The organism is Faecalibacterium sp. Marseille-P9590, assembly GCF_017377665.1.
Classification (GTDB): domain Bacteria; phylum Bacillota; class Clostridia; order Oscillospirales; family Ruminococcaceae; genus Faecalibacterium.
The window spans coordinates 55,242-170,584 of the sequence record NZ_JAFREF010000003.1 but is presented as its reverse complement, the minus strand read 5'-3'; the positions used below and the strand labels follow the sequence as shown (position 1 = coordinate 170,584).

Annotated in this window: 107 protein-coding genes and 1 pseudogene (2 of these 108 cut by a window edge); 81 read left to right on the top strand and 27 right to left on the bottom strand. The window is 59.1% G+C overall.

All coding sequences use genetic code 11. The annotated features are described in order from the left end of the window. From J3349_RS05725 to gltX, 3 genes are all read right to left on the bottom strand, one after another. Window positions 1-170 carry the beginning of a pectinesterase family protein gene (locus tag J3349_RS05725; protein ID WP_207676730.1) on the bottom strand. The gene continues 781 nt to the left of window position 1, outside the view, so the window shows 170 of its 951 coding nt (coding positions 1-170); the start codon lies at window positions 168-170; its stop codon lies beyond the left edge, outside the window. A 65-nt stretch (window positions 171-235) separates the two neighbouring features. Then, a complete protein-coding gene (locus J3349_RS05720; protein ID WP_207676729.1) occupies window positions 236-2,524 on the bottom strand; it encodes a PP2C family protein-serine/threonine phosphatase in 2,289 nt (762 codons plus the stop codon). A gap of 167 nt (window positions 2,525-2,691) precedes the next feature. Beyond that, entirely contained in the window at window positions 2,692-4,161 is a 1,470-nt protein-coding gene (gene gltX / locus J3349_RS05715; RefSeq protein WP_207676728.1) for a glutamate--tRNA ligase, read from the bottom strand. Between the two features lie 181 nt (window positions 4,162-4,342). On the opposite strand from gltX, the gene J3349_RS05710 reads away from it, so the two are divergent. The 7 genes from J3349_RS05710 to J3349_RS05680 all read left to right on the top strand — a co-directional run bounded on the left by J3349_RS05710 (window position 4,343) and on the right by J3349_RS05680 (window position 12,449). Further along, window positions 4,343-5,077 (top strand): DUF4830 domain-containing protein, encoded by a 735-nt coding sequence (locus J3349_RS05710; protein ID WP_158395281.1) that lies wholly within the window; start codon window positions 4,343-4,345, stop codon window positions 5,075-5,077. 241 nt (window positions 5,078-5,318) lie between these two features. Further along, a complete protein-coding gene (locus tag J3349_RS05705) occupies window positions 5,319-5,582 on the top strand; it encodes an HPr family phosphocarrier protein (RefSeq protein ID WP_149793936.1) in 264 nt (87 codons plus the stop codon). A gap of 92 nt (window positions 5,583-5,674) precedes the next feature. Then, window positions 5,675-7,315, top strand: coding sequence for a phosphoenolpyruvate--protein phosphotransferase (gene ptsP, locus J3349_RS05700; RefSeq protein WP_207676727.1), 1,641 nt, complete (start codon window positions 5,675-5,677; stop codon window positions 7,313-7,315). Between the two features lie 147 nt (window positions 7,316-7,462). Then, a complete protein-coding gene (locus J3349_RS05695; protein WP_158395277.1) occupies window positions 7,463-8,656 on the top strand; it encodes a cation diffusion facilitator family transporter in 1,194 nt (397 codons plus the stop codon). A gap of 19 nt (window positions 8,657-8,675) precedes the next feature. Then, complete coding sequence (locus J3349_RS05690) at window positions 8,676-9,863, top strand: pyridoxal phosphate-dependent aminotransferase (RefSeq protein WP_149793933.1); 1,188 nt, start codon at window positions 8,676-8,678, stop codon at window positions 9,861-9,863. 15 nt (window positions 9,864-9,878) lie between these two features. Next, window positions 9,879-11,651, top strand: coding sequence for a sugar-binding domain-containing protein (locus tag J3349_RS05685; RefSeq protein ID WP_207676726.1), 1,773 nt, complete (start codon window positions 9,879-9,881; stop codon window positions 11,649-11,651). A 294-nt stretch (window positions 11,652-11,945) separates the two neighbouring features. Next, window positions 11,946-12,449, top strand: coding sequence for a hypothetical protein (locus J3349_RS05680; protein WP_207676725.1), 504 nt, complete (start codon window positions 11,946-11,948; stop codon window positions 12,447-12,449). 573 nt (window positions 12,450-13,022) lie between these two features. On the opposite strand, the gene J3349_RS05675 is transcribed toward J3349_RS05680, so the two are convergent. The 6 genes from J3349_RS05675 to J3349_RS05650 all read right to left on the bottom strand — a co-directional run bounded on the left by J3349_RS05675 (window position 13,023) and on the right by J3349_RS05650 (window position 20,490). Further along, complete coding sequence (locus J3349_RS05675) at window positions 13,023-13,163, bottom strand: hypothetical protein (RefSeq protein ID WP_160141214.1); 141 nt, start codon at window positions 13,161-13,163, stop codon at window positions 13,023-13,025. Between the two features lie 395 nt (window positions 13,164-13,558). Continuing rightward, window positions 13,559-13,696 carry a hypothetical protein gene (locus tag J3349_RS05670; protein ID WP_187156296.1) on the bottom strand — a complete coding sequence of 46 codons (138 nt, stop codon included), beginning with the start codon at window positions 13,694-13,696 and terminating at the stop codon, window positions 13,559-13,561. Window positions 13,697-13,990: 294 nt separating this feature from the next. Next, a complete protein-coding gene (locus J3349_RS05665; RefSeq protein WP_207676724.1) occupies window positions 13,991-15,100 on the bottom strand; it encodes a foldase in 1,110 nt (369 codons plus the stop codon). Between the two features lie 19 nt (window positions 15,101-15,119). Beyond that, the gene (gene mfd / locus J3349_RS05660; protein WP_207676723.1) at window positions 15,120-18,605 is read right to left on the bottom strand and encodes a transcription-repair coupling factor; all 3,486 of its coding nucleotides are present in this window, start codon (window positions 18,603-18,605) and stop codon (window positions 15,120-15,122) included. Between the two features lie 354 nt (window positions 18,606-18,959). Beyond that, the gene (gene pth / locus J3349_RS05655) at window positions 18,960-19,538 is read right to left on the bottom strand and encodes an aminoacyl-tRNA hydrolase (protein ID WP_158395265.1); all 579 of its coding nucleotides are present in this window, start codon (window positions 19,536-19,538) and stop codon (window positions 18,960-18,962) included. A 199-nt stretch (window positions 19,539-19,737) separates the two neighbouring features. Beyond that, the gene (locus J3349_RS05650; protein ID WP_207676722.1) at window positions 19,738-20,490 is read right to left on the bottom strand and encodes a DapH/DapD/GlmU-related protein; all 753 of its coding nucleotides are present in this window, start codon (window positions 20,488-20,490) and stop codon (window positions 19,738-19,740) included. Window positions 20,491-20,618: 128 nt separating this feature from the next. On the opposite strand from J3349_RS05650, the gene J3349_RS05645 reads away from it, so the two are divergent. From J3349_RS05645 to J3349_RS05600, 11 genes and pseudogenes are all read left to right on the top strand, one after another. Then, window positions 20,619-20,849 carry a hypothetical protein gene (locus tag J3349_RS05645; protein WP_158401892.1) on the top strand — a complete coding sequence of 77 codons (231 nt, stop codon included), beginning with the start codon at window positions 20,619-20,621 and terminating at the stop codon, window positions 20,847-20,849. Window positions 20,850-20,897: 48 nt separating this feature from the next. Further along, window positions 20,898-23,564, top strand: a complete 2,667-nt coding sequence (gene ppdK, locus J3349_RS05640) for a pyruvate, phosphate dikinase (RefSeq protein ID WP_207676721.1) — start codon at window positions 20,898-20,900, stop codon at window positions 23,562-23,564. A 188-nt stretch (window positions 23,565-23,752) separates the two neighbouring features. Continuing rightward, a pseudogene (locus J3349_RS14045) lies at window positions 23,753-23,869 on the top strand (recombinase family protein); the annotation flags it as partial. A 178-nt stretch (window positions 23,870-24,047) separates the two neighbouring features. Beyond that, window positions 24,048-24,227, top strand: coding sequence for a hypothetical protein (locus J3349_RS05635; RefSeq protein ID WP_117554102.1), 180 nt, complete (start codon window positions 24,048-24,050; stop codon window positions 24,225-24,227). A gap of 180 nt (window positions 24,228-24,407) precedes the next feature. After that, on the top strand, window positions 24,408-25,331 hold the full coding sequence (locus J3349_RS05630) for a WYL domain-containing protein (RefSeq protein WP_242699529.1): 924 nt from the start codon (window positions 24,408-24,410) through the stop codon (window positions 25,329-25,331). 26 nt (window positions 25,332-25,357) lie between these two features. Beyond that, window positions 25,358-26,425 (top strand): hypothetical protein, encoded by a 1,068-nt coding sequence (locus J3349_RS05625; RefSeq protein ID WP_207676720.1) that lies wholly within the window; start codon window positions 25,358-25,360, stop codon window positions 26,423-26,425. Window positions 26,426-26,457: 32 nt separating this feature from the next. After that, window positions 26,458-27,921 carry a hypothetical protein gene (locus J3349_RS05620; RefSeq protein ID WP_207676719.1) on the top strand — a complete coding sequence of 488 codons (1,464 nt, stop codon included), beginning with the start codon at window positions 26,458-26,460 and terminating at the stop codon, window positions 27,919-27,921. A 46-nt stretch (window positions 27,922-27,967) separates the two neighbouring features. Beyond that, window positions 27,968-28,939 (top strand): hypothetical protein, encoded by a 972-nt coding sequence (locus tag J3349_RS05615; RefSeq protein WP_207676718.1) that lies wholly within the window; start codon window positions 27,968-27,970, stop codon window positions 28,937-28,939. Window positions 28,940-28,970: 31 nt separating this feature from the next. Next, window positions 28,971-29,243, top strand: a complete 273-nt coding sequence (locus J3349_RS05610; RefSeq protein ID WP_207676717.1) for a hypothetical protein — start codon at window positions 28,971-28,973, stop codon at window positions 29,241-29,243. 145 nt (window positions 29,244-29,388) lie between these two features. Further along, the gene (locus J3349_RS05605; RefSeq protein ID WP_015537470.1) at window positions 29,389-29,751 is read left to right on the top strand and encodes a helix-turn-helix transcriptional regulator; all 363 of its coding nucleotides are present in this window, start codon (window positions 29,389-29,391) and stop codon (window positions 29,749-29,751) included. 275 nt (window positions 29,752-30,026) lie between these two features. Then, window positions 30,027-31,610: a C69 family dipeptidase gene (locus J3349_RS05600; RefSeq protein WP_242699528.1), complete on the top strand. Its 1,584-nt coding sequence runs from the start codon at window positions 30,027-30,029 to the stop codon at window positions 31,608-31,610. A gap of 105 nt (window positions 31,611-31,715) precedes the next feature. Here J3349_RS05600 and J3349_RS05595 read toward each other — a convergent pair whose 3' ends face one another. Then, the gene (locus tag J3349_RS05595) at window positions 31,716-32,561 is read right to left on the bottom strand and encodes a MurR/RpiR family transcriptional regulator (RefSeq protein WP_207676715.1); all 846 of its coding nucleotides are present in this window, start codon (window positions 32,559-32,561) and stop codon (window positions 31,716-31,718) included. Window positions 32,562-32,679: 118 nt separating this feature from the next. On the opposite strand from J3349_RS05595, the gene J3349_RS05590 reads away from it, so the two are divergent. From J3349_RS05590 to J3349_RS05550, 9 genes are all read left to right on the top strand, one after another. Further along, the gene (locus J3349_RS05590; RefSeq protein WP_207676714.1) at window positions 32,680-32,985 is read left to right on the top strand and encodes a hypothetical protein; all 306 of its coding nucleotides are present in this window, start codon (window positions 32,680-32,682) and stop codon (window positions 32,983-32,985) included. A gap of 66 nt (window positions 32,986-33,051) precedes the next feature. Then, window positions 33,052-34,407, top strand: coding sequence for an extracellular solute-binding protein (locus J3349_RS05585; protein WP_207676713.1), 1,356 nt, complete (start codon window positions 33,052-33,054; stop codon window positions 34,405-34,407). A 108-nt stretch (window positions 34,408-34,515) separates the two neighbouring features. After that, window positions 34,516-35,442 carry a sugar ABC transporter permease gene (locus J3349_RS05580; protein ID WP_207676712.1) on the top strand — a complete coding sequence of 309 codons (927 nt, stop codon included), beginning with the start codon at window positions 34,516-34,518 and terminating at the stop codon, window positions 35,440-35,442. 15 nt (window positions 35,443-35,457) lie between these two features. After that, on the top strand, window positions 35,458-36,426 hold the full coding sequence (locus J3349_RS05575) for a carbohydrate ABC transporter permease (RefSeq protein ID WP_158402067.1): 969 nt from the start codon (window positions 35,458-35,460) through the stop codon (window positions 36,424-36,426). Between the two features lie 174 nt (window positions 36,427-36,600). Then, the gene (locus J3349_RS05570; RefSeq protein WP_207676711.1) at window positions 36,601-37,530 is read left to right on the top strand and encodes a dihydrodipicolinate synthase family protein; all 930 of its coding nucleotides are present in this window, start codon (window positions 36,601-36,603) and stop codon (window positions 37,528-37,530) included. Between the two features lie 100 nt (window positions 37,531-37,630). Then, window positions 37,631-38,089: a YhcH/YjgK/YiaL family protein gene (locus J3349_RS05565; RefSeq protein ID WP_207676710.1), complete on the top strand. Its 459-nt coding sequence runs from the start codon at window positions 37,631-37,633 to the stop codon at window positions 38,087-38,089. Window positions 38,090-38,094: 5 nt separating this feature from the next. Next, window positions 38,095-38,799 (top strand): N-acetylmannosamine-6-phosphate 2-epimerase, encoded by a 705-nt coding sequence (locus J3349_RS05560; protein ID WP_207676709.1) that lies wholly within the window; start codon window positions 38,095-38,097, stop codon window positions 38,797-38,799. Between the two features lie 15 nt (window positions 38,800-38,814). Continuing rightward, window positions 38,815-39,744: an ROK family protein gene (locus tag J3349_RS05555; protein WP_207676708.1), complete on the top strand. Its 930-nt coding sequence runs from the start codon at window positions 38,815-38,817 to the stop codon at window positions 39,742-39,744. 15 nt (window positions 39,745-39,759) lie between these two features. Beyond that, a complete protein-coding gene (locus J3349_RS05550; protein ID WP_207676707.1) occupies window positions 39,760-40,398 on the top strand; it encodes a GDSL-type esterase/lipase family protein in 639 nt (212 codons plus the stop codon). 127 nt (window positions 40,399-40,525) lie between these two features. On the opposite strand, the gene J3349_RS05545 is transcribed toward J3349_RS05550, so the two are convergent. The 4 genes from J3349_RS05545 to J3349_RS05530 form a co-directional block, all read right to left on the bottom strand. Next, window positions 40,526-41,392, bottom strand: a complete 867-nt coding sequence (locus J3349_RS05545; RefSeq protein ID WP_207676706.1) for a carbohydrate ABC transporter permease — start codon at window positions 41,390-41,392, stop codon at window positions 40,526-40,528. 2 nt (window positions 41,393-41,394) lie between these two features. Next, window positions 41,395-42,381: a sugar ABC transporter permease gene (locus J3349_RS05540; protein WP_207676705.1), complete on the bottom strand. Its 987-nt coding sequence runs from the start codon at window positions 42,379-42,381 to the stop codon at window positions 41,395-41,397. A gap of 100 nt (window positions 42,382-42,481) precedes the next feature. Next, window positions 42,482-43,921, bottom strand: coding sequence for a twin-arginine translocation signal domain-containing protein (locus tag J3349_RS05535; RefSeq protein ID WP_207676704.1), 1,440 nt, complete (start codon window positions 43,919-43,921; stop codon window positions 42,482-42,484). A 69-nt stretch (window positions 43,922-43,990) separates the two neighbouring features. Continuing rightward, window positions 43,991-44,998, bottom strand: a complete 1,008-nt coding sequence (locus J3349_RS05530; RefSeq protein ID WP_207676703.1) for a LacI family DNA-binding transcriptional regulator — start codon at window positions 44,996-44,998, stop codon at window positions 43,991-43,993. A 467-nt stretch (window positions 44,999-45,465) separates the two neighbouring features. Here J3349_RS05530 and J3349_RS05525 point away from each other — a divergent pair, with 467 nt between their 5' ends. From J3349_RS05525 to J3349_RS05495, 7 genes are all read left to right on the top strand, one after another. Next, the gene (locus J3349_RS05525; RefSeq protein ID WP_207676702.1) at window positions 45,466-47,901 is read left to right on the top strand and encodes a glycosyl transferase; all 2,436 of its coding nucleotides are present in this window, start codon (window positions 45,466-45,468) and stop codon (window positions 47,899-47,901) included. 62 nt (window positions 47,902-47,963) lie between these two features. Next, a complete protein-coding gene (locus J3349_RS05520) occupies window positions 47,964-48,707 on the top strand; it encodes a LytTR family DNA-binding domain-containing protein (RefSeq protein WP_242699526.1) in 744 nt (247 codons plus the stop codon). After that, complete coding sequence (locus J3349_RS14265; protein WP_207676701.1) at window positions 48,704-49,996, top strand: GHKL domain-containing protein; 1,293 nt, start codon at window positions 48,704-48,706, stop codon at window positions 49,994-49,996. Before J3349_RS05520 ends, J3349_RS14265 begins: the two co-directional genes overlap by 4 nt. 487 nt (window positions 49,997-50,483) lie before the next feature. Next, on the top strand, window positions 50,484-52,403 hold the full coding sequence (locus tag J3349_RS05510; protein ID WP_207676700.1) for a glycoside hydrolase family 2 TIM barrel-domain containing protein: 1,920 nt from the start codon (window positions 50,484-50,486) through the stop codon (window positions 52,401-52,403). A gap of 54 nt (window positions 52,404-52,457) precedes the next feature. After that, entirely contained in the window at window positions 52,458-55,460 is a 3,003-nt protein-coding gene (locus tag J3349_RS05505) for a glycoside hydrolase family 3 protein (RefSeq protein ID WP_207676699.1), read from the top strand. A 102-nt stretch (window positions 55,461-55,562) separates the two neighbouring features. Further along, complete coding sequence (locus J3349_RS05500) at window positions 55,563-57,128, top strand: MFS transporter (protein ID WP_207676698.1); 1,566 nt, start codon at window positions 55,563-55,565, stop codon at window positions 57,126-57,128. Window positions 57,129-57,147: 19 nt separating this feature from the next. After that, window positions 57,148-58,002 (top strand): SDR family oxidoreductase, encoded by an 855-nt coding sequence (locus J3349_RS05495; protein WP_207676697.1) that lies wholly within the window; start codon window positions 57,148-57,150, stop codon window positions 58,000-58,002. 53 nt (window positions 58,003-58,055) lie between these two features. Here J3349_RS05495 and J3349_RS05490 read toward each other — a convergent pair whose 3' ends face one another. After that, entirely contained in the window at window positions 58,056-59,870 is a 1,815-nt protein-coding gene (locus tag J3349_RS05490; RefSeq protein ID WP_207676696.1) for a sigma-54-dependent transcriptional regulator, read from the bottom strand. A 219-nt stretch (window positions 59,871-60,089) separates the two neighbouring features. Between J3349_RS05490 and J3349_RS05485 the strand changes: the two genes are divergently transcribed. The 7 genes from J3349_RS05485 (at window position 60,090) to J3349_RS05455 (ending at window position 69,315) form a co-directional block, all read left to right on the top strand. Then, window positions 60,090-61,349, top strand: a complete 1,260-nt coding sequence (locus J3349_RS05485) for a four-carbon acid sugar kinase family protein (RefSeq protein WP_207676695.1) — start codon at window positions 60,090-60,092, stop codon at window positions 61,347-61,349. Between the two features lie 158 nt (window positions 61,350-61,507). Then, the gene (locus tag J3349_RS05480; protein WP_158395233.1) at window positions 61,508-62,674 is read left to right on the top strand and encodes an iron-containing alcohol dehydrogenase; all 1,167 of its coding nucleotides are present in this window, start codon (window positions 61,508-61,510) and stop codon (window positions 62,672-62,674) included. Between the two features lie 19 nt (window positions 62,675-62,693). After that, a complete protein-coding gene (dapA, locus tag J3349_RS05475; RefSeq protein ID WP_158395232.1) occupies window positions 62,694-63,608 on the top strand; it encodes a 4-hydroxy-tetrahydrodipicolinate synthase in 915 nt (304 codons plus the stop codon). Window positions 63,609-63,748: 140 nt separating this feature from the next. Next, window positions 63,749-64,663: a 4-hydroxy-tetrahydrodipicolinate synthase gene (gene dapA, locus J3349_RS05470; RefSeq protein ID WP_207676694.1), complete on the top strand. Its 915-nt coding sequence runs from the start codon at window positions 63,749-63,751 to the stop codon at window positions 64,661-64,663. A gap of 22 nt (window positions 64,664-64,685) precedes the next feature. Beyond that, window positions 64,686-65,756, top strand: a complete 1,071-nt coding sequence (gene pdxA, locus J3349_RS05465) for a 4-hydroxythreonine-4-phosphate dehydrogenase PdxA (protein ID WP_158395230.1) — start codon at window positions 64,686-64,688, stop codon at window positions 65,754-65,756. A gap of 357 nt (window positions 65,757-66,113) precedes the next feature. Next, on the top strand, window positions 66,114-67,208 hold the full coding sequence (locus J3349_RS05460; RefSeq protein ID WP_158395229.1) for a TAXI family TRAP transporter solute-binding subunit: 1,095 nt from the start codon (window positions 66,114-66,116) through the stop codon (window positions 67,206-67,208). 130 nt (window positions 67,209-67,338) lie between these two features. Beyond that, window positions 67,339-69,315 (top strand): TRAP transporter fused permease subunit, encoded by a 1,977-nt coding sequence (locus J3349_RS05455; protein WP_242699525.1) that lies wholly within the window; start codon window positions 67,339-67,341, stop codon window positions 69,313-69,315. A 342-nt stretch (window positions 69,316-69,657) separates the two neighbouring features. Here the strand turns inward: J3349_RS05455 and lepA are convergent, their stop codons facing one another. The 4 genes from lepA to J3349_RS05435 are packed head-to-tail and all read right to left on the bottom strand — an operon-like array spanning window position 69,658 to window position 74,020. Continuing rightward, window positions 69,658-71,469 carry a translation elongation factor 4 gene (gene lepA, locus J3349_RS05450; RefSeq protein ID WP_207676693.1) on the bottom strand — a complete coding sequence of 604 codons (1,812 nt, stop codon included), beginning with the start codon at window positions 71,467-71,469 and terminating at the stop codon, window positions 69,658-69,660. 16 nt (window positions 71,470-71,485) lie between these two features. Then, window positions 71,486-72,682 (bottom strand): alanine racemase, encoded by a 1,197-nt coding sequence (alr, locus tag J3349_RS05445; protein ID WP_207676692.1) that lies wholly within the window; start codon window positions 72,680-72,682, stop codon window positions 71,486-71,488. Further along, complete coding sequence (locus tag J3349_RS05440) at window positions 72,663-73,454, bottom strand: tRNA 2-thiocytidine biosynthesis TtcA family protein (protein WP_207676691.1); 792 nt, start codon at window positions 73,452-73,454, stop codon at window positions 72,663-72,665. The genes alr and J3349_RS05440 overlap by 20 nt, the downstream gene beginning before the upstream one ends. After that, window positions 73,451-74,020, bottom strand: a complete 570-nt coding sequence (locus J3349_RS05435) for a hypothetical protein (RefSeq protein ID WP_158395225.1) — start codon at window positions 74,018-74,020, stop codon at window positions 73,451-73,453. The genes J3349_RS05440 and J3349_RS05435 overlap by 4 nt, the downstream gene beginning before the upstream one ends. A gap of 296 nt (window positions 74,021-74,316) precedes the next feature. Here J3349_RS05435 and rplM point away from each other — a divergent pair, with 296 nt between their 5' ends. The 3 genes from rplM to J3349_RS05420 all read left to right on the top strand — a co-directional run bounded on the left by rplM (window position 74,317) and on the right by J3349_RS05420 (window position 75,986). Further along, entirely contained in the window at window positions 74,317-74,745 is a 429-nt protein-coding gene (gene rplM / locus J3349_RS05430; RefSeq protein ID WP_015564292.1) for a 50S ribosomal protein L13, read from the top strand. Between the two features lie 17 nt (window positions 74,746-74,762). After that, window positions 74,763-75,161 (top strand): 30S ribosomal protein S9, encoded by a 399-nt coding sequence (gene rpsI, locus J3349_RS05425; RefSeq protein ID WP_015564291.1) that lies wholly within the window; start codon window positions 74,763-74,765, stop codon window positions 75,159-75,161. Between the two features lie 639 nt (window positions 75,162-75,800). Beyond that, window positions 75,801-75,986 (top strand): hypothetical protein, encoded by a 186-nt coding sequence (locus J3349_RS05420; protein WP_207676690.1) that lies wholly within the window; start codon window positions 75,801-75,803, stop codon window positions 75,984-75,986. 73 nt (window positions 75,987-76,059) lie between these two features. Here J3349_RS05420 and J3349_RS05415 read toward each other — a convergent pair whose 3' ends face one another. Together J3349_RS05415 and J3349_RS05410 are read right to left on the bottom strand one after the other, a co-directional pair. After that, complete coding sequence (locus tag J3349_RS05415) at window positions 76,060-76,311, bottom strand: phage holin (RefSeq protein ID WP_015564607.1); 252 nt, start codon at window positions 76,309-76,311, stop codon at window positions 76,060-76,062. Between the two features lie 45 nt (window positions 76,312-76,356). Then, the gene (locus J3349_RS05410; RefSeq protein ID WP_207676689.1) at window positions 76,357-77,949 is read right to left on the bottom strand and encodes an Ig-like domain-containing protein; all 1,593 of its coding nucleotides are present in this window, start codon (window positions 77,947-77,949) and stop codon (window positions 76,357-76,359) included. Window positions 77,950-78,556: 607 nt separating this feature from the next. Between J3349_RS05410 and J3349_RS05405 the strand changes: the two genes are divergently transcribed. From J3349_RS05405 to atpC, 15 genes are all read left to right on the top strand, one after another. Next, window positions 78,557-79,615 (top strand): 3D domain-containing protein, encoded by a 1,059-nt coding sequence (locus tag J3349_RS05405; protein ID WP_242699524.1) that lies wholly within the window; start codon window positions 78,557-78,559, stop codon window positions 79,613-79,615. A 286-nt stretch (window positions 79,616-79,901) separates the two neighbouring features. Then, window positions 79,902-82,115 (top strand): 1,4-alpha-glucan branching protein GlgB, encoded by a 2,214-nt coding sequence (gene glgB / locus J3349_RS05400; RefSeq protein ID WP_207676688.1) that lies wholly within the window; start codon window positions 79,902-79,904, stop codon window positions 82,113-82,115. Between the two features lie 72 nt (window positions 82,116-82,187). Continuing rightward, a complete protein-coding gene (locus J3349_RS05395) occupies window positions 82,188-83,381 on the top strand; it encodes a glucose-1-phosphate adenylyltransferase (protein ID WP_207676687.1) in 1,194 nt (397 codons plus the stop codon). Beyond that, the gene (glgD, locus tag J3349_RS05390) at window positions 83,375-84,502 is read left to right on the top strand and encodes a glucose-1-phosphate adenylyltransferase subunit GlgD (protein WP_207676686.1); all 1,128 of its coding nucleotides are present in this window, start codon (window positions 83,375-83,377) and stop codon (window positions 84,500-84,502) included. Before J3349_RS05395 ends, glgD begins: the two co-directional genes overlap by 7 nt. Window positions 84,503-84,648: 146 nt before the next feature. Continuing rightward, window positions 84,649-86,067, top strand: coding sequence for a glycogen/starch synthase (locus J3349_RS05385; protein WP_207676685.1), 1,419 nt, complete (start codon window positions 84,649-84,651; stop codon window positions 86,065-86,067). A gap of 362 nt (window positions 86,068-86,429) precedes the next feature. Next, on the top strand, window positions 86,430-86,690 hold the full coding sequence (locus J3349_RS05380) for an AtpZ/AtpI family protein (protein ID WP_149795323.1): 261 nt from the start codon (window positions 86,430-86,432) through the stop codon (window positions 86,688-86,690). A 20-nt stretch (window positions 86,691-86,710) separates the two neighbouring features. Further along, window positions 86,711-87,211 (top strand): ATP synthase subunit I, encoded by a 501-nt coding sequence (locus J3349_RS05375; RefSeq protein ID WP_149795324.1) that lies wholly within the window; start codon window positions 86,711-86,713, stop codon window positions 87,209-87,211. A gap of 3 nt (window positions 87,212-87,214) precedes the next feature. Beyond that, the gene (locus tag J3349_RS05370) at window positions 87,215-87,958 is read left to right on the top strand and encodes a F0F1 ATP synthase subunit A (protein ID WP_149795325.1); all 744 of its coding nucleotides are present in this window, start codon (window positions 87,215-87,217) and stop codon (window positions 87,956-87,958) included. A 53-nt stretch (window positions 87,959-88,011) separates the two neighbouring features. Continuing rightward, on the top strand, window positions 88,012-88,293 hold the full coding sequence (gene atpE / locus J3349_RS05365) for an ATP synthase F0 subunit C (protein WP_015564615.1): 282 nt from the start codon (window positions 88,012-88,014) through the stop codon (window positions 88,291-88,293). Between the two features lie 44 nt (window positions 88,294-88,337). Beyond that, window positions 88,338-88,844: a F0F1 ATP synthase subunit B gene (gene atpF, locus J3349_RS05360; RefSeq protein WP_158400471.1), complete on the top strand. Its 507-nt coding sequence runs from the start codon at window positions 88,338-88,340 to the stop codon at window positions 88,842-88,844. Then, window positions 88,841-89,380, top strand: a complete 540-nt coding sequence (gene atpH, locus J3349_RS05355) for an ATP synthase F1 subunit delta (protein WP_015564617.1) — start codon at window positions 88,841-88,843, stop codon at window positions 89,378-89,380. Before atpF ends, atpH begins: the two co-directional genes overlap by 4 nt. Before the next feature lie 138 nt (window positions 89,381-89,518). Further along, window positions 89,519-91,039 carry a F0F1 ATP synthase subunit alpha gene (gene atpA, locus J3349_RS05350; RefSeq protein ID WP_158395215.1) on the top strand — a complete coding sequence of 507 codons (1,521 nt, stop codon included), beginning with the start codon at window positions 89,519-89,521 and terminating at the stop codon, window positions 91,037-91,039. A 19-nt stretch (window positions 91,040-91,058) separates the two neighbouring features. Then, window positions 91,059-91,907 carry an ATP synthase F1 subunit gamma gene (gene atpG / locus J3349_RS05345; RefSeq protein ID WP_207676684.1) on the top strand — a complete coding sequence of 283 codons (849 nt, stop codon included), beginning with the start codon at window positions 91,059-91,061 and terminating at the stop codon, window positions 91,905-91,907. A 164-nt stretch (window positions 91,908-92,071) separates the two neighbouring features. Then, on the top strand, window positions 92,072-93,466 hold the full coding sequence (atpD, locus tag J3349_RS05340; RefSeq protein ID WP_149795328.1) for a F0F1 ATP synthase subunit beta: 1,395 nt from the start codon (window positions 92,072-92,074) through the stop codon (window positions 93,464-93,466). Between the two features lie 3 nt (window positions 93,467-93,469). Next, on the top strand, window positions 93,470-93,871 hold the full coding sequence (gene atpC / locus J3349_RS05335; protein ID WP_158402025.1) for an ATP synthase F1 subunit epsilon: 402 nt from the start codon (window positions 93,470-93,472) through the stop codon (window positions 93,869-93,871). Window positions 93,872-93,931: 60 nt separating this feature from the next. Here atpC and udk read toward each other — a convergent pair whose 3' ends face one another. After that, complete coding sequence (gene udk, locus J3349_RS05330) at window positions 93,932-94,561, bottom strand: uridine kinase (protein WP_149795331.1); 630 nt, start codon at window positions 94,559-94,561, stop codon at window positions 93,932-93,934. A gap of 130 nt (window positions 94,562-94,691) precedes the next feature. On the opposite strand from udk, the gene J3349_RS05325 reads away from it, so the two are divergent. Together J3349_RS05325 and J3349_RS05320 are read left to right on the top strand one after the other, a co-directional pair. After that, entirely contained in the window at window positions 94,692-95,318 is a 627-nt protein-coding gene (locus tag J3349_RS05325) for a C39 family peptidase (RefSeq protein ID WP_158400482.1), read from the top strand. Beyond that, window positions 95,315-96,931, top strand: coding sequence for a phospholipase D-like domain-containing protein (locus J3349_RS05320; protein WP_207676683.1), 1,617 nt, complete (start codon window positions 95,315-95,317; stop codon window positions 96,929-96,931). The genes J3349_RS05325 and J3349_RS05320 overlap by 4 nt, the downstream gene beginning before the upstream one ends. Before the next feature lie 36 nt (window positions 96,932-96,967). On the opposite strand, the gene J3349_RS05315 is transcribed toward J3349_RS05320, so the two are convergent. From J3349_RS05315 to J3349_RS05295, 5 genes are all read right to left on the bottom strand, one after another. Beyond that, complete coding sequence (locus tag J3349_RS05315; protein ID WP_207676682.1) at window positions 96,968-97,837, bottom strand: YitT family protein; 870 nt, start codon at window positions 97,835-97,837, stop codon at window positions 96,968-96,970. A 113-nt stretch (window positions 97,838-97,950) separates the two neighbouring features. After that, window positions 97,951-98,625 carry a P-II family nitrogen regulator gene (locus J3349_RS05310; protein ID WP_207676681.1) on the bottom strand — a complete coding sequence of 225 codons (675 nt, stop codon included), beginning with the start codon at window positions 98,623-98,625 and terminating at the stop codon, window positions 97,951-97,953. Between the two features lie 12 nt (window positions 98,626-98,637). Next, window positions 98,638-100,188 carry a DUF1538 domain-containing protein gene (locus J3349_RS05305; RefSeq protein WP_207676680.1) on the bottom strand — a complete coding sequence of 517 codons (1,551 nt, stop codon included), beginning with the start codon at window positions 100,186-100,188 and terminating at the stop codon, window positions 98,638-98,640. A 183-nt stretch (window positions 100,189-100,371) separates the two neighbouring features. After that, entirely contained in the window at window positions 100,372-101,730 is a 1,359-nt protein-coding gene (locus J3349_RS05300) for an NAD(P)-dependent oxidoreductase (RefSeq protein WP_347564976.1), read from the bottom strand. 79 nt (window positions 101,731-101,809) lie between these two features. Beyond that, entirely contained in the window at window positions 101,810-103,009 is a 1,200-nt protein-coding gene (locus tag J3349_RS05295; RefSeq protein WP_207676678.1) for a nucleotidyltransferase family protein, read from the bottom strand. Window positions 103,010-103,236: 227 nt separating this feature from the next. On the opposite strand from J3349_RS05295, the gene J3349_RS05290 reads away from it, so the two are divergent. From J3349_RS05290 to rplE, 20 genes are all read left to right on the top strand, one after another. Continuing rightward, window positions 103,237-104,433, top strand: coding sequence for an acetate kinase (locus J3349_RS05290; RefSeq protein WP_207676677.1), 1,197 nt, complete (start codon window positions 103,237-103,239; stop codon window positions 104,431-104,433). Between the two features lie 299 nt (window positions 104,434-104,732). Next, window positions 104,733-105,020 (top strand): zinc-ribbon domain containing protein, encoded by a 288-nt coding sequence (locus J3349_RS05285; protein ID WP_117535946.1) that lies wholly within the window; start codon window positions 104,733-104,735, stop codon window positions 105,018-105,020. Window positions 105,021-105,174: 154 nt separating this feature from the next. Next, window positions 105,175-105,429: a DUF1858 domain-containing protein gene (locus J3349_RS05280; RefSeq protein WP_015564630.1), complete on the top strand. Its 255-nt coding sequence runs from the start codon at window positions 105,175-105,177 to the stop codon at window positions 105,427-105,429. After that, window positions 105,430-106,095: a class I SAM-dependent methyltransferase gene (locus tag J3349_RS05275; protein ID WP_158395206.1), complete on the top strand. Its 666-nt coding sequence runs from the start codon at window positions 105,430-105,432 to the stop codon at window positions 106,093-106,095. It begins immediately after the preceding gene. Beyond that, the gene (locus tag J3349_RS05270) at window positions 106,092-106,868 is read left to right on the top strand and encodes a Nif3-like dinuclear metal center hexameric protein (RefSeq protein ID WP_207676676.1); all 777 of its coding nucleotides are present in this window, start codon (window positions 106,092-106,094) and stop codon (window positions 106,866-106,868) included. The genes J3349_RS05275 and J3349_RS05270 overlap by 4 nt, the downstream gene beginning before the upstream one ends. A 65-nt stretch (window positions 106,869-106,933) precedes the next feature. Then, complete coding sequence (locus J3349_RS05265; protein ID WP_207676675.1) at window positions 106,934-108,697, top strand: NFACT RNA binding domain-containing protein; 1,764 nt, start codon at window positions 106,934-106,936, stop codon at window positions 108,695-108,697. 639 nt (window positions 108,698-109,336) lie between these two features. Continuing rightward, window positions 109,337-109,648, top strand: a complete 312-nt coding sequence (gene rpsJ, locus J3349_RS05260) for a 30S ribosomal protein S10 (RefSeq protein WP_005934923.1) — start codon at window positions 109,337-109,339, stop codon at window positions 109,646-109,648. A 97-nt stretch (window positions 109,649-109,745) separates the two neighbouring features. Continuing rightward, window positions 109,746-110,378 (top strand): 50S ribosomal protein L3, encoded by a 633-nt coding sequence (gene rplC, locus J3349_RS05255; protein WP_158395203.1) that lies wholly within the window; start codon window positions 109,746-109,748, stop codon window positions 110,376-110,378. 14 nt (window positions 110,379-110,392) lie between these two features. Continuing rightward, window positions 110,393-111,016, top strand: coding sequence for a 50S ribosomal protein L4 (rplD, locus tag J3349_RS05250; protein WP_158395202.1), 624 nt, complete (start codon window positions 110,393-110,395; stop codon window positions 111,014-111,016). Then, entirely contained in the window at window positions 111,016-111,312 is a 297-nt protein-coding gene (rplW, locus tag J3349_RS05245) for a 50S ribosomal protein L23 (protein WP_015564637.1), read from the top strand. Before rplD ends, rplW begins: the two co-directional genes overlap by 1 nt. 77 nt (window positions 111,313-111,389) lie before the next feature. Continuing rightward, a complete protein-coding gene (gene rplB, locus J3349_RS05240) occupies window positions 111,390-112,217 on the top strand; it encodes a 50S ribosomal protein L2 (protein ID WP_207676674.1) in 828 nt (275 codons plus the stop codon). A 17-nt stretch (window positions 112,218-112,234) separates the two neighbouring features. Further along, the gene (gene rpsS / locus J3349_RS05235) at window positions 112,235-112,501 is read left to right on the top strand and encodes a 30S ribosomal protein S19 (protein WP_005934915.1); all 267 of its coding nucleotides are present in this window, start codon (window positions 112,235-112,237) and stop codon (window positions 112,499-112,501) included. Window positions 112,502-112,519: 18 nt separating this feature from the next. Continuing rightward, window positions 112,520-112,855 (top strand): 50S ribosomal protein L22, encoded by a 336-nt coding sequence (gene rplV, locus J3349_RS05230; protein WP_005921882.1) that lies wholly within the window; start codon window positions 112,520-112,522, stop codon window positions 112,853-112,855. A gap of 12 nt (window positions 112,856-112,867) precedes the next feature. Next, complete coding sequence (gene rpsC, locus J3349_RS05225; RefSeq protein ID WP_207676673.1) at window positions 112,868-113,572, top strand: 30S ribosomal protein S3; 705 nt, start codon at window positions 112,868-112,870, stop codon at window positions 113,570-113,572. Then, window positions 113,572-114,012 (top strand): 50S ribosomal protein L16, encoded by a 441-nt coding sequence (gene rplP, locus J3349_RS05220; protein ID WP_005938020.1) that lies wholly within the window; start codon window positions 113,572-113,574, stop codon window positions 114,010-114,012. The genes rpsC and rplP overlap by 1 nt, the downstream gene beginning before the upstream one ends. Next, on the top strand, window positions 114,002-114,187 hold the full coding sequence (rpmC, locus tag J3349_RS05215; RefSeq protein WP_005921879.1) for a 50S ribosomal protein L29: 186 nt from the start codon (window positions 114,002-114,004) through the stop codon (window positions 114,185-114,187). Before rplP ends, rpmC begins: the two co-directional genes overlap by 11 nt. Before the next feature lie 12 nt (window positions 114,188-114,199). Next, complete coding sequence (gene rpsQ, locus J3349_RS05210; RefSeq protein ID WP_005938017.1) at window positions 114,200-114,457, top strand: 30S ribosomal protein S17; 258 nt, start codon at window positions 114,200-114,202, stop codon at window positions 114,455-114,457. A 46-nt stretch (window positions 114,458-114,503) separates the two neighbouring features. Continuing rightward, window positions 114,504-114,872 carry a 50S ribosomal protein L14 gene (gene rplN, locus J3349_RS05205; RefSeq protein WP_005938014.1) on the top strand — a complete coding sequence of 123 codons (369 nt, stop codon included), beginning with the start codon at window positions 114,504-114,506 and terminating at the stop codon, window positions 114,870-114,872. Between the two features lie 13 nt (window positions 114,873-114,885). Then, window positions 114,886-115,200: a 50S ribosomal protein L24 gene (gene rplX / locus J3349_RS05200; protein WP_005934911.1), complete on the top strand. Its 315-nt coding sequence runs from the start codon at window positions 114,886-114,888 to the stop codon at window positions 115,198-115,200. A gap of 17 nt (window positions 115,201-115,217) precedes the next feature. Further along, a protein-coding gene (gene rplE / locus J3349_RS05195; protein WP_015564641.1) for a 50S ribosomal protein L5 crosses the window boundary here: on the top strand, window positions 115,218-115,343 show its beginning. 420 nt of this gene lie beyond the right edge of the window; only the first 126 of its 546 coding nucleotides appear in the window; the start codon lies at window positions 115,218-115,220; its stop codon lies off the right edge, out of view.

Here is a 115,343-nt window from a genome sequence, read left to right as displayed (position 1 = left end):
GCACCCACCCCTCGCAGGGTGATGCAGCGCTTTTCGCAGACCAGCTTTTCCCGGTAAATGCCGGGACCGACCTGCACCAGTGCTTCCTCCTCATAGGGTACGGCCAGCACCGCCTCCGCGATGGACGCGAAGTCGCCGCTGCCGTCCTGTGCAACTGTAACTGTCAGCATATATGTCTCTCCTATGATCGTTCTAGATACTGACAAGTATACCCTCTCGCCGCCCAAAAAGCAACTCAGCTGTTTTCGAGCCGGAGGACAGCGGCGGTAATGTCGTCGGGACGGCCCCGCTGGACGGCTCGGGCGCGGGCGGCTTCCACCAGCTTTTTCGCCAGAACGTCGGGCTGTTCTGCCTTGGCAGCGGAGAGTTCCAGCTGCTGCATCACCCAGCCGGGACCGTCCACCAAGAGGCCGTCCGACACCAGCACCACATAGTCCCCCGCCGCCAGATGCACCACCCGGCTCTGTCCGCTGACGCCGCCGAGGATGCCCATCGGCAGGCTGGCTTCACCCACAGCCCGGGCCTTGCCCCCATGCACGAGGAAGCCCGGGGCCGCACCGGCCTTGAAGAGCCGGGCTGTGCCGGTATAGAGGTCTACGCTCACGAGGTCGAGGGTCGCGCCGCTCTCCTCGTCGCTCTTGAGCGCCAGCGCCACGTTCACAAGCCGGGCCGCAAGCTCTGCGGTAAAGCCCGCTTTGAGCAGGCGTGCCGTCAGCTCTGCGGCGAGGTTGCCGTCTACTGCCGCCGGACGTCCCGTTCCCATGCCGTCGCAGAGTATCATCTGGGCCGCTGCCGCGCTGCAGAACTGCTGGACTGCGTCGCCGGAGATCTCGCCCCGCGCCGCCGCGCCCGCCGTCCCGAATACGGCCCGGAGCAGGGGCTTTTCGGCAAAGAGCAGGGTGGTCATCCCCTTGCAGGAGAGCACCTGCGGCGGCTCGAGGCTGCGGCGGCAGATATGCCCCACCTCCCCGGCCAGAGCGGCCAGCTCTTTTTCATTGAAGCGGGTGCGGGGCAGCGTCACTGCCGCCCGGGTGCGGCCCAAATCGTCCAGCGTCACAGCACATTCCAGCGGCGGCGTCCCCAGCTGAGCGAACAGCGCCGACACCCTGCCAGACTTGTAGGGCTCCGGGCTTCCGGGACGCCCCAGCTGTTCGCTGAGGACGCCCAGTGCATCGGCCACGGCGCTGTACTGTTCAGTAAGGGCCGTCCGCATGGCCTCGGAGTGGACGCGGGCCTCCCGGCGGCTGCGGTAGAGTGCAAACGCCTTGTCCCCCGCCGCGCAGAGCGCCGCCGGGTGGATGCACCGCGCCAGCTGACCGGGCAGAAGCGCCGCTTCCAGATGGCCTTTTTCTTCCAGAATGGGGCGCAGGGCCTCCATTCCTTCCAGCGTGGAGGCGTGCTCCTGCTTCCAGCAGACTTCCCGCCGTCCGCAGTTGGCGCAAAGGCCGTCGTGGATGTTGTCGATGACCCATCGGAAACCCTCGCACCGGCGTGGAAAAGCGTCGTACACCTCGTTCACCGTCTCCGCCAGCGAGGAGAGGCTTTCGGCCACCGCTTCCAGCCGGGTCGCGGCGGCAGAGAGGCGCGGCCGCTCGTCGCCGGGCGGGTCGTCCTCTTTGAGGGCAGGCATCAGCCAGCCCGCAGGCAGCAGGGCGCAGAGCCCCGCACCCGCCCCGGCACTGAGCAGAAAGCTGAACGCCCCCGCCAGCGGCTGGATGCAGAGCACCCCCGCCACACAGCCGCCCGCATAGGCCGCAAGCCCCTCCACCCGTCGCGCCGGGGCAAGCACTGCCGCAGCGGCACACCCACAGGCAAGCCCGGCGGCGGCAGGCGCAAGGGCAGGGTCTGACGCGGCCAGAGCCGCACCCGTCACCCCGCTGAAAGCCAATGCCTCCAGCGGCAGGCCCTTGCAGCAGAGGGCCAGCTCTGCCGCCGCACAGGCCATCACCCCAGGCAGGAAGAAGCCAAAGCTCATCCCGCCCAGTGCGGCGGCCACAGCGGCAGACAAGATCAGGCTGCCCATGCCCGGTTTTTCGGGCGGGAAGCGCCGCAGGCCGTATCCCGCCGCTGCTGCCAGCAGAGCGTCGCCGCCGCAGAACAGGATGGTCTGAACGCCGTTTTCCTCCCCCGCCGCGAAGCAGACTGCGCTTCCCACCAGTGTGCCGCAGCCAGCCGCCACCGCCGGGACGAATCGGCCGGGCCAGAGCCACCGTGCCGCTACCGCCGCACCCAGTGCGCAGAGCAGGCAGACGCTCTCCACGGTCAGCGTTCCGAAACTCCGGGCCAGCACCCCCAGTGCGGCCCCAGCGGCTCCCACAGCGAAGCAGTCCTCCGCAAAGCCCAGCGTCAGCCCCAGCCCGAAAGGCATCAGCGCACCGTACAGCACGGCCCAGCCTCCGGCCAGCCCCAGCAGGAACGCGCCCCCCTGCCGCAGGGCAGGCCGCACTGCCGCCCGCGCCCGGAGCGCACCGTTCACCCGCTTTTTCCCGTCTGTGAGCTGTATCGTCCGAAAAGACACCTGCATGAAAAAATCCCCGCTTTCCGGCGGGGATCTTTTGCAATATCACGCTGTGCTGTTCTGTTTCCCGCGCCTTCTGCGTATACTGTAGCACAGAGTGCGCGCAGTTTTTGGCGGGGTGATGGGATGGGATAAAATCTCAGCAGAAGTAGTGCGCTTCGCCAAAAAACGGCTTAGCCATTCAGCTTCTCGATAGCGGCCTTCACGCGCCCGAGGGTCTTTTCGCGGCCCATCATGCAGGCGAGGTCGGTGCCGCCGCCGGGGGTGCGCTGCCTGCCGGAGAGGGCGATGCCCAGCGGGTAGAGCAGCCAGCCATTCTTCTTGCCCAGCTCCTCGGCCTTGGCCTTGCAGGCGTCGAAGACGGTGTCACGGTCATTGAAGTCCAGTGCCTCGTCGCTCAGCACGGGCAGCAGGGCTTCCAGTGCCTCCTTTGCGGACTCAGGGGTGGTCTTCTGCTTCTTGTTGGCGTAGAGGCTCACGTCATACTCGGGCATGGCGTCGAAGAAGTCCAGCTGCTCGGGGATCTCGCCCAGGACCTCGCAGCGGGGCTGCAGGTTTGCACAGAGCAGCTTCTTGTTGATGGGGGTATGGACGGCGCTGTCGATCCAGGGCTCAGCCTTGGCGAGGAACTCCTCGGGGGACAGGCGGCGGATATACTCGGCGTTGATGGCCCGCAGCTTGAGAGGGTCGAAGATGGCGGGAGACTTGGAGATGCCGTCCGGCGTCCAGATCTTGACCAGATCAGCCAGAGAGAAGATCTCCTGCTCGGCGTACTCGCCCTTGGGGCTCCAGCCCAGCAGGCAGATGTAGTTCAGGATAGCCTCGGTCAGGTAGCCCTTTGCAACGAGATCCTGATAGCTGGCGTCGCCGTTGCGCTTGGACAGCTTGTTCTGAGCGTCCTTCATGACCGGCGGGCAGTGGATGTAGTTGGGGATGTTCCAGCCGAAAGCCTGGTACAGCAGGTTATACTTCGGGGTGGAGGACAGATACTCGCTGCCGCGGATGACGTGGGTGATGCCCATGAGGTGGTCGTCCACGACATTTGCGAAGTTGTAGGTGGGCATACCGTCGGTCTTGATGAGGATCTGGTCGTCCATCTCGCTGTTGTTGACCTCGATGTGGCCGTAGACCATATCGTCGAAGCCGGTCACGCCCTCGCGGGGGATCTTCTGGCGGATGACGTAAGGCTCACCGGCGGCGAGGCGCTTTTCCACCTCTTCCTTGGGCAGGTCGCGGCAGCAGCCATCGTAGTGGGTCATCTCACCGTGGGCGCGCTGCTCGGCGTGGAGGGCTTCCAGACGCTCCTCGGTGCAGAAGCAGTAATATGCCTTGCCCTCAGCCACCAGCTGCTCGGCATACTGCTTGAACATGCCCATGCGCTCGCTCTGGACGTAGGGGCCGACGGGGCCGCCGATATCCGGGCCTTCGTCCCACAGCAGGCCGGTCTCCCGCAGGGTGTTGTAGATGACATCCACAGCGCCCTCCACGTAGCGGCCCTGGTCGGTGTCCTCGATGCGGAGGATGAAGGTGCCGTCATCGTGCTTGGCCATCAGGTAGGTGTACAGGGCCGTGCGCAGGTTGCCAACGTGCATATAACCCGTAGGCGAGGGAGCAAAACGGGTGCGGATATTATTGTTCGGCATAATGATTTCTCCTTTTAATCTATCATAGGCAAATGAATTGCAAATATCTCTGCCTAAGTTTACCCTCTCCGGCCCTGTTTGTCAACGGAGACAGCAAAGAGAAGTGGCCCCGTTTTTGCATGATACCGCAGCCTCCCGCATATGCTGTACGGACAAATCTGAATGGGTGGGAGGCAAGGGTATGTTTGTGGTCACACTGAGTAAGGCAAGCGTCAAGAAGCTGGGCGTGGGGGCGATGTGCTGTGCGCTGGTGGTGTTCAGCGCCATGCTGGGGCGGTACATCAGCACCCGCTCGGTGGCTGTCGCGGCGGCAAGTAATAAAATCGAGAGTGCGCAGGACATCCAGACCTGGTTCACGGGCTACGGGCTGGATGTGGACGGCGCGTCCATCACCGCCGACAAGGTGAAGATCCCCCGCAAGTGGGACGACAGCTTTTCGGCCTTTAACGGGGTGGTGCAGCAGAGCGGTATGGACCTGGCCCGCTACAAGGGCAAGACGGTGGAGAAGTGGACAGCGCTCATCCCGGCGGCCAGCCGGGGCGATGTGAGCAGCTACGGCGTGCTGCTGGTCTACAAGAAAAAGGCCGTGGGTGCGTATCTGTTGGAAAAGCCCTCCGGCACCGTCACCGGGCTGAAAGACGCCCAGACCGCGATGGCCCTGCAGGAGGCCGAACAGGTGTCCGGCGAGGACTTCAGCGGGGACTGGGGCGAACGGCACGAGGATGAACTGACCGACGGGCAGGCCCAGCAGACCTCGGGCGAAGATTTCAGCGGCGACTGGGGAGAGCGCCACGACGGCGAGCTGGGCGCAGAGGGTCAGGCCCAGCAGACTTCCGGCGAGCCGGACGCTGCACAGGAGCAGCCCGTGCAGTACACCGACCTGCCGCTGGATGCCGAGGGATACCCCGTCGAATAACCGTCATTCTGTACAAAAAAGTGCGATGAAACAGAAAAATTGTGCAGTAGTGGTATTTCTGTAGAAAGATTCTGTTCAATGTTACTAAAATTTTTGATAAAAAATCGGCAATATGAAAGGGTGAAAAAAGAACGACTAAGGTTTATAATAAAGGTAGACATCCAGCAGCCAGAAGGTTCGAGTGCTGCGTCCCGAGGGGTAGGGTGAGCTGCCCAGGAGGACCGGATGAAGTAAGGAGAAAATGATCATGAAGGAATTCCAGTACACCGTTAAGGATGCCTGCGGCATCCACGCCCGTCCCGCCGGTCTGCTCGTCAAGGTGGCCAAGGGCTTTGCCAGCACCGCCACCCTTGAGAAGGGCGGCAAGACCTGCGACCTGCGCAAGCTGATGGCCCTGATGGGCATGGGCGTCAAGCAGGGCGACACCGTTACCATCAAGGTGGAGGGCGACGACGAAGCCGCCTGCGCCGAAGCTATCCAGAAATTCCTGAGCGAGAACGTCTGATCGCCCAGCGTGATGAGAAGCCCTTGCGGGGAATGTCCTGCGGGGGCTTTTTGTTACGGAACACAAAACAGCAAGAATAAGGAGAAATTGCAATGCAGGTAGGTACCGGTAAAAGCATCCTGAATGGCATTGCCATCGGAAAGCTGAAGATCTATAAGAAAAAAGATACCGTCATCTCTGCCGCCGAAGTGGCCGACAACGCCGCTGAAGTGGCCCGTTTTGAGGACGCCCGCGCCAAGGCCATCGACCAGCAGACCGCTCTGTACGAGAAGGCTCTGGCCGAGGCCGGCGAGGACATCGCCGAGGTGTTCAACATCCACGCCATGATGCTGGATGACGACGACTTTGTGGACGCCATCAAGGAGATCATCAACGGCCAGCACAAGTGCGCTGAGTACGCCGTCAAGACCGCCGGCGACAATCAGGCCGCCGTATTCGCCGCCATGGATGACCCCTATTTGCAGGCCCGCAGCGCCGACGTCATCGACATTGCACAGGCCATCCTCGACATTTTGCAGGGCGTGGACAATGCTACTTTGCAGGGGACTGAGCCCAGCATCCTCGTGGCTGAGGACTTGGCCCCGTCCGAGACGGTCCGCATGGACAAGAGCCTGCTGCTGGGCTTCATCACCCGGGAGGGCAGCTCCAACAGCCACACTGCCATCCTCGCCCGCAGCATGAACATCCCCGCCCTCATCCAGTGCAAGGACATTCAGGACGACTGGGATGGCAAGATGGCGGTCGTGGACGGCTACAACGCCTGTGTCTACGTTGACCCCACCCCCGACCTGCTCAAGAGCCTGAAAAAGCGCCAGCAGGAAGACCAGAAAAAGCAGGCACTGCTGCAGGAGCTGAAGGGAAAGCCCAACACCACCCTCGACGGCAAGACCATCAACGTCTTTGCCAACATCGGCGGCATGGGCGACGTGGGTGCTGTTCAGCAGAACGACGCCGGCGGCGTCGGCCTCTTCCGCACCGAGTTCGTCTACCTCAACTGCAAGGACTTCCCGACGGAGGACTACCAGTTCGAGGCATACAAGCAGGTGCTCGAGAGCCTTGCACCCCGCAAGGTGGTCGTCCGCACCTGCGACATCGGCGCAGACAAGACCGTGGACTACATGAAGCTCGACCACGAGGAAAACCCCGCGCTGGGCTACCGCGCCATCCGCATCTGCCTGACCCGGAAGGACTTCTTCAAGACCCAGCTGCGCGCTCTGCTCCGCGCTTCCGCTTACGGCAACATGAGCATTATGTTCCCCATGATCACCAGCCTGCGGGAGCTGCAGGACGCCAAGGCCGTGCTGGACGAGTGCCGCGCGGAACTGCGGGCTGAGGGCAAGAAGTTTGACGAGAAGATGGAAGTGGGTACCATGATCGAGACGCCCGCCGCTGTCCTCATCGCCGACGAGCTGGCCGAGGAGTGCGACTTCTTCTCCATCGGCACCAACGATTTGACCCAGTACACCTGCGCTCTGGACCGCCAGAACGCAAAGCTGGAGCCTTTCTTCAACCCGCACCACCCCGCTGTGCTCCGGGCCATCAAGATGACCATCGACGCGGGCCACCGCCACGGCATCTGGGTGGGCATCTGCGGCGAGCTGGGCGCAGACACCGCCCTCACCGAGACCTTCCTGCGGATGGGCGTGGACGAGCTGTCCATGAACGCCAAGAGCGTGCTGCCCGTGCGCAAGATCATCCGCAGCATCGATTTGAGCAAGCCTTCCGATAAGTAAGGCCCTTTGCGCTGAAAACGCCGCCCCCGGCAGGGAACTTCCCCGCCGGGGGCTTTGCATACCCGAAAAATTTTACCGAAATACTTCAAAACCATAAAGTGCAGTGCTATACTGGTAGCATCGAAATACCTGCTGAGAGGGAATTTTATGACACAACTGCTCATCCGCCTGTTCGTCCGGCACCCGGACGATACCAAGAACGCCGCCGTCCGCACGGCCTACGGCAATCTGGCCAGCCTCGTGGGCATGGCCTGCAATCTCCTGCTCTGTCTGGGCAAGCTGGCGGCGGGAACGCTGTTCGGCTCCATCGCCATCATGGCCGACGCCCTGAACAACCTCTCGGACGCCTCGTCCAACGTGGTGAGCCTCGTGGGCTTCCGGCTGGCGGCCAAAGGCCCGGACGAAAAGCACCCCTACGGCCACGCCCGGTATGAGTATCTGGCGGGCCTCGTGGTCTGCGTCACCATCCTCGCCATCGGGCTTTCGCTGCTGAAAGAATCTGTGCTCAAAGTGCTGCATCCGACGGCAGTGGTGTTCAGCTGGCTCAGTGTGGGGGTGCTGGCGGCGTCCATCGGCGTCAAGCTCTGGATGAGCCGCTTCAACAAGACCATCGGCCAGCGCATCAACTCCGAGACTCTGATGGCCACCGCCGCCGACAGCCGGAACGATGTGCTGACCACCAGCGCCGTGCTCCTGTCCACCGTCCTCTCCCACCTGACGGGCTGGGACGTGCTGGACGGCCTCATGGGCGTGGCAGTGGCGGCGTTCATCCTCTGGTCGGGCTGGGGGCTTATGATGGACACCCTCAGCCCCCTGCTGGGTGAGAGCCCCTCGCCGGAGCTGGTGGAGCACATCGAGCACACCGTCATGAGCTACCCGGGAGTGCTGGGCGTCCACGATCTGATGGTCCATGACTACGGCCCGGGGCATCAGTTTGCCTCGCTCCACATCGAGTTCCCCGCCGAGGCCGACCCGCTGGAAGCCCACGACATCATCGACAACATCGAGCGGGATTTTCTGAAAAAAGACCACTTACAGGTCACCATCCACTACGACCCCATCGTGACGTCGGACGCCGCCGTAGGCATCCTGCGGAGCCGTTTGATGGAAAAAGCCCGCCAGATGGACCCTCGTCTGTCCATCCATGACCTGCGCATCGTGCCGGGGGACAGCCACACCAACGTGCTGTTCGACCTCGTGTTCCCGGCGGGCTACACCGGCGACAAGGACGCGCGGCTGGCCGAGATGTGCAATTTCGTCAAGGAGCAGGACCCGAGATACTGCTGTATGGTGAAGGTGGAGCAGAGCTATGCCTCCGCTCTGCCGGAAGAGGATCAATAAGAAAAAGAGGGAAAGTATTATGCTGAACGAGACTTACCGCGCCATGCTGGGCCACAAGAGCGTCATCCGCGAGACTTTCATGTACGGCAAACAGCGCGCCGCCGAGATAGGCTATGAGAACGTGTTCGACTACTCGCTGGGCAACCCCAGCGTCCCCTGCCCGGACAAGTTCACCAAAGCCATGCAGACCCTGCTGGCCGAGGAAGAGCCTGTCGCCCTTCACGGCTACTGCCCCAGTCAGGGCGACCCGGGCTTCCGCACCGCCGTGGCGGCCCATCTGGCAAAGACCTTCGGCCTGCCTTATGAGCAGAAGGATATTTTCCCCACCACCGGTGCGGCGGGCGCTATCGCCCACGCCATCCGCGCTGTGACAAAGCCCGGCGACGAGGTGCTGACCTTCGCCCCCTACTTCCCCGAGTACGGCCCTTATGTGGAGGGGACCGGCGCTGTGCTCAAGGTCGTGCCGCCTCAGGCGCCGGCGTTCCAGCCGAATCTCGACGCCTTTGAAGAGATGCTGACCGAGAACGTCACCTGCGTCCTCATCAACACCCCGAACAACCCCACCGGCGTCGTCTACTCCGCCGAGACCCTGAGCCGTCTGGCTGACATCCTGACCGAAAAGAGCAAAGTTTTCGGCCACAACATCTTCCTCGTCAGCGACGAGCCCTACCGTGACATCGCCTTCGACGGCAAAAAGGTGCCTTACCCGGCAGCGTTCTACCCCCACACCCTGACCTGCTTCTCCTTCTCCAAGAGCCTGAGCCTGCCCGGCGAACGTCTGGGCTATGTGGCCGTCCGGCCCGGCTGCGAGGGCGAAGACGTGCTGGTGGACATGATGGCTCAGATATCCCGCTTCACCGGCCACAACTGCCCGCCCAGCATCATCCAGAAAGCCACTGCCGAGTGCCTCGACGTCACCAGCGATCTGTCCGTCTACGAGACGAACATGAACCTGCTGTACGATAAGCTCACCGAGCTGGGCTTTGAGGTGGAGCGCCCCGGCGGCACATTTTATATCTTCCCGAAGGCGCTGGAAGAGGACGCCAACGCCTTCTGCCTCAAGGCCCGGGAGTTCGATCTGCTGCTGGTCCCCAGCGACACCTTCGGCGTCAAGGGCTATGTCCGCTTTGCCTACTGCATCGACACCGAGAAGGTGAAGCGCAGTCTGCCCGCACTGGAAAAGCTGGCCGCAGCCTATAAAAAGTGAATGTGAGGTAGTTCCATGCATCCGCTCCCCGAATATCCCCGCCCGAGTATGCGCCGGGACAGCTACGTCAACCTGAACGGCCCGTGGGACTACGCCATCACCCAGAGCTCGGAGTTCCCGGCAAAGTGGGACGGCGCTATCCTCGTACCCTATTCGCCCGAGGCAAAAGCCTCCGGCGTGGGCCGGACGTTGCAGCCCGGCCAGTGGCTCCACTACCACCGCACCTTTACGCCCCCGGCGGGCGAGGGCGGGCGCGTCCTGCTCCACTTCGGGGCTGTGGACTACGCCTGCGCGGTGGAGGTCAATGGCCGTCTGGCCGGGGGGCACCGGGGCGGCTACTGGCCCTTTACGCTGGACATCACCGACCTGCTCCGCCCGCAGGGCCATAACACCCTCTGGGTGGCCGTACAGGACCCCACCGGCACGGGAACGCAGGCGAGAGGCAAGCAGACCCTCCGGCCCGGCGGGATGTTCTACCCGGCCCAGAGCGGCATCTGGCAGACGGTCTGGCTGGAGCGGGTGCCGGAAAATTACATTGATACGCTGACCGTCACCCCGGACTACGACGCCCGGACCGTGACCGTGAAAGTCCATACCTCGAAGCCCGGCGGCGCAGTGAACCTCTGGGCCGTGGTGCGGGCCGGCGGCGTGACCATCGCCGAGGACTGGGGCAGCGACGAGGCCGACCGGGACGGCGAAGTGACCCTGAACATCGCCGAAGAGCATTTCTTCCCGTGGAGCCCCGACAGTCCCTTCCTCTACGATTTGACCGTCGGCACGACACAGGGCGAAGAAGAGGGCTTCGACACCGTCCACAGCTATTTCGCCCTCCGCAAGTGGGAGTGCAAAGAGGATGCAAAGGGCATCCGGCGGTTTTTCCTGAACGGCAGGCCCATCCTGCTCAACGGCCTGCTGGACCAGGGCTATTGGCCCGACGGCCTCTACACCCCGCCCTCCGACGCGGCTGTGGAGCACGAACTGCACACCGTGCGGGAGCTGGGCTTCAACCTGCTGCGCAAGCACGCCAAAATCGAGCCGGAGCGCTGGTACTACCACTGCGATAAACTGGGCATCATCGTCTGGCAGGATATGGTCAACGGCGGCGGAGCCTACCCGATGTGGTACGTCACCTACCTGACCAACGCCCTGCAGCCCCTGATGCGCCGCGCCCCGGACGGGAAGCTGCTGTGGGGCTTTCTGGGCCGGGGCAGCGCCCACAGCCGGGAGGAGTACGCCCGGGAGCTGGCCGACACGGTAGCCGCATTGGGTCGGCACCCCTGCATCGGGTGCTGGGTGCCGTTCAACGAGGGGTGGGGGCAGTTCGACGCACGGAAAGCCACCGAGACCCTCCGCGCCCTCGACCCGTCCCGTCCGGTGGACGAGGCCAGCGGCTGGTTCGACCGGGGCGGGGGAGATGTGCATTCCATCCACAACTACTTCTATCCGCTCCGCATCCGCCCGAACGTGCGCACGGTGGCCCTCAGCGAGTACGGCGGCATTGCATGGCCCATGCCCGGCCATGAGCCGCCCCGGAAGACCTACGGCTACGGCACGGCCAGAAGCCGGGCAGAGCTGACGGAGCGCTACTGCGATTTGCAGCGCAAGACGGTGCTCCCGCAGCTGAAAAAGGGCCTGTCGGCGCTGGTGTACACCCAGCTGACCGACGTGGAGGACGAGGTGAACGGCCTGTTCACCTACGACCGCACGGCCATCAAACCCGATGCCGCCGCCGTCCGCGCCGTCAACGAGGCGCTGGAAGCGGAGTTTGAAAAGGCAGTAAAAGAATGAACGGGCTTTCGGCCATTTTCCCCTGTGCAGACAGAGCGGTTGCCCTTATTATAAAGGTAAAGCAAAGGGCGGCTTTTGAGGATTTTTGGTACAAATTTTGGAACGAATACATATTTAACGGGCAGTTTGCTATTTTTCACGGCTTCTGATTGGACAAAATGCCGAAAACAATACCGTATCTTGACAATCTTGTGAAAATGCACTATACTGAACCCATCGAGACAGACCACGAAGTTCTTGTAGTGGTTTGCCGAAATAAAAAATATTTTTTATTGGAGGAATATCACTATGAAAATGTTCAAGAAACTCATGGCTGTTGCTCTCGTTGGCGTCATGGCTCTGTCCATGCTGGCTGGCTGCGCTGTCACCGATGCTGTGAAGGAAAAGGCAGCTGAGAAGGGCCTGGAGGTGGCAGCTAGAGCTCTCACTGGTAAGGACGTTGAGTTCACTCAGGTCGACAAGGCTGAATACAAGGACGCAATGAAGGACGTCAAGACTGCCATCAAGGAGAAGAATTATAAGAATCCCGATGTAGCTGCCGTGCCGTCTGCTACTACCAATGACTACTCTGTTGTTGTTATCGCCGAGCCCAAGTCTGCCACTACTAGCGCCGCTTGGGAGAAGGTCGGTCTGAAAATCCTTACCGCTGCTACTATCCATCCGGAGAGTGCTAACAACGGCAAGACCGTGAAGGCCAAGGTTCACATTGAGGCTGTCGAGGGTGTCGATGCTAAGGGTAAGGATCAGACCTACTTCGTCTTCGTCTTCGCTGCTACTCCGACTGCTTACAACAAGTAATCAGAACTTCTAAAACAAAAGTAATTACAGGCACACGGCCTGTAATGATAAACATTATATGTTCGCGCATGTAGTGATTTATCTCACATAGTCTAAGGGCGAGGTTCCGCAAGGGGCCTCGCCCTTAGGCTTTTTATAGGTGCTGGGCTATTGACATTGGAGAACGATTCCTTTATAATTAGGGTGCAGACCAGTTGAAGATGCATGAACTGGAAAATCATGGAAACTCAAAAGCGCAAAAACTGCCCGCTTTGAGATGCCGCAGAAGGCGAAAATGACGCCGGAATATAAGAAAAATGATGCATCTGCATTGTTTTTAAGAGAATGGATAAAAACGTCGGATTGCATCAGAATGCGTTAGAAAGCGTTGAGCCGCCCGCCCCAGCCTGAAAAGGCCGAAGCGGGCGGTCCGTTTTTATCTTTTGTATTCTGAAAGTTCTGGCGCTTGACAATCCACGTACGACTGTCTATAATAAAGATAAGGAAAGGCGCTGACCGTGCAAACGGCTAGCTCCTCACCAGTCAAGCATTACAAAAGTAATGACCGTCACCGAGTTGGGGAACTGTGGGCGGTCATTTCTTTTTGTGCTTTTTCCTTTTGCTGCCATAAGAATCATCCTTTTTCCGGTCGTCCATCAAGTGTACGACACTTACGAGAAGTGCCAACAGTGCGATGATCGTCTGGAAAAGCAATAGAATTTCCGATGTAGTCATAAGGCATCCCTCCCTTCGCTGTGAGCGTCGGGAGCGGAACTCCAAAAAGTTGCCCTCCCGCGCTTGCTTTGCTCCGAAGAGCAAGACAGCGAGACCGGTGAGGAGCAATAGCCGCCTGCGTTTGGTTGGACAGCGCCTTTCTGCTAAGAGGATACCATAAAAACCGACAAAAAGCAACGCCGCACGAACGATGCCCGCGCGGCGCTGGAAGTAGAATTTGAGAAGGCAGGATAGCTATATTCTTGTGCTTGACAATCCACGTACGGCTGTCTATAATAAAGATAAGGAAAGGCGCTGGCTGCACAGTGGTCAGCTCCCTCTCTCAGTGTCACATTTTGAGAAACATGACCGCCGGAGTTTGGAAGACTATAGGGGCGGTCATTTTTCTTGCCATTTTATTTTTTGATATAGTGTTTTGCGTGATGCATATCCCGAAAAAAGACTTGGGCAATCGTCCAAGTGATTTTGGCAGTGCCAAGGATGACAGTGGCCAAAAGGCCGAGCAGAGCAATAACAGTATTCAAAATTTCCATAGTGGAATCCTCCCTTAGATTTTCATGTAGAAACATTCGAACCGTCAGGAGGATGACAAAAAATTGAACTTCCTCCTGACGCGGCACAATGTGACGCGAGGGAGGGAGCATGACCGCTGCACTTGCAGGACAGCGCCTTTCTGCTAAGAGGATACCATAAAAACCGACAAAAAGCAACGCCGCACGAACGATGCCCGCGCGGCGCTGGAAGCGGAATTTGAAAAGCAGTATGATAACAGAAAAGCTCCGGGGACCAACAGTTTCCCGGAGCTTTTGTATTATTTTTGAGGAAAATTACTTCTCGTTCTTGATTTTGGAAGCCGGCATCTTCTTCATGGCGGCAGAATCCAGAGCGTGGGACAGCTGGGCGCCATAGGACTGAATGCTGTCCTGCAGCTCGCCGCTCTTCATGTCGGAGAGGGCCTGTGCGCGGAGGCTGTCCAGCGTGTCAGCGTCCAGCGGGTCGAGACGGACGAGCATCATCAGCGCATAGCTGGAATACTGCACGGCAGCGGCCTCGCCGGGCTTGAGGGCGCGAACAGCGTCGGCGGTGCCTTCCTCGGAGAAGGTGGCATTGATGTTGTCAGAACCCAGCAGAGCAGTGGAGAGAGAAGAAGCGTCGGAAGAGGGCTCGCTATCCAGCACCGCGTAGATGTCGGGCAGGGCAGCGGTGACGGCGGCACTGAAAGCGGAGGTCTGGGCGCTGGCTCCATCGGGGGTGGCAGTGTTGCAGCTCTCGGCGGCGGTCTGGGCCAGCTCAAGCATCTGGGCGCTCTGGTCGTCATCAGCAAAAGCGAAGGTGCTGGTGTTGTAGAGCGGCACGACCACATAGCGGATGTAGACCATCTCGTCCTCGAGGTGGCTGGTCAGCTCTGCGTCGGAGACGGGGGTCTCGCCGTCGGTGCCGTAGCACTTCTCGAGCAGGTCGTTGCTCTTGATGAGGATGCGCTCGAACCGCTTGAGGGTGTCGAGGCCGATGCCGTTGGCCTTATAGAGGTCGCCGTTCTGCTCCATCAGCTGGGAGGCGTAGCTGTCGGCCTGCGTCTCCTCGTCGGGGGTCAGCACGCCGCCCAGCTCATCGAAACGGGTCTCGATGGCGGCGTAGGACTCGAGGTTCTCGAGGGTCTTCTGGGCCACATAGTCGCTGACCACGGCGGTCTCGCCGGTGGCGTCATCGACGGTGATGGTGGCCTTGAGGAAGCTGGACACCTTGGTGGCGTCCTGGTCGTCGGAAGCGAGGTCGGCGGCGGTCTGGTAGGCATCGAACTGGGCCAGCAGATAGAGGCCGGAAGAGATGTCCACCTCACCGATGGTGCCTACGGAATCCGGGGTGGAGAGGCTGCAGCCCACGAGGTCGACGGCCAGAGCGAGGGCGCAGACGAGCGCGATGAGTTTCTTTTTCATAAGTGTACTCCTAGTGAATTTATTTTTTGCCGTTGTTTTCCTCCGGCGGGGCGGCAAGGATGTCTGCCATCGCCTTGAGGATGCTTTGCAGCAGTTCCAGCGGCTTTTCGTCGGGTTGGAGAGTCACCGAGAGGTAGGGCTTGGTGCCGGCTCCTGCCGTCACCCGGCCATTGAAAGCGATGAGCAGGCCGCGAATCATGGCCACATCCAGCGTCTCCACCTGTAACAGCAGGGTGTCCTTTTTCTGGGTGACTTCGTAGACGCCCACAGCGGTGGCCTGTACGCGCACCAGCGAGACGTTCACGAGGTCGCTGACAGAGGGCGGCGGGTCGCCGTAGCGGTCGATGAGTTCGTCCAGCACGTCGGCGGCGTCTTCGGGGGTCTGGATGGCGGCGATGCGCTTGTAGGCCTCGATGCGGCCCGGGCCGTCGGCAATATACTTTTCCGGGATGAAGGCGTCCACCCGCAGGTCCACGAGGCATTCGCTCTTGTCGCGCTGGATGGGCTCACCCTTGGCCCGGGCGATGGCCTGACCCAGCATCTTGACATAGAGGTCATAGCCCACGGCCTCCATGTGGCCGTGCTGGCTGTGGCCCAGCAGACTGCCTGCTCCGCGAATTTGTAAGTCGCGCATGGCGATGCGGAAGCCGGAGCCGAAGGCCGTGAACTCCCGGATGGCCGAAAGCCGCTTCTGGGCGATGTCGGTGAGGGTCTTGTCCCGCCGGAAGGTGAAGTAGGCGTAGGCTTTCCGGCCCGAACGGCCTACGCGGCCCCGGATCTGGTACAGCTGGGCCAGACCCATCCGGTCAGCATCCTCGATGATGAGGGTGTTGCAGTTGCGCACGTCAATGCCCGTCTCGATGAGGGTGGTGCAGACGAGGATGTCGATCTCGCCGTTCAGTAGATGCTGCCAGACGGGGTTCAGCTCTTCCTCGGTCATCTTGCCGTGGGCGATGCCCACCCGCGCTCCCGGCACCATCTGGCTGACATGGGCGGCACAGGACTCGATGTTGTCCACCCGGTTGTGCAGGTAGTAGACCTGACCGCCCCGGGCCAGCTCCTTCTTCATGGCTTCGGCGAGGATGACGTCATTGTATTCCAACACGAACGTCTCCACCGGCTGGCGCTCGATGGGCGGCTGCTCGATGGTGGAGAGGTCGCGGATGCCGCTCATGGCCATGTTCAGGGTGCGGGGGATGGGGGTGGCCGAGAGGGTCAGCATGTCCACGCCGATAAAGTTCTCTTTCAGCTTCTCCTTGTGCTTGACGCCGAAACGCTGCTCCTCGTCGATGATGACAAGGCCCAGGTCGTGGAACCGGACGTCCTTGGAGAGCAGGCGGTGGGTGCCGATGACGATGTCCACGCTGCCGGCCTGCAGGCCCCGCAGGGTCTCTTTCTGCTGCTTGGCGGTGCGGAAGCGGGAGAGCAGCCCGACTTTCACCGGGAACGCCTCCATGCGGGAGATGATGCTGTTGTAGTGCTGCCACGCCAGCAGGGTGGTGGGGGCCAGAATGGCGCACTGCTTGCCGCCCATGACGCACTTGAAGGCCGCGCGGAAGGCGACCTCTGTTTTGCCGACGCCCACGTCACCGCAGAGCAGGCGGTCCATAGGCCAGCCCTTTTCCATGTCCTTCTTAATTTCGGCGGTGGCGGTGAGCTGGTCGTCCGTCTCGTCGTACTCGAAGCGGGACTCGAAATCGCTCTGCCAATCACCGTCGGCGGGGAAGGCGTAGCCCGTGGCCTGACGGCGGCGGGCGTAGAGCTCGATAAGCTCCTGCGCCATCTCTTCGGTGGCCTTTTTGACCTTGGCGCGGGTGCGCTGCCACTCGGTGCCGCCCAGCTTTGCAAGCTTCACCTTTTCCTCGTCGCCGGGGGCGGTGTAGCGGCTCAGCAGATCGAGCTGAGTGACCGGCACATACAGCACGTCCGAGCCGGAGTACTGAATCTTCAGGTAATCTTTTATCGCGCCCTGCACCTCGAGACGCTGGATGCCCGCATACATACCGATGCCGTGGCTCTGGTGAACCACATAGTCGCCGGGCTTGATGTCCGAGAGGCTGGACAGGGCGTTTTTGTTCTTCTTGCGCTTTTTGTTTTCGGCGGCCTCGTCGTCCAGACCGTGACGCCGGGACGAAACGACCGCCACGCGGGCGAACGGGAAGGTGCAGCCCGCCGTGAGGTGGCCGGGCAGTACCTGAACCAAACCTTTCGCGGGCCGGACGTCTCGGCTCATGCTGACGGCATAGCCCTTGTCAGCCAAATCGCGGGTAAGGGCCGCAGCACCCTTGGGCGTACCGGCGAAAAGGGTCACGGCGTACCCCTGCTGGACCAGCGGGTCGAGGTCTTCCCGCAGGGAAGCGAGGTCGCCGCCCCAGTTGGGGGCCGCGAACGCCTCGGCGTTGATGAGGTCTTTCAGTTTGAACTCGTTCATGCCGCGCAGGAAGTTCTCGCAGAGCAGGGTGCTCTGGTCCTGCGCCGCAATGGCGAGGTCGTCCATGGTCTGGTAGAGCACATCGAGGCCGGGGCAGATAACGCCCTCCTCGAGCAGGCCGGTCAGCTCTTCGCTGCGGCGGAACTCGGTGGCCTTCTGGGCGTCCCGGATGCCGCCCACCTCGTCGAGGATGAAGATGGGGCTGCTCAGGTGGTCGAGCAATGTGGCGGGCGTCTTGTACCGCAGACCGTAGTATTTGTCCATAGCCTCGGGCATGACGCCGCTGTCCAGCTGGGCGAGGTCGGACTCCATGGCCTTTTCGAGGGCGGTGCGGCGCTTGCCGCGGGCTTTCTTCTGGGCGGCGCGGAGGGCCTCCGCCGTGTCGGCGGTGCTGCCGAACAGCACCTCACGGGCGGGGGAAAGATAGATTTTTTCCAGCGCACCGTCCCGCCGCTGGGTGAGCAGGTCGAAGGAGGCGAGTGAGTCTATCTCGTCGTCCCAGTACTCCACACGGGCGGGCTGGCGCATATCGGGGGCGTAGATGTCCACGATGTCGCCCCGGACGCTGAACTGTCCCGGGCCGTCCACCTGACTTCGCCGCACGTATCCGGCGGCGAAGAGCCGCTCCACCAGCGCTTCGCGGTTGTAGACCATGCCGGGCTTGAGGGTGAGGGTGTTCTTCTGGAACTCATCCTGCGGCACAGTGTATTGGAGCAGGGCTTCGGCGGGGACGCAGACGGCGTTCAGCCGTCCGCCCGCCAGTGCGCCCAGCACCGACAGACGCCGGTACTCGTACTCGCGGCCCGCGCCCTCGACGGGGCGGAGCATGAAGTCCCGGGGCGGGAACACCGCCGCCGAGAGCCCCAGCGTCTTGAGGTCGTCGGCAAAATGGGTGGCCTCGGCCTCGCCGGGCGTGACGACGCAGAGGATGCGGTCCGTGTCCTTCTGGAGCGCGGCGTAGAGCAATGCCCGGCCTGCCGGAGGCAGGCCGAACAGCGCCGCCGGGCCGGGGGAGGCGAGGCTGGCCGCTATCTTCTGATATTCAGGGGTGTTTTTCAGGAGCGCTTCGTACATGGTGGACCTCCTTTCAGCCCTCTCAGTCATCGCTGCGCGATGCCAGCTCTCCCATGGGGAGAGCCACTGGCGTGTCGGTCAGGCTTTTGCGAGACAAGAGAGGGTTCTTTTATCGGGAACGGTAGTGCCCTGCTGCCGAGGACAGCAACAGCTTGACAAGGTGCATTGTCCACAAGACATCTGCCCCCGCAAGCAAGGCCCGGCATTCTGCGGATGCGCAGGCTTTCAGCAGGCGGTACAAAGCGGCCCGGCCTGCTAAGGGCTCCCCCTCTGAGGAAAGACTTCCCCCGGCCGGGGGAAGATGTCGCGTAAGCGACAAAAAGGGGAATCTGGCGCGTCAGCGCCTGAGAGGGATTACCCGTTATACTTGCTCTGCGCCAGACCCAGCTTGCCGTCCATGATGAGCTTTGCGGCGGCTGCGATGTCGGGGCAGCGGTCGGCGAGGGCCTTGGCATCGTCGGGCGGGAACTTGCCCAGCACCCAGTCGGCCAAATCGTAGTCCGGGCGGGGCTTTGCGCCCACGCCGATGCGGATGCGGGGGAAGTTCTCGCCGCCGAGGCGGGCGATGATGCTCTTGAGGCCGTTGTGGCCGCCCGCAGAGCCGGAGGGCCGGATGCGCAGTTTGCCGGGGTTCTGGGTGATGTCGTCGCACAGGACGATGACGTGGTCGGCAGGGATCTTGAAGAAGCCCGCCAGCGGGCCGATGGAGTCGCCCGAGAGGTTCATATAAGTCAGGGGCTTCAGGAGCACGACCTTGTGGCCGTCCACCTCGCCCTGCCCCCACAGGCCCTGAAACTTGGTCTTGGAGACGGAGATGCCCCACTTGCCGGCCAGATAGTCCAGCGCGGCAAAGCCTGCGTTGTGACGGGTGCCGTCGTATTTCGGCTCCGGATTGCCGAGGCCGGCAATGAGCCAGATGTCATTGGTGTTCATATGATATATTCTGCCTTTTTTACGTTGGATCTGTTTTCGAACAATATGTTATTATAACATACGCGCGCGCAAAAAGATACACAAAAAACATAAAATGCCCCGGCGCACGGATGCGGAACGTGCGCCGGGGCAGATGGAAAGCGCTGGATGCGGAACCGGCGCTCTGGGCAGAGTCGGAGGGAGAGTAAAAACGGAAAACTTAACCCTGCTCTTTTTCGAGTTTCTGCTTCTTTATAATGTACGCCTCCATTTTCGGTTCAGCCCAGCCGTCGAGGTTGGTCTGACGCTCCCGGGCGATGCCAAGAGCCTGCGGGGGGACGTCTTTGGTGATGGTGCTGCCGGCGGCGGTGTAGGCCCCGTCGCCGATGGTGACGGGGGCGACAAGGTTGGTGTTGCAGCCGATGAAGCAGTAGTCGCCGATCTGAGTGCGGAACTTGTCCTTGCCGTCGTAGTTGCAGGTGACGGTGCCGCAGCCGAAATTACAGTACTTGCCTACATCGCTGTCGCCGATGTAGGTCAGGTGGCTGACGGTGTTGCCCCGGGCAAAGTTGGAGTTCTTCGTCTCGACATAAGCGCCCAGATGCACACCGTAGCCGGTGACGGTGTTGATGCGCACATGGGTGAAGGGGCCGATGTTGTTGTGGGGGCCGAGGTGGCTGCTGTAGACCTGGCTGGCGTTGACGGTGGTGCCTTCGTCCACGGTGCTGTCCTCGATAAGGGTGTTGGGGCCGATGACGCAGCCTGCGCCGATGGCGGTCTTGCCGCGCAGGATGGTGCCTGCGAGGATGACGGCTCCCGGGGCAATGACTACTTCAGAGCCGATCTCCACATTGCGGCTGCGGATGTCCACGCCGTTTGCGATGTGGCGCAGCAGCACCTCTTCGCGCTGGGCCTCGGCAGCGTCGAGCTTTGCCTTTGCGGCAGCCAGTGCGGATGTATCAATATTCTGCATAGAGAAAAACCTCCTCCAAAACCGCCTCTCGCAGAAGCTGTGCAGACCCCTGCGGAAGAGGAAATGTTGTATCCAAGATAGAAGAAATTCGGAAAGATGGAAGACAAACAAGAACAGCAGCAAGTTTAATGGATGGAAAGTTGTATCCAACTGCCCAAAAACGGCGTCAGAACTCAAAAATCCTCTTCAAATCTTTCCCATTTTATATTACCCAAAAAGTGAGTAAAATGCAAGGGTTTGCACAAAAAATATCAAACAAATTCGGTGATTTGCCCGATGGAATAGACGTGAAATTTTGGTATAATAGTTTAGCATTCACAGAGAAATGTTTATCGTATGACAAGACAGAGCAACGATAAGACCGCCGTGCTTCGCGCCAGCGGCCATCATTTGGGAGGTAAACACGCATGAGCAAAAAGTATCTGTACTACTTCAGCGAAGGCAACGATGCCTTTGGCGGCGACAAGGTCACCATGAAGAACATTCTGGGCGGCAAGGGCGCTGGTCTGGCTGAGATGACTGCAGCCGGTATGCCGGTGCCGCAGGGCTTCACCATCACCACCGAGGCCTGCACCCAGTACTACGCAGATGGCCGCCAGATCAACGACGAGATCACCGCTGACATCTTCGAGCACGTCAAGGGCCTCGAGAAGATCACCGGCAAGACCTTCGGCGACAACGAGAATCCGCTGCTGGTCTCCGTCCGTTCCGGCGCACGTCAGTCCATGCCCGGCATGATGGACACCATCCTGAACCTCGGCCTGAACGACGAGGCTGTCGAGGGTCTGGCCAAGAAGACCAACAACCCCCGCTTCGCATATGACTGCTACCGCCGCTTCGTGCAGATGTTCGCCGACGTCGTCATGATGGTCCCGAAGAGCCTGTTCGAGGTCGAGATCGATAAGCTGAAGGAAGCCAAGGGCGTCAAGAATGACGTTGACCTGACTGCTGACGACCTGAAGGAACTGGTCGGCACCTTCAAGAAGATCTACGAGGACAACGAGGGCAAGCCGTTCCCCCAGGACCCCAAGGATCAGCTCATCGAGGCTGTCAAGGCCGTCTTCCGCAGCTGGGACAACCCCCGTGCAAACGTCTATCGTAAGATGAACGAGATCCCCTACGAGTGGGGTACCGCTGTCAACGTCCAGCAGATGGCTTTCGGTAACTCCGGCGACCGCTCCGGCACCGGCGTTGCATTCACCCGTGACCCCGCCACCGGCGCTAAGAAGCTGATGGGCGAGTACCTCATCAATGCACAGGGCGAGGACGTCGTTGCTGGTGTCCGCACTCCGTCTCCCATCAGCCACCTGCACGAGCAGATGCCTGAGGTCTACGACCAGTTCGTTGAGATCGCTACCCGTCTGGAGAACTACTTCCGCGATATGCAGGATATGGAGTTCACCATTGAGGACGGCCACCTGTATATGCTGCAGACCCGTAACGGCAAGCGTACCGCTCAGGCTGCTCTGCAGATCGCATGTGACCTGGTGGACGAGGGCATGATCACCGAGCAGGAGGCTGTCCTGCGCGTGGAGCCCAAGCAGCTGGATACCCTGCTGCATCCCCAGTTCGACGCAGCTGCCCTGAAGGCTGCTGAGGTCGTCGGCAAGGGTCTGGCAGCTTCTCCCGGTTCTGCCTGCGGCCAGATCGTCTTCACCGCCGAAGAGGCTGAGGAGATGGTCAAGTCCGGCAAGATGAAGAAGGTCGTTCTGGTCCGTCTGGAGACCTCTCCCGAGGACATCGTCGGTATGCAGGTGTCTCAGGGCATCCTGACCGTCCGCGGCGGCATGACCAGCCACGCAGCCGTTGTTGCTCGTGGTATGGGTACCTGCTGTGTCTCCGGCTGCGGCAACGACAACGACGTGAAGATCGACGAAGAGGCTAAGACCTTCGAGCTCAACGGCCACAAGTTCGTCGAGGGCGACTGGATCTCCATCGACGGCTCCACTGGTAACATCTACGGTGAGCAGGTCGCTACCGTCGCCGCCACCGGCAACAAGAACTTCAACCGCTTCATGGGTTGGGCAGACGCCGCTCGTCAGCTGCTGGTCATGACCAACGCTGATAACCCGCGCGACGCACAGCAGGCAGTTGACCTGGGTGCTGAGGGCATCGGCCTGTGCCGTACCGAGCATATGTTCTTTGCTGAGGACCGCATCAAGGCTGTCCGTGAGATGATCTGCGCACGTACCGTGGAAGAGCGCGAGGCTGCTCTGGCCAAGGTCGAGCCGTTCCAGCAGGGTGACTTCGAGGCGATGTACCGCATCATGGGTGAGCGCCCGATGACCATCCGTTATCTGGACCCGCCTCTCCACGAGTTCCTGCCCAGCAAGGACGAGGACATCAAGGAGCTGGCTGCCGACATGGGCATGACCTTTGATGACCTGAAGAACGTCGTTGCTTCTCTGCACGAGTTCAACCCCATGATGGGCCATCGTGGCTGCCGTCTGGCTGTCACCTATCCCGAGATCGCAGCAATGCAGACCCGCGCTGTTATCAAGGCAGCTCTGAACGTCTCTGCTGAGACCGGTTATATCATCACTCCGCACATCATGATCCCGCTGGTCGGCGAGGTCAAGGAGCTGAAGTTCGTCAAGGACGTTGTCGTCAAGGTCGCAGACGAGCTCATCAAGGCTTCCGGCGTTGATATGAAGTATCTGGTCGGTACCATGATCGAGATCCCCCGTGCAGCTCTGACTGCCGGCGAGATTGCCAAGGAGGCCGAGTTCTTCAGCTTCGGCACCAACGACCTGACTCAGATGACCTTCGGCTTCAGCCGTGACGATGCTGCCAAGTTCCTGGGCGCTTACTACGAGAACAAGATCTACGAGAGCGATCCGTTCCAGCATCTGGATCAGGTCGGCGTCGGCAAGCTGGTCAAGATGGCTGCACATGACGGCCGTGAGACCCGTCCCGACCTGGGTCTGGGCATCTGCGGCGAGCACGGCGGCGATCCTTCCAGCGTCGAGTTCTGCCACAATGTTGGTCTGGACTACGTCAGCTGCTCTCCCTTCCGTGTGCCTATCGCACGTCTGGCTGCTGCCCAGGCTGCCATCAAGAATCCCAGAAAGTAAGATTGTTGCATGAAGATGCACTGATCCTGCAAAACATGGGAAGATAAACGTATGATAAACCCTCCCCGGTGAAACTGAATGGTTTTGCCGGGGAGGGTTTTGGTTTAGTCAAGAATTCAATGAATTGAGGATATATAAATGACGGGGCAAGAAAGACAGGGAGGCTGGCAGTTTCCGCTGATTCCTGAAAGGCGTTTGGCGGCACATTGGATGACATGGAGTGCATAAAATTGACTGGACTTGCCCGGAATACCTATTATAAATATAAGCGGCAGATTCGGGAGGACGCTGAAATGAAGGATTGACTTCTATGTAAAAGAAGCCGCTGCAAAGGCGGACAGAAGGAACACGGGACATTCAAAACGAGAATGCCGTGTTCCTTTTTTGTTGTTTGTGGAGGATGGACAACCATACCGTCCAGCCAAATCTGTATAATGAGAGCAGAAAAGTTGATAGAAACATAAGAAAGAAGGAGAAGAGCGTATGAAAAAATTTTTGATGGTGCTGTTGAGCATTGCATTTGTGCTGAATCTTGCGATTGTGATTGGGCTGATTGGCGGATATGGTTCGCCACGCCGGGCGCTTTACACCATCACAGATGAACTGATGAACAGTGCCTATCGCTTCAAAAGAGGTTGGCAATTTAAGAATAGTCTACCTTGACTTTTTAGGAGATGGACAGGCGGTCTGTCCATCTTTTTTTGTATACTGGGGTTGTGCAAAAGAGACAAAAATTTTTTTGTAATTCCGTGAAACGACAAAACTTCACACAAAGAATTGCAGCGATAGTTGTGTTGTGTTACAATGAGCAGAGAAGGAGAATGAGCTGTGCGTAATAGTAGATTGGACCGTATACTCTATATCCAGCAGGTGCTGGTACAGGGCGGTGTGCTGAACAAACAGCAGATGGCTGACCGCTTCGGTGTCAGTGAGAAAACCATCCAGCGCGATCTTGACACCCTGCGCAATCATTTTGCAGACAGCGAGCCGCGCCGAGAGATCTTATACAACTCCGCAAAGGGCGGCTATCTGCTGGATGACACGCTTTCCCGCTTCCTCACCAGCAGCGAGATTCTGGCAGTGTGCAAGATCCTGCTGGAGAGCCGCTCCATGGTCAAGGAGGAGATGTTCCCCATTCTGGACAAGCTGGTGCAGGTGTGCACCCCGCTGGACCGATTAAATCAGGTCAAAGACCTCATCAGCAACGAACGCTTCCATTACGTTGAGCCGCAGCATGGCCGGAAGTTTATCGAGAGCCTGTGGGAGATCGGCACGGCAGTAGAAAATCACAATGTTATGGAAATTACCTACTGCCGCACCCACGACGGCGAGACTCGTGTGCGCACCATTGAGCCGGTGGGCATCCTGTTCAGCGAGTATTATTTCTATCTGGCGGCGTTCATCGAAGGCATCGACAAGGACAAACACTTCCAGAACCCGCAGGACAATTCCCCGACGATTTATCGTATTGACCGCATTCAGAACTATAAGACCCTCGACCGACACTTTGCACAGCGGTACACCGACCGCTTTCAGGAGGGCGAGATGCGCAAGCGCATCCAGTTTATGTACGGCGGCGAGTTGCAGACCATTCGGTTTGAGTATACCGGGCCGAGTCTGGAATCTGTACTTGACCGTCTGCCCACTGCAAAGGTTTTGCAGGTGACGGAGAAGGGCTGGATCATAGAGGCTGAGGTGTTTGGCACAGGTATCCAAATGTGGGTGCGGAGTCAGGGAGACTATGTGCGGGTACTGGCAGAACAATAAACGCATTAGGAAAGGAGAAAAATAAAATGGCGGTGCCTTTTATCCTGCTGGGTGGTGCGGCGTTGGCCGGCATCACCGGTGCTGTAAAAAGTGTATCTGCTCACACAAAAAATGCAAACGCAAAGCAGATCGTTGCGGAGGCACAGAATATCTATGACGAGGCGCGGGAGATGCTGGAGGAACAAAGAACCTGCACAGCGGAATGCCTGAAACGGCTGGGAGTGCTCAAGGTAGATATCTGGTCGAAAGAAATGAATGATTTTATCCGTACGTTCAGAGCCTTCAAGAATGTCCGGATGGAAAGTGACGTGGCCGGGGATGAACGTCTGAAGCTCAAGCGTCAGGGAACAGAAAACCTGAAAAATATGGAAGTTGCTGCTTTGAAGGCAACGGAGATTGCGCGGGCAGGCGTTGCTTCTCTTGGCACCGGAGTGCTGGCAGGCATTGCCTCCTACGGCGGAGCGATGATGTTTGCATCTGCATCAACAGGCACGGCCATTGCAAGTCTGTCCGGCGTGGCAGCGACCAATGCAACGCTGGCATGGTTTGGCGGCGGTGCATTGACCGCAGGCGGTCTGGGCATGGCGGGCGGCACACTGGTTCTCGGCGGCATCGTTGTCGGGCCGGTATTGGCAGCCGCAGGCCTTATCATGAATGCCAAGGCGGATGAAAATCTGGCCAGTGCAGAAGCCACGGCGGCGCGGGCCGAAACGGCGGTGGAAAAGATGGCTGTTATGACAGATTTTATGAAAAAGACTGCAAGTATTGCAGAAAACTATTCGGACTTTCTGGTACGCTTTCGCAGTGCATTTTATCCGGTAGTAAATGAGATGAAATATATGGAACAGCGCACCAGACAGAAGCAGAAAAGGATGCTGTACGATTCAGACGATGAGAAAATCGATTTCAACAGCCTGACCGAAGCAGAGCAGAAAAAGATTCATCAGGCATGGCTTATGGCACAAATTATGTGTTCAGTACTGTCAGAACCGCTTCTGACACCGGCCGGGGAACTGGCTTCGGAAGCACAGACAACTCTGCAGAACGCAAGGAATGTGTATCCGGCATTCGCACAGGGAAGGTACGGCTTCTGATGCGCCTGTAAAGGAGAAAGAAGGATCGAGCTGTGAGAAGCAGGGAAGAAAAAAATCTGGAAGGTCAGGCTGGTGCATTTGTGGGCAATGCGGCCTCCCAGAATGTACAAATGGGAACCGATACGGCCATTGACTCTATGAGGGAGCTTTTGTACAAGGCAGGAAAGATTTCAAAAGTAGGCTTTGAGCAGTCCAAGGGAAATCTGTTTGAGTACATTGAGGCAGCAAAGCTGCAAACGAATATGGCAAACTGCGGCGAACGCTTTGACCGGAACCCAGTGACGGATCTGGCGGCAGGTCGGGGAGGATACGGCGGGCATACGGCACCGGATGACTTCCGTATGCAGAGGAATGGCCGAATCGTAGGGCAAGGACAGGCAAAATACAATAACAGTGCCTGGCGAGCTGCGCAGAATTTTGTAGATCCGAAGTATACGGATATGCAACGCATTGCACCAACAGACCAGATGGCAGACATTGAGAGCTGCCTGCACAAAATGGCTAAAAACGGTGAGATTTCAAAAACGGCCTACGAGAATGCGGTATCCAACTTGATGAAGAAGGGCTTGACAGATCCGTCCACTGGCATTGCATCAGGAGGCACAACAACTGCGGAGCTGCAAAAGCTGCGTGGCACAGATGGCAGAGTTTCTCAACAAGCGGTTCGGCAGTATGCGGCTCGCTTTGAAGGAAAGCAGCTGGCGCGGGAGGTCGGTACAGCGGCATCGAATATGGCGGTGGCAACCGGTGTTATCACAGCCATTGTGTCCGGTACACAGAATTTGTTTGAGGTGCTGCGGGATCGCAAAACGCTCGACAATGCGTTGGAAGAGGTAAAAGCGGATACCGTCAGCGGTGCACTGCGCGGTGGCGAGACCGGCGTGCTTAGCACGGTGATCCGCTTTGGAGGCCGGAAAGTGGCACTTCCGGTGCTTTCGGATTCAACCGCAGCAACAGTCATGGCGGGCGGGCTGATAGATGGAGGCGCAGCACTTTATTCCTACGCAAAAGGAGAAATCACCGGGCAGCAGCTGCAGGGGGCTTTGGCAGATACGACGGTAAAGTCGGTCGCAACGGTCTATTTTACCAAAGCGCTCGGACTGGTGGTCGGCACGGCAAATCCGTTTGTCCCGATGGCGGTCTATACGGTAGCAGCCTATGTGGTGTCCTGCACACGCGCTATTGTGGAGCAGGCAGAGCTGAATGCGGCAGAGTACGATCGGATGACGGCATTGCTGAAGGAATCAACGCGGTTGGAACAGGAATATCACCGTCAACTGATGGATTTTATGAAGCAATATGAACAGCAGCAGCGTACCCGACTGAACAGCCTGCTGGATGCCTTCGCGTACCTTGCGGATGATGATACCAACTACGAGCGTGCGGTATATGCCATTTTGAAATATGCAGACCAGACAGGTCTTGCACTGCAGCATAGAGATTTTGACGCGTTCCGCGCAGCAATGTGCTCCGAGGAAGAATTTGTTTTGCGATGACATATGACATGAATAGTATAAAACATTCTGAAAGGAACGATGAATCGTGAAAGTGGAGAAAAAACAAAGTCGGGCAAGTGTTCTGGATAAGGCAAAGAAGCTGGCGATTTCAAAAGCGGTAGACCAATATGCAGAAAGTTACGAGAACAAAACAGGCAAAACAGTGAATGCAGAGGCATTGAAGTCGATTTTTATACAACACGCAGATGTTGTAGAAGACGTGATGACGAAGGGGGACTTTGAAAAAAAGATAAAAACGGCGGTGGATACCGTTGACGTTGTGGGAAAGATGGCGCGGATACAGGATCTCAATGGAAATGTAGTACAGACCAAAGAGCTTGTAAAAGACAAAAGTGCCTTGCATGTGTTGTTCAGTCCTGACAGCATTGACAGTAGAGGCGATTTAAAGGAGGAAGGCAAGCAGGCCATGCAGGAACTGGTGGAAATGCATGACCTGACCAATCCGAAAAAATTGGGGGAATTTCTGGTACAGCTGCATATCGCACAGATCGAGCACTTCAACGAGCGTTTTGAACTACTGGAAGACCTACATCTGAACGACTACAGCAGTCGGCTGATGGATGGCAAAACGTATCTGGAACGCTATAAAAGGGCACAGGATGAAACGAATCAAGTTTCCTACCTTGAAAAGGCGGACGATGCGTTTATCAAAGCAATCCACCGGTTTGAAGGTGCACTTCGCATTTATGTGAGCGATGTGAAGAAGATCGTGCGAGGACCTCGTTTTATCAGGAGTATCAAGCTGAAAAAACTGGACGGAGACATGAAAAAAATCCGGGGTATGCTTGAGACTATGCAGGAATTGGTTGCGCTGGAAAACCTGGTCGGCCGCTGGAAAAAAGAACCGCAGGATGATATCCAGCGGGAATATCAGAATTTCTTTGATGAGGTGATCGGTGCAAATCTTAAACTCCTGCAGAATTACTGTAGAGATGAAGATGATATGTTTTGGAAAGACATTGAAGAGAATGGACGGACCATTCTTTTAATGGAATAAAATAACACAACAAGTAAAGGAGTAGTACAGTATGGGTATCGGCAGAAATGACATGGAAAAAGAACAGAGCGCTCTGTTTGCGACAGCGGTTTCTTTGGGTGCAGCACTTTTGGGCGGCGGTGCAAAGCTTGCACTTGACAATATGAAGGCTACAAGCGTTGCACTCATTGATTCCAAAATCAGTGATAACGAAGCAAAAAAGAAAGAGCTTTCCAAGGGTCTTGGCTGGTTGACCAACAGCGAAGAAATCGAAAAGATTAACCAGGAAAATGCAAGACTGCGTGCAAAGAAAGAGAAAAAATAAATTTTGTGTCCGGGGCTAAAGTGCAAAAAATGATTTTGACAGAAACTTTCTGCCAAAAGTCCACTGCACTTTCAGGTTATTACAATCCTGGTCGATTGCACATACAATACAAGTATCACTTCACAAAACGGAGGGGACTTGTATTATGGTGGACTACGCCGACATCGGAAAACGCATCCGTGCCTGCCGCCTTGCAAAGGGTATGACGCAGGAGCAGCTGGCCAATGAGGTCGGCGTGGTGGTCACGCACATCAGCCATATCGAAACAGGCAACTCTGTACCCAGCCTGAAAACGCTGATCGACATCATCAACGCACTGGACTGCTCCGCAGACGAGCTGCTGTGCATTGAGATCAAAAAGGCAAAGCCGGTGTTCGACAGCTGGATGACCGAACAGCTTGCAGATTGCTCTGCCGATGAGGCAAAGATCATCAAAGAAACGGTCGTCAGCCTGAAAAAGTCGCTCCGAAAAGTGTACGGAAAGTCCTCTAAATACAGATATGACTAAAACTTCCCAAAACCTTAATGTCAGTCGATAGAAATTGAGTGCCTGCAAAAGCACCCATAAAGTAAACGAACCGCCTCGGTTTCCATAGTAGGAAGCCGGGGCGGTTTTTTGCGCTCACGGAGGGGCGGATGAAAAACGCGGTATGAATATATACCATATAAAAATGAATATATGCTAAAATTTCGGGAAAATACTTGCATTTTTATTAAAATTGGTGTATTATGACACCTGCCGACGAAATGCCGACAATCAACAAGAGAGGGATCGATACTATTATGTCTTTGAAGAAGAAAATTGCTGCGGCGTTCATCGCCTGTGCGATGACGCTTGCCATGGTTCCTTCCGCCTTCGCCTGCACGGCACTCTATGTTGGCAGCGACCTCACCGAGGATGGCACCACCATGTTTGGCCGGATCGAGGATCTTGGCACCAACGATTACAACAAGCTGTTCAACATCAGCCCCGCCGGGAAGCACACCGCGGGCGAGGTGTACGAGGGCTGCTACGGCTTTACCTACACCTTCACCCATGACAGCTACCGCTACACCGCCCGCCGGGACGACAACGGTCTGGGTGTCTGCCCGGACTGCGACAGCACCCATGAGCACACCCCCTATGAGGAGGCTGGCACCAACGAGAAGGGCGTCATGGTCTCTGCCACCGAGTCTCTCTACGGCACCGACGCCGTGCTGAGCGTAGACCCCTATGTGGACAACGGCATTGAGGAAGCCGAGATCACCACGGTGCTGCTGAGCGAAGCTTCCACGGCCCGCGAGGGTGTTGCCCTGCTGACCTCCATCTACGACAACGCCGGTGCAGCCGGCGGCTCCGGCGTGTTCATTGCCGACCAGAACGAGACCTGGTTCGTGGAGAACCTGACGGGCCACACCTACCTTGCCCTGAAGCTCTCCTCCAGCGTGGTCTTCATGCAGCCCAACATCGCCGCTATGGGCAAGATCGATCTGGATGACACCGACCATGTGGTGGCCTCTGCTAACCTGATCTCCGTGGCCCAGAAGGCCGGTACCTTTGTGGGCGACGCCGCTGCCAATGTCATCGATCTGGATGCCTCCTACAACGGCGACATCGCATCGGACCGCATGGCAGCCGGCCTGAACTACCTGTACGGCACCGATACCTTTACGAAGGACAACTACAGCGAGACCGACTTTGCTATCAGCAACGTCGGCGAGAACGGTGCCATCGTCCCGGTCTACTCCAACATCCAGCTGACCAAGAAGTTCTCGGTGGAGGATTCCATCCACTTCTTTCAGACCGAGCCCATCGGCAAGACGGGCAATGTGGAGACTCATCTGTTCCAGGTGAGCGCCACCGGCGATCTAAACACCGCCATTACCGAGTGGACCGCTTTTGACGACGATGTGTACAACGCCTTCGTCCCTTACTATCCGATGCTGACCACCGACACCGCAGATGTCTACAAGGTCTCGGTCCACACGGTCACCCGCTCCGACGAGCAGCCCACCGAGGGCGTCTGGTATCAGGATGCCAAGGGCCGCTACTATACCTACCCGGACGACTGGACCGACTCCTTCTACGGCGTGCGTGACGCCCTCTCCAACCTGCTGACCTACGGCAGCAATGGCAATCAGGTCACCGCAAAGGATCGGGCAGCAGCCAAGGCCAGCTATGCCGCGCTCCAGCAGGAGATCATGGCCGACTACGCCGATATGAAGGCCGCCGTTGCCGCCGCCGACACGCTTGAGGCCAAGCAGGCTGCCGCCACCAACGCCAGCAATGCCATGAGCCAGAAGGTGTACAACACCACCCTGAAGATGTACAATAAGCTCCAGGCCAAGACGGCCGCCCGGGCATGGGTCAGCTCTCTGCTGCACTGAGGCTTTGCAGCGCCTGAGGCGTTTCCCATAAAACCGCAGCGCCCCCGGCTTCCATGACAGGAAGCCGGGGGCGTTTTACTTTTGGCAGTACATAGAAAAAACTTTTTACAGCATTTTCACGGTCATAGCCTCGCTGGTGAGGTCCTGTGCTGTGTTGCTATGGGCAGGGTCATCCAGCATATACCGCAGCACCAGAACTTCGCCTACATAGAGGAATGCTGCCTTGATGGGAATGCTGCCGGAGTCCAGCGGGCTTTCCTGTGCGCCGCAGAGAAGGACGACATCCGCGAGCAATGCGCCGGGGGAGTCCTCGTAATGGGTCAGGAGGATAATTTTTGCCCCGGCGGCCTTGGCGGTGCGCAGTGTCTCCATCATGTCGCGGGTCGCGCCGGAGTAGGAAATGAAGAGCACAACGTCGGCCTCGTTCATCAGACTGGCAGTCAGCAGCTGTAAATGACTGTCGCCTGCGGTGCGGAACTTGGTGGAAAGGCTGGCGAAGCGGGCGCAGATGTCGTTTGCCAGGAGCATACTGCCGCCCTGTCCGAGGCAGAACACCTGCCTGGCCTCCTGCATCAGGTGTACGGCCTCGTCCACGGCCTCGGTAGAGAGGGCGTTCTGGGTGCCGTTGATGGCGGTGAGAAAGCGGGCGTATGCGTGCTCGCAAAGTTCTGCGGTGGTAGCACCGGGCTGAAGCTCCCTCTGGCTGGATGGTGTGCCGGTGGCGTTGGCCTGCGCCAGCGCAATGCGCATCTCATGGTAGCCGTCGAACCCCAAAGCCCGGCAGAACCGGAACACTGTCGCCTCGGCGACATTGCACTCCCGGGCCAGCGAGGAAATGGAGAGATACTGCGCTTCGTCCGCATGCTGCAGCAAGTAGTCGGCGACCGCGTGGCCGGATCTGGTCAGCTGGTCCTGTCGTTGATGCAGCAATTCCCAAAAATTTGTACCCATGGTCAAGCTCCTTCGAGCGGGCCGCAATGCCCGCACTATTCCTGATACCTTCTTTTGCCCCTTCCGCTGCACAGGGAAGGGGGCATCTTTATAAAAAGTATAAAAGAAGTTTGGCCGCTTGACAAGTGTGCTTTTCGCCATAATTCGGAAGAAAAAGCTGTGCAGAGCATCTAAAAAACGAGGAAAAGTAGAACTTATTACTGAAAATAAATTTCAAAACTGCGGAAGAAAAACGAAAATGATTTTCAAACCGAAAATGACAAACTACGCAGAAATGATTACAAAATGGCTACAACTGGCAATGAAACTGGTGAAAGTGGCCAAAAACTGGCTGGTATCCCAGATATTTGTGCGGAATGGACAAGAAAACTTTCTGAAAATTGTGTATGCGACCGATGGACAAAATGAAAGAAGTTTTCTATAATAAGGCCAACAAGAGCGGTCAGGGATGAAGGACCGCCGATATGATGATAGGTAAGGAGAACTTATTATGAAGAATGCCATTTCTCGTCGCTCCTTCTTGAAGGCCGTTGGTATTATGAGCGCAGCGGGTGCGCTGGCTGCCTGCGGCGGCAAGTCCGCTTCTACCAGCACGGCAGCTTCTACTGCTGCTTCCACTGCCGCTTCCGGCTCTGCATCCGGCGCAAGCATCAAGCTGTGGACATACCCCATCGGCGGCTGGGGCAAGGACGAGACCGTGCAGGAGCTCATCGCCAGCTTCAACGCAAAGTATCCTGACATTAAAGTGGCCGTTGAGTATCTGGACTACACCAACGGCGACGACCAGGTGAACACCGCCATCGAGGGCGGCAGCGCACCCGACCTCATCATGGAAGGTCCCGAGCGTCTGGTGGCCAACTGGGGCGCAAAGGGTGTCATGGCTCCGCTGAACGATTTGTGGACCGACGACGCCAAGAAGGACATTTACGAGTCCGTCAACTCCGCCTGCCACAACGACAAGGGCGACTACTACGAGTACCCCCTGTGCATGACCGCACACTGCATGGCCGTCAACATGACCAAGGTCAAGGAAGTGGGCGCTGACAAGTATCTCGACACCGATAAGCACACCTGGAGCACCGAAGGCTTCCTGAACACCGTTGACGCTCTGTACAAGGGCGGCTACGAGAATGTGGCAGCCGTCTACTGCGGCGGTCAGGGCGGCGACCAGGGTACCCGCGCTATTATCAATAATATGTACGGCGGCACCTTCACCGACGACGCTCATACCAAGTACACTGCAGACTCTGCCGAGAACATCAAGGCCATCCAGGCACTGTACGACGCCGACGGCATCAACTTCGACGCTTCCATCGCTGGCGGCGACGAGATCACTCTGTTCCGCAACGGCACGTTGCAGATGGCTTTCTGCTGGAACATCGCTCAGCAGCTGAACACCGACAACAACGACGCCGGCCTGACCAACGACGGCGACGAGATCATGCCCATGGCATTCCCGACTGCAAGCGGCGACCCGAAGCTCTGCGGCGGCATCTGGGGCTTTGGCGTCTTCGATAATGGCGATGAGGCCAAGGTCAAGGCAGCCAAGACCTTCATTGAGTTCATCGCTGCTGACCCTGACCAGGTGAAGGACAGCGTTCTGGCTTCCACCTACTTCCCGGTCCGCGCCAGCGTGGGCGACATCTACGCCGACAATGCCATCATGAGCGAGTACACCAAGTTCATGGCCTATCTGGGCGACTACTACCAGATCACTCCGGGCTGGGCAACTGCCCGCACCGAGTGGTGGAACATGCTCCAGCGTGTAGGCACTGGCGAAGACGTTGCCACTTCCGTTGCAACCTTTGTCCAGAACGCCAACGCAGCCGCAGCCGCCGAAGCCTGAGCTTTTCCGCCTGAGGGCAAATAAGTAATGACTGCCCCTCCCTCGAACATCCCGGCGAGGGAGGGGCATTTTGTGTAAGACAAGCACCCAATCAGAACGAAAGGTCTGGTGATTTCTTTGGCTGCAAAGACTGCAAGCATCAAAGAGCCGAAGCGCAGCAGCGCACTGGTTCGGCAGGAGACCATCGCTTCCTACCTGTTCCTTCTGCCCAGCCTCATCTTTTTTCTCGGCTTCGTCATTTACCCCATGATACTCTGCGTGGTCACGAGCTTTTTTGACTCGACCATGAACCGTGCCGACGTCTTTGTGGGTTTTGCCAACTACGCAGAGCTGTTCGCAGACCCCATCTTCATCGGCGCTTTGCGCAACACCTTCATCATCGTGGTCGTCTCGGTGCCTGTGACCTGTGCGTTCTCGCTGTGGGTCAGCTCGGCCATCGTCGATTTGCCCGAGTGGGCCACCAGCCTCTTCCGCTGCGTGTTCTACCTGCCGGTCGTCACCGGCTCGGTGGCTGTCACCGTCGTGTGGAAGTGGATGTACAACAACTACTACGGCATCTTCAACTATCTGGGCAAGGCTGTGGGCCTCATCGACAAGAACATCAACTGGCTGGGCGATGAAAAATACGCTCTGGGCTGCATCATCCTCATCCTGCTCACTACTTCTGTCGGCCAGCCCATCGTGCTGTACGTTTCCGCACTGGGCAACGTAGACCAGTCCATCGTGGAAGCCGCTGAAGTGGACGGTGCCACCGATTTCCAGTGCTTCTGGCGCATCAAGTGGCCCGCCATCATGCCCACCACCCTGTACATCCTGGTCATCACTACCATCAACTCCTTCCAGTGCTTCGCACTGATCCAGCTGCTGACCTCCGGCGGCCCCAACCACAGCACCGATACCATCATGTACTACATCTACTACACGGCATTCAAGCTCTACCGCTATGGTTACGGCAACGCAATGGGCGTTGTGCTGGCCGTTATCATCGCCATCCTGTCGGCTGCCCAGTTCAGGCTTGGCAGTCAGGATAATTAAAGGAGGTGCCGGGCAATGACTGCAACTGCAAAAAAACAGAAACCGTTGAAGCGTCACCCCAGCAAGTTGAAAAAGATGAGCGCTTACATGATACTGACCCTCATCCTTATCAGCATCGTGGCCGTGCTGTTTGCATTTCCGCTCTACTGGATCATCACCGGTTCCTTCAAGACCGGCGCGGCCATCAACTCCACTACCCCCGAGTGGTGGCCCAGCCAGTGGGTGCTGACCAACTACCAGAAACTTTTCGCAGGCAAGAGCGCACCCCTGTGGCAGCTGGCCGTGCCGTTCAGCCACTCTTTCAGCGCGGATGGAGAGCCGATCTACTTTTCCGTCGGCCCTACCGCTCCGGCCGCGCTGCGCTGGATGATAAACACCGTGTTCATGGCCGTCATGTCCATGATCCTCACCTGCATCACCGCCGCAATGGCAGGCTATGCGCTGGCAAAAAAGCGCTTCGTCGGCCGCAAGCTGCTCTTCACCCTCATCGTCTGCGCAATGGCCCTGCCCAAGCAGGTCATCCTCATCCCGCTGCTGCGTGAGATGAGCGCACTGAACCTTTACAATACCATCTGGGCTGTCATTTTCCCCATCGTGGGCTGGCCCTTCGGCGTCTTTTTGATGAAGCAGTTCAGTGAGGGCATCCCCACCGAGATGCTGGAAGCGGCCCGTATCGACGGTGCCAGCGAGGCGCGCACCTTCGTCAGCGTCGTGCTCCCGATGGTCAAGCCGGGCATCGGTGCGCTGGCCATCTTTACCTTCATCAACAGCTGGAACGATTACTTCATGCAGCTCATCATGCTGTCCAGCACCAGCAACCTGACGATCTCGCTGGGCATCGCAAAGCTGCAGGCGGAGAACAGCACCGACTTCGGCCTTATCATGGCAGGCGCTGCTCTGGCCGCTGTGCCGATCATCATCATCTTCCTTATCTTCCAGAAGTACTTCACAAAGGGCATCGCAATGGGTGCGGTCAAAGGCTAAAATCCCGACCGCCGCCTGCGGCGGAAACAGGGAGGGATTTTTGGCGCCGCGGTCAGCAGGATGCGAGGCCCGCCCAAGGGCCGAAGCAGACGCTGGGAACCGCAAGAGGGCGCTGCTGCCGTTTCCCGAACGGAGAGCGTGTAGGGCTTGAATTATCAGAAAGGACATGGACAAATGAAAGACATTACCAAGTATCAGGGCGTTATCCCGGCCTTCTATGCCTGTTACGACGCAGAGGGCAATATCTCCACCGAGGGCGTCAAGGCACTGACCCGCCATCTGATCGCAAAGGGCGTCAAGGGCGTGTATGTGGGCGGCTCCTCCGGTGAGTGCATCTATCAGCACGTCGATGAGCGCAAGGCCGTGCTGGAAGCCGTCATGAGTGAAGCCAAAGGCAAACTGACCGTCATCGCACACGTCGGCTGCAACAACACCGCCGACAGCGTCGAGCTGGCCCGCCACGCCGAGAGCGTGGGCGTGGATGCCATTGCATCGATCCCGCCCATCTACTTCCATCTGCCGGAGTATGCCATCGCCAAATATTGGAACGATATGTCGGCGGCGGCTCCCAACACCGAGTTCGTCATCTACAACATCCCCCAGCTGGCCGGCACCGGCCTGACCATGAGCCTGCTGCGCGAGATGCTCAAGAACCCCAACGTCGTTGCCGTCAAGAACAGCTCTATGCCCACTCAGGACATCCAGATGTTCAAGGATGCAGGCATTGCCGCCCGTGGTGAGGGCAATTTCGTGGTCTTCAACGGCCCAGATGAGCAGTTCGTCTCCGGCCGCGTCATCGGCGCGGACGGCGGCATCGGCGGCACCTATGCCGTTATGCCGGAGCTGTATCTTGCCATGAACGAGCACATCAACAAGGGTGAGATCGAAGCTGCCCGCGCCATTCAGTACGACGCCGACCGCATCATTTATAAGATGTGCGAAGCCCACGGCAACCTCTACGCAGTGCAGAAGGAGATCCTGCGCCGGATGTACGGCCTTGAGCTGGGCGGCGTCCGCGAGCCGATGCCCGGCCTCATCCCGGAAGATGAGCCCATCGTCGCCGAAGCACAGGCCATGATCGAAGCCGCCATCGCAAAACTCTGAAAAATCAAAAAGCGCCCCCTCTCCGTCTCTCAATGAGGGGGAGAGGGCAGGCGCTCTTTGTGCTTCTGTTAAAAAAACACTTGGTTAGGAGAAAATCAACATGATCTGCGACGCACTGGAGCATCTGAACCGTTATCGCGGGCTTCACCGGAATCTTGACACTGCCATCGACTATCTTACCGCCTACCATGTGGCCCACGATTTGTACGATTTGCCGCTGGGCCGCATCGAGGTGGACGGTGAGAACGTCTTCATCAACGTGATGGAGGCCGATTTGAGCCCCGACAGCACCCGCCTCGAATACCACAAAAAGTACGCTGACCTTCAAATCGATTTGACCGGCGGCGAGGGCTGGGGTTATACGAATCTGCCCGGTGAAGAGGCAGGGGAGTTTACGGGAGATATTGGTTTCAGGACCAGTCCGGATGCCGTCAGCGGCACGCTGGGCGAGGGGCGGTTCGTCCTGTTTTTCCCCGGCGAGCTGCACAAGCCCGGTGTGGCACGCCCCGGCTGTGCTCATGTGCGCAAAGTGGTCATCAAAATCAGGATGGAGGATTGATGGATATGGAGAAAGAAAAACTGTTTGAGCAAATCAAAGGCGGCCTCATCGTCTCCTGTCAGGCACTTGAGACGGAGCCTCTTTACACCAAAGAGGGCGGCGTCATGCCCCTGATGGCGAAAGCCGCCGCCATGAGCGGAGCCGTGGGCATCCGCGCCAACACCGTCCGCGACATCACCCAGATCAAACAGGTGGTGGACCTGCCCGTCATCGGCATCATCAAAAAGGATTACCCCGGCACCCCCATGTACATCACCGTCACCATGAAGGAGGTGGACGAGCTGGTAGCCTGCGGCGTGGACATCCTCGCCGTGCAGGGTACTGCCGCCATCCGCCCCGACGGCTCTACTTCGGCCCAGTTCATTCGCGCCATCAAGGCGAAATATCCCGACCAGCTGCTCATGGCTGACTGCGACAATTTCGAGAACGCCATGCTCTGCGCCGAGGCCGGTGCTGATTTCGTAGGCACCACCATGCGCGGCTACACCCCCGAGACGCAGGGAATCAACGATATTGATTTTGAGTTTGTCCACAAGCTGGCCGCGGAATGCCCGGCAAAGATCATCGCCGAGGGTCATATCCATTACCCTGAGCAGGCTGTCAAGGCGCTGGAAGCCGGAGCTTTTGCCCTCGTCGTCGGCGGTGCCATCACCCGCCCGGCGGAGATCACCGCCCGCTTCACCGGTGCCATCAACGCCATGCACAAATAATACGGAGATACGACGATGAAACAGTATCTTGCCATTGATATTGGCGGCACTGCCGTCAAACTGGGCATCGTGGACGAAGAGGGCCGTGTGCTCTCCAAAACGGAGCAGAGCGTCTGCTTCGACAACTACGAGACGCCCATCCTCACCACGGTGCTGTCTGCTGCCGAACAGTTCCTCAAGGAGCAGGCTGTTGAACCGCAGGGCCTTGCGGGCATCGGCGTTTCCGCCGCAGGACAAATCGACACCAGAAAGGGCATCGTGGCCGGGACCTGCGGCAGTCTGCCCAACTACATCGGAAGCCCCATTAAAGCGGAGCTGGAAGCGAAGTTCGGCCTGCCGACCACTGTCGCCAACGACGCCAACTGCATGACGCTGGGTGAAGTCTGGGTCGGCGGCGCGAAGGGTTACACGGACGTCATCGGTGTCACGCTGGGGACCGGCGTCGGCGGCGGCATCCTCACCGGAGGCCGCCTGCTGGAAGGTGCGCGGGGTCTCGGCGGTGAGCTGGGACACTTCCGCACCCACGCGCTGGATGGCGTGTTCTGCACCTGCGGCGCGTCGGGCTGCTGGGAGCGGTACGCCGCAACCACCGCTCTGGTGCGGGGCGCACAGCCCCGGAACCCGAAGTGGAAGGATGGCCGCGCTATCTTTGAGTCGGCCCATGCAGGCGACCCCACCATCCTGGCGCTTCTGGACGACTGGACGGATGAGATCGCTCAGGGCCTTGCGGGCATGGTGCATATCTTCAACCCGCAGCTCATCCTCATCGGCGGCGGCGTCAGCGCACAGCAGGAGCTGCTGATAGACCCCGTCGCCAAGAAAGTGCGTGCCTCCGTGATGCCCGCTTTTGCGGAAGGACTGGAGATCCGCGCCGCCCAGCTCCACAACGACGCCGGCATGGTGGGCGCAGTCTACTATTTCCGCCAGTCGCGGGGCGAGATTTGAAAGGGGAATCGGACGATGAAAAAACATATCCTTTGTCTGGGCGACTCCAACACCCATGGCTACTGTGCCGACCCGGCGGACTGTGCCGACCACGGCATCCGCTTCAACGAGGACGAGCGCTGGACCTGCCGCTTGCAAACGGCGCTTGGCAGCGACTATCTCGTGACGGAAGAGGGCCTTTCGGGCCGGACGACCGTTTTCGTGGACCCCATCCATGAGTCAATGGACGCTCTGAGCGTGGCTTATTCGCTCCTCAAGAGCCATGAAGTCATCGATCTGCTCATCATCATGCTGGGTACCAACGACGTCAAAGAGCGGTTCAACGCCAATGCCGCCTGCATCGGCGCGGGTATGGAACGACTGATCCTCAAGGCCAAGAGCGTGGACTGCTGGGGGACCAAGGCTCCCAATATCCTCGTCGTGGCCCCGCCCCGCATCGGCGATGGCTTCCATGATGCTGTCATGGGCGAGGGCTGTGTGGAAAAGTCGAAGGGCGTGGCTGAGCAGTTCCGTATCGTCGCGGAACGTCAGAACGTCCATTTCCTCAATGCTGCCGACTGCGAGTTCAATCAGGTGGACTTCATGCATCTGACCCGTAAGGGCCACACACAGCTGGCTGATCTGCTGGCAAAGAAAGTGCCGACGCTTTTATAATAGAATAACGAGCCGCCCCGGCTTCCTGTTACGGAAACCGGGGCGGTTTTGCGTACAAAATAGCAGAAAGCCCGCTTCTTCGGAAACGGGCCTTCTGCTGTTTTTGCATCTGAGTCGGAGTGGAAAATCAGCCTTTCACGCCGCCAAGAGCTATGCCGCGGACAATGAACTTGCTCAGCAGCAGATAGACGACGATGACGGGCAGGATGGCGATGGCTACCATCATGTAAACTTTGCCCATATCGAACTTGAGGAAGTCTGCACTGCGCAGCTGGGCAATGAGGATGGGCAGGGTCTTTTTGTCGGCGCTGTCCAGTACCAGAGCGGGAATGAAGTAGTTGTTCCAGCTGGCCACGAAGGAGAAAATGGCCTGCACGGCCAGTGCCGGCTTCATGATGGGAAGTACGATATGGTTGAAGGTGTAGAACTCGCCGGCCCCGTCGATGCGGGCCGCCTCCACGATCTCCATGGGGAGGGAAGCGTCCAGATACTGCTTCATGAAGAAGAACACGGTGGGTGCCGCGATGCTGGGGACGATCAGCGGGATAAAGCTGTTCTTCAGGCCCATCTTGGTGATCAGCTGCAGAAAGCCCAGTGCGGACACCTGTGTGGGCATGGTCATGATGAGCAGGATGATGGCGAAAGCGGCCTTTTTGAAGCGGAAGTTGTAGGCATAGATGCCGTAGGCCGTCAGGGCCGAGAAGTAGACGCTGAGGGCTGCAGAGCAGGCCGACACGATAAGACTGTTGCGGATGCCGCTGCCCACCGGGATGTTGGCGTCGGCCAGCACATTCTTGAGGTTGGTGAGCATCGACTTGCCGGGCAGCAGCGAGAAGCCCTTCTGGATCTCAAAGTGGGTGCGGGTGGAGTTAACGATCAGAATATAGAAGAAGAACAGGCACAGAAAGCTGATGAGCACCAGCACCAGATAACACCACGCACGGCGTGCGGACAGGACTGCTTTTTCAGATCGCGTTTTCGGAGCGTGTGCCATATTCACTTACCCCCTTTTGCTGCCTTGGCAGCAATCTTTTTTGCAGCTTTCAGCTCGTTGTGCTGGGCTTTGGTCAGGCCGTCATCCTCCTTGGTGAGGGAGAAGTAGACCACGACGCACAGCACGGCGCACACCAGGAACAGGACCACGGAAACGGCACCGGCCATGCCATAGTTCTTGCTGAACAGGTGATTGTTCAGATACATGATCATGGTGGTGGAGGTGCGGTCCGGTCCACCCTTGCCGTTGGTCAAAATCTGCGGCACATCAAACATCTGCAGGCCGCCGATCATGGAGGTGATCATCACATACACCAGAATGGGGCGGATCAGCGGGATGGTGATCTTCCAGAACATCTGGTTCGGGGTGCAGCCGTCCAGTTCGGCGGCTTCGTACAGGGTGGGGTCCACACCCATAATGGCGGCCATCAGCATGATGGTGGTGTTGCCGAACCACATCAGGAAGTTCATCAGGCCTACCAGTGCGCGGTTGCCCCACACCGTGTTCAGAAAGCTGATGGGCTCCGTTATCCAGCCCATGCTTATGAGCACGGCGTTCACCGGGCCATTGTCGGAGAACAGGGCAAAGAAGAGCATGGCGAAAGCCGAGGCCATGATGAGGTTTGGCATATAGATAACGGTCTTGAAAAAAGTCTGGCCCTTCAGCTTCAGCCGCAGGTCGGTGAACCATGCTGCCAGCAGCAGGGAGATGGCGATCTGCGGGATGAAGCCGATGATCCACAGGATCAGGGTGTTGCTGAAATACTTGGGCAGATCGGTGGAAAACAGGGTGATGTAGTTTTTCAGGCCCGCAAAATTGGGGCCGATGACTTTCAGGCCGCTGCGGTAATACTCAAAAAAGCTGTAATAAATGGTGGAGATCAGAGGGATCAGCTGAAATACCGCAAAGATGATGAAGAACGGCGCAATGAAGATATAGCCCCATTTTGCGTAGCTGATCGACCCTTTCTTTTTCGTCTTTTCTCCCATAAGGATCGCCTCCTGTCGTGATTGGAAAAGCAAAGGGGCGGGCGAGATGTGCCGCCCGCCCCTGTATTCACTTTTCCATAGGAACGAGTGGGTCAGCCGCTTATGCGGGCCATACCACATCGGTCAGTTCGGGGTACTTTTCCTGAACAGAGGTCTTGAAGTTTTCCTTGGCAGTGTCTTCGTCCACATTGCCGGTGAAGTAATCCTTGAACGCGGCCTGGAAGCTCTCGGTGATGCCCTGGTCGTAAGGACCTGCGTTGGACATATCGATCTTCTTGGCTGCCTCTGCGAACAGCGCGATATGGTTCTGGCCGCCCAGGAAGTCGGACTTGTAATCGCTGCTGGCGATCTCTTCCATAGCTTTCTCGTTGTTGGTGTAATCCTCGGTATCCAGAGTGATCTGCTTCATGATAGCTTCGTCGCAGGTCAGCTTCTGCATGACATCGCGGATCAGATCAATGTTGTCGCTGCCGGCCGCGCCGCAGATCCAGGTGCCGCCCCAGTAGTAGGGCTGAGGGCCTTCGCACACGGCGTAGTCGCCGTAGATGCCGTTGCCCACCTGCGGCTTTTCGCCGTCAGCCACGGGCGTTGCCAGCGAGTTGCCCAGCAGGGTGAAGTTGATGCCCCAGGTGGAGTAGAAGAAGCCGAATACCTTGCCGGTGGGACCCTGATCTGCTGCCCACTGGCTGTCCCACAGGCTGGACTTGTTGTTGTAGCCCTTATCGGTGTATTCCTTGGTCTGGTCGACCCACTTCATCATGTTCTCGTCCACATTGATCGTGGTTCCGTCCACCCAGGGAGCTGCAATGTTGTTGGAGAAGGTGCGGAAGGAATCGTCGAAGCCGGACAGCATCTTGTAGCCCTTGGCATAAGCCTGAGCGGCCACATCGTTGAACTTATCCCAGTCGGACAGATAGCTCTGTACCTCGGTGGGGTCATCGGTACCCAGCACGTCCTTGGCGATACTGCGGCGGTAAGCGAACAGGCCGGGAGTTGCCTGCCAGGTGGTGCCGCGCTGGCTGCCATCCACACTGACGATGTCCTTGGTGTACTGATACTGCTGTGCCAGATCGGCATCGGTCAGGCCGATGTCCGCCTTGACATCCAGTGTATAATCGGAATCCACATACTTCAGGGCGTAATCCGCTTCTACCAAGAAGATGTCGATCTTGTCGTCATCGGCAGCAGATTCCTGATTCAGCAGACCTTCGTCCAGCTTGTTCTGATAGTTGTTGTTGTCGTTGGGGTTGATGGTCCACTTGACGATGGTGCCGTCCTTCAGGGTGGTGGTGGACTTATCGGCTGCGATTTCGGTAACTTCAGGATAGTAATCGTTGAAGCGGCTCTGGAACTCATCGTTCCAGCACCAGATGTTCAGGGTCTTGCCGCCTGCTGCGGGAGCCTCGGATGCGGCTGCGGAAGAAGCGGTGGAGGATGCTGCTGTGCTGGTGGAAGAAGAGCCGCCGCATGCTGTGAGGGCTGCGCCAATAGTCACGACACCGGAAGCGAGCAGAAAATTGCGACGAGAGATCTTTTTCATAAGGGTAAACCTCCTTCATGGTTTTCCATTTTCTTCAAAAAACTCCGCCATAGGAGTTCTGGTCCAAAATCAAAGGCTGCGGACTGACCTGCCCGACAGCAGCCTGCCGGAGACTCGGAGCTGCTCCGGCAGTGTGACCCGCGGGTGCTCGATGAGTTCGATGAGCTTGTCCGCTGCGGTCTGGCCGAGAGCGGCTGTGTTCTGCTGGTAGGTCACCAGCGAGGGGTTGACCACCCGGGAAAGGTAGATGCCGTCGTATCCCATCACTGAGATGTCATCCGGAATGCTCAGCCCCGCTTCTGCCAGAGCGTTATAGCCGCCCAGTGCGGAGAAATCATCCGGGAAGATGATGCAGGTGGGCCGCTGCGGCAGTGCCAGCAGCGCCCGGGTCTCTTCTGCACAGCGCTCGACATCGTGATACACGCCGTCGCGGACGTACTCTTCCGGTATCTCCAGCCCCAGTTCTTCACAGGCCTGATAAAAGCCGGCGATGCGGTTTTCAGTGACCGAGGTCTTTTCGCCGTGGATAAAAGCGATGCGCCGGTGTCCGCAGGCCCATGCCTGCTTGACCAGAGCTTTGAGACCCGCCACGTTGTCCGACAGGACTGCCATGCGGTTGTTGAACACATGGTCGATGGTCACCACCGGAACATCACTGTTGACCAGCTCCACTACCTGTGGGTCGTAAAAGTTCACGCAGGCGATCACAACACCGTCCACACTGCGGTAATGGCAGTGCTCCAGGTAGGTCATGCTCCTGCCGCTGATGTTATGGTTGATAAAGGTGATGTCGTAGCCGCGCTTTTCTGCTTCTACCTTGAAGCTGTCCAGCACGGCGGAGAAGTATTCGTGAGTCAGGCCGCTTTGCCGTTCGTCAACGAACAAGACCCCCAAATTATAAGTACGGTTGGTTTTGAGGGCCCGGGCCGCTGCGTTGGGCAGATACCCCATACGGCGAGCCGCTGCGCGGATGCGCTCTCTTGTTGCGGCGGCAATATCAGGCTGATCGTTCAGAGCCTTGCTGACGGTTGCGACGGATACGCCGCATTCTTTTGCCAAATCTTTCAGAGATGGCATCGGCTGGCCTCCTTTCCGGGAAAGGATTCTTGGAATCGCTTCCTGCAAAGTCCTTAATCGTTTTCGCAAATTCAATATAGCGCATTCTGTACCAAAAATCAAGCGAAAAAGAAAAAGTTTTAACCATAACGCATTGATTTCAGCAGCTTGCTTGCTTTTTGAAGACCAAAATTGTGCATCTCGATTGGATTTCGTTACATTTCGGTTAAAATCGAAAAAGTTTCGCTGCTTTTTTCGGAGCCGGAAGGAACAGGACAGGCGGGAGCGGGAGACGGATGCGGACCGGACAGGTGTGCGGCACTGCGGATGTTTGTGATGAAATAATGCATATTTTTGGAGAACTTTGAGCGGAATCTTGAAAAAGTACTTGCAATTTTTACACGGATAGGCTATGCTAAAAACAAAGAGACCGCTTCTTTCAAAAGCTCTCAATCGTTTTCGTGAGCAGGTTTTAAGGAGGAAGCGTTATGAGATTCGGACATTTTGACGACCAGAACAAAGAGTACGTCATCACCACCCCGCAGACCCCGCTGCCCTGGATCAACTATCTTGGCAGTGAGGATTTTTTCAGTCTGGTTTCCAACACAGCCGGCGGCTACAGCTTTTACCGCGATGCGCGGCTACGCCGGCTGACCCGTTACCGCTACAACAGCTCCCCGCTGGATATGGACGGCCACCATATCTATATCAAGGATGGCGATACGGTGTGGAACCCCGGCTGGCAGCCAACAAAGACCGAACTGGACAGTTACACCTGCCGCCATGGTTTGGGCTACACGATACTGGAGGGCAGAAAGAACGGCGTGACGGCACAGCAGGAGCTGTTTGTGCCCAAAGGCGATGCCTGTGAGCTGGACCGCCTGACCCTGCGCAACGACAGCGGCACGGAAAAAGAGCTGGATGTGTTCAGCTATGTGGAGTTCTGCCTGTGGGACGCTGTGGACGACAGCTCCAACTTCCAGCGCAATTTCTCCACCGGTGAAGTCGAGGTGGAGGGCAGCGCTGTCTATCATAAGACCGAATACCGTGAGCGCCGTGACCATTACGCTGTTTTCTGGGCCAACTGCCCCATCAGCAGCTTTGACACCTCCCGTGATGCATTCTGCGGCGTATATGGCGGCCCGGCAGACCCGCAGGCCGTTCGGGCAGGCCATTGCTCCGGCAGCATCGCCCATGGCTGGGCTCCTGTTGGTGCGCTGCACATCCATGTAAAGCTGGCCCCGGGAGAGTGCCGCAGCATCCTGTTCGGTCTGGGTTACATCGAGAACCCGCAGGAGGAAAAATTCGTCGCGCCGGGCGTCATCAACAAAGCCCGCGCCCACGCCATGATGGAGCGCTATGCCACCGACGTGCAGGTCGATGCGGCCCGCGCTGCGCTGGCCGCCCACTGGAAAGACCTGCTCTCTACCTATCAGCTGCGCTCCGGAGAGGAAAAGTTGGACCGTATGGTGAACATCTGGCACCAGTACCAGTGCATGGTCACCTTCAATATGAGCCGGAGCGCCAGCTATTACGAGAGCGGCATGGGCCGTGGCATGGGCTTCCGCGACAGCTGTCAGGATCTGCTGGGCTTTGTGCATATCATCCCCTCCCGTGCAAGGGAGCGCATTCTGGACATTGCGGCCACCCAGTTTGAGGATGGCAGTGCTTACCATCAGTATCAGCCGCTGACCAAAAAGGGAAACCGCGACATCGGCACTGGCTTCAACGACGACCCGCTGTGGCTCATCGCCGGCGCTTCCGCCTACCTGCGGGAGACCGGAGACTGGAGCATCCTGGATGAGCAGGTGCCGTTCGATAATGACGAGTCCAAGGCCCAGCCGCTGCTGGAACATCTGCGCCGCAGCTTCAACTTCACCGTTACGCACCTTGGCCCCCACGGCCTGCCGCTCATCGGCCGCGCCGACTGGAACGACTGCCTGAACCTGAACTGCTTCTCCGAGCACCCGGGTGAGAGCTTTCAGATCACCGGCCCCAGCGAGGGTCCGGTAGCCGAGAGTGTGTTCATCGCCGGTATGTTCGTCAAGTATGGCCGGGAGTACGCCGAACTGTGCGACCACCTGCATCTGGATGAGGAAGCGGCCGCTGCCCGCAAGAGCATTGAGGCCGTGGAGCAGGCCGCGCTGACGGCTGGCTGGGACGGAGCATGGTTCCGCCGCGCCTACGATGCCTTTGGCAAGCCGGTGGGCAGCAAAGAGTGTACGGAGGGCCAAATCTTTATCGAACCGCAGGGTATGTGTGTTATGGCCGGCATTGGCCGGGAGAGCGGTCAGGCTGCGCAGGCGTTGAAGAGCGTGGAAGAGCGGCTGGATACGAAATATGGCGTGGTGCTGCATCAGCCGGCCTACACCAGCTATCAGCTCAATCTGGGCGAGATCTCCAGCTATCCTCCGGGATACAAAGAGAACGCCGGCATTTTCTGCCACAATAACCCGTGGATCAGCTGCGCTGAGGCCGTTTTGGGCCACGGCGACCGTGCCTTTGAGGTCTACCGCAAGACCTGCCCGGCCTACATTGAGGATATTTCGGAGATACACCGCACAGAGCCCTATGTCTACAGCCAGATGGTAGCCGGCAGAGATGCGCCCACCTTTGGCGAGGCCAAGAACAGCTGGCTGACCGGCACGGCGGCGTGGACGTTCTTCAATGTGAGCCAGTATATTCTGGGCATCCAGCCCACGCTGGACGGACTGAAGGTGGACCCCTGCATCCCGCACACCCTGTCCGGCTTCACTGTGACCCGCCGCTTCCGTGGGGCGACCTATCACATCATGGTGGACAATACCGCCGGAGTGCAGCATGGCGTCAAGAGCGTGACCGTGGACGGCAAGCCTCTGCAAGGCAGTGTTCTGCCGCTGGCAGCGGAGGGTGCCGAGGTGAACGTGCAGGTCGTCATGGGTTGAAAGCGATTTCGAACTTCTCCGTTGCATTTCGCACCAAAGTATGTTTCAATAAAAAGCAGCAAATGGAATGGAACGGAGAAGGGAGAGACTGCGGGATGCTGAAAATTGCTGTCGTCGAAGACCAGCAGGAAGTGCGGGACGAGCTGTGCCGGTTCATCCGGCAGTACGCCGCCGAGAACAGCCTGCAGGTCGAGGTGCTGCCCATCGAGGATGGAGCTGTCATCGCGGAGCACTACGAGCCGGGGTATGACATCATCTTTATGGATGTGGAGATGCCGGGACTGGACGGCTTCGGCGCGGCGGAGAAGATACGGGCCGTGGACGCAGACGCCGTGCTGGTGTTCGTGACCAACATGGCGCAGTACGCTATCAAGGGCTACGAGGTGGACGCACTGGACTATGTCCTCAAGCCGGTGAACTACTACCAGTTCTGCACCAAGCTCTCACGGGCTGTTCAGCGGGTGCAGCGCCGCCGGGGCGGGCAGGTCGTTTTACAGCTGGCCGGAGGCGGGATGCAGGTGCTCTCTACTGGCGACATCTACTATCTCGAGACCCATGACCGGCTGCTCTGGTATCACACCACCAAGGGTGAGTTTTCCGTCCGTGCCAGCCTTGCCAGCGCCGAAAAGCAGCTGGCGCAGTACCATTTCTCCCGCTGTAACCAGTGCTATCTGGTCAACCTGAAATATGTAAAGGCTGTGGAGAACGACTTTGTCCACGTCAACACCGACCACCTGGAGATCAGCCGCCGCCAGCGTGCGGCTTTCCTGACGGCGGTGGCGTCCTACATCGGAGGTGTGCTGTGAATCTTCTTGCACGCCATGTCATCCTCCGGGCATTGCTGCGGTGGACTGCTGCAGTGGCGTTCTGCATCCCGCTCAAGCACCGGCCTCACGCCCGCCTGCGGGCGCTGGGGATGCTGCTGCCGCTGCTGGGGCTGACCTATGTGCTCGACCCCTCGGCCCAGAGCACCAGCCTCCACGAACTTCAATTCTCTCTGCTGACGCTCTATGTCGCGTTTTTCGTCCTGCTGGGCATGATGATATACGCCTGCGTTGAGATAGACAAAAAGAGTGCGCTCTACTGTGCCGTATGGAGCCTGCTTGCCTCCCAGACCGCTTACGAGTGCTGGCATCTGGTGGAAGTATTCTTCGAGTGGCGGGGAACGCCCCTTGACCTCAGAAGCCTGCCGGTCATGCTGGCACAACTGGCCGCTGGTGCATTCTTTTATTTTGTTATCTGCACCACCCTCTCCCGGAAGATGTCTTATAAAGGAGCGTATAACATCGGCCCGCGCCAGCTGACCAGCGCCTTTTTCATCGGGATCCTCTTCATGTTCCAGGCTGCGCTGCTGAGCGGTGGGCAGGTGGTGGCGCTGGATCGCAGTCTCGTCATGACGATGTTTGTCGGACAGTTCTACTTCCTGACCCTGCTCTACTTCCAGACCGAGGTGTTCAAGCTCTCGTCCATGCAGAAGGAGATGGACACCCTCAACCTATTATATGAGCGCCAGCGGGAGCAGTACCAGGTGGCGCGGCAGAACGTCCAGATCATCAACAAGCGCTGCCACGAGCTGAAGCTTCAAATCGCCGCGCTTCGACAGATGTCGAGCGCCCCGGCAGACCCGGAGCTGAAAGCCCACATCGACGAGGCCGAAAAGGCCGCTCAGCTCTACGACGCCAGCCGAAACACCGGCAATGAGGTGCTGGACGTGGTGCTCACGGAAAAGAGCCTGCTCTGCGAGTCCCGCCGCATCCAGCTCAACGCGGTGACGGACGGCAGCTGTCTGAACTTTTTTGAGGCCAGCGACCTCTACGCCCTTTTTGCCAATATGCTGGACCACGCCATTGAAAGTGCAGTGAAGGTGCCGGAACCGGAGCGCCGCTGCATCGACCTGCTGGTCTGTACCCGTCAGAGCTTCGTGGTGGTGAACGTCATCAGCCCCGACCGCCCGGCGGAGTCTGCCGACACCCGTGCCGCCCATTACGCCGTCAAAGTGACCAACCGCATCGTTCAGAAGTATAAAGGTACCCTGACCACAGAGAGCCAGAACGGGTTCTTTGCGGTGAAAATTATTTTCCCGCAGAGGGGATAACCTCTCCGTCAGCGCTAACGCGCTGCCACTGCCCGGGTTGCGGCACCCAGCATCCGCAGCGCTTTGCTTGCGTCTTGCTGGCCGCGGCCCCAACAACGACTCCCTGTTTCCGCCACTGGCGGCGGTCGTCGTTGTTGCTCCTATCGAGGAGAGGCCTTGGCATTTCGTAAAGCCTGCCCTCTTCGCCAGAGGCTCCCCTCGGTAGGGGAGCTGTCTGCGAAGCAGACTGAGAGGTTGAGACCGTCTCACAAAATCAATGTGAGATGGTCTCTTTTCTTTTTTGATTTGTTCGTTGTATCCAACTGTTTGTGAGAGATGCACAAATATATCAGCTTCGATTTGTGAGGGAAAAACCGAATATCCACACCATTCGACCGATTATCGCAACGGTCTTGCGAAAGAAAAAGTCTTTGATAAAATAATAGCGAAAGACAGAAAAACGACCGCACAACAGAGAAAACGCTACAGATACACGGGAGGAAAACGAATGCGAAGCATCGCCAAGCTCATGCAGGACTGGCAGTTCACCGGGCCGGACGGCAAGACCACTCTGGTGGAGCTGCCCCACACTTGGAACGCAAAAGACGGCCAGGACGGCGGCAACGATTACTGGCGCGGCACCTGCACCTACAGCACCACCTTTGCCGCTCCGGCGTTTGACGCAGCTTCGCAGGAAGTCTGGCTGCAGTTCGAGGGCGTCAATTCCAGCGCCAAAGTTCTGCTGAACGGCAGGAACATCTGCACCCACGACGGCGGCTACTCCACCTTCCGTGTCCATGTCTCCGACCTGCTGGCAAAAGACAACCAGCTCACCGTCGAGGTGGACAACAGCATCAACGACCGCGTCTACCCCCAGAAGGCCGACTTCACCTTTTACGGCGGCATCTACCGCGACATCAGCCTGATGGTGGTCAGCAAAAACCACATCGCTCTGGGTCACTTCGGCGACACCGGCGTCAAGATCACCCCCGCCCTCAAGGACGGCAAGGCTGACATCCGGGTCGAGACCCTCGTCGAAGGCGAGGGCGCTGTCTCCGTCGAGCTGCAGGACGCAGCCGGAAGCATCGTGGCCAGGGCTGAGGGCGCAGACGCTCAGCTCCACCTCGACGCTCCCCACCTCTGGGACGGCGTGAAGGACCCCTATCTCTACACCTGTGTCGTCCGCCTGAGCAGCGACGGCACCGTGGTGGACGAAGTTTCCACCCGCGTGGGTCTGCGCACCTTCTCGGTGGACTCCAGGAACGGCTTCTTCCTCAATGGCCGTCCCTATCCGCTCCACGGCGTCTCCCGCCATCAGGACCGCAAGGGTGTGGGCAACGCTATCACCCGCGAGATGCACGATGAGGATATGGCCCTCATCCGGGAGCTGGGTGCCAACACCATCCGGCTGGCCCACTACCAGCACGACCAGTACTTCTACGACCTCTGTGACCAGTACGGCATGGTGGTCTGGGCTGAGATCCCCTACATCTCCGAGCACCTGCCCAATGGCCGCGCCAACACCATCAGCCAGATGAAGGAGCTCATCTACCAGAACTACAACCACCCCTGCATCGTCTGCTGGGGCGTCTCCAATGAGATCACCATCTCCACCAAGGACAAGGCCGATATGCTCGACAATCACCGCGAGCTGAACGACCTGTGCCACAAGATGGACTCCACCCGCCTGACCACGCTGGCCTGCTACGCCATGTGCGGCCCCTTCAACCCGGTGGCCCACATCACCGACCTCGTCAGCTGGAACCTCTACCTCGGCTGGTATGTGCCGGGCCTGTTCCTGAACGATCTGTGGATGGACTTCTTCCATCTGGTCTACCCGGGCCGTCCTCTGGGCTTCTCCGAGTACGGTGCCGAGGGTATGCCGAACCTCCACAGCTCGAAGCCCCGCCGCGGCGACCACACCGAAGAGTATCAGGCAAAGTATCACGAGTACATGCTCCGCTGCTTCGACCGGCATAAGTGGATGTGGGCGACCCACGTCTGGAATATGTTCGACTTTGCAGCCGACGCCCGCGACCAGGGCGGCGAGCCGGGCATGAACCATAAGGGCCTCGTCACCTTCGACCGGAAGACCCGGAAGGACAGCTTCTACCTCTACAAGGCATGGTGGAGCGACGAGAACTTTGTCCACATCTGCTCCAAGCGGTTCACCGACCGCACGGAGAGCGAGATGGAAGTGAAGGTCTACTCCAACCAGAAGTCCGTCGCCCTCTACGTCAACGGCGAGAAGGCCGGCGAGCAGACCGGCGAGCACGTCTTCAGCTTCCGTGTGCCGCTGACCGGCGAGATCGAAGTCAGGGCTGTGGCCGGTGACTGCACCGACACCGCTTCCTTCCGTCATGTGGACACCCCGAATCCCAGCTACAAGCTGGTCAAGACCAAGTCCAAGAGTGCAAACTGGGTCTGATTTGTGAAACATTCCGCCGACCGGCGGTTGTTATAGAAAAAAGGAGGAGAATCCGTGAAAAACACCAAACCGAAAGTACGGCTGTGGTCTGTTCTCACCGGTCTGACGGCTATCCTGACCGTCGCTGCCATCGTGGGCAACATCATCGCAAACCAGTACGCTACCACCATCAATGTCGCTCTGAATGCATCTACCTATAAGATCATCCACGGCGAGAATACCGGCGATACCGAATACTTCAAGAAGGGCTTTGCTTCCGATGAGGAGCGCGAGGCTTACGAGGCCGAACTGTGCGCGACGGTCGAGGCCGAGGGCGCAGCTCTGCTGAAGAACGAGAACAATGCCCTGCCTCTGGCCAGCGGCGCTAAGGTCAGCCTGTTCGGCCACGGCTCTGTGGACCTGATGTACGGCGGCACCGGCTCCGGCTCTGTCGATACCAGCAAGGCTCCCAACCTCAAGCAGGCTCTGGAAGCTCAGGGCATCACCATCAACCAGACCCTGTGGGATCTGTACAGCTCTGACTCCATGATGAGCAAGTACAGCCGCATGACCCCCGCTTCCATCTCCGATACTCTGGAGGCAAACACCCAGTACGCTGTCAACGAGGCTCCCTGGAGCGCTCTGTCCAGCGCTGAGTCCAGCTTTGCTGAGTACGGCGACGCTGCGATCGTGGTCCTCTCCCGCTCCGGCGGTGAGGGCGCAGACCTTCCCAGCGGCGAGAATGGCACCAGCGACAGCTGGATCTCCGGTCAGGAGGGCGACGGCAACTACCTCGCTCTGTCCTCTGAAGAGATCGAGCTGCTGAAGAACCTGAAGGCTCTGAAGGACAACGGTACCTTCAAGAACATCGTCGTCCTCATCAACAGCTCCAACGCCATCGAGCTGGACTTCCTCAACCCCGAGATCTGCGGTGAGGACTACGGCATCGACGCTGCTATGTGGATCGGCGACGTGGGCCAGACCGGCATCAACGGTGTGGGCCAGCTGCTGTCCGGCGCTGTCACCCCCTCCGGCTCTCTGGTCGATACCTATCTGTACGACAACATGGCAAACCCCGCTATGTACAACTTCTACACCCAGGCTTACCCCAACGCAGCAGAGTACAACCTGCTGACCGAGGGTGCTGACGTGCAGGGTATGTACAGTGTCTATCAGGAAGGCATCTACCTGGGCTACCGTTACTTCGAGACCCGTTACGAGGATGTCGTCATGGGTACCGCCAAGGCTGGCGATTACAACTGGGCAACCACCGTTGCTTACCCCTTCGGTTACGGCGACAGCTACACTACCTTCGCATACTCCAACTTCAACGTGACCGAGTCTGACGATGCCTTCACCGTCACCCTGAAGGTCACCAACACCGGCAAGACCTTCTCCGGCAAGGAGACCGTCCAGATCTACTTCCAGTCTCCCTACACCGCTTACGACAAGGCAAACGGCATCGAGAAGGCTGCTGCTGAGCTGTGCGGCTTCGCAAAGACCGACGTGCTGGCTCCCGGCGCTTCTGAGGACGTGACCATCACTGTCCCGAAGAGCGAGCTGCGCACCTACGACGCGAACAACGCCAAGACCTACATCGTGGACGCTGGTGACTACTACTTCACCGCTGCCACCGATTCCCACAACGCAGTCAACAACATCCTGGCTGCCAAGGGCTATACTGTCGAGAACACCAATGGCCGCATGACCGAGAACGGCAACACCGACCTCGTCTGGAAGTGGACCAACGACACCCTCGACACCACCACCTTCTCCACCGGCGCAAATGGCACCGCCATCACCAACCTGTTTGACGAGTCCGACCCCAACAAGAGCAGCGATGCTCCCGGCAGTGTGACCTGGATGAGCCGCTCCGACTGGACCGGCACCATCCCCACTGCTCCTGCACAGCTGACCGCCAACGAGACTCTGGCTGCAAGCCTCGCCTTCACCAAGTACGACGGCTCTGAGGCCAACAGCGTCGAGATGCCCACTCTGGGCGCCAAGAACGGCCTGACCCTCGCTTCCATGATCGGCAAGGACTTCGATGATCCCGAGTGGGATACCCTGCTGGACCAGCTGACCTACAGCGAGATGGTCAACACCATCACCCTCGGCTTCCACAACACCGCAGCCGCTGCCTCCATCGGCAAGACTGCTACCAAGGACGAGAACGGCCCTCAGGGTCTGACCGCTGCCCTGACCGGTGGTGCATCCGCAATGTGCTACACCTCCGAGGATGTCATGGCTGCTACCTTCAATGTTGACCTCATCAACGAGGTCGGCAGGTGCATCGGCGAGGACTGCCTGGCCATGGGTTACTCCGGCCTGTACGGCCCCGGCATCAATATGCACCGCACCGCTTACTCCGGCCGTAACTTCGAGTACTACTCTGAGGACCCGTTCGTGGCTGGCACCATCTGCGCTGCTGAGGTGCAGGGCATCCAGTCCAAGGGTGTCTACGTCTACCTGAAGCACGTCGCCCTGAACGACTCCGAGACCAGCCGCCGCGGTGTCAACACCTGGCTGAACGAGCAGACCGCTCGTGAGATCTATCTGGAAGTCGCTGACAAGGCCATCACCGATGGCGGCGCCTGGAGCGTTATGACCGGCTTCAACCGCTGGGGTGCTACCTGGTGCGGCGCTAACGCCAACCTGCTGACCGGCTTCCTGCGCGGCGAGCTGGGTATGCGCGGCATGTGCATCACCGACTTCTCCGGTTCCAGCCAGTACATGGACCTGGTGGACGGCCTCATCGCCGGCTCTGACATCTGGGACAGCCCGATGCCCAAGATCCACACCACCAAGGCTGCAAACTATGAGAACGATGCCTACATCGTCACTCAGATGCGCAATGCGATGCACCACATCCTCTACACCGTGGTCAACTCCAACGCCATGAACGGCTGGGCTTCCACCGATACCCTGAAGACCATCACCCCGTGGTGGCAGACCGCCATCTATGCGCTCATCGCAGTGCTGGCCGTCCTGACCATCCTGTGCGCATGGCAGCTGAGCAAGGCCCTCAAGGCGAAGAAGAGCATGGTCGATACCGCTCCCGCAGCTGACCAGAAGTAATTCCGGCGCAGATTTCCGCAACTGTTAAAAACGAATGGCAGCCTGTCCCCCAGAACGGCGGGCAGGCTGTCGTTTTTTATAAGAAAAAAGGAGACACCGCAAATGGGTGAACAAACCGCAAAGGCGCCGGGCCTGAACCGCGCCAAGACCTACCAGCTGGTGCTGTTCCCGCTGAACAACGGCGCAACGAACGTGTACTATGTGCTGGTGCTTTCCTACATCGCCACCTTCGGCAGCAAGGTGCTGGCCCTGTCCATGATCTTCGCTTCGGTCATGGTCACCGGTATGCGCCTGTTCGACGCGATCACCGACCCCATCATCGGCGCCCTGATGGACCGCACCAACGGCAAGTTCGGCAAGTTCCGGCCCTTCATGGTCATCGGCAACCTCATCATGGCAGCCAGCATCCTCGTGCTGTACTGCCTGACCCCGCTCATCCCCGCCAGCTCGATGTTCCTGCGCTATGCGGCTTTCGTGGCTCTGTACGCAGTCTGGGTCATCGGCTACACCTTCCAGACCAGCTGCACCCGTTCCGGCCAGACCGTTCTGACCAACGACCCCAAGCAGCGCCCCCTGTTCACCATTTTCAACACCGTCGGCTCTCTGCTGGGCATGGGTGCGATGCAGTTCTTCGCCCCCATCCTCGCCAAAAACTATGAGGGCGGCTACGCCTCTGTCGGTTTCTTCCGCACCCTGGCTCCTGTGGGCATCGTCATCTCCATCCTCCTCACCATTCTGGCCATCATCGGCATCTGGGAGAAGGACCAGCCCAAGTACTTCGGCATCGGCGGCGAGGTCAGCGAGAAGGTCAAGCTGCACGAGTACGTCCAGATCATCAAGAACAATAACCCCATGCAGCGTCTGATGGTGGCTGGTGCCGGCTGCAAGCTGGCTCTCTCCATCGCCACCAACACCACCGTCCTGTGTATGCTGTACGGCTGCATGATGGGCAACTATGACGGCTTGTACCTGCCCATGATGGTGCTGGGCTACGTCTTCAGCGTGCCCTTCTTCCTGCTCACCGTCCGCACCAGCCAGAAGGAGGGCCAGAAGGCCAGCCTGATGAAGTACGTCAGTGTGGCATTTATCTGCTACATCGGCGTGCTGGTGCTGCTGCTGCTCTGGGGCCGCAGCGACGCCTTCACCCTGTCCATCATGGGTGACAACGGCCTGTCCATCAACCTCTACACCATCCTCTTCATCGCATTCTTCGGCATCGGCTACGGCGCATACTACGCCACCGCTGATATGCCCATCCCCATGGTCGCCGACTGCTCCGACTACGAGACTTACCGCAGCGGCAACTACATCCCCGGCATCATGGGTACGCTGTTCAGTCTGGTGGATAAGCTGGTGTCCAGCCTGTCCGCTACCGTCGTCGGCATCGCTGTGAGCTTCATCGGCCTCGAGAGCCTGCCCACCCAATACGACCCCTACACCCTCGGTATGAACTGGGTGGTCATCGTGCTGTTCTGCATCATCCCGATGGTGGCCTGGGCCGCTACCCTTATCGCCATGAAGGGCTACACCCTGACCGGCGAGAAGATGAAGGAGATCCAGGCGGTCAACGCCTGCCGCCGCGACGCTGTGGCCAACGGCATGAAGCTGGAAGAGGCCATGACCAAGTGGCAGAGCATGGACCAGCTGCCCGCCGAGTACCGCAGCTGAGCCTGTAAAGAGGAAGAACATGGAACAGAATGTACTGAACACTGACCTGACCGGCAAGGTGGCCGTCGTCACGGGCGCAAGCGGCACCCTGTGCTCCATCTTCGCCAAGGCTCTGGCCCGGGCAGGCGCAAAAGTCGCCCTGCTGGGACGCAATATGGAGAAGCTCAAGGCTCTGGCCGACGAGATCGAGGCCGAGGGCGGCATCGCCAGGGGCTACACCTGCAACGTCATGAACAAGGCCAACTGCCTGCAGGTGGCTGAGGACGTGATGGCAGAGCTTGGCCCCTGCGATATTCTGGTGAACGGTGCCGGCGGCAACAACGCCCGCGCCAACACGGACAAAGAGTATTTCGAGATGGCCGACCTCGAGGACGATACCGTGACCTTCTTCGACCTCGACGAGAGTGGTGTAGAGATGGTGTTCAACCTGAACTTCATCGGCACCCTGCTGCCCATCCAGGCTTTCGCCCGCCAGATGGTGGGCCGCCCGGGCTGCAACATCCTCAACATCTCCAGCATGAACGCTTATCTGCCCCTGACCAAGATACCGGCCTACTCCGGCTCCAAGGCCGCTGTGACCAACTTCACCCAGTGGCTGGCCGTCCATTTCAGCAAGGTCGGCATCCGGGTGAACGCCATCGCTCCGGGCTTCTTCGCCAGCGAGCAGAACGCCAGCCTCCTCTACAATGAGGACGGCACCCCGACGGCCCGTACCAACAAAATCCTCGCTGCGACCCCCATGGGCCGCTTCGGCGACAGCGAAAAGGACCTTGTGGGCGCACTGCTGTTCCTGCTGAACAATGACGCTGCCGGTTTCATCACCGGCATCTGCCTGCCCATCGATGGCGGCTTCTCCGCCTATTCGGGCGTGTAAAAACACAAAAAAGCTCCGGTTTTCGTACGAAAGCCGGAGCTTTTTTGTGCTTTTCAGGACTCTTTTTCTACATTCTGTTGTTTCTGCTCGATTTTTTCCATATAGCGCCAGAGGGTCGTGCGGCTGATGCCTAGCTGACGGGCAGCGGCGGCGCGGTTTCCGCCGTGGGCGGCGACGGTCTGTTGGACGACATCGCGGATGACCTCTTCGAGGGTCTGCTCACTGGGCTTGCGGGCAGAAGCCGGCTGCGGCACGGCCCGCAGAGTCCGCTCTTTGGAGAGCATATCGGCCACCGTCCCGGCCCGGATGTAGGGGCCGTCCGACAGGGCGGCGAGGGCGCGCAGGACGTTCTTGAACTGGGTGTAATTGTTGGGCCAGGGGTACTGGCGGAGCATCTCGATGGCCCGGGGCTCGAAGCCCGAGAGCTGCTTGCCCAGCTCGAGGTTCAGGCTGTTGAGGTAGAGGCTGGACAGAGATGGGATCTCGTCGGAGCGGCTGCGCAGGGAGGGCAGGGGAAGGGCCAGTGAACCCAGCCGCTCACTGAAATGCCGCAGCACCTCCGGCACCGGCTCCCCCTCGACGATGGAGCAGGAGAAGATGAGCCGCACCCGGCGGGCAAGACCGGTTTCTTCAATGGCGGCAAGAAGCTCTGAACTCCACTGGGGCGAGATGGACTCAAAATTCTGGAAGTAGATGGTGTTTCCGGTGGCGCTGAGAGGGGAGTTGTAGTGGTTGAGCAGGAAATCCCAGGTCTTCTCATTCAGCAGCGCACAGTTCACCACGATGAAGGGGTGGTTTGCAAGGGAGCTGTGCAGATAGAGGTAGCGTGCGATCTGCTCTTTGCCGGTGCCGGGCTCGCCGTAGATGAATACCGGCTGGCGCAGCAGGGCGAGGGAGCGTATCTCGGCCGCCTGGGTACCCATCGCGCCGCTGAGGCTGTAGAAGCTGTTGGCGAAGAGGTATTCGCACTCGCCCTTGTTCAGGGTGCGCAGGCCGGGACGGCTGGAATGGAGCGGGATGCGGGCCGGAACACAGTAGAACAGATACCGCTGGACGTTGTTCATCAGCAGCTGCTGGGCGGTGATGCTGTAGAGCTGGTCCCGCTCGGTGTAGTAAAAGCGGAGGTTGCCGCTGGCCGGTATCTCCCGGATGTGGGACTGAAGGACGCTGCTCAGCTCCGCCGGGACTTCGGAGATGCTGCTGTAGAAGAGGTCGCCGTTGGACTCCATGACGATGACGCGGCCATTCTGGCCCTGAGTGATGCTGCGGAGGAACAGGTTCTCCTGCCGCAGATAGCCGAACCAGGAGCTGATGCTCACGGCCTGGTCGATGGCGGCGTGGAGGCTTTCGACGCCGGAGGTGATGAGGAAAGCGTCGAAGCCCATCTCCCGGGCGATAGTGTGGGTGACCATGTCACAGACCACCATCCGGTAGCCGCCCTGCTGCAGGCGCTCCAGAGTGTGGCGCACTTCAGCAGCGTTGTTCACGGTGAGGATGTCGAGGTTGAAGTCCAGCAGACTGCACAGGGTGTGGGCCGGTTCGGTGATGGAGGGGAAGCCCACGATGGCGTAGAGGCTGGAATAATTCTCGGCCAGCTTCATGGTGCGCAGCACGTCGTACACCGAGATGTGGATGTCCACCACCGGCAGGTCGGTCACCTGCCGGATGAGGGCGGCGGTGCCGCCGCGGGAGATGATGCAGTCGTAGGAGTTGGGGGGCATCTGCTGCACGATGGCCTGCCCGTCTTCCAGGTCGCCGGTGTAAATGTCCATTTCGACATTGGGATAAGCCTGTGCCGCCTGCTCCATCGCAGTGCGCATTCCGTCGTAGGGGGCGATGCCCAGAATACGGGTGTGAGTCTCTATCACAACGGACACCTCCGTTCATATTTGCTACTATTCTAGCAAACAAACGCCCGAAAATCAAACAAAGACTGTTCCAATTTGAAACGGTTTAAGACTTTATAACCAAAAAACTTAATCGATGTTTCAAATTAAAACGGAAAAGACCGCTCGTTTCCATGCACGCCGTGTCAAAATAAGGCATAATGGTATCAAGAGAATAAATCATGAGAGGAGGAGCAACCTATGCTGCTTCTGCTGATCCTTGCAGATGACTTTACAGGCGCGCTGGACACGGGCGTCCAGTTCGCCGCCTGCGGCATCCCCACTCGCGTCGTGGTCGGAGAGCAGGTGGATTTTGCAGCCAATGACGCCGCTGTGCTGGTGGTGGACACCGAGACGCGCCATCTGCCCGCTGCAGAGGCCTACGCCGTCATCGCAAAATTGACCCGGGAGGCGATGAGTGCGGGCGTTTTCAGCATCTATAAAAAGACAGACTCCGCTCTGCGCGGAAACATCGGCGCAGAGCTTTCGGCCCTGCTCAAAACCAGCGGGGAGCGCCGGCTGCCGTTCCTGCCGGCCTTCCCCCAGATCGACCGTGTGACCCGGGACGGAGTACATTATATCAGCGGCGTGCCTGTGACTGAGAGCCCCTTCGGCATCGACCCCTTCGAGCCGGTGCGCCACGCCAGGGTGACTGAGCTCATCGGGGAGCAGACCGATGTGCCTGCCCACAGCTTCCCGACCCTGAAAGAGGGTGAGGCTGTGCCGGAGCAGGAGGGCATCCTGGTCTTTGACGCCGGGAGCCTTGACGACCTTGCGTCCACGGGCCGCGCCCTGTTCCAGAATGGCAAGCCCCGCCTGATGGCAGGCTGTGCCGGCTTTGCAGCGCTGCTGCCCGACCTGATGAAGATGACCGAGCGCAGGACGGTCACCATACCGAAGCTGGACCCCCGTCTGCTGGTGGTCTGCGGAAGCGTCAACTCCATCACCCTGCGCCAGCTGGATGTGGCTGAACAGAACGGCTTCTCCCGCCTGCGCCTGACCCCGCGCCAGAAGCTGGACCCCGGCTATTGGGAGAGCGAGAACGGCAAAGAGGCCCTGCAGGGCATCAATGAGATGCTGGCCGCGAATCCCCGCTGCATCATCGAGACCAATGACGAGGGCGGCAACCAGCCCACGGCGGATTACGCCGCCGCCCGGGGCCTCGACCTCGAGGGCATGCGGGTCGGCATCGCCAGCAGTATTGGCCATATGCTGGGCAAACTGTTCACCAGCCCCGCGCTTGGGACCCTGCTGCTCACCGGCGGCGACACGCTGTTACAGTGCATGAACTGCGTGGGCATCAAGGAGCTTGAGCCGGTGTGCGAGGTGGAAAAGGGCGTCGTGCTGGCCTGCTTCACCTACCGCGGCTGCACCCGCTACGTTATCACCAAGTCGGGCGGCTTCGGCCACGAAAAACTGCTGCTCGACCTTGCAGACCGCATTGCAGCCGAGCAAACTTGAGATAGACGATGGATTCGGAGAAAACCATGGCCTATCAGAAACTTCCCGGCCTGCCCTGAGACGGTACGATCTACGAAAACGAAGAGATGGATACGCTGGAAGCTCTGCTGCTCACCGGTGTCCAGACCCGCTGATTTTTTTGAAGGAGGAAATTTGTTATGCTGACCCAGTACAATCTGAAGATGCCGCACGCAGTTTACGGCGGCGAGAACGCAATGGACAACATCACCGCCATCATCAAGGCCCGTGGTGCAAAGAAGGTGGCAATGTTCACCGACAAGGGCATTGAGGGCGCTGGCCTGTTCGCCCTGCCCGAGGAGGCTGTGAAGGCTTCCGGCGCAGAGTATTATGTTCTGGACGAGCTGCCTCCCGAACCCAGCTACATGGCTGTCCAGAAGCTGGTGGATGAGTTCAAGGCTTCCGGCGCTGACCTCATCGTGGCCTGCGGCGGCGGCTCCGTCATGGACGCGGCCAAGCTGGCAAGCGTGCTGGTGACCGATGACTACGGCGTCAAGGAGCTGCTGGACAACCCCGGTATGGCTCAGAAGTGCGTCCCCATCGTCCTCATCCCCACCACCGCCGGCACCGGCGCTGAGGTCACTCCCAACGCCATCGTCGCTGTCCCCGAGAAGGAGCTGAAGGTCGGCATCGTCAACGAGAACATGATCGCGGACTACGTCATCCTCGACGCCCGCATGATCAAGAACCTGCCCCGCAAGATCGCAGCTGCTACCGGCGTTGATGCTCTGGCACACTGCATCGAGTGCTTCACCAGCAACAAGGCCAACCCCTTCAGCGACCTGTACGCTCTGGAGGGCCTCGACCTCATCCTGAACAACATTGAGAAAGCCTGCGATGACCCCGATGCCATGGCCGAGAAGAACCGGATGCAGATCGCAGCTTACTACGGCGGTCTGGCCATCACCGCTTCCGGCACCACCGCAGTCCACGCTCTGAGCTATCCTCTGGGCGGCAAGTACCACATCGCACACGGCGTCTCCAACGCCATCCTGCTGGCTCCTGTCATGCGCTTCAACAGCGAGCATCCGGCTGTCAAAGAGCGTCTGGCTGTGGCTTATGACCGCTGCTGCCACGAGAACAAGACCTGCACCACCGTGGACGAGAAGGCTGCATGGATGATCGCCCGCCTCGAAGCGATCGTCAAGCATCTGGACATCCCTACCAGCCTGAAGGAGTTCGGCGTCCCCGCTGAGGACCTCGAGGGTCTGGTCGAGTCCGGTATGCAGGTGCAGCGCCTGCTGGTGAACAATATGCGCCCCGTCACCGCTGACGACGCCCGCAAACTGTATCAGGAGATCATGTAATAGAAAAGGAGAACACGTTATGAAGACCAGCGACATCAAAGGCATTATCCCTCCGGTAATTACCCCGATGAACAACGATGACGAGCAGACCGTCAACCACGAGGCTCTGCGTCAGCAGGTCGAGCGTCTGCTGGCAGGCGGCGTCCACGGCATGTTCCCTCTGGGCACCAACGGCGAGGCTTACGCCCTCTCTTTTAAGGAGAAGGAAGAGATCCTGGCTACCGTCATCGACCAGGTCAAGGGCCGCGTCCCCGTTTACGCAGGCACCGGCTGCATCACCACCGCCGAGACCATCCGCATGAGCAAGCGCGCCGAGGAGATGGGCGCAGATGCACTGTCCATCATCACCCCCAGCTTCGCACTGGCTTCCCAGAAAGAGCTGTACGACCACTATGTGGCCGTGGCAAAGCAGGTCAACATCCCCATCATCCTCTACAACATCCCGCCCCGCACCGGCAACAAGCTCCTGCCCGAGACCGTGCAGGCCCTCTGCCGTGACGTGGACGTCATCGTCGGCGCAAAGGATTCCAGCGGCGACATCGAGAACCTGAAAGCTTACATCCGCCTGACCCGTGAGCTGGACAAGGATGTGGCCATCCTCGCCGGCAACGACGGCGCTATCCTGACCTGCCTGAAAGAGGGCGGCGCAGGCGGCATTGCAGGCCGCGCCAACATCTGGCCGGCCACTGTTGCAAAGATCTACGACTGCTTCAAGGCTGGCGACCTCGAGGGCGCACAGGCCGCTCAGGACGCTATCGCCATCCTGCAGCAGACCTTTAAGTACGGCAACCCCAACACCATCATCAAGACTGCTGTCGCCCTGCAGGGCCACAACGTCGGCAAGTGCCGCGCCCCCTTCAACTACGTCCCCGAAGAGGGTCTGGAAGCCATCAAGAAGGTCCTGGCCGAGAACGCTGCCAAGGGCCTGAACTGAGAAGAGCAAGGATCTCGAGGGTCTGGTCGAGTCCGGTATGCGGGTGCAGCGTCTGCTGGTGAACAATATGCGCCCCATCACCGCTGACGACGCCCGTAAACTGTATCAGGAGACCATGTAAGAGAAAAGGAGAACAGGCTATGAAGACCAGCGACATCAGAGGCATTATCCCTCCGGTGATCACCCCCATGAACAATGACCCCGAGCAGACCGTCAACCACGAGGCTCTGCGGCAGCAGGTCGAGCGCCTGCTGGCAGGCGGCGTCCACGGCATGTTCCCTTTGGGTACCAACGGCGAGGCTTATGCCCTCTCTTTTAAGGAGAAGGAAGAAGTCCTGGCTACCGTCATCGACCAGGTCAAGGGCCGCGTCCCCATTTACGCAGGCACCGGCTGCATCACCACCGCCGAGACCATCCGCATGAGCAGGCGCGCCGAAGAGATGGGCGCAGATGCCCTGTCCATCATCACCCCCAGCTTCGCACTGGCTTCCCAGAAGGAGCTGTACGACCACTATGTGGCTGTGGCAAAGCAGGTCAACATCCCCATCATCCTCTACAACATCCCGCCCCGCACCGGCAACAAGCTCCTGCCCGAGACCGTGCAGGCCCTCTGCCGTGACGTGGACGTCATCGTCGGCGCAAAGGACTCCAGCGGAGACACCGAGAACCTGAAGGCCTACATCCGCCTGACCCGTGAGCTGGACAAGGACGTTGCCATCTTCGCGGGCAAAGACGACGCGATCCTGACCTGCCTGAAGGAGGGCGGTGCAGGCGGTATTGCAGGCCGTGCCAACATCTGGCCTGCTACCGTCGTAAAAATCTACGACTGCTTCAAGGCTGGCGACCTCGAGGGCGCACAGGCCGCTCAGGACGCCGTCGCTATCCTGCAGCAGACCTACAAGTACGGCAATCCCCACACCATCATCAAGACCGCTGTGGCTCTGCAGGGCCACAACGTCGGCAAGTGCCGCGCCCCCTTCAACTACGTCCCCGAAGAGGGTCTGGAAGCCATCAAGAAGGTCCTGGCCGAGAACGCTGCCAAGGGCCTGAACTGAGAAGAGCAAGGAGAGCACTGTTATGAATAAACCTATCGTTGGCATTACGATGGGCGATCCCGCCGGCTCCGGCCCGGAGATCACCATCAAGGCTCTGGCAGATCCGGAGCAGTATACCTACTGCCGCCCCATCGTTGTGGGCGACGTGAAGGTGTTCGAGCAGGCCAGGAAGTTCGTTGGCCGTGAGGACATCGTCATCCACCGCTGCGACAAGGTGTCGGATGCTCTGTTCACCCCCGGAACCATCGACGTGCTGCACCTCGACCTCATCGAAGACATCAACAAGTTCGAGATGGCAAAGGTGAGCGTGGAGGGCGGCAACGCAGCCTTCCAGTGCGTCAAGAAGGTCATCGAGCTGGCCATGGCCGGTGAGGTGGATGCTACCTGCACCAACGCCCTGAACAAGGAAGCCATGAACAAGGCTCTGGAATACTATCACGGCGAGAAGTCGGACGGCTACACCCATTTCGACGGCCACACCGAGATTTACGCCACCTACACCCACACCAAGAAGTACACCATGATGCTGGCCCACCACGACCTGCGCGTGGTCCACGTCTCCACCCATGTCTCCCTGCGCGAAGCCTGCGACCGGGTCAAGAAAGAGCGTGTGCTGGAAGTCATCGAGATCGCCAATAAGGCCTGCAAGGATATGGGCATCGAGAACCCCCGCATCGCGGTGGCCGGCCTGAACCCCCACTGCGGCGAGAACGGCCTGTTCGGCCGCGAGGAGATCGAGGAGATCACCCCGGCCATCGAGGCTGCTAAGGCCGAGGGCATCACCGGCGTTGTCGGCCCCTGCCCGCCGGACAGCGTTTTCTCGCAGGCCATCGGCGGCTGGTACGACATCGTGGTCTGCATGTACCACGATCAGGGCCATATCCCCCTCAAGACCGTGGGCTTCGTCTACGACCGTGAGAAGCAGGAGTGGAAGGCTGTGGAGGGCGTCAATGTCACGCTGGGCCTGCCCATCATCCGCGCCAGCGTGGACCACGGCACCGACTTCTACCATGCAGGCAAGGGCAACGGCAATGAGCTGAGCCTTGTCAACGCCATCAAGTATGCCGTCAAGATGACCGGCCGCGAGGCGTAAATTTTCCAATAGTTCCTTGCACACCCGCTTTTGCAGCTTTGCTGCGAGGCGGGTGTTTTTTTGCTTAACAGGCTGAAAGAAAAGTTCTATCCTGAAACGGATAAATCCGGGGAAGGTTGCTGAAATGTTCTAAAATGTTACACTTTTAATAGAACATTCATGAAATATCCTGGAAATGTTTCAGAATGAAACGGAAACAAGGCAATTTAGCCGTTGTAAGAGCCTGCTATTTTGAATATAATTTAGACAACAAAAACGAACAAAGACTGTGAAAAGCGGCGACGCCGCAGAAGAAGGCATGAAGTACACAGTCCGGTTCGCTACACGAGAACCCCAAGAGAAAAGGAGAACAAGATTATGAAAAAGATTTCTCGTCGCAGCTTTCTGAAGGTTTCTGGTACTATGGCAGCGGCTGGTGCTCTGGCAGCCTGCGGCGGCTCTTCCTCCACCAGCACCGCAGCTTCCAGTGAGGCAGCTCCTTCCGTTGAGGCAAAGGCTGTGGACGGTCTGCCCGATATGAGCAAAGAGACTCTGAACTTCAGCTCCGATAAGGTCGGTTCTGGCTCTTACAATATGATCGTTGCAATGTCCAAGGTGCTGGAGAAGGCTGGCGGTTTCCAGACTGTCAACGTCAACCCTGACTCTCCGGGCGGTATGGGTGCTCCTTATCTGTTTGCTTCCGGCAACACCGATCTGGCCTTCATCAACGGTGCTCCTGCAAAGTGGGCAATGGAGGAAGGCACTCTGGGCAAGCCTGCTACCAGCGGCTATGCAGCGGTCATCGGCGGCCTGACTGCTGTCTGCTACATCAACTGCGTGTCCAACGCATTCCTGCAGAAGTACAATGTCTCCACCATCGAGGAGATCTTCGAGCAGAAGCTGCCCCTGCGCATCGGCTGCTCCGCAAAGGGCTCCATGGATGCTGAGGGCGCTTACCTGCTGCTCGAGTACTTCGGCGTGACCGAGGACGACCTGAAGAGCTGGGGCGGCTCCATCACCAACCAGGGCGGCGATGCCAACGCAGACGCCATCGCGGACGGCCAGATCGACTTCTACATCGACCACACCTCTTCTGCTTCTTCCACCATGGCTCAGATCGCTACCAGCGTGGATGTCACCTTCCTGCAGTGGGGCGATGACCTGTGCAGCTGGTTCGTCAGCGAAAAGGGCTTCGACCTCATCACCATCCCGGCCAACTCCTTCAAGGGTCAGGATAAGGAGCTGACGCTGCCCGGCACTCCCGACTGCGTCTTCTGCAAAGAGAGCCTGAGCGAGGATGTCGTCTACGCCATCACCAAGAGCCTGAGCGAGAACCGCGACGCTCTGGTGGCCGAGTACAATTCCCTGTCTCCGTGGGAGCCTGAGACCGCTTGGGAAGAGATGAAGCGCGGCGGCTGCCCGCTGCATCCCGGTGCTGAGAAGTACTACAAGGAAGCAGGCTACATGAAGTAAGTTCCGGCTTTGAAAGCTTTCGGCGGAGGCGCTCCGCACGACATCAGATCTATCCTTTGACCGTAGGCAGAGGCCGGACGCTTTGCGGTGTCCGGCCTCTGCTTTCACAAGGGATAATACGGAGGGAAATATGAGCAACGAAAAAGAAACCAAGGTATCGACTCTCGACGCCAAGGCCAAGGCTCTGGCAAACGAAGAGGACGAAGATACCAAAATCGCCAAGCTGCTGAAGAATATGCCGAAATGGCGTTTCTATTCGCTGGCAGTTCTTACCGTTATCTGGACGGTGTTCCAGCTCTACATCAAGCTGGTCAAGCCCCTTGACCCGTGGTTCCAGCTGCCGCTCCATATGTGCCTTGCACTGGTCGTGGTGTGGCTGTACAATCCGATGGTCGAGAAATCCAAGAGCCACAATAAGCTGTGGTGGATCTACGACATCTTCCTCATCGCGTCCAGCTGCTTTATCTGCTGGTTCTTCCTGAGCCACGCAGAACAGCTCAACTACCGCATCTTCAATGTTGACGTTATGACCACCACCGAGGTCATCGTGGCGGTGCTTCTGGTCATCAATGTCATGGAGGCCGTCCGCCGCGTGGTCAGTATGTCCCTGTTCTGGGTCATCTGCTTCTTCCTTGCTTATGCATGGTTCGGCCAGTATATCCCCGGCCTGTTCCGCTTCTCCGGCATCAGCTTCCCCAAACTGATGGAAGTCCTGATGTACGGCGAGAATGGCATCTTCGGCTCTCCGCTGGTCACTTCTCTGGGCACCCTGTTCTACTTCCTCGTTTTCGGCACCTTCTTCTCCAACTGCGGCGGCGGCGGTGTCCTGATCGACGGCGGCATGAAGCTCAGCGATAAGACGGTCGGCGGCCCCGCAAAGGCAGCTGTCATCTCTTCTGGCCTGCTGGGCATGGTTTCTGGTTCTGCGATCGCAAATGTTTCCACCACCGGCGTTCTGACCATCCCCCTGATGAAAAAGACCGGTTATGACCCCGAAGAGGCGGCAGCAGTCGAGTCTGTTGCTTCCACCGGCGGCCAGATCATGCCCCCCATCATGGGCGCTGGCGCATTCATCATGGCCGAGATCATCGGTGTGCAGTATGCGCAGATCGCAGCAGCAGCCGTCCTGCCCGCTGTGGCCTACTTCCTCGCCGTGTTCATCCTTGTCCACATGATTGCAAAGAAGAAGGGTCTGGGCAAAGACTCCGGCGTACATTACGAAGGCAAGCCCATCCTGCCCCGCGTGTACCGTCTGCTGCCCATCATCGTTCTGGTCATCATGATCATCATGGGCTACTCTCTGCCCCGCTCCGCGATCTACTGCACCATCTTCTCCATCATCATCGCAGCGATCTCTCCTGAGACCCGCATGGGTCCCCGCAAGCTGCTCCAGACCCTGATGGACGGCGTCCGTCAGGCCGCAAATATTGCGATCCCCACCGCTGCCTGCGGCATCATGATCGGCATCGTGGTCAACTCCGGCGTTGCCGTCAAGATCGCAAAGCTCATCGGTACCTCTGGTGAGGGCAGCCTGTTCATCGCACTGCTCATCGCCGCTCTGGGCTGCCTGCTGCTGGGCATGGCACTGCCTACCGTGGCCGCTTACCTGATCGCTGTCACTCTGTTCGCGTCGGCTATCCAGGGTCTGGGCATCTCCGCTCTGGTCACCAATATGTTCATCTTCTACTTCGGTGTCGTGGCTCAGATCACTCCTCCCGTCTGTCTGGCATCCTTTACTGCAGCAGGCATCGCGGGTGCAAGCGCATGGAAGACCGGCTGGAAGGCATTCTCCTTCGCCATCACCGCTTTCATCGTCCCCTTTGCATTCGTGTATCGTCCCGCTATCCTGCTGGAAGGCACGATGGTGGAGATCATCATTGCATACTGCATCGTCATTGCAGCCACCTATCTGCTGGCCTGCGGCATCGCTGGCTACCTGTTCCGTCCCCTGAAGATGTGGGAGCGCATCGCCTGCTATGTCGTGGCCTTCATCTTCATCCTACCCAGCTCCATGTCTGATATTATCGGCATTGCTGGATGCGCACTCATCATGGCTTACTGCTTCATGACGGGCAAGAAGAACGCCAATAAGGCACAGCCTGCCTGATAAGCGGTCCTTCCGAAAACCTTCTTCATAAATCACAGTTCGGCGAAACCCCCGCCTCCGGTACTCCCGGAGGCGGGGGTTTCTTGTTTGTCCTTTTTGGGGCGGGAAGAAAAGAAAAACGGGCAGTTCGGATGTGAAAGATGACGGAACAGTTGTGTTTGGGGACGATTTGAGCTAAGATTCTTAGCCGCCAGACATAGCAATTCAACTTTTTAATGCAACAGCAACAGCGTTGAATTGCATATCGCAAATATGCTGTTATCCTATTGCGTTATTTTCTTGACTTGCGCCAGACATGAAAAAAACTCCCCTCTGGGCGGGAGGGGAGCGAAAAAATCAATATCAATCGTCGTCGCTGTCGAGCTTGAGCACGGCGGTGAACGCCTCGCTGGGCAGGGAGACGCTGCCGAGCTGGCGCATCTTCTTTTTGCCCTCTTTCTGCTTTTCCAGCAGTTTTTTCTTGCGGGAGATGTCGCCGCCGTAGCACTTGGCCAGCACATCCTTGCGCATGGCCTTGACCGTCTCGCGGGCGATGATCTTGCCGCCGATGGCCGCCTGAACGGGGATCTCGAAGAGGTTGCGCGGGATGTTGTCCCGCAGCTTCTCGCAGATGCGGCGGCCCTTGGCGTAGGCGTTGTCGCGGAAGACGATCATGGACAGAGCATCCACAGGGTCGCCGTTGAGCAGGAAGTCCAGCTTGACGAGGTCGCTCTCGCGGTACTCCTTGAACTCGTAGTCGTAGCTGGCGTAGCCGCGGCTCCGGCTCTTGATGGCGTCGAAGAAGTCGTAGACGATCTCACCCAGCGGCAGGGCGTAGTGCAGGTCCACACGCACATCATCCATATATTTCATATCGATGAGGACACCGCGCTTGTTCTGGCACAGGTCCATCAGGCTGCCGACGTATTCGTTGGGGGTGTAGAGGTGGACGTCCACGAAGGGCTCCTCCTGCTTGACGATGTTGGAGGGGTCGGGGTAGCTGGACGGGTTGTCTATCATCTCCACGGTGCCGTCGGTCAGGGTCAGACGATAGCGGACGCTGGGTGTGGTGGTGATGAGGTCGAGGTCGAACTCGCGTTCCAGACGCTCGGTGATGATCTCCATGTGGAGCAGGCCGAGGAAGCCGCAGCGGAAGCCGAAGCCCAGCGCGGCACTGGTTTCCAGCTCAAAGGTCAGGGAGGCGTCGTTGAGCTGCAGCTTTTCCAGCGCGTCCTTCAAATCGGGGTACTTTGCGCCGTCGGCGGGGTAGATGCCGCAGAAGACCATGGGCTTGACCTGACGGTAGCCGGGCAGAGCCTCGGGGGTGGGGTTATTCGCCAGCGTGACGGTGTCGCCGACGCGGGTGTCCTGCACGGTCTTGATGCTGGCGGTCAGATAGCCGACCTCACCAGCCTGCAGCTGGTCGCAGGGGGTCAGGCTGGTAGCGCCCATGTGGCCCACTTCCACCAGCGTGAACTGTGCGCCGGTGGCCATCAGGCGGATGGTGTCGCCGGGCTTGACCGTACCTTCAAAGACGCGGATATAGACGATGACGCCCTTGTAGCTGTCGTAGATGCTGTCGAAGATGAGGGCCTTGAGGGGGGCGTCCGGGTCGCCGGAAGGGGCGGGGATGTCGCTGACCACACGCTCCAGCACCTGATCGATGTTCAGGCCAGTCTTGGCCGAGACGCGGGGCGCGTCGAGGCAGGGCAGGCCGATGACGTCCTCCACTTCCTGTGCTACTTCGTCCGGGTGGGCAGAGGGCAGGTCGATCTTGTTCAGGATAGGCACCAGCTCGAGGTCGTGTTCCAGCGCCATATAGGTATTGGCGAGGGTCTGGGCCTCCACGCCCTGGGTGGCGTCCACCACGAGGATAGCGCCCTCGCAGGCGGCGAGGCTGCGGCTGACTTCGTAAGCGAAGTCCACGTGGCCCGGGGTGTCGATGAGGTTGAACTCGTACACCTTGCCATCCTTGGCGGTGTAGTTCATGGTGACGGCGCGGGCCTTGATGGTGATGCCGCGTTCCCGCTCGATGTCCATGTTGTCGAGGATCTGGTCCTCCATCGTCCGCTCGTCCACGCTCTTGGTCAGCTCGAGGATGCGGTCGGAGAGGGTGGATTTGCCGTGGTCGATGTGCGCGATGATGCAGAAGTTGCGGATGTTATCTCTTGCCATGTAGTTCCTCCGAAATTTATAGGATCCAGTCCTCGACGGCTTTGATGCCGCCGTTTTCCAGGTAAACGCGGGGTACCCGGCGGGAAACGCCGCAGAGCACCTCGTAAGAAATAGTATCGGTCTTGTGGGCGATGGTCTCGGCGCTGTCGCTCACTTCGCCGCCCCACAGGATGGCTTCGTCCCCTTCCTGCACGTCGGGCAGAGCCGAGACATCCACCATGATCTGGTCCATGCAGACCCGGCCCAGAACCGGGCAGGGCATACCCTTTATCTCCACGATGCCCTTGCCGCAGCTCAAAAGGCGGGGGTAGCCGTCGGCGTAACCGGCACAGAGGGTGGCGACCTTGGTGGGCTTTTCCGCGGTGAAGCGGCGTCCGTAACTGGCTGACTGGCCGGGCTGCATCTCCTTGACCATGCTGACGATGGTCTTGAGCTTCATCACCGGGAGGAAGATGCCGAAGCGGACTTCATCGCTGGGGTCGAAGCCGTAGAGGATGATGCCGGGGCGTGCCATGCAGTGGGTGCGGGGCAGTCCGGCGGGCCAGTCGGGGTGGAGCATCACCCCGGCGGAGTTGTCGCAGTGGACGACGGCAGGCTCGAAACCGGCCTCGGCAAGGCCCTGATAGGCCCGGACGAAGAGCTCGTGCTGCTGGCTGGTATAAGCCACGCTGTCAGCGCTGTCGTCGTCGGCCACAGCGAAGTGCTGGAACAGGCCGGTCACGTCCAGACCCGGCAGGCGGCAGGCATCCAGCATCTCGGCCAGCGCTGCGTCAAAGTCGGTGCGGAGCGCAAAACCGATGCGGCCCATGCCGGTGTCGGCCTTGAGGTGGACTTTGACCTTCCCGCCGACGGCACAGGCGGCCTCGCTGAGGGCCTTGGCCTGGGGCAGGGAGTAGCAGGCTGCGGTGATGTCCTCCTGGATGAGGACGGGCGCACAGCTCGGCTCCACATGGCCCAGAATGAGGATGGGCAGCGTCAGCCCGGATTTGCGCAGCTGACGGGCTTCCGCCAGACAGCTCACAGCCAGCCATGCGGCCCCCTCTTCAGCAAAGACCTTGGCGCACTCTACGGCACCGTGGCCGTAGCTGTCGGCTTTGACGACAGCGCACAGAGGCATCTCCCCGGCCCGGGCCTTCACGGCGCGGAAATTGTGGCGCAGGGCGTCAAGGTCTATCTCGGCCCAGACGTGTTTTTCAAATGCGGGCATCCGCATGGGCTGTGTCCTCCTTTTTTGATGTACGGGCCGGGTGCAAAGGACGCCAGCCGTCGATGCCGCTCTCCTGCAGAGCGTGAAGGGTCTTCTGCCGGAAAGCACGGTCGGTGCGGCACCGCTCCCGGACAAAGTTTTTTGTGTCCTCCCGGGTGGTAACGCCGTCGGCAGGGCAGCGGCTCTTGACGATGGGAAAGCCTTCTTCCTTCACTGCACAGCGCACCTCCTGCTCTGTGGCGAGCAGGAGAGGCCGGATGAGGGTCAGCCCCCGGTCGGACAGCTCTGTCACCGGCGAGAAGCAGCCGATGCGGCCCTCCCGCCAGAGGTTCATATAAAACGTCTCGATGGCGTCGTCCAGATGATGCCCCAGCGCCACCTTGTTGCAGTCCAGCTCTTCGGCAGCGGCGTGGAGCGCGCCCCGGCGCATCTTGGCGCAGAGGGAGCAGGGATTCTTCTCGTTCCGGTAGTCGAAGACGATGGGGCCGATAAGGGTGCGGCGCACCTCATAGGAAACATCATACTGCCGGAACAGCGCTTCCAGCGCGGAGTAATCCACCGGCTTGCCGCCAAACTGGGGGTCGAGGGTGACGGCCACGACTTCGAACGGAAAGCCGAGGTACTGCCGCAGCCGCGCGAGACCGATGGTCAGCGCTATGCTGTCCTTGCCGCCCGAAACGCCCACCAGAACGCGGTCGCCGGGGGCCAGCATCTCGTACTGCTGGACGGCTTTGCGCATCAGGCCGCAGAGCCGCTGCATCGCTTTCGTGTCGCTCATGACAGGCTCACGCTCTCCACGAGGTTGACAATGTCGCTGATGGAGGCCAGCTTGGTCAGGCCGGAGACATAGATGACGTCGCCGTTGTCGTACTCGATGGTGGCCAGCACGGCGTAGTAAGCCTGAATATCACAGCGCACGGCAGTGACGGCGGCACCGTCGATGCTCAGATTGACTTTTCGGGGGCTGATGACGCCGTAAGCCTGCTTGAGCTCTTTTTCCGACTGGCCGATGAAGTCCTCATAGGTGTCTTTCGTGCCTTTCTGGAAGAGCACGACCTGATAGTTGGCGTCGTCGCTGCTCTGGGCAGAGGCCAGTTCCAGCGCACGGCCAAGGGTGGCGTCCTCGGTCATCTCGCACACCGGCCAGACGGCGGACTCGTAGTAGACGGAGATGCCGTTCTCGGCGGTGTAGTGGGTGTCAGGCGAAGCGGGGGTGCGGCGGTTGACCACAAGGGTCAGTACAAAATAGGCCAGTGCGCCCAGCAGGACGATGATACCCATGGCCAGCAGCAGGCGGGAAGAGCGCTGCTGCGCGGTGTCGCGCTGGTGGATGTCTTTCGGCATGAAGGAATGTCCTCCTTATAAATGTAAGGCTCAGCCCCGGGGGTGGGGCTGCATCTTTATTAGTATAACATACTCGGGACTGAAATTGTAGCGCTCTGCCGCAAAAACAGAAACGAAAATGCGATTTAAGAAAATACGAGATTTCAAGAGAAAACAAGAGAAAACGAGAGATTCAAAAAACTGAGCCGAAAAAATCGAAAAATGATGTTGACAGGGGCGTTCTTGTGATGTATACTGACACTCGCGCCCCAAAAGGTGCATTGAACCGTTGAAACACTTATCAGGAGGAAATAGATATGAGCACTACTCTCGTCAAGCCCGCTGAAGTCGAGCGCAAGTGGTATCTGCTCGACGCTGCCGGCAAGAGCCTGGGCCACGTCGCTGCTGAGGCTGCTGTTCTGCTGCGCGGCAAGCAGAAGGTCGATTATACCCCCAATGTTGACTGCGGCGATTTCGTCGTCGTCATCAACTGCGACAAGGCTGTTCTGACCGGCAAGAAGGCCGAGCAGAAGTTCCACATCACCCACAGCAAGTTCATCGGCGGCCTGAAGAAGGTCCAGTACAGCAAGCTGATGGCTGAGAACAGCGACCTGGCTATGACCTACGCTGTCAAGGGCATGATCCCTTCCAACACCATCGGTGCTAAGGCTCTGACCCGCCTGCACTGCTACCAGGGTGCCGAGCACGCTCACGCAGCTCAGAAGCCCGAGAAGATCGAGTTCTAAGAAGGAGGCAATCGAACATGTACGAAACCAAACCTTATTTCTACGGCACTGGTCGTCGTAAGGATTCCGTTGCCCGCGTGCGCGTCTACCAGGGCACTGGCAAGGTCACCATCAACGACCGTGACATCGACAACTACTTCGGTCTGGAGACCCTGAAGCTGATCGTCCGCTCTCCGCTGGTCCTGCTGGGCCTCGAGGGCAAGTATGACGTCGTCGTCCGCGTTTCCGGCGGCGGTGTTTCCGGCCAGGCTGGCGCTATCCGCCACGGCTTGAGCCGCGCTCTGCTGCAGCAGAGCGATGAGAACCGCGCTGCTCTGAAGAAGGCAGGCTTCCTGACCCGCGATCCTCGTATGAAGGAGCGCAAGAAGTACGGTCTGAAGGCTGCACGTCGTGCTCCCCAGTTCAGCAAGCGCTGATTTTACCGTATTACGGCTTTTACGGCTCTGCTTCGGCAGAGCCGTTTTTGTTTAACAGAAGTTTCCCAGCGAACTGGGGAGCACGACTGCGCATATCCGGCGGTTGCCCCGGAGGGGCGAGCCGGATGCGCATTTCGAATAATTGCTCAAGCATCGCGTGGGCGGCGGAGCTGCCCCAGCGATGCTCCCCAGTTCAGCAAGTGCAACAGCGACGACCGCCGCCAGCGGCGGAAACAGGGAGGAGCTGTTGGGGCCGCGGCCAGCAGGATATGAAGCCCGCCCAAGGGCTGAAATAGACGCTGGGAGCCGCAACCCGGGGAAGTTGGCCGTACGATGCCGCTTCGGCAGAGCCGTTTTTGTTTAACAGAAGTTTCCCAGCGAACTGGGGAGCATGACTGCGCATATCCGGCGGTTGAGATTCCCTCATCTCCCTCTTGACAAAAACTGCAAAAGAGACTATTATACTAAGCAGACAGACAATGGAGCCTGGGGTGTGTTTACCCTAGGCTTTTTTCTTTGGAATGTCTTGGAAAACGCATCGCTGCGGGCCGATAGAGGGGGTCCGCAGCGGAAAATTAGGCTGCGGGCTGCGGCAGAATGGTGTCTGCCGGGCCGCAAAGAGGAAAAGGAGAAGGTATCATGAACGAGAATGTTGACGGTATGATGATTCGTCTGGTCGGCCTTGCACTGGCTGTCCTGTTGATGGCTGGCATGACCATCTACACGGGCCTTTTCAAAAAGACATCCGGCATGGATGCCCGCGCCACTGTTATCAGTGTGCAGGACGGCCATGTGGCCGCAGAGGACGTTCAGTGGAACGCCTGAGATAAACTTTTCTTCAAACACAACACAGCGCCCCGGGGCCGACCGCTCCGGGGCGCTGTGTTCGCTTATGCGTTTATCGCTTCTGCTGCTTCAGGCGGGTCATGAAGTCGTCAGCCTCGATGGCCTCAGGGGTGAAGCTGTTGTTGTTCCACCAGCTGGCGAGGGCGGCGGCAACGGTCAGGCCGCTGGAAATGAGCTGTTCCAGCTGGGCGCTCTCGATGGGCAGCATGGGCTTGCCCACGGCGCTGAGCACCTGATTGGTCAGGGCCAGCGCCAGCGCGGCGGTGCGGGCCAGAGTGGATGCGGAAATTTTGTGATGGGTCATAGTCAGTACCTCTCTTTCTGTTTCAGGATATGTGTTTGGTGTGGTTCAGGTCTCCTGCAGCACAACGGTACCCGAGAAGATGAGGGTGGTGTTATCACCATAGTAGGCGCTGCCGTGTGCGATGTCGATGCAGTCGTTTGCGGCGACCCAGGAGGAATCGACAGAGGGCGGATAGAAGTTGTTGGCGGCGGCGAAATAGAGCTGGTATTCGACGCCCTTTTCCAGCACGATGCTGCCCATGTCCAGCACTACATCGTTGTAGCCGCGGACAAGGTCGATGGACTTGTCTGCCAGGGCGGTCGTGGTGCCGTACTTGCGCAGGACGGTGCGCATTTTGCCCGGCATATAGCCCTTGACGCGGAATTCCAGCGAGCGGAGCAGCAGGCCCGCTTTCTTAGCAGTCAATGGCATGAAGAACTCGCTCTTGGCGGGATAAGTGTCCCACGCGGGGATGTCGCCGCTGTCGGTGTGGGCCGTCTCGATGCGGTAGACGGCGGGAGTCACTGTGACGGTGCAGCTGTCGCTCTTGCTGTCGGAGGTGGCAGTGACGACGGCAGAACCCTTCTTGAGGGCAGTGACGCGGCCCGCATCCACCGAGACGATGTCCGTCGGCGAAACGCTCCACAATACCGTCTGGTCGGTGGCGTCCGGGGGCGCGATGGAGGCGCTGAGGTCGGAAGTGCTGCCCCGGCTCAGTTCCAGCGTGTGCTGGCTCAGAGTCACCTTCTCCACCGGGATGATGTCCGGGTCGGGCAGGGGAGTGGGCGGCGTGGTGTCCCACAGTTTTTTGAGGGCCTCAAGGGCATTTTTGGCGCTGCTGTCGGTGTAGCTGACAGAGCCCAGCAGCTTGAGCAGAAGCTCTTTTTCTTTGCTGCCCAGCCCGCTGAGGCTGTCGGTGCTGATGGTGTCGACGGTCAGTGCGCCGGTGGAGGCATCGACCTTCACCACCCGCACCAGCTGGCCGACTTTCGGTGAGACAGGGCGGGGCAAGGCCCAGACGTCCAGTGCGTTCAGCCGGACGGCACCGCTCTTGCCGTTGACGCTCAGCACAGCGCCCTCCGTGGGGGCATAGGAGGCGGCACGGTCGGCAGCGGCTTCGGCCTGCTCGGCATAGCCTGCAGCCAGGGTGGCGCTGGCGGCGGTCTGCTGGGCAGAAGAAGCGGCCTCGCTGGCGCTCTGTTTGGCGTTTGCCTCGCCGGAGGCGGCACGTTTGGCGGCCTCTGCGGCGGCATTGGCGCTGTCCACCACCCGGGCGATGAACTGTTCGTAGATCGAGGGCGTCAGCTCCTCACCGCCGCCCTCGGTGGGGAGGATGCCGTGGACGTCGTACTGGCCGGGCCGGGTGTAGGCGGTGTAGCCACTGCCGTTGGCAGCGGCCAGCATCCACTCGCCGCTGGCCCAGCCGGTAAAGTTCCGGCCCACGCCGACGCAGCCAGCTTCGTCCAGCGCCAGCGGCTCGGCCAGCGTGCCGTCCGCGTGCCGGATGTGGAGGGTGACGACACACCCGTTCCACTGCTCCGGCAGGCTGAATTCCAGCTGGTCCACACCCTCGGCTTTCTGTGCGCCCAGATGCAGCCGGTGGGGCTGGGCGAGGAATTCTGTGCCGCCGAAGTCCCGGGCTGTGATGTTGATCTGCATGGTAAAAGCTCCTTTCATTTGGTTTTGCGTTTGCATCTGGCCCGATTGTAGCGCAGAACGGCAGTGGGCGGAAGTACATACTTTTTTATTGAGAATTTGGCGGGTTAGGCATTTTGCCAAACGGCCTTTTTCGGAGAGAAATAGCCCCCTGCTTTTCTCTTGAAAACAGTCAGAAAACAGTCCGTGATTTGTGTCGAAAATAAGCCGGTTATGGCCGGTTTGACGTCGCAAAGCGGGCTGGAGATACTGCAAAAAACACCCCGGAAATGTTAATTCAAATGTTAAAAATATATGAACAAGTATGACTTTATTTTTGCGAAAAAATCGGAGAGAAATCATTGAATTTCATGAAATCGAGAGAAAACTATGTACAGAATGCACAAAAAACTATGTGAAGGAATTGACGAACGCCTGACCTTCGATTTGACAAAACGGCCTCAGTCTGCTAAAATAACGTCCGCTCAACACACGTTGCAGCGCATAAAATTCATCACGGTGAAGTGAAAAGCCGCTTTTGCAGCGCCCGCTGTGCGGGGCATTTACGCACAGTCTGGCGGGCCTTGAGATACAGGCCCGCTGTCCATTCCAAAATCTGAAAAGAGAGGAGTTGTCTCGTATCGCTTCCGTCAAATTTAAGAAAGCATTGCCCGGCTGCACCCGTGCAGCCTCATCCCGTGTGCTGGCGTTCTGCGTCATGGCTGCGTGTCTCGTGTTCACGCTGGCTGTGACCGCCGCGAATCTGCGGCTGACCTACGTCACAGACTCCCACGGTGCGCGGCAGGTGGTCCTCACTTCCGAGAGCGACCCTGCCCGCGTTATGAGCCTTTCCGGCATCAAGGCCGAGGAGGGAGACGAAGTCTACTACACTGCCTTTGCCGGTAGTCTGGCATCCCTGAACATCGAGCGCGCCTTCAGCGTCACCATTGAGGCTGAAGGCCAGGAGTACCCCGTCAAGATGGTGGTGGGTACCGTCGCCGATGCTCTGGAACGTGCCGGCATCACTCTGGAGGGGGACGACTATACCGAACCCGCCCTCAGCGCGATGGTCACGGCTGGCAGCAAGATCGAAGTCCACCGCGTCGAGTATCAGGACAAGGTGGAGACGCAGGCAGTCCCCTACGACACGGAGTACGTCTATACCAGCCTCTACTTCCGCAACACCAACCGTGCTACCACCCTGCAGCATGGCTCTGAGGGCCAGCAGACCGTCACCACCCGGGAGCGCTGGGTGGACGGCGAGCTGGAAAACAGCGTCGTTACCGATGTGACCACCACCGTGGAGCCTACCGACCATGTGGTCAAGACCTATGGCGCCGGTGCGCCCGTCTCGCCCCTGACCGGCCCGGACGGCACCACCAACGCCCCCGCCAGCTACAGCAAGGTTCTTACCGGCAAGGCCACCGGCTATTATTCCAAGTCGGGCAAGGGTTCTTCCGGTCTGGGTCTGGGTTACGGCACCGTGGCCGTTGACCCCGATGTCATCCCCTACGGCACCCTGCTGTATATCACCTCCACCGACGGCAGCTTCGTCTATGGCTACGCGGTAGCCACCGACACCGGTATCGCCGTGCAGGATGGCCGCATCCTCGTGGATCTGTTCTATGAGACTTATGCGGAGTCTGTCATCAACGGCGCTATCAACGTCAACGTCTACGTCGTGGGCTGATGCGCCTTTGAAAAACTGAAGTTAAAATAGTGGAAAAACATCCGCTCTGATTTTTTGCCAAATGTGCAAAATTCGGGGCGGATGTTTCTTTTTTGTCTTTATTCTGTCAAGTCTGCCGATATTTCTTGTCTAAAATTAGGGATATTGTATATATAAGAAAAATATCGACGAAAAGATTATGGTATATTCTACAAGAAAACTCTTGAAAAATCCGACGAAATTCTTTAATATAAGAGAGTAAAAGGCACAGGACTGCCCATGCGGCCTGTGCGGGGAGGAGCTGTTTATGAAACCGACTGAGGAAAAGACCCGCAGCAATCCATCGGATCTTCCGGTGTATTTGTTCAAGCAGGGCAATAACTGTGAAGCGTACCGCTATTTTGGCGCACACATCGAGCAGCGGGCCGGGGAGACAGGCGTGGTGTTCCGCGTCTGGGCACCGCACGCGACGGCCATCAGCGTAGTAGGCGATTTCAATAGCTGGAAACCGGGCAGCCACCCGATGCGCAAGGTGGACAATGACTCTGTGTGGGAGCTGTTCATCCCGGGCATGAAAGAATACGACGTTTACAAATATTGCGTGACTACCCGGGCGGGCGACCTTGTCTACAAGGCTGACCCCTATGCGTTCCACGCAGAGACCCGCCCCTCGAACGGCAGCAAGGTCTACGATCTGAACGGCTTTGTCTGGCACGACGAGGCGTGGCAGAACGCCCAGAAGAAGGCCGATGTCATCAACGGACCCATGAACATCTACGAGATGCACGCCGGCAGCTGGAAGCAGAAAGAGGGCGGCCTGCCCTACAATTACTCCGAGCTGGCCGACGAGCTCATCCCGTATATCACCGAGATGGGCTACACCCACGTGGAGCTGCTGCCCGTCATGGAGTACCCCTTCGATGGCAGCTGGGGCTATCAGGTGACGGGCTATTTCGCCCCCACCAGCCGCTACGGCACCCCGAAGGATCTGATGGCTTTCGTGGACAAGATGCATGAGGCGGGCATCGGCGTCATCATGGACTGGGTGCCGGCCCACTTCCCGAAAGACCAGTTCGGCCTGTACAACTTCGATGGCGAAGCCTGCTATGAAGACCCGAACCCCAAGCGCGGCGAGCACAAAGAGTGGGGTACCATGGTGTTCGACTTTGGCCGCAGCGAGGTGCAGAGCTTCCTCATCTCCAGCGCGCTCTACTGGCTGGAGCAGTACCACATCGACGGCCTGCGTGTGGACGCTGTGGCTTCCATGCTCTATCTGGACTACAACCGTAAGCAGGGCGAGTGGGAGCCCAACAAGAACGGCGGCAAGGAGAACCTTGAGGCCGTGGCATTCCTGCGCAAGCTCAACGATACGATTCTGGGCCGTCACCCCCACAAGTACATGATCGCAGAGGAGTCCACCGCGTGGCCAATGGTCACGAAGCCCGCTTCCGACGGCGGCCTGGGCTTCAATTTCAAGTGGAACATGGGCTGGATGAACGACATGCTCAGCTACATGAAGACTGACCCGCTCTTCCGTTCGGGCAACCACAACAAGGTCACGTTCAGCTTCTTCTACGCCTTCAGCGAGAACTTCGTGCTGCCCATCAGCCACGACGAAGTCGTCCACGGCAAGGGCAGCCTCATCAACAAGATGCCCGGTGACTATGAGGCCAAGTTTGCAAACCTGCGCACCTTCTTTGGCTACATGATGGCTCACCCCGGCAAGAAGCTGCTGTTCATGGGTCAGGAGTTCGGCCAGTTCACCGAGTGGAACGAGACCAAGTCTCTGGACTGGATGCTGCTGGGCTACGACAAGCACACCGAGCTGCAGACCTACGTCAAGACCCTGAACAAGTTCTACAAGGACCATCCCGCCTTCTGGCAGATCGACTACAGCTGGGAGGGCTTCCAGTGGATCGTTCCCGACGACTCCCGTCAGAGCGTCGTGGCCTTCCTGCGCAAGGATGCAAACGGCAAGCAGATCCTCGTGGTCTGCAACTTCAACCCTGTCCTGCGCGAGGGCTACGCCCTGGGCGCACCGAACTCCGGCACCTACAAGGAGATCCTGAACAGCGACGACGAGGCGTTCGGCGGTGCTGGCACTGTCCACAACAAGGCTGTCCGCTCCAAGAAGAAGCCGCTCCACGGCTTCGAGCAGAGCATCACCATCACGCTGCCTCCCATGAGTGTGCTTTATTTCGAGGTGCCTGCAAAGCGCACCCGCAAGACCGCCGAGGAGAAGGCAGCGGAAAAGGCTGCACCCAAGAAGGCTTCCAAGACCGCAAAGGCTGAGGAAAAGGCACCTGCAAAGCGTGGCCGCAAACCCAAGGCAGAAGCTGCACCTGCGGAGGAAAAAGCCCCTGCAAAGCGCGGCCGCAAACCGAAGGCAGAAGCTGCACCTGCGGAAGAAAAGGCTCCTGCAAAACGGGGCCGTAAGCCCAAGGCAGAAAAGGCAGCGGAGCCGACTGAAAAGCCCGCCCGCAAGCCCCGCGCCAAGAAGGCGGACAAGGCCGAAAAATAAGGCCGGGCCGAACCAACATTGTTGAACCATTTCCACCAAATATCAGGAAATGTTAAAGGGGAGAATAAAGCTATGGCAAAAGAAATCGTGGCAATGATCCTTGCCGGCGGACGTGGCTCGCGTTTGTACGCGCTGACACAGAAAACGGCAAAACCGGCGGTGTCCTTTGGCGGCAAATACCGTATCGTGGACTTCCCGCTGTCCAACTGCGTCAACTCCAACATCGATACCGTTGGCATCGCAACGCAGTATCAGCCCCAGAAGCTGAACGAGTACATCGGCAACGGCCAGCCCTGGGACCTGGACCGTCTGTACGGCGGCGTCCATACCCTGCCTCCTTATGAGCAGGCAAAGGGTACCGACTGGTACAAAGGCACTGCAAACGCCATCTACCAGAACATCAGCTTCATCGACAGCTATGACCCGGAGTACGTCATCATCCTGTCCGGCGACCAGATCTGCAAGCAGGATTACGCCGACTTCCTCCGCTTCCACAAGGAGAAGGGCGCAGAGTTCTCTGTGGCCGTCATGGAAGTTGACTGGAAGGAAGCTTCCCGTTTCGGCCTGATGGTCGCAGACGAGGACGACAGGATCACCGAGTTCCAGGAGAAGCCCCCTGTGCCGAAGTCCAATCTGGCTTCCATGGGCATCTACATCTTCAACTGGGATATCCTCAAGAAGTATCTGGAAGAGGACGAGGCAGACCCCAACTCCAAGAACGACTTCGGTATGAACATCATCCCCGCGCTGCTGCGCGACGGCCGCAAGATGTATGCTTACCACTTCAACGGCTACTGGCGTGACGTGGGTACCATCGACAGCCTGTGGGAAGCCAACATGGAGGTCCTGGACCCCGAGAACTCCGGCATCGACATCTTCGACGAGAAGTGGAAGATCTACAGCCGCAACCCCGTGCTGCCCGCCCAGAAGATCGGCCCCCGCGCTGTCGTGCAGGATTCGCTGGTCACTGAGGGCTGCCAGATCTACGGTTGCGTCAAGCACTCTGTGCTGAGCGCAGGCGTCGTCGTGGAAGAGGGCGCAACGGTCGAGGATGCCGTCCTGATGGATGGCGTCGTGGTCAAGGCAGGCGCAGTGGTCAAGCGCTGCATCCTCGCTGAGAACGTCGTGGTGGGCGCAGGCGCCAAGATCGGCGGCGACGGCCCCATCGCACATGTCGGCACCGGTCTGACCATCGGCGCAGGCGCTACCGTCAAAGAGGGCGCCAAAGTATTTGATTCCGTCAAGGAGGGCGAGGAAGTATGCTGAGCCAGAACAACAATGCGTTGGGCATCATTTTCCCCAACAGCTATGATAACACCGTGCCTGAGCTGGTGACCGAGCGCGCAATGGCCTCGATCCCCTTCGCAGGCCGTTACCGCATGGTGGACTTTGTCCTGTCCAGCATGGCCAACTGCGGCATCTCCAACGTGTCTGTCGTGGTGCGCAAGAACTACCACTCCCTGATGGACCATCTGGGTACCGGCCGCGAGTGGGATATGGCACGCCGTCACGGCGGCCTGAACATCGTCCCTCCCTTCGCTGAGAAGGGCGTGCGCATCTACTCCGGCCGCGTCGAGGCTCTGGGCTCCATCCTGAGCTTCCTCGAGGTGCAGAAAGAGCGCTATGTGGTCATGAGCGATGCCAACATCGCCATCAACTACGACTTCAACGCTCTGCTGGCTGCTCATCAGGCCAGCGGTGCAGACGTCACCGTGGCTTACCAGAAGATCGAGATCCCCGAGGGCCGCAAGAACGACAACTACACCCTGACCGTCGATGCCGATGGCCGTGTGACGGAGCTGCTGTTCAACGATTACCGCCCCGGCAAGCAGAACCTCGATCTGGACATCTATGTCATGGAGCGCCAGACCCTCATCAAGCTGGTCAAGGACGCTACCGCCCGCGGCCTCATCTACTTCGAGCGCGACATCCTGGCTCACAACGTCAACATCCTGAACATCCATGCTCTGGAGTACACCGGCTATGTGGCTCATGTCTGCGACATGAAGAGCTACTTCGACGAGAACCTGAAGCTCATTGATGAGAAGAATCTGAACGCCCTCTTCCCCAAGAAGAACCCCGTTTACACCAAGATCCGCGACGACAACCCCACCCGTTACGTCACCGGTTCCAGCGTCAGCAACTCTCTGCTGGCTGACGGCTGCGTCATCGAAGGCACCGTGGAGAACTGCGTGCTGTTCCGCGGCGTCAAGGTCAAGAAAGGTGCCGTCGTCAAGAACTGCGTCCTGATGCAGGACACCGTGGTGGAGCCTGGCGCTGAGCTGGACTGCGTCGTGACGGACAAGAACGTCCGCATCACCGCAGACAAGAAGCTGAGCGGCACCAAGAGCTTCCCTGTTTACGTTCAGAAGAACCACATCGTCTGAACCGTTTGAGAATCTCCCATAGGGGCGGCTCCCTCCCCGGTAGCCCCTCTTAAAGAGGGGCGGGGGTACTGTGTGTACCCCCGCCCGCTCTTTTTGCCGCAGCGGGAGGAGATATGAATCCGTTTTATCAGGAAGGAGCGAATCTTATGAAGATCCTGTATGCTGCTTCGGAAGCAACCCCCTTTGCAAAATCCGGCGGTCTGGCCGATGTGGCCGGCTCCCTGCCCAAAGCACTGGTCAAGGACGGCGTGGATGCCCGCGTCATCATGCCGCTGTATGGCGACCTGAAGTTCCGCGATAAGCTGGAATACGTTACCAACTACTCGGTCCCTGTGGGCTGGCGCAGCCAGTACTGCGGCCTGTTCAAAGCTGAGGTTGATGGCGTGACCTACTATTTCCTCGACAACGAGTATTACTTCAAGCGCCGCGGCCTCTACGGTTTCTACGACGACGGCGAGCGCTTCGCCTTCTTCTCCCGCGCAGTGCTGGAGACCCTGTTCTACATCGACTTTACCCCCGACATCATCAACTGCAACGACTGGCAGACCGCTCTGGTGCCGGTGTACCTGAACCTGTACTATCGTCATCTGGACAAGTTCAACCGCATCAAGACCATCTTCACCATCCACAACATCGCCTATCAGGGCAAGTACGGCACTGATATTCTGGAAGACACCTGCGGCATCGGCCGCCGCGACCAGCATATCGTGGAGTACGATGGCTGCGCCAACTTCATGAAGGGTGCCATCGAGACGGCAGACAAGATCACCACCGTCAGCCCCACCTATGCACAGGAGATCCTCGACCCGTGGTTCAGCTACGGTCTGGACGCTCTGCTGCGCGAGAAGCAGTACAAGCTCTGCGGCATCCTGAACGGTATCGACATGGAGGCCAACAACCCTGCCACCGATCCCCACATCGCCTTCAACTACGATGTCAACAACTTCGAAGAGGGCAAGGCAAAGTGCAAGGAGGCTCTGCAGGATAGGTTCGGCCTCAACAAGGACGGCAGCCCCGTCTTTGCAATGGTCAGCCGCATGGTCGGCATGAAGGGCTTCGATCTCGTGCAGAGCGTGGCCGATGGCCTCGTGGACCGCGGCATCGAGCTGGTTATCCTGGGCAGCGGCGAGAGCCAGTACGAGAACTTCTTCTCCGACCTGTGCGGCCGTCATCCGGGCCGTGTAGGCACCTACATCGGCTTCGAGCCTACCCTGTCGCAGGAGATCTATGCCGGCGCAGATGCCTTCATCATGCCGTCCAAGAGCGAGCCCTGCGGTCTGGCTCAGATGGTCGCCTGCCGTTACGGCACGCCTCCCATCATCCGCGAGACCGGTGGTCTGCGCGACTCCATCCACGACTGCACCCTCGGCGAGGGCAATGGCTTCACCTTCGCGGGCTACAGCGCCCACGAGCTGTACGATGCCTGCTGCCGCGCACAGGACCGCTACTACAGCAAGGAAGACTGGAACAACCTTATCAGGTACGACATGGAGTGCGACTTCAGCTGGGATGTCTCTGCCAAGAGCTATGAGGGCCTCTACAATGAGACTGCAAACCTCTGGTAAGAGATAGACTAAAGCACGATTTACGCCCCGGCGGGTACTGTTTTAGGACAGCGCCCGCCGGGGCTTTTTGTGCCTTTCAGCAAAATCGTCCCAAAAGGAAACGCTTTTTTCTTTCTCAAACGGGGCAGAATGATAAATGACACGGAGAAGATGAGCGGCTGAACCGAAAAACTTTTGGTTAGAAATGACGAACTTCTCTGCGTTTATAGAATTTTGCTAAAAAGCAGTGGAAAATTGATTGAATTTTACAGCCGTTTTGAGTATAATGGAGAGTAAAGAGCCTTTGTTCAAAGTTTAACGTGCAGATCGGGCAAAAAAGACAGAGCGGCCCGGAGCGCACGCAGAGGGAGGGGAGCCGGACCGTGAAGGGCTGGTACAAGGCACTGGAAGACCTGGTCTGGCTGACCCAGCTGGGGCTGAATATGCTGCTGCCGCTGGTGATGTGTCTGGGCGGCTGCTGGTGGGCCGTCAGCCATTGGGGCTGGCCCATGTGGGTGTATCTGCCCGCTGTGCTGCTGGGGCTTGCCGCCGGGGCGCAGAACTTCTGGGTCTTCGTCAAAGAGCGGCTCGACCGCTCCAAAAAGGACAAGCCCCGCCGGACAGGCTTTAACTCGCATTTATGAGATAAGGGAGAGCTACATCTATGAAATTACAGCCGGAATCCAAAAAGGAGCTGCTCCGCATCGCGGGCGGCACGGCATTCTGCACCGCGATCATGTGGGTGCTTTTCGCGGCGCTGCATCTGGTGGGCTGGGTGAAGTTCGACTATACGGTCGTCCTCGGCAGCCTCGTGGGCGCAGCCGTCGCCATCGGCAACTTTGCGGGCATCTGCTTCGTGGTCCAAAAAATCATCGACGAGCCGGATGAGAAGCGCCGCAAGGCAACATTACAGCTTTCCTACAACAGCCGGATGCTGCTGCAGGCGCTGTGGGTGGTGGTGGCCGTCGCGGCCCCCTGCTTCCAGCCCTTTGCCAGTGTGCTGCCGCTGTTTTTCCCCCGTGTCACCATTTATTACCTGCAAATAACGGGCAAGTACAAACCGCTCACGCCGAAGGCAGAGCCGGTGGACGTCTCGGTGGAGGACGACCCCGAACCTGCCGACGCGCAGCAGTCCGCACCCGATGAAAAAGGGGGTGAAACGTAACAAATGGAACTGAACGGCGCAAAGATCCTGTATACCATCCATACCAATATCCCTGTGCTGGGCGACTTCAAGATCACCCAGACTCTTGTGAGCACATGGATCGTCATGGCGCTGCTCTCGGCTCTGGCCTTCTGGCTGGGGCGTGACCTCAAACTGGAAAACGTCTCCAAACGGCAGGCCGCCGCCGAGTTCATCGTGGAACGGCTGGACCAGTTCGTCCACGACAACATGGGCTGGCACTTCGATCAGTTCATCCCGCTGGTGGGTGCGATCTTCGCACTCAGCATCGGCTGCAACCTGATCAGTGTGGTGGGCCTGTGGAGCCCCACGGCAGACCTGAACACCGAGGCGGCCTGGGCCATCGTGGTGTTCATCATCATCATGTACTACAAGATAAAGACCAACGGCATCCTCGCCTATCTGAAGGGCCTGCTGGACCCCATCTTCCTGATGGCGCCCATCAATGTGCTGTCGGAGGTATCCACCCCTGTCAGCATGGCCTTCCGTCACTTCGGCAACATCCTGTCCGGTACCGTTATCTCCACCCTGCTGTACTGGGCGCTGGCGAGCCTGAGCCACGTCATTTTTGGCTGGCTGCCCGGATTCCTGAGCCAGCTTCAGCTGTTCCAGATCGGCATCCCGGCCTTCACGGGCCTGTATTTCGACTGGTTCGGCGGCTGCATTCAGGCGTTCATCTTCTGTACCCTGACCACCATCTTCATCAAACGTGCTGCCGGTGAGGAGTAAGCATCCCACCCCGGCATCCCCCAAAAACAAACATTTTCAGGAGGACACAAACTATGACTGACTTTCAATTCCTTGCTCGTGGTATCGCTCTGGCTGGCTGCGGCATCGGCGCAGGCTGCGCACTGATCGCAGGTATCGGCCCTGGTATCGGCGAAGGCAACGCTGCCGCTGCTGCCTGTGAGGCTGTCGGTCGTCAGCCCGAGTGCAAGAGCGACGTGACCAGCACCCTCATCCTCGGCGTCGCACTGTCTGAGACCACCGGTATCTACGGCTTCGTCACCGGTCTGCTGCTCATCTTCCTCGCACCCGGTATGTTCATGAACTACCTGCAGTAAGCGCTCCTTTCAGAGCTTGATTTCAAGAGAAAGGGGAGACGCTTATGCAACTTTATCAGGCATTGATCACGCTGGATGGCTGGACGTTTCTGGCCCAGATCTGCAACCTGATGATCCAGCTGGTGATCTTCAAAAAGCTGCTGCTGAACCCGGTCAAAAAAGTCATCGCCGAGCGCAAGGCCAAGGCGGACAGCCAGATCGCGGACGCCGAAAAGCTGCGCACCGAGGCCGAGGCCATGAAGGCGGAGTACGAGCAGAACCTGCAGAATGCCCGCACCGAGGCCAACCAGATCGTGGCCGCCGCCCAGAAGACGGCTGCTGCCCGCAGCGAAGAGCTGCTGGGCGAGGCCCGCGCACAGGCCGCTGCCCTCAAGCAGAAGGCCGAGGCCGACATTGCGCAGGAGCGCAAGAAGGCTGTCAACGAGGTCAAGGACGAGATCGGCGGTATGGCGATGGAGATCGCCTCCAAGGTGGTCGAGCGCGAGATTAAAGAGGCTGACCATCAGGACCTGATCGACGAATTTATCAAAAACGTGGGTGAAGCATCATGACCGAGACTGCAAGGATGTACGGCGGAAGCCTGTACGACCTGGCCGCGGAGGAAGGGCTGGACGAGCGCATTCTGGGTGAACTGGATGGCGTGACGGCTCTGCTGAACGGGGACGCCGAGTATCTGCATCTGCTCAGCATCCCCAGCATCCCCAAGAAAGAGCGCTGTGCGCTGTTGGACGAAGCCTTCCGCGGGCAGGTCCACCTCTATGTGCTCAACTTTATGAAGCTGCTGTGCGAAAAAGGCGCTCTGCGGGAGCTGCCGGGCTGCGCCCGGGCTTACCGTCTGCGCTACAATGAGGCTCACGGCATTCTGGAAGCGACTGCTGTTTCCGCTGTTCCTCTCACGGCAGAGCAGACCAGGCGCCTGCACGAAAAGCTGGAAAAAGTCACCGGCAGGCACATCGACCTCAAAACGAAGGTCGAGCCTGCTGTGCTGGGCGGCATCCGGCTGGACATCGAAGGCACCGAGCTGGACGGCACCGTCCGCAGCCGCCTCGCCGGCCTGCGCAGCAGCATCGCAGCAGCAACACTGTAACGAATACGAAGCCCTCGGGTAAACGCGAAGCCCGGCTGCTCTCGGAGCCGCAAGGCGAGAAGGCAAAGCTGGACCGAAGTGCCTGAGAGGGCTATCCACCCGAAAGTTTACAAAGAATTGAGTGGTGAAGACACAACAATGCAACTGAAACCTGAAGAGATATCCAAGATCATCCGTGCTCAGATCAAGCATTACGAAAATGTCATCGAGCAGAGCGAGGTCGGCACGGTCATTCTGGTGGGCGACGGCATCGCCCGCGCCAGCGGTCTGGAAAAGTGCATGGCAGGCGAGCTGCTCCAGTTTGAGAACGGCGAGTACGGCATGGCCCAGAACCTCGAGGAGAACACCGTCTCCATCGTTCTGCTGGGCTCTGACGTCGGAATCAAAGAGGGCAGCACTGTCAAGCGCACCGGCAAGGTCGTGTCCGTCCCTGTGGGCGAGGCACTGATCGGCCGTGTCGTCAACGCACTTGGCCAGCCCATCGACGGCGCAGGCCCCATCGAGACGACGGAGTTCCGCCCCATCGAGAGCCCTGCTCCCGGCATCATCGAGCGCCAGCCCGTCAAGGAGCCGCTGCAGACCGGCATCAAGGCCATCGACTCCATGATCCCCATCGGCCGCGGCCAGCGTGAGCTGATCATCGGCGACCGCCAGACCGGCAAGACCACCATCGCGTCCGATACCATCATCAACCAGAAGGGCAAGGATGTCATCTGCATCTACGTCGCCATCGGCCAGAAGCGCTCTACCGTGGCAAACCTCGTGCAGAGCCTCACCGAGGCCGGTGCCATGAGCTACACCATCGTGGTGTCGGCAACGGCATCCGAGCTGTCGCCCCTGCAGTATATCGCTCCCTACTCCGGCTGTGCCATGGGCGAATACTTCATGCACAAGGGCAAGCACGTCCTTATCATCTACGACGACCTGTCCAAGCACGCTGTCGCTTACCGCGCCCTGTCGCTGCTGATCCGCCGTCCTCCGGGACGTGAGGCTTACCCCGGCGACGTCTTCTATCTGCACTCCCGTCTGCTGGAACGCGCGGCCAAGCTCTCCGACGAGCTGGGCGGCGGCAGCCTGACGGCACTGCCCATCATCGAGACGCAGGCGGGCGATGTGTCCGCCTACATCCCCACGAACGTCATCTCCATCACCGACGGCCAGATCTTCCTTGAGACGGAGCTGTTCCACTCGGGCGTCATGCCGGCCGTCAACCCCGGCATCTCGGTCTCCCGTGTCGGCGGCAACGCCCAGATCAAGGCCATGAAGAAGGTCGCCGGTACTTTGAAGCTGATTTATTCTCAGTACCGTGAGCTGCAGTCCTTTGCACAGTTCGGCTCCGACCTGGACGCCGACACCAAGGCCCGTCTGGCACAGGGCGAGCGTATCGTTGAGGTGCTCAAGCAGAACCGCTCCGCTCCCGTTGCGGTCGAAAAGCAGGTGGCCATCCTCTACGCGACCATCCACGACTACCTCGTGAACATCAAGGTGCCTGCCGTGGCCGAGTACGAGAAGGGCCTGTATGAGTATCTGGACACCGACGCAGCCGGTGCCTCCGTGATGGAGACCATCCGCACCACCGGCAAGCTGGAAAAGGACGCCGAGGAAGCTCTGAAGGGTGTGCTGTCCGCTTACACCGAGAACTTTATCAAGGCACACTGACAGGAAGGAGGCGTAACGCATGGCAGGTTCCATGAAGGACATCAAGCTGCGCATCAAAAGCGTAGAGAGTACCATGCAGATCACCAAGGCTATGGAGCTGGTGGCTTCCTCCAAAATGCGCCGTGCCAAGGAGCGGGTGGAGCACAGCCGCCCCTACTTTGAGACGCTGTACGAATCGCTGACCAAGATAGCGGCGGCAGACCCCCGCGCCCGCAATCCCTATCTGCGCCGGGACGACATCAAGCGGACTCTGCTGGTAGTCATCGCGGGCGACCGCGGCCTGGCCGGCGGCTATAACGCCAATGTGTTCAAGCAGGCCGACGCCGCCGAAGGCCCCGTCACCGTGCTGCCCATCGGCAAGCGCTCCGCAGAGTATTTCGCCCACCACGGGGCCGGCCTCTTTACCCCCGAGGTGCTGATGGCGGCGGATGTGTCGGTGAGCGAGTGCTTCACCCTGTCCCACCAGATAACGGAAGGCTTCCTCAAGGGCGAGTACGACGCGGTGAAGCTCTGCTACACCCGCTTTGACTCCATGATGACCCAGACGGCCACCACCCTCGAGGTGCTGCCCCTGACCATCGAGCCCACCGAGGCCCAGAAGGCCGAGGCCCGTCAGAGCCAGATCCTGTACAAACCCAGTTGCGAGGAAGTGTTCGGCGCTATCATCCCCGAGTATGTGGCCGGTGTCCTCTACGGCGCCGTGTGCGAGAGCGTGGCCAGTGAGCTGGCCGCCCGCCGCACCGCCATGGATGCCGCCACCAAGAACGCCGGCGAGATGATAGAGCATCTGAATCTGTATTACAACCGCGCCCGTCAGGCCGCCATCACGCAGGAGATCACCGAGATCGTGGCTGGTGCGGAAAATTAAAAAATGAACCAACCTCTCAGTCTCGCTATCGCTCGACAGCTCCCCTGGTAGGGGAGCCTCTGGCGAAGAGATGAAGCTTTGCGGAATGCCAAGGCCTCCCCTCGGTAGGGGAAGTGGCATCGCGCAGCGATGACGGAGAGGTTTAAGAGAAGGAGTTGTAGCCTATGTCCGAAAAACACATCGGCAAGGTGATCCAAGTCATCGGCCCGGTGCTGGACATCCAGTTCAAGGATGGAGAGCTGCCGGACCTGCTCAACGCCATCGAGATCGACAACCACGGCCAAAAGCTGGTGGTCGAGGTGGCGCAGCTGACCGGTGACAACGTCGCCCGCTGCATCGCCATGAGCAGCACCGACGGCCTGGTGCGCGGCACCGAGGCCGTGGACACCGGCGAGTCCATCAAGGTCCCCGTCGGCGACCAGTGCCTGGGCCGCGTGTTCAACCTGCTGGGTGAGCCGGTGGACAATAAGCCCGCCCCCACCCCGGAGGCTTACTGGCCCATCCATCGCCCCGCTCCCAGCTATGAGGAGCAGCAGTCCACCACCGAAATTCTGGAGACCGGCATCAAGGTCGTTGACCTCATCTGCCCCTACGCCAAGGGCGGCAAGATCGGTCTGTTCGGCGGCGCCGGTGTCGGCAAGACCGTCCTGATCCAGGAGCTGATCTACAACATCGCCACCGAGCATAACGGCTACTCGGTGTTCACCGGTGTCGGCGAGCGCACCCGTGAGGGCAACGACCTTTACGGCGAAATGACCGAGAGCGGCGTCATCAACAAGACGGCGCTGGTCTACGGCCAGATGAACGAGCCCCCAGGAGCCCGTATGCGCGTGGCACTGTCCGGCCTGACCATGGCGGAGTATTTCCGCGACGTCAAGAATCAGGACGTGCTGCTCTTCATCGACAACATCTTCCGCTTCACTCAGGCAGGCTCTGAGGTGTCGGCTCTGCTGGGCCGTATGCCCTCCGCCGTCGGCTACCAGCCTACGCTGGCTACCGAGATGGGCGCTCTGCAGGAGCGCATCACCTCCACCCGCAAGGGCTCCATCACCTCGGTGCAGGCTGTCTACGTCCCCGCCGACGACCTGACCGACCCGGCCCCTGCAACGACGTTCACCCATCTGGACGCTACCACGGTTCTGAGCCGTGACATCGCCTCTCAGGGCATCTACCCCGCTGTGGACCCGCTGGACTCCACCAGCCGTATCCTCAGCCCGGAGGTCGTGGGTCAGGAGCATTATGAAATCGCCCGTGCCGTCCAGAAGGTGCTGCAGCGCTACAAGGAGCTGCAGGACATCATCGCCATCATGGGCATGGACGAGCTGAGCGAGGATGACAAGCGCACCGTCAGCCGCGCCCGTAAGGTGCAGCGCTTCCTGAGCCAGAGCTTCCACGTTGCAGAGCAGTTCACCGGTATGCCCGGCCAGTACGTCCCGCTGAAAGAGACGCTGCGCGGCTTCCGTATGATCCTGAACGGCGAGTGCGACGACCTGCCCGAGAGCGCCTTCCTGTTCGCAGGCACCATCGACGATGTGTTCGCTAAGGCGAAGAAGGGGTAAACCATGACGACCTTTCATCTGACGGTGGTCACACCGGACGGTTGCGCCTTTGAGGGGCAGGCCGAGCGTGTGGTCTGCCGCGCCATCGACGGTGACCTTGCCATTCTGGCCAAGCACGGCGACTACTGCACCGCGCTGGGCATGGGCGAGGCCCACATCGTTGATGCCGAGGGCAGCCGCCGCCGTGCCGCCTGCATGGGCGGGATGCTCACCGTGCTGGACGGTGAGGTGCGTCTGGTAGCCACCACATGGGAGTGGGCTGAGCAGATCGACCACACCCGCGCCGAGGCCGCAAAAAAGCGCGCCGAAGAGATTCTGGCCCGCAAAGACCTCGACCGCCGCGAGTACGAGATGGCACAGGCCCGCCTCAAGCGCGCGCTGGTGCGCACCTCCATCAAGGAGTAACAGCTGAAACAAAAACCGGAGTCCCCGCGGGGACTCCGGCTTTTGTTGTATCAGAAGCTTTTAGAGCATATTTGCCTTCTCGATGAGGCTGCGGATGTGGTGGGCCAGCATCTCGATGGCGGTGGTGTTCTCGCCGCCGTTGGGGACGATGATGTCAGCGTTGCGCTTGCTGGGCTCAACGAAAGCCTCATGCATGGGCTTGACGGTGGTGAGGTACTGGTTGATGACGCTGTCGAGGGAGCGGCCGCGCTCCTTGACGTCCCGCACCAGACGGCGCAGGATGCGCTCGTCAGCGTCGGTGTCCACGAAAATCTTGTAGTCGAACATGGCGCAGAGCTCCGGCTCCACGAAGGGGAGGATGCCTTCCACGATGAGGACGGGGGCCGGTTCGATGTGCTGCACCTCGTTGCTGCGGTTGTGGTCGGCGTAGTCGTACACCGGGCAGTCGATGGCGCGGCCTGCCTTCAGCTCCTGTAAGTGGTAGATGAGCAGGGCGTTGTCGAAGGCGTCCGGGTGGTCGTAGTTCAGCTTGCAGCGCTCTTCAAAGGGCAGCTCGTCGTGGCGCTTGTAGTAGCTGTCGTGGGAGATGAGGCGTACCTCGTCCTCCCCGAAAAGAGCCTTGAGCCGACAGGCCAGTGTGGTCTTGCCGCTGCCGGAACCGCCTGCGATGCCGATGATCAGATTATTCATGTTCCAAAAACCTCCGCGTGCCGATTGTTGTAGAAAAAATCCCCAGAGTAGGGTATAATATCCTTATCCTACATAATAACACACTTCGCTCTGTTTTGACAGAGCCGAATCTCTGCTGGGAGGCGTTTTGATGAAAAAAATCGTTCCTGCCCCGTACATCGACCAGACTGAGCGCTGGGTCAATGGCTGCGAGAGCATCAGCAGCGTCATGCTGCTCCAGGCCGTGGGCATCGACATCGACCCGGATACCTTCATCGCCCGCGACCTGCCCCACGCTCCTTACTGGGAGCAGGACGGAAAACTCTACGGCCCTGACCCGTGGCAGGTCTACCCCGGCGACCCCCACGACCACACCGGCTACGGCTGCTATTCGCCCTGTATCGTCAAGGCCCTGAACAGCGCTCTGGAACACGAGGGCGCAGCCGACAAGTTCGAAGTCGTGGACGAGAGCGGCAAGACGGCGGCAGAGCTTTGCTCTTATATCGATGCCGGGATGCCGGTGGTGTTCTGGGCGACGCTGGATTTCCAGCCCGTGCCGGAAAAGCGTGACCACTGGCTGCTGGCCGATGGCACTGACTTTGCATGGAAGTGCAACGAACACTGCCTGCTGCTGGTGGGCTACGATGACGAAAACTACTGGTTCAACGACCCGTGGCATGACCACGGCGTCTGCCCGCAGCCGAAACAGCTGGTGGAGGACTGCCATGCGGCCCAGGGGCTGTTTGCCGTCACCCTCCGCCCGAAAGGAGAAGTATGAAAAAAGAAGAACTTCAGCAGAACATGAAAGACAGGATGCAGCAGTTCGAGGACGGCGGCCTCCGGCTCCTGAAAAAGGGTCAGAAGGGCATCGTCCACGCGATTTTCAGCCGCTTCGGGCTGGTGCTGCTGCTCATGCTGTTGCAGGCCGGTGTGCTGTGGAGCGTGTTCCGGTGGTTCGGCGGACTGCTGCCTCATTACTTCGGCGGCAGCGTGGCCATGTCGGCCTTCATGGTGGTCTACATCCTCAACAGCGAGATGGACAACAGTGCTAAGATCACATGGATGGTCACCATCGCCATCCTGCCGGTCGTGGGTGTGCCGCTGTTTTTCTACGTCAAGAGCAACATCGGCCACAACGCCCTGAAAAAGCGGGTGACCCACCTCACTGAGGAGGCCCGGGGCTTACAGCCCCAGCCGCTGGCTGCGGCCCAGGAGCTGGCCGAAGCCGACCCCGGCGCGGCCTCGCTGGCGCGGTATCTCCACGGAAAGGGCGGCGGCTTCTCGGTCTACAGGAACACGGAAGTTACCTACTTCCCCGGCGGCGAGGCCAAGTTCGAAGAGCTGCTGCGCCAACTGGAAAAGGCCGAGAAGTACATCTTCCTCGAGTACTTCATCATCGACGAGGGCCTCATGTGGGGCAAGATCCTCGAAGTGCTGGCCCGCAAGGCCGCTGAGGGCGTGGACGTCCGGGTGATGTACGATGGCACCTGTGAGTTCACCACCCTGCCCCGGGATTACCCCAGCCGCCTCGAAAAGCTGGGCATCCAGTGCCGGGTGTTCTCGCCGGTGCAGCCCTTTGTCTCGACCCATTATAATTACCGCGACCACCGGAAAATTCTCGTCATTGATGGCAAGGTGGGTTTTACCGGCGGCGTGAACCTCGCCGACGAGTACATCAACCACATCGAGAAGTATGGCCGCTGGAAGGACGCCGCCGTCATGCTGGAAGGCGAGGCTGTCCGACCGCTGACCATCCTCTTCCTCGAGATGTGGAGCATCCTCCGGGAGCCGGAGTTTGAGAAGTTCCTCTCCGTGCCGCCCCACTCCGTCCCGGCGAAGGGGTTCGCGGCCCCTTACGGCGACTGCCCGCTGGACGGTGAGCGGGTGGGAGAGATGGTTTATATCGACCTGCTCAACCGCGCGAAGCGCTACATCCACATCATGACGCCCTACCTCATCCTCGACGGTGAGCTGGAAACGGCCCTCAAGTTCGCGGCAGAGCGGGGCGTGGACGTCCACCTCATCCTGCCCCATGTGCCGGATAAGAAGTTCGCCTATGCGCTGGCGAAGACGCACTACAAGTCTCTGCTGGACTCGGGCGTGAAGATCAGCGAGTGGCTGCCCGGCTTTGTCCACGCGAAGGTCTTTGTGGTGGACGACAGCGAGGCCGTGGTGGGAACCATAAACCTCGACTACCGCAGCCTCTACCACCACTTCGAGAATGCGGTCTGGATGAAGGATACCGCCTGCATCCCCGCCATCGAGAAGGATTTCCAGAAGACGCTGGAATTCTGCCGCGACGTCGAGCCCACCCGGGAGAGCATCTGGGAGGGCAAAGTGCTGCTCCATCTGGCAGGAATTTTACTGAAAGTTATTGCACCATTACTGTAAAACAAAGGGGAATGCCGCTCGGCATTCCCCTTTGTTTTACAAATAATCCTTATCCATCGAGAAGCCCCGGCCGCTGACCTCGGTGACATGGCTCACGATGAGGAAGCAGGTGGGGTCGATGCTGTGAGCCAGCTTTTCCAGCCGGGGCAGTTCCCGGTTGGACACGATGCTCAGAAGCACGGCGCTGGACTCGTGGGTGTAGCCGCCCTCGCCGTGGAGGATGGTCACGCCCCGGTCCAGCTGCTCGAGGATGGCGGCACAGATGGCGTCGGACTGGCTGCTGATGATCTTTACCTCGGTGCGGCTGGCACCCATCATCAGCATCTTATCCATGACGACGGTGTGGATGAGCACCATCACAATGCCGTACAGCACCTGCGGCATCGGGCTGAACACAGCCTGCATCAGCAGGACCATGATGTCGAAAGCCAGCATGGTGGCCGACACCGGCAGCTTGAACCATTTGTTGAGCACCAGCGGCGGGATGTCGAGGCCGCCGGTGGATGCACCGGAGCGGATGACGATGCCCAGCGAGACGCCGATGCCGAGGCCCGCAAAGACGGTGCAGAGGAAGATGTCCTCCGTCAGCACCCGGCCATTCGCCATCCCCTCGAACAGGGCGAGGAAGGCGGGGCTGAGAACACTGCTGGCCAGCGTATTGAGGGCGAAGGCACGGCCCAGGACCACCCAGCCCCAGACCAGCATGGCGAGGTTGATGAAGAACAGCAGCCCCGAGACGGGCAGGCCCGTCAATCGCCCGATGGCCAGTGCGATGCCGGTCGCGCCGCCGGTGATGAGGCCCGCCGGCTCGAGGAACAGGGCAACGGCCAGCGAGTAGAGCGCGTTGCCGAAGATGATGGAAGCCCAGTTCCAGATAAGCTGCTTCCAGTGCGGATTCTGATTCATAGCGTTTCCTCCCATATCCCTTCTATCATACCGGAAAACGGTAAAAAAATCCACGCCCGGCGGCCTGCCGGAGCGTGGATTTTTGTTCATTTGACAGATGAAAGTTTGATTTTTTACTCTTCGTCCAGCAGGCGCAGGCCGGCGGTGTCGGTGACGGGCAGCGAGAAGACGATGGAGCCGGCCTTTTTGTCGGCGTTGTCCATGATGGCTTTCATAATGGCGTTCTTCTCGGAAGTGCGGCTGACGATGAGCACCAGCTCTTTTTCGTTCACGAGGTCGATGCCCATGAACTTGGCTGCACCCTCCATGCCGGTGCCTTTGGCGTGGATGACGGTGCCGCCGCCGGCTCCTGCGGCCCGGGCCGCGTCCATGATAGAGCCGGTGTAGCCCTGATTGGCGATGACCAGCAGCAGGTCGTAACGGGTATCTTTCAAGGTGCTTTCCTCCTTCAGCTCAAGGGTCTGGTGTTCGGTGAGGAACAGCAGGGCGCGCTTGCCGCCGATGCTGCTTACCGGGACGATGAATGCAATGCCGGTACCCGGCACATCAATGCGCATCTGGCGGCGCAGGGCTTTCTGGATGCGGGGCCAGCTATCCGCTGTGATGATGGCAAAGAGCACAGCTTTTTCGGTCTTTTCCAGCCCGAGGGTGGAAAGCGTCTCCTGAACGGCGGTGCCGGCACCCACAGTGCGCAGACTGACATCGACGCCGAAGCTTTTATACAGCTTCAGAAAGGCGTCTGTCGTGGGGCGGTCGGTGATGGTGACCAGCCAGTAAAGCGTATTCACGGCAAAGCCTCCTTACAGTTCGATGATGGCGTCGTCCGGCAGTTCGGCCAGCAGGGCGGCAGTATCCAGCAGGGGCTGGGCGCTGCGGGCCTTGCGGGTCTTGAGCTGGGCCACAAGGCCCATGAGCTGGACGGTGATGAGGGGCGTCATGGCGACCATGGCCACCACGCCGAAGGCGTCGGTGACGATGTTGCCGCCTACGGCGATGCAGGCACCCTGCGCCAGCGGCAGCAGGAAGGTGGCCGTCATGGGGCCGGAGGCCACGCCGCCGGCGTCAAAGGCGATGGCGGTGTAGAGCTTCGGCACCACAAAGGAGATGCTGATGGCGAAGAGGTAGCCCGGGATGAGGAACCACAGAATCGAGATGCCGGTGAGGACGCGCACCATCGCAAGGCCCACCGAGAGGGCGACGCCGGCCGAGAGGGCCGCGCCCATCGTCCCGGCGGAGATGGCACCGTCGGTGACTTCTTCGACCTGTTTGTTGAGGACATAGACCGCAGGCTCGGCCCGGACGATGAAGTAGCCGATGAGCATCCCGATGGGGATGAGCAGCCACCGGCTGCTCTGGCCGCCCAGGATCTGACCGAGGTAGTTGCCGGCAGGCATGAAGCCGATGTTCGCCCCGGTGAGGAAGAGCACGAGGCCGATGTAAGTATAGACGAGTCCTACGCCGATGCGGCCCAGCGTCCGCCGGTCGATGTGGAGGGCGGCGAGCTGGAAGATGCCGAACATCACGACGATGGGCAGCAGGGAAGTGGCGATCTCGTGCAGATAGGTGGGCAGGCCCTCGCTGAACAGCTGCCACAGCTCCACCGAGTCGCCTACTTCGGGGATGATCGGCGGCACGTAGCTGCTCTCGCTGGCATTGAAGACGATGCCGAGGATGAGGACGGCGAGGATGGGACCTACGGAGCAGAGGGCTACGAGGCCGAAGCTGTCGTCCGCTGCATGGCGGTCGGAACGGATGGCCGATACACCGACGCCCAGCGCCATGATGAAGGGGACGGTCATGGGGCCGGTGGTGACGCCGCCGGAGTCGAAGGCCACGGCCAGAAACTCTTTCGGCACAAATGCAGCCAGAAGGAAGATGGCAGCGTAAAAGATGACCAGCAGCCGGGGCAGCGGGATGCCCAGCAGCATACGCAGGAAGGCCATGACGAGGAAGATGCCCACGCCCGCAGCCACCGAGAGGATGAGGGTCATGTTGGGGATGGAGGGTACCTGATTGGCAAGCACCTGTAAGTCAGGCTCTGAGATGGTGATAAGGAAGCCCAGCAGGAAACCCACGCCGATGATGAGAAAGAGGTTCTGGCTCCGGGTGAGCATGGAGCCGACCCGCTCGCCCATGGGGGTCATGCTCATCTCGGCACCCAGAGTGAAGAACATGATGCCGACGATGATCATGGCCGCGCCCAGCAGAAAGCAGAGCAGGATGCTCGGAGAAACAGGGGCGATGCTGAAACAGAGCACCAGCACGATGGCCGCGATGGGCAGGACGGCCTGCAGTGCCTCCAGCAGCTTTTCCCGAAGCTTGGGGATGGATGATTTGATAATGATGTCCACCAGCCTTTCCCGCCCAGAAGCAGTGCCGCCGGGCGTTGGAATTGAGAAATATTTCCTTATCAAGTATACAAAAACAGACAAAAGTCCGTCAACAAAAGACCGGCTAAGATTGGCAAAGAAACAGAAATGTTACAAAAAGAAAAGGCTGCCGCGCTTTTGCACAGCAGCCTTGAAGATCAGAATTTAGATGCCCTGCTTTGCCAGAACGTCAGAAGTCGGGGTGGAGAACACCGGAATATCGGCGTAGGGGTCGGGAGTGTTGTCGGCGGGCAGGGCCTTCATGTAGGCGTCCATGGACTCGGCCACCTTCTTGGCGATGGCCACGGCCTCCACGACGGTGCGCGCGCCCATGACGGCGTCGCCGCCGGCGAACACGCCCTCGCGGGTGGTGCTGCCGTCCTCGTTGACGGTGAGCAGGCCGCGCTGGTTGGTCTCGATGCCGGTGGTGGTCTTGACGAGAGAGTTCTCAGAACCCTGGCTCACTGAGACGATGACGCCGGTGTGGGGGTAGAAGGTCTCGCTGCCCTCTACCTGGGTGAACTTGCCGTCCTCGCCCTTCACGGTGTCGCGGCAGATGATGCCGTTCTCACGGATCTCCACCGGAGCCTTGCAGAAGCGGAAGCCCACGCCCTCGAGCTTGGCGTACCGCACTTCATGCTCGGAAGCGCTGATGCACTCTTCGTCGCGGCGGGCGTAGCAGGTGACGTGGCGTGCGCCGTTGCGGATGGCAGTGCGGGCGCAGTCCATGGCGGAGTTGCCCACGCCGATGACGGCGATGTCGTCGCCCAGCTGGAAGGCCTTGGAGTTGGCCAGATAGTCGATGCCGAAGGCCGCGTTGCCCAGCGTCTCGCCCTTGATGTGCATGGCGTTGGCCTTCCACAGACCGGCACCGATAAAGACGCTCTTGTAGCCGTCCCGGAAGAGGTCGTCGATGGTGATGGTCTTGCCGATGGCAGTATTGGGGCGGACGTGGATGCCCTTCAGCTCGAGGTGGCGGTACTGGAAGTCGTCCAGCACGCTGTCGGGCAGGCGGTAGTTGGGGATGCCGTACCGCATGACGCCGCCGATCTTGTCGCGGGCGTCGAAGATGGTGACATCGTAACCCCAGCGTGCCAGCAGGACGGCGACGGTCAGGCCCGCAGGGCCGGAGCCGACGACAGCGGCCTTCATGCCGTTCCTAGGGGCGGGGCCGGAAGTCATCTTGTTGGCGTAGGTGGTGGAGATGTAGTCCTCGATGATGGAGAAGTGGACGGGGTCGTGGCTGGGCATCCGGTTGCGGATGCAGTGGCCCTCGCACTGGTTCTCGTGGTTGCACACGAGGCTGCACACAGTGGTCAGGGGGTTGTTTTCAAACAGCATCCGGCCGGCGTCGTCGAGGTGATTGTCCTTGAGCAGGCGGATGACCTCGGGGATGTTGGTGTGGATGGGGCAGCCCTGCTGGCACATCGGCTTTTTGCAGCCGAGGCAGCGGTTGGCTTCGTCCAGAACGTGAAGTGCCATGGTTCCTCCTTGTACCTGTCGAACAGGCGACGTTGTATCCAAGTATCTTTACTATAATACACCGAAACTGCCTCGGCATACAAGTGCCGAAATGACAAAATTTGCAGAAAAATTTCTGTCATTACGTCAAAAAGATATTTTTTTGACGAAGTAGGCCGCCCATGGCCTCGGGTGAAACGCGGCAGAGCGTACCAAAATCGGCAGCGGCAAGCTGCGCCTCAGCCATCCGAGCGGAGGCACCGCCTGATCCCCGCAGACGGGCCAGCGAGTGGGAGACAGGGAGGGCGCAATTTTTTAATAAAGGAAGAGCATCCTTCTTCCCTCCCAGCAGGTGGAGATAGGGCGGAAGGGCGGGGAGACTGTCGGCGGTGCAGCCCAGCGCGGCGTCCATGGCGAGGCGGCGCATCCGCGCCCGGGGGTAGCGGACGGTGGTGAGAGCGTCCAGCAGTTCGTCGTAGGTGGTGCTGGTACGGACGGCGGCTTCCAGACGGTGCTCCAGTCCTTCGGAGACGCCGCGGATGTCTGCAAAGGGCGCTTTGCCCCGGCAGGCAGACCGGAGAAGGGCCAGCTCGCACCGCCCGGCGGCGGAAAAATCGGTGTACTGCCCGGCGGCGTAAGCCTCCTGATAAAGCGGGAAGACCGCCTCGGGAACGTAAGGCGCGACGGCGTCCGCTCCGCCCTCGGCCCAGAGCTTGCGAAGTGCGCTGGCGCTGGCGAACTGCCCATGGGCAGAGTGGAGCGCCTCACCGTGGTTCGCGCCTTGCCGGGGCAGGGGATAAGCCTCCATCCGAGGCGCAAGGCTGCGGATGGCCCGGCAGTATTCGACAGCGAGGTTGTTGTTGGGCTTGTCCAGCAGGGCGGCGACCCGCTCGTCAGATGCAAGCTTCGCCGCGGCGGCCTGCCGCGCGGCGGCAAAGCTCCGTGCGCCGCCCGCAAGCTGGGCTTTCAGGGCGGCGCGGTAGGAGTCGCTGTCAAGAAGCTCGGCGGCCTCCATCAGAAGGGCCGCGTCGGGCGTCTCGGCACCGAACACCAGACCGTCGCACCCAGCGGCGGCAAGCAGCGCCACGCCCGCCCGGGCGAACGCCTCTGCCCCCGCGCAGGCACAGGGAGCAGGCAGAGCAAACACAAGGTCAGCCCCGCAGGTGAGGGCGGACCGGGTGCGGACAGCTTCAGGCAGGAGGGGCAGCGCCCCTCGCTGCACCAGCGAACAGCTCATGGCGACGGCAACGCGCTCTGCACCCAGCGCTTTTGCCTGCGCCAGCTGCCATGCGTGGCCGTTGTGGAAGGGGTCGTATTCGGCGATGATACCGGCAAATTTCATGGCGTGACCTCAAAAGTTTGTGAAATATCTGTCATACTGCATGGAGAACTGGGGTAGAATGACAGGATTCTGGGCAGGATGTACAAAAAAGCCCGGGGACTTCGTGGCAGGCTTTGCCGCCATTGCGGCTTGAAAACCGGCCGACCCTATTATATAATAATTCTAGGAATCTGTAAAATTCTGCCCTCTCGGGGGTAGACAAAAACATATCTGGAGGAAACAAGAAGATGAAAATTCTGGTTATCAACTGTGGTTCTTCTTCCCTGAAATATCAGCTCATCGATATGGACGGTGAGAAGGTGCTGTGCAAGGGCCTGTGCGAGCGCATCGGCATGGAGAGCAGCATGATCACCCATGAAGCTAACGGCCACAAGGCTACCACTCCCGCTATCTTCCCCACCCACACCGAGGCTTTTGCTGAGGTCGTGAAGAAGATGACCACCGGCGAGGGCAAGTGCATCGACGATGTCAGCGAGATCAGCGCCATCGGCCACCGCGTCGTCCACGGCGGTGAGAAGTTCAAGGCCAGCTGCCTGATCACCGACGAGGTCATCAACACCATCCGCGAGCTGAGCCCCCTGGCTCCTCTGCACAACCCCGCAGGCATCCTCGGCATCGAGGCAGCCCGCAAGGTCTTCGGCAACGTCCCGATGGTCGCTGTCTTCGACACCGCTTTCCACAGCACCATGCCCCCGAAGGCTTATATGTACGCCATCCCCTATGAGTACTATGAGAAGTACGGCGTCCGCCGCTACGGCTTCCACGGCACCAGCCACAAGTACGTTGCTCACAAGGCTGCTGAGTACCTCGAGGAGCCCATTGAGCGCCTGAAGCTCATCACCTGCCATCTGGGCAACGGCTCCTCCATCGCCGCTGTCGATCAGGGCAAGGTCGTTGATACCTCCATGGGCATGACCCCGCTGGCCGGCCTGATGATGGGTACCCGCTGCGGCGACCTGGACCCCTCTGTGGTCAACTACCTGAAGTACACCCTGAACATCACCGGCCACGAGCTGGACGAGATCCTGAACAAGAAGTCCGGCCTGCTGGGCATCTCCGGTGTTTCCAGCGACAAGCGTGACGTCGAGGAGGCTGCTCTCCACGGCAACAAGCGCGCTCAGCTGGCTTCTGACATGCTGAACTACCAGATCAAGAAGATCGTCGGCAGCTACATCGCAGCTATGGGCGGCGTGGACGCCATCGTCTTCACCGGCGGCATCGGCGAGCACGACGAGATCGCCCGTGCAAAGGTCTGCCACCACATGGATTGGCTGGGCATCCGCATCGATACCGACAAGAACGAGCATCCCGTGGGCGATGTCTGCGACATCACCGCCTGGGGCGCCAAGGTCCGCACTCTGGTCATCGCTACCGACGAGGAGCTGATGATCGCCCGCGACACCAAGGAAGTCCTCGAGAAGTAATCTCTGCATTTAAGGCATCCAAGGCCGCACCGCTCCCCCAAAGGGCGGTGTGGCCTTTTTGCTGTTTTGCACGAGCAAAGACCGTCTTATTATGCCGAATGCACAAAAAAGCGGGTGAGGGGTTGTTTTTTGGTTGACAAATCAAAAAAAGAACGGTACAATAGGGGAGTCCTCAGCTAGAGGACGTTTACTCATTCAAGCCCCTGGTAAGCTTACGATCAGCGCTATGGTCCCTAAAAACCAAAGGTATGGTTACAATCCTTCCGTGGGCAAGAACTAAACAAAGAGGAGATACTACTATGTTCGAAGACAAGACTTTAGTTTGCAAGGACTGCGGCAAGGAGTTTGTTTGGACTGCTGGTGAGCAGGAGTTCTACGCATCTCGCGGCTTTGAGAACCAGCCCCAGCGCTGCAAGCCCTGCCGTGATGCCCGCAAGAACGGCGGCGCACGCAGCAACGGCGGTGAGCGCCAGATGTTCGACGCTGTCTGCGCAGCTTGCGGCAAGGCTTGCAAGGTTCCCTTCCAGCCCCGTGAGGACCGTCCGGTCTACTGCTCTGACTGCTTCGCTCGCATGAAGCAGAACTAAGCGCTGATTCTACAATCTGAAGCTTAACGGCCCCCGCACTGCTTGCAGTGCGGGGGCTTTTTTCAATTACTACTTGAAATATAGGATATGATTGGGGTATATTATAGCTGAGCGCCGCAAAGGCGCATCGTAAGAGACAGAAAGGACAACTACCATGTTTGATATTTTCAATATGCTCAAGAAGGACGAAGCCAAGGCTGTGAAGCAGGTCACCCGTGAGACCATCATCGGCGACATTCTGGATATGGACCAGAGCACCGCTCCCTACTTCATGGAGATCGGTATGCACTGCCTGGGCTGCCCCGCCTCCCGCGGCGAGAGCATCGAGGAAGCCTGCGAGGTCCACGGTGTGGATTGTGACGAGCTGCTGGAGAAGCTGAACGCTCATCTGGCCTCCAAGAAGTCCTGAGTGCTGCCGACACTGGATGCGCGTCTGAGCGCTGCCGCTGAGCTGGTGCGCCCCGGCGAGCCGGTGGCCGACATCGGCTGCGACCACGGCAAGCTGACGGCGGTGCTGGCCGCTTCGGGGAAGTACCCCAAAGTCATCGGGGCCGACCTGCGCCCCGGCCCGCTGGCAAAGGCAGAACAGACGCTGGAATATGCCGGATGCAAAGACCGCGCTGAGCTGAGGCTCGGCGACGGTCTTTCTGTGTTGTCTCCGGGCGAGGTGAGCACCATCGTGCTGGCGGGCGTCTCGGCCCAGACAACGTGGGAGATCATAGAGAAAGCCCCGTGGGTATCTGCGCCGGGCGGGCCTCGCCTTGTGATGGTGCCAGCCACCCGCCATAGCGATCTGCGCCGCTGGCTGTGGGAACATGGCTTTGCCTTCGTGGCCGACCGGCCGGTGCAGGCGGCGGGCCGCTGGTATGCGGTCATGGCCGCCGAGTACACCGGCGAGGTGAAAACGCCCACTTTCCAAGAGTGCCTGTTCGGCCTCACCGGCCAGTGGCCGGAGGGGGAAGGCTACGCCGCATGGCAGAAAGCCAAGCTGCCTCGCCTCCGCCTCGGTGTGCCGGACGGCACAGAGCTGGCGAAAGAGATGGATGAACTGATAAAAGGGGAGAGCAAAGCATGACGACGGTACAGCAGATATACGAAGAGATGCAGCGCATCGCGCCGCTGGCTCTGGCCGAAAGCTGGGACAATCCCGGCCTGCTGGTAGACTGCGGCGGCGAGGTGTCCCGTGTGCTGGTGACGCTGGACATCACCCCCGAGGTGGTGGAAGAGGCCGCCCGGAAGGGCTGCGGGCTCATCGTGTCCCACCACCCGGTCATCTTCTCGCCCCTCAAAAAGCTGAGTGGGCAGGACGTGGCTTTCCAGCTGGTGAAAAACGGCATCTCGGCGATTTGTATGCATACGAATCTCGATGCCGCCGAGGGCGGTGTCAACGAGGTGCTGGCCGGGTTCTTCGGGATGCGGGAGATGGAAGCGTTCGCCGAGGGCTGCGGCCGTGTGGGCAGCATCGAGCCCGTCACAGTCCCCGAGCTGGCAAAAAAGGCACAGAAAGAGCTTGCCGCCCGCTGCAACCAGCCGTCCGACGGCCCTGCGGTGCAGATCAAGTTCGCCGACACCGGCAAGGTGGTGCGGCGGCTGGCCGTCATCAGCGGCGCAGGCGGAAGCCTCTTCGAGGACGCCATCGCGCAGGGGGCAGACTGCCTGCTGACCGGCGAGGCCAACCACCACCATGCCATCGACGCAAAGCGTCTGGGGCTTTCGCTCATCGCAGCGGGCCACTACGCTACGGAGTTCCCGGTGACGGCGGCGGTGGCGGAGAAGCTGCGCACGGCCTTTCCGGAGCTGGAAATCCTTGTGAGCGAGGATGCCCGGGACCCCTATACTTATTTATAATATAAAGAAGCAGATCGGCAGGGCCGGACAGGTCTTGCCGATCTGCAAAAAACGAGGTAATACAAATGGCATTGGATGCCGCGACACTGGCGCTGACGGCGGCGGAATTGAAGACCACGCTGGCTGACGCCAAAATCGCAAAACTGTTTGAGCCGACCCGCGACGAGCTGGTCATCACCCTGCGCACCCGTACGGAGACTTACAGCCTGCTGCTGTCGGCCCGGAGCGGCTCAGCGCGAGTCTGCCTGACCGAGGAAAGCTTCGAAAACCCCGAGACGCCGCCCTCTTTCTGTATGCTGATGCGCAAGCATCTCACCGGCGGGCGTCTGCTGGACGTCCGGATGGAGCCGGGCGACCGAATCGTCTACTTTGAGTTCCAGTGTACCAACGAGATGGGCGACCTTGTGCGCAACATCCTCTGCGCCGAGCTGATGGGCCGTTACTCCAATCTGGTGCTGGTGCAGAACGGCAAGATCATCGATGCCCTCAAGCGGGTGGATTTCGAGGACAGCGATGTCCGTCAGCTCCTGCCCGGCCTGCCCTACACGACGCCCCCCAAGCCTGCCCGGCCTGATTTTCTGGCCGTCAGCTCGGCGTCCATCGTGGCAGCGGCCTGCGAGCGCGACCTGCCGGTGGCAGACGCCCTGAATAAAACGGTGGCCGGTGTCGGCCCGGTGGTCTGCCGCGAGGCCGCATGGCGCGCCTTTGACGGAGAACATCTGCTGGCCAACGAGCTGACGGAGGCCCAGAAGGTCCGGCTGATGGCGGCCATCGACGAGTTGAAAGAGATCTACGACGCGGGCGGCTGTCCGTGCAGCGTCACCGCTCCGGACGGCAAGCCGGTGGAGTACACCTTCTTCCGCCCCCAGCAGTATGGCGAGAAATATCTCATCAAGGAGTGGCTCTCCTTCAACACGATGCTGGAAGGCTATTACGCCGAGAAAGACCGCGCCGAGCGCCTGCGCACCAAGAGCAAGGAACTCCACAAAGCCGTCCACAATATGTACGAGCGTGCCGTCCGCAAGCAGGCGGCCCGTCAGGAAGAGCTTGCCGCCAGCGGCAAGAGCGATAAGCTCCGCCTCTACGGCGAACTGCTGTCGGCCAACCTCTACCTCGCCGAAAAGGGCATGAAGAGCATCACTGTGCCGAACTGGTACGATGAGGGCAAAGAGGTCACGATCCCGCTCGATTTGCGGTTCAGTCCCAGCCAGAACGCGCAGAACTTCTTCAAGAACTACAAGAAGAAGCAGACTGCAGCCCGGATGCTGGTGGACCTGCTGGCCGAGGGCGAGAAGGAGATCGCCTATCTGGAAACGGTGCTCTACGAGGTGGAGACGGCTTCCGGCGAGGCGGCGCTGAACGAGATTCGCGCCGAGCTCAAGAGCCAGGGCTATCTGAAATACTACAAACAGCGCGACAAGCGCCAGAAGCCCGCCGATTTCCTCCGCTTCACGTCCAGCGACGGCTTCGAGATCCTGGTAGGCCGCAACAACGCCCAGAACGACAAACTCACCCTCCACACCGCCCGGGGCAAGGATCTGTGGTTCCATGTTCAGAAGGCCCCCGGCAGCCACGTCGTGGTCATGAGCCGGGGCGAGGACATCCCCGACACCACGAAGCAGGAGGCTGCAGAGCTGGCTGTCGTGTATTCCAGCACCTTCAAGGCCGGTGCTGCCGCCAAGGTGGCTGTAGACACCACCGAGGTGAAGAACATCTGGAAAGCCAACGGCGCAAAGCCCGGCATGGTGCTCTACGAGGTGTACACCACCGTGTACGTCACCCCGAGAGAAAAGCTTCTGGATGAGCTGAAAGCAAACGCGAAAAAATGACCCGATTTGAGCCGCTGTGCATCTGCATGGCGGCTTTTTTCAAAAAGGCTAAAACACGTTGCACTTCCCGCTCGTCTTTTGTCGCCGCCGGACGGAGAGATTTTTAGTATAAAACGACCTGAGAACGGGCATTCTATCCCCTGAGCGGGGTTTTCCACAGAAAAAACTGCCACCCGATTGTGCATTCTGCACAGAAAATCTCCCGGGAGATGAAACGGAGCAAATAAAAAAAGAAAATCTGCGTTTTTTCGAAAAAACACTTGCCAAATGCACGAAGATGTGATAGAATATCTCTCGGCTGCAAAGGGCTTGTGCGATACAAGTCGTGCAGGCCAGCGATATGCGTAGATGCGGGAGGTTGTCATCCGGCGATAGCTGAGATGGGTTATTTCCGCGGAGTATGTCCGATCTTAGAACCGGGCGAAAGAATTACTGACAGCGATGGAATACGTTCCCTCGGCAGGGCAACCTGCGAAACGGGCGGAACCAATGTTCGGATTTGATTTGCTAATATATTTCCGGGAGAACTGCCGAGCGGTTCACCGGTTTTTCTAGTGCCAAATCGAGGAACACCCGGAACTGTGTAGAGCAATTTATCGGCTCGCCTAGGGCAAAACAATTTTTCAGGAGGCGTAAGCAATGGCAGTCAAAGAGAAAATCAGAATCCGTCTGCAGAGCTATGATGCTCAGCTGATCGATGCCGCAGCAGAGAAGATCGTGGAGACCGCAAAGCACACTGGTGCCCGCGTGTCCGGCCCCATCCCCCTGCCCACCGATCGTGAGATCGTCACCGTTCTGCGCGCTACCCACAAGTACAAGGATAGCCGCGAGCAGTTCGAGAGCCGCACTCATAAGCGTCTGATCGACATTCTGAAGCCGTCCAACAAGACGGTCGAGGCTCTGATGAGCCTCCAGCTCCCCGCTGGCGTGGACATCGAGATCAAGCTGTAAAAGACACTCGATCAAATTCGATGCCCTCGTTTCCCGAGGGGTCATGTTGGCAGTGACGTGCGCTGCCAACCAATAACCTTTACAGGAGGAAAAGAAAATGGTTAAAGGCATTATCGGCAAGAAAGTCGGTATGACTCAGCTGTTCGATGAGAGCGGCAAGGTCATTCCCGTGACCGTCATCGAGGCTGGTCCCTGCACCGTCGTGCAGAAGAAGACCGTCGAGAGCGATGGCTACCAGGCTGTTCAGCTGGGCTTCGGCGAGGTTTCCGCCAAGAAGGTCAACAAGGCAGCTGCAGGCCACTTCAAGAAGGCAAATGTTGCCCCCAAGAAGACCCTGCGCGAGTTCCGTCTGGAAGATGTCTCCGCAATGAACGTTGGCGACGTGCTGAAGGCTGATGTCTTCGCAGCTGGCGACAAGGTGGACGTTGTGGGCGTTTCCAAGGGCAAGGGCTACCAGGGCGTTATCAAGCGCTACGGTCAGCACCGTCTGCGTGAGAGCCACGGCACCGGTCCTGTTGCTCGTCATGCAGGTTCCAACGGTTCCACTTCTACCCCTGCTCGCGTGTTCCCCGGCAAGCGCCTGCCCGGCCACATGGGCTTTGTGCGCGTCACCGTGCAGAACCTGACTGTTGTCAAGGTTGACACCGAGAACAATCTGATCGCTGTCAAGGGTGCGGTCCCCGGTTCCAAGGGCACCATCGTCACTCTGGCCAACAGCGTGAAGGCGTAAGGAGGAAAGCTACAATGGCAAAGTTTAACGTAGTCGATATGAACGGTCAGCATGTTAGCGAGATCGAGCTTTCCGACGCCGTGTTCGGTATCACCCCGAACGAGAAGGCTGTCCACATTGCTGTGGTGAACTTCCTGGCCAACCAGCGTCAGGGCACCCAGAACACCAAGATCCGCATGGAAGTTTCCGGCGGCGGCAAGAAGCCCTGGCGCCAGAAGGGCACCGGCCACGCTCGTCAGGGTTCCATCCGTGCACCGCAGTGGACTCACGGCGGCGTCGCTCTGGGCCCCAAGCCCCGCAGCTACAACTACCACATCAACAACAAGGTCAAGCGCCTGGCTCTGCTGAGCGTCCTGTCCGACAAGGCTGCCAATGGCAACATGGTCGTTGTTGATAAGTTCGCCTGCGACGAGTACAAGACCAAGACTGTTGTCTCCATGCTGAACGCCGTCGGCGCTGGCAAGAAGAACCTGCTGGTCAATGAGACTGTCGATGCAAAGTTCGTCAAGAGCGCTGGCAACATCGCTGGCGTCAAGACCACCTTCGCAGGCAGCGTGAACACCTACGATGTGCTGAACGCCGACAAGCTGATCATCAGCGTCGACGCAGCGAAGAAGCTCGAGGAGGTGCTTGGCTAATGAAAACCGCACATGATATTATCCTGAAGCCGGTCATTACCGAGAACTCCATGGCCGGTATCGCTGACAAGAAGTACACCTTCAAGGTCGCTACCGATGCTACCAAGGTCGAGATCGCTCAGGCTGTCGAGGTCCTGTTCCCCGGCGTCAAGGTCTCCAAGGTCAACACCATCTCTGTCCGCGGTCGTTTCCGCCGTCAGGGTATGCATGCTGGTTACACCGCCGCTTCCAAGAAGGCGATCGTGACCCTGACCAAGGACTCCAAGGAGATCGAGTTCTTCAACAGCATGGTCTGATAGAACCCACCGAGGGTTCCTCTATGGGGATATGACCCCGATAATAATTCATAAGATAAACAAAGGAGAATAGCACAATGGCTATCAAAAAGTATGGCCCCACTACTCCGGGCCGCCGCGGCATGACCGTCACGGATTACAGCGTCCTGTCCAAGGTCGCTCCCGAGCGCAGCCTGCTGGAGCCCATGAAGAAGCACAGCGGCCGCAATAACACCGGTCGTATCACCGTCCGTCATCAGGGCGGCGGCAACCGCACCAAGTATCGTGTCATCGACTTCAAGCGTCAGAAGACCGATATGCCCGCTACCGTCAAGACTCTGGAGTACGATCCGAACCGCAGCGCATTCATCGCTCTGGTCGAGTACACTGACGGTGTCAAGAACTACATCATCGCTCCCGACGGCCTGAAGGTCGGCGATGTTGTCATCAGCGGCAAGGGCGCCGACATCAAGCCCGGCAACTGCCTGCCCTTCGAGAACATCCCCGTCGGTACCATCATCCACAACATCGAGCTGTATCCCGGCCGCGGCGCTCAGCTGGTTCGTTCCGCTGGCAACATGGCTCAGCTGATGGCTAAGGAGAATGGCTACGCTCTGGTTCGTCTGCCCTCTGGTGAGATGCGCAATGTGCCTGTCAACTGCACCGCAGTTGTCGGCCAGGTCTCTAACATCGACCACGAGAACGTCAACCTCGGCAAGGCTGGCCGTAAGCGCCACATGGGCGTCCGTCCCGGCAGCCGTGGTACCGTCATGAACCCCTGCGACCACCCCCACGGCGGTGGCGAGGGCCGCGCACCTGTTGGCCACTCCGGTCCTATGACTCCCTGGGGCAAGCCTGCTCTGGGTCTCAAGACTCGCAAGCATCATAAGCGCTCCGATAAGCTCATCGTGAAGCGTGCTAAGTAAGAGAGGAGTTTAAGACAATGGGTAGAAGCATTAAAAAAGGTCCTTTCGTCCAGGCTGCTCTTCTGAAGCACGTTGAAGCTATGAACGCTTCCGGCAAGAAGCAGGTCATCAAGACCTGGAGCCGCGCCTCCACGATCTTCCCCGAATTCGTTGGTCACACCTTTGCCGTCCACGACGGCCGCAAGCATGTGCCTGTGTACGTGACCGAGGACATGGTTGGCCACAAGCTGGGTGAGTTCGTTCCCACCCGTACCTTTAAGGGCCACACCGGTAATTCGAAGTAAGAGAAGGAGGAACACAACATGGAAGCTCGGGCAATTCTTCGTTATGCCCGCATTAGTCCTCGTAAGGTGTCCATCGTTATGGATCTGATCCGTAACAAGCCCCTGGACGAAGCGCTGGCAATCCTGCAGTACACCCCGAAGGCCGCTTGTGAGCCCCTTCTGAAGCTGGTGAAGTCTGCAGCCGCAAATGCGGAAAACAACTTCAATATGGACAAGAACAACCTCTACGTCGCCGAGTGCTACGTCTGCCCCGGCCCGACGCTGAAGCGCATGATGCCTCGTGCACAGGGCCGCGGTTACCGCATCCTGAAGCGCACCAGCCACATGACCGTTGTTCTGAAAGAGAAAGAGTAAGGAGGGAAAACAATGGGCCAGAAAGTAAATCCGCACGGCATTCGTGTCGGCGTTATTAAAGACTGGGACAGCCGCTGGTTTGCCTCCAAGAAGGATTTCAGCGATAACCTCGTCGAGGATCACAAGATCCGCACTGAGCTGAAGGCTCAGCTGAAGGACGCTGGCGTCCCCAAGATCGAGATCGAGCGCACTGTGGATCCTTCCACTTCCGCTCCCCGCGTTACCGTCAACATCTACTGCGCTAAGCCCGGTATGGTGATCGGTAAGGGCGGCGAAGAGCGCGTTGCTCTGCAGAACAAGCTGACCAAGGAGTATGGCAAGACTATTATCGTCAACGTCATCGAGGTCAAGAGCGCTGCTACCAACGCTCAGCTGGTTGCCGAGGACATCGCTCGTCAGCTGGAGAACCGCGTTACCTTCCGCCGCGCTATGAAGCAGTGCATGCGTAACGCTATGAGCCCCCGCGATCGCGCAACTGTCCCTGCAAAGGGCATCAAGGCAATGTGCTCCGGCCGTCTGGGCGGCGCTGACATCGCCCGCGTCGAGAGCTACCACGAGGGCACCATCCCCCTGCAGACTCTGCGTGCCGACATCGACTACGGCTTCGCTGAGGCTGCCACCACCTACGGCCGCATCGGCGTCAAGGTCTGGGTCTACAAGGGCGAGGTCCTCAAGAGCGCTAAGAACGCTCAGAAGAAGGAAGGAGGCAACAAGTAATGTTACTGCCTAAGCGTGTTAAGTACCGCCGCGTCCAGCGCGGCCGCATGACCGGTAAGGCTACCCGCGGCAACGTGGTGTGCCAGGGCCAGTACGGCCTTGTTGCTCTGGAGCCGGCATGGATCTCCTCCACTCAGATCGAGGCTGCCCGTGTTGCCATGACTCGTTACATCAAGCGTGGCGGCAAGGTGTGGATCAAGATCTTCCCCGATAAGCCCGTTACTGAGAAGCCCGCTGAGACCCGCATGGGTTCCGGTAAAGGCTCTCCCGAGTACTGGGTCGCTGTTGTCAAGCCCGGCCGCGTTCTGTTCGAGCTGGCAGATGTCGATGAGGCAACTGCTCGTGAGGCTCTGCGCCTGGCTATGCACAAGCTGCCCATCAAGTGCAAATTTGTTGTCCGTGAGGACTCCGTGAAGGAGGATGGCACCAATGAAGGCTAATGAACTCCGCGAAATGCAGACCGCAGAGCTGACCAGCAAGCTGGCAGACCTGAAGGCCGAGCTGTTTAACCTGCGCTTCCAGCATGCCATCAACCAGCTGGAGAACCCCGGCCGCATCGAAGCAGTCAAGAAGGACATCGCTCGCGTGATGACCGTTCTGGCTGAGAAGCAGTAAGGAGGTTAAACGATGGAAGAACGTAATCTGAGAAAGACCCGCGTCGGCGTCGTCGTGTCCGACAAGATGGATAAGACCATCGTGGTTGCCGTTAAGGATAGCGTGCAGCACCCCCTGTACAAGAAGATCCTGAAGCGTACCGCCAAGTTCAAGGCTCGTGACGAGCAGAACGAGTGCGGCATCGGTGACCGTGTTGAGATCATGGAGTGCCGCCCCCTGTCCAAGGATGTGCGCTGGCGCCTGGTCCGTATCGTTGAGAAGGCAAAGTAAGTTTCTTTGCCCGCTGCTTTGAACAGTTTGAAAGGAGATATCTGAAATGGTTCAGATGCAAACTTATCTCAAAGTTGCCGACAACACCGGTGCCAAGGAGCTGATGTGCTTCCGCGTGCTGGGCGGCACCCGCAAGAGATACGCAAACATTGGTGACGTCGTGGTCTGCTCTGTCAAGAAGGCAGCCCCCGGCGGCTCCGTTAAGAAGGGCGACGTCGTCAAGGCTGTCATCGTGCGCAGCAAGCATGGCGTCCGCCGCGACGACGGCTCCTACATCCGTTTCGATGAGAACGCCGCCGTTATCGTCATGGCCGACAAGAGCCCCAAGGGTACTCGTATCTTTGGACCCGTTGCTCGCGAGCTGCGCGATGCCGGCTACACCAAGATCCTGAGCCTGGCTCCGGAATCGCTGTAAGGAGGTTTTAAAAATGAATAATCTTCATGTTAAAACCGGCGACAACGTAATGATCATCAGCGGCAAGGACAAGGGCCACACTGGTAAGGTCCTGCAGGTCAGCCCCTCTGAGAACAAGGTCATCGTTGAGGGCCAGAACATGGTTACCAAGCACGTCAAGCCCCGCCGTCAGGGCGAGCAGGGCGGTATCGTCAAGGCTGAGGGTGCTATGTACGCATCCAAGGTCATGCCCATCTGCCCCAAGTGCGGCAAGGCCGTGCGCGTGGGCCACGTCGAGAAGGACGGTAAGATGGTCCGCGTCTGTAAGAAGTGCGGCGCTGAGCTGTAAGAAAGGAGTAAGGAACAATGGCTCGTTTGAAAGAACAGTATGTCAATGAAATTGCTCCTGCTCTGAACAAGAAGTTCGGTTACAAGAGCGTTATGCAGATCCCCAAGCTGGACAAGGTCGTCATCAATGTTGCCTGCGGCGAA

Coding starts and splice junctions, on each gene's coding strand:
- rplW (WP_015564637.1), top strand. CDS start 111,016: ATGAAAACCGCACATGATATTATCCTGAAGCCGGTCATTACCGAGAAC.
- J3349_RS05625 (WP_207676720.1), top strand. CDS start 25,358: ATGGCGGTGCCTTTTATCCTGCTGGGTGGTGCGGCGTTGGCCGGCATC.
- J3349_RS05455 (WP_242699525.1), top strand. CDS start 67,339: ATGAGCAACGAAAAAGAAACCAAGGTATCGACTCTCGACGCCAAGGCC.
- pdxA (WP_158395230.1), top strand. CDS start 64,686: ATGAATAAACCTATCGTTGGCATTACGATGGGCGATCCCGCCGGCTCC.
- rplB (WP_207676674.1), top strand. CDS start 111,390: ATGGCTATCAAAAAGTATGGCCCCACTACTCCGGGCCGCCGCGGCATG.
- J3349_RS05530 (WP_207676703.1), bottom strand. CDS start 44,998: ATGCCATCTCTGAAAGATTTGGCAAAAGAATGCGGCGTATCCGTCGCA.
- J3349_RS05285 (WP_117535946.1), top strand. CDS start 104,733: ATGTTCGAAGACAAGACTTTAGTTTGCAAGGACTGCGGCAAGGAGTTT.
- J3349_RS05605 (WP_015537470.1), top strand. CDS start 29,389: ATGGTGGACTACGCCGACATCGGAAAACGCATCCGTGCCTGCCGCCTT.
- J3349_RS05265 (WP_207676675.1), top strand. CDS start 106,934: ATGGCATTGGATGCCGCGACACTGGCGCTGACGGCGGCGGAATTGAAG.
- J3349_RS05705 (WP_149793936.1), top strand. CDS start 5,319: ATGATCATGAAGGAATTCCAGTACACCGTTAAGGATGCCTGCGGCATC.
- J3349_RS05270 (WP_207676676.1), top strand. CDS start 106,092: ATGACGACGGTACAGCAGATATACGAAGAGATGCAGCGCATCGCGCCG.
- J3349_RS05295 (WP_207676678.1), bottom strand. CDS start 103,009: ATGAAATTTGCCGGTATCATCGCCGAATACGACCCCTTCCACAACGGC.
- J3349_RS05320 (WP_207676683.1), top strand. CDS start 95,315: ATGAAAAAAGAAGAACTTCAGCAGAACATGAAAGACAGGATGCAGCAG.
- J3349_RS05610 (WP_207676717.1), top strand. CDS start 28,971: ATGGGTATCGGCAGAAATGACATGGAAAAAGAACAGAGCGCTCTGTTT.
- J3349_RS05585 (WP_207676713.1), top strand. CDS start 33,052: ATGAAGAATGCCATTTCTCGTCGCTCCTTCTTGAAGGCCGTTGGTATT.
- J3349_RS05540 (WP_207676705.1), bottom strand. CDS start 42,381: ATGGGAGAAAAGACGAAAAAGAAAGGGTCGATCAGCTACGCAAAATGG.
- J3349_RS05685 (WP_207676726.1), top strand. CDS start 9,879: ATGCATCCGCTCCCCGAATATCCCCGCCCGAGTATGCGCCGGGACAGC.
- J3349_RS05480 (WP_158395233.1), top strand. CDS start 61,508: ATGCTGACCCAGTACAATCTGAAGATGCCGCACGCAGTTTACGGCGGC.
- J3349_RS05535 (WP_207676704.1), bottom strand. CDS start 43,921: ATGAAAAAGATCTCTCGTCGCAATTTTCTGCTCGCTTCCGGTGTCGTG.
- J3349_RS05545 (WP_207676706.1), bottom strand. CDS start 41,392: ATGGCACACGCTCCGAAAACGCGATCTGAAAAAGCAGTCCTGTCCGCA.
- J3349_RS05520 (WP_242699526.1), top strand. CDS start 47,964: ATGGAATGGAACGGAGAAGGGAGAGACTGCGGGATGCTGAAAATTGCT.
- atpH (WP_015564617.1), top strand. CDS start 88,841: ATGACCGAGACTGCAAGGATGTACGGCGGAAGCCTGTACGACCTGGCC.
- J3349_RS05370 (WP_149795325.1), top strand. CDS start 87,215: ATGGAACTGAACGGCGCAAAGATCCTGTATACCATCCATACCAATATC.
- J3349_RS05440 (WP_207676691.1), bottom strand. CDS start 73,454: ATGAGCGACACGAAAGCGATGCAGCGGCTCTGCGGCCTGATGCGCAAA.
- J3349_RS05635 (WP_117554102.1), top strand. CDS start 24,048: ATGAAAAAATTTTTGATGGTGCTGTTGAGCATTGCATTTGTGCTGAAT.
- rplP (WP_005938020.1), top strand. CDS start 113,572: ATGTTACTGCCTAAGCGTGTTAAGTACCGCCGCGTCCAGCGCGGCCGC.
- J3349_RS05375 (WP_149795324.1), top strand. CDS start 86,711: ATGAAATTACAGCCGGAATCCAAAAAGGAGCTGCTCCGCATCGCGGGC.
- J3349_RS05675 (WP_160141214.1), bottom strand. CDS start 13,163: ATGACTACATCGGAAATTCTATTGCTTTTCCAGACGATCATCGCACTG.
- glgD (WP_207676686.1), top strand. CDS start 83,375: ATGCTGAGCCAGAACAACAATGCGTTGGGCATCATTTTCCCCAACAGC.
- J3349_RS05460 (WP_158395229.1), top strand. CDS start 66,114: ATGAAAAAGATTTCTCGTCGCAGCTTTCTGAAGGTTTCTGGTACTATG.
- J3349_RS05560 (WP_207676709.1), top strand. CDS start 38,095: ATGGAGAAAGAAAAACTGTTTGAGCAAATCAAAGGCGGCCTCATCGTC.
- J3349_RS05550 (WP_207676707.1), top strand. CDS start 39,760: ATGAAAAAACATATCCTTTGTCTGGGCGACTCCAACACCCATGGCTAC.
- rpmC (WP_005921879.1), top strand. CDS start 114,002: ATGAAGGCTAATGAACTCCGCGAAATGCAGACCGCAGAGCTGACCAGC.
- J3349_RS05645 (WP_158401892.1), top strand. CDS start 20,619: ATGGATGGAAAGTTGTATCCAACTGCCCAAAAACGGCGTCAGAACTCA.
- J3349_RS05565 (WP_207676710.1), top strand. CDS start 37,631: ATGATCTGCGACGCACTGGAGCATCTGAACCGTTATCGCGGGCTTCAC.
- rpsS (WP_005934915.1), top strand. CDS start 112,235: ATGGGTAGAAGCATTAAAAAAGGTCCTTTCGTCCAGGCTGCTCTTCTG.
- J3349_RS05570 (WP_207676711.1), top strand. CDS start 36,601: ATGAAAGACATTACCAAGTATCAGGGCGTTATCCCGGCCTTCTATGCC.
- rplC (WP_158395203.1), top strand. CDS start 109,746: ATGGTTAAAGGCATTATCGGCAAGAAAGTCGGTATGACTCAGCTGTTC.
- alr (WP_207676692.1), bottom strand. CDS start 72,682: ATGCGGATGCCCGCATTTGAAAAACACGTCTGGGCCGAGATAGACCTT.
- mfd (WP_207676723.1), bottom strand. CDS start 18,605: ATGTACGAAGCGCTCCTGAAAAACACCCCTGAATATCAGAAGATAGCG.
- J3349_RS05670 (WP_187156296.1), bottom strand. CDS start 13,696: ATGGAAATTTTGAATACTGTTATTGCTCTGCTCGGCCTTTTGGCCACT.
- J3349_RS05575 (WP_158402067.1), top strand. CDS start 35,458: ATGACTGCAACTGCAAAAAAACAGAAACCGTTGAAGCGTCACCCCAGC.
- atpF (WP_158400471.1), top strand. CDS start 88,338: ATGCAACTTTATCAGGCATTGATCACGCTGGATGGCTGGACGTTTCTG.
- J3349_RS05600 (WP_242699528.1), top strand. CDS start 30,027: ATGTCTTTGAAGAAGAAAATTGCTGCGGCGTTCATCGCCTGTGCGATG.
- J3349_RS05420 (WP_207676690.1), top strand. CDS start 75,801: ATGAACGAGAATGTTGACGGTATGATGATTCGTCTGGTCGGCCTTGCA.
- J3349_RS05385 (WP_207676685.1), top strand. CDS start 84,649: ATGAAGATCCTGTATGCTGCTTCGGAAGCAACCCCCTTTGCAAAATCC.
- dapA (WP_207676694.1), top strand. CDS start 63,749: ATGAAGACCAGCGACATCAGAGGCATTATCCCTCCGGTGATCACCCCC.
- rplN (WP_005938014.1), top strand. CDS start 114,504: ATGGTTCAGATGCAAACTTATCTCAAAGTTGCCGACAACACCGGTGCC.
- J3349_RS05315 (WP_207676682.1), bottom strand. CDS start 97,837: ATGAATCAGAATCCGCACTGGAAGCAGCTTATCTGGAACTGGGCTTCC.
- J3349_RS05650 (WP_207676722.1), bottom strand. CDS start 20,490: ATGCAGAATATTGATACATCCGCACTGGCTGCCGCAAAGGCAAAGCTC.
- glgB (WP_207676688.1), top strand. CDS start 79,902: ATGAAACCGACTGAGGAAAAGACCCGCAGCAATCCATCGGATCTTCCG.
- gltX (WP_207676728.1), bottom strand. CDS start 4,161: ATGCCGAACAATAATATCCGCACCCGTTTTGCTCCCTCGCCTACGGGT.
- J3349_RS05395 (WP_207676687.1), top strand. CDS start 82,188: ATGGCAAAAGAAATCGTGGCAATGATCCTTGCCGGCGGACGTGGCTCG.
- ptsP (WP_207676727.1), top strand. CDS start 5,675: ATGCAGGTAGGTACCGGTAAAAGCATCCTGAATGGCATTGCCATCGGA.
- pth (WP_158395265.1), bottom strand. CDS start 19,538: ATGAACACCAATGACATCTGGCTCATTGCCGGCCTCGGCAATCCGGAG.
- atpG (WP_207676684.1), top strand. CDS start 91,059: ATGGCAGGTTCCATGAAGGACATCAAGCTGCGCATCAAAAGCGTAGAG.
- J3349_RS05280 (WP_015564630.1), top strand. CDS start 105,175: ATGTTTGATATTTTCAATATGCTCAAGAAGGACGAAGCCAAGGCTGTG.
- rpsJ (WP_005934923.1), top strand. CDS start 109,337: ATGGCAGTCAAAGAGAAAATCAGAATCCGTCTGCAGAGCTATGATGCT.
- dapA (WP_158395232.1), top strand. CDS start 62,694: ATGAAGACCAGCGACATCAAAGGCATTATCCCTCCGGTAATTACCCCG.
- J3349_RS05690 (WP_149793933.1), top strand. CDS start 8,676: ATGCTGAACGAGACTTACCGCGCCATGCTGGGCCACAAGAGCGTCATC.
- J3349_RS05290 (WP_207676677.1), top strand. CDS start 103,237: ATGAAAATTCTGGTTATCAACTGTGGTTCTTCTTCCCTGAAATATCAG.
- rpsI (WP_015564291.1), top strand. CDS start 74,763: ATGTACGAAACCAAACCTTATTTCTACGGCACTGGTCGTCGTAAGGAT.
- J3349_RS05665 (WP_207676724.1), bottom strand. CDS start 15,100: ATGAAAAAGAAACTCATCGCGCTCGTCTGCGCCCTCGCTCTGGCCGTC.
- J3349_RS05525 (WP_207676702.1), top strand. CDS start 45,466: ATGAGATTCGGACATTTTGACGACCAGAACAAAGAGTACGTCATCACC.
- J3349_RS05680 (WP_207676725.1), top strand. CDS start 11,946: ATGTTCAAGAAACTCATGGCTGTTGCTCTCGTTGGCGTCATGGCTCTG.
- J3349_RS05495 (WP_207676697.1), top strand. CDS start 57,148: ATGGAACAGAATGTACTGAACACTGACCTGACCGGCAAGGTGGCCGTC.
- J3349_RS05555 (WP_207676708.1), top strand. CDS start 38,815: ATGAAACAGTATCTTGCCATTGATATTGGCGGCACTGCCGTCAAACTG.
- ppdK (WP_207676721.1), top strand. CDS start 20,898: ATGAGCAAAAAGTATCTGTACTACTTCAGCGAAGGCAACGATGCCTTT.
- J3349_RS05435 (WP_158395225.1), bottom strand. CDS start 74,020: ATGCCGAAAGACATCCACCAGCGCGACACCGCGCAGCAGCGCTCTTCC.
- udk (WP_149795331.1), bottom strand. CDS start 94,561: ATGAATAATCTGATCATCGGCATCGCAGGCGGTTCCGGCAGCGGCAAG.
- J3349_RS05510 (WP_207676700.1), top strand. CDS start 50,484: ATGCGAAGCATCGCCAAGCTCATGCAGGACTGGCAGTTCACCGGGCCG.
- rpsC (WP_207676673.1), top strand. CDS start 112,868: ATGGGCCAGAAAGTAAATCCGCACGGCATTCGTGTCGGCGTTATTAAA.
- J3349_RS05695 (WP_158395277.1), top strand. CDS start 7,463: ATGACACAACTGCTCATCCGCCTGTTCGTCCGGCACCCGGACGATACC.
- atpE (WP_015564615.1), top strand. CDS start 88,012: ATGACTGACTTTCAATTCCTTGCTCGTGGTATCGCTCTGGCTGGCTGC.
- lepA (WP_207676693.1), bottom strand. CDS start 71,469: ATGGCAAGAGATAACATCCGCAACTTCTGCATCATCGCGCACATCGAC.
- J3349_RS05710 (WP_158395281.1), top strand. CDS start 4,343: ATGTTTGTGGTCACACTGAGTAAGGCAAGCGTCAAGAAGCTGGGCGTG.
- rpsQ (WP_005938017.1), top strand. CDS start 114,200: ATGGAAGAACGTAATCTGAGAAAGACCCGCGTCGGCGTCGTCGTGTCC.
- J3349_RS05410 (WP_207676689.1), bottom strand. CDS start 77,949: ATGCAGATCAACATCACAGCCCGGGACTTCGGCGGCACAGAATTCCTC.
- atpC (WP_158402025.1), top strand. CDS start 93,470: ATGACGACCTTTCATCTGACGGTGGTCACACCGGACGGTTGCGCCTTT.
- atpA (WP_158395215.1), top strand. CDS start 89,519: ATGCAACTGAAACCTGAAGAGATATCCAAGATCATCCGTGCTCAGATC.
- J3349_RS05500 (WP_207676698.1), top strand. CDS start 55,563: ATGGGTGAACAAACCGCAAAGGCGCCGGGCCTGAACCGCGCCAAGACC.
- rplX (WP_005934911.1), top strand. CDS start 114,886: ATGAATAATCTTCATGTTAAAACCGGCGACAACGTAATGATCATCAGC.
- rplV (WP_005921882.1), top strand. CDS start 112,520: ATGGAAGCTCGGGCAATTCTTCGTTATGCCCGCATTAGTCCTCGTAAG.
- atpD (WP_149795328.1), top strand. CDS start 92,072: ATGTCCGAAAAACACATCGGCAAGGTGATCCAAGTCATCGGCCCGGTG.
- J3349_RS05485 (WP_207676695.1), top strand. CDS start 60,090: ATGCTGCTTCTGCTGATCCTTGCAGATGACTTTACAGGCGCGCTGGAC.
- J3349_RS05720 (WP_207676729.1), bottom strand. CDS start 2,524: ATGCAGGTGTCTTTTCGGACGATACAGCTCACAGACGGGAAAAAGCGG.
- J3349_RS05595 (WP_207676715.1), bottom strand. CDS start 32,561: ATGGGTACAAATTTTTGGGAATTGCTGCATCAACGACAGGACCAGCTG.
- J3349_RS05325 (WP_158400482.1), top strand. CDS start 94,692: ATGAAAAAAATCGTTCCTGCCCCGTACATCGACCAGACTGAGCGCTGG.
- J3349_RS05415 (WP_015564607.1), bottom strand. CDS start 76,311: ATGACCCATCACAAAATTTCCGCATCCACTCTGGCCCGCACCGCCGCG.
- rplM (WP_015564292.1), top strand. CDS start 74,317: ATGAGCACTACTCTCGTCAAGCCCGCTGAAGTCGAGCGCAAGTGGTAT.
- rplD (WP_158395202.1), top strand. CDS start 110,393: ATGGCAAAGTTTAACGTAGTCGATATGAACGGTCAGCATGTTAGCGAG.